113 protein-coding genes, 1 tRNA gene and 1 rRNA gene (2 of these 115 only partly in view) are annotated in these 115,343 nt (G+C 29.8%); 75 read left to right on the forward strand and 40 right to left on the reverse strand.

What is annotated here, in order from left to right; genetic code table 11:
• A 16S ribosomal RNA gene (locus H9I45_RS06545) occupies positions 1-662 on the reverse strand; it reaches 858 nt to the left of the window's first position.
• 1,250 nt (positions 663-1,912) lie between these two features.
• Here H9I45_RS06545 and thrS point away from each other — a divergent pair.
• The 10 genes from thrS (at position 1,913) to H9I45_RS06595 (ending at position 15,136) form a co-directional block, all read left to right on the forward strand.
• Entirely contained in the window at positions 1,913-3,853 is a 1,941-nt protein-coding gene (thrS, locus tag H9I45_RS06550; RefSeq protein ID WP_088354553.1) for a threonine--tRNA ligase, read from the forward strand.
• Between the two features lie 132 nt (positions 3,854-3,985).
• The gene (gene infC, locus H9I45_RS06555; RefSeq protein WP_140422763.1) at positions 3,986-4,483 is read left to right on the forward strand and encodes a translation initiation factor IF-3; all 498 of its coding nucleotides are present in this window, start codon (positions 3,986-3,988) and stop codon (positions 4,481-4,483) included.
• A 94-nt stretch (positions 4,484-4,577) separates the two neighbouring features.
• Entirely contained in the window at positions 4,578-4,775 is a 198-nt protein-coding gene (gene rpmI, locus H9I45_RS06560) for a 50S ribosomal protein L35 (protein ID WP_088354787.1), read from the forward strand.
• Between the two features lie 94 nt (positions 4,776-4,869).
• Positions 4,870-5,214 (forward strand): 50S ribosomal protein L20, encoded by a 345-nt coding sequence (gene rplT / locus H9I45_RS06565; RefSeq protein ID WP_036823323.1) that lies wholly within the window; start codon positions 4,870-4,872, stop codon positions 5,212-5,214.
• 90 nt (positions 5,215-5,304) lie between these two features.
• Positions 5,305-5,898 carry a hypothetical protein gene (locus tag H9I45_RS06570; RefSeq protein ID WP_088354555.1) on the forward strand — a complete coding sequence of 198 codons (594 nt, stop codon included), beginning with the start codon at positions 5,305-5,307 and terminating at the stop codon, positions 5,896-5,898.
• 206 nt (positions 5,899-6,104) lie between these two features.
• Positions 6,105-7,310: a glycogen synthase gene (glgA, locus tag H9I45_RS06575; RefSeq protein WP_088354556.1), complete on the forward strand. Its 1,206-nt coding sequence runs from the start codon at positions 6,105-6,107 to the stop codon at positions 7,308-7,310.
• A 4-nt stretch (positions 7,311-7,314) separates the two neighbouring features.
• Positions 7,315-8,580 (forward strand): glucose-1-phosphate adenylyltransferase, encoded by a 1,266-nt coding sequence (locus tag H9I45_RS06580; RefSeq protein ID WP_088354557.1) that lies wholly within the window; start codon positions 7,315-7,317, stop codon positions 8,578-8,580.
• Between the two features lie 36 nt (positions 8,581-8,616).
• Positions 8,617-10,554, forward strand: coding sequence for an alpha-1,4-glucan--maltose-1-phosphate maltosyltransferase (locus H9I45_RS06585; protein ID WP_088354558.1), 1,938 nt, complete (start codon positions 8,617-8,619; stop codon positions 10,552-10,554).
• Between the two features lie 3 nt (positions 10,555-10,557).
• On the forward strand, positions 10,558-12,465 hold the full coding sequence (glgB, locus tag H9I45_RS06590) for a 1,4-alpha-glucan branching protein GlgB (RefSeq protein ID WP_088354559.1): 1,908 nt from the start codon (positions 10,558-10,560) through the stop codon (positions 12,463-12,465).
• Between the two features lie 265 nt (positions 12,466-12,730).
• A complete protein-coding gene (locus H9I45_RS06595; protein ID WP_088354560.1) occupies positions 12,731-15,136 on the forward strand; it encodes a glycoside hydrolase family 31 protein in 2,406 nt (801 codons plus the stop codon).
• A gap of 260 nt (positions 15,137-15,396) precedes the next feature.
• Here H9I45_RS06595 and H9I45_RS06600 read toward each other — a convergent pair whose 3' ends face one another.
• Positions 15,397-15,663: a hypothetical protein gene (locus H9I45_RS06600; RefSeq protein WP_191141251.1), complete on the reverse strand. Its 267-nt coding sequence runs from the start codon at positions 15,661-15,663 to the stop codon at positions 15,397-15,399.
• 134 nt (positions 15,664-15,797) lie between these two features.
• A complete protein-coding gene (prfA, locus tag H9I45_RS06605; protein WP_088354562.1) occupies positions 15,798-16,874 on the reverse strand; it encodes a peptide chain release factor 1 in 1,077 nt (358 codons plus the stop codon).
• A gap of 95 nt (positions 16,875-16,969) precedes the next feature.
• Between prfA and H9I45_RS06610 the strand changes: the two genes are divergently transcribed.
• Both H9I45_RS06610 and H9I45_RS06615 read left to right on the forward strand, forming a co-directional pair.
• Positions 16,970-17,407: a DUF6265 family protein gene (locus H9I45_RS06610; protein ID WP_088354563.1), complete on the forward strand. Its 438-nt coding sequence runs from the start codon at positions 16,970-16,972 to the stop codon at positions 17,405-17,407.
• Positions 17,407-18,261 (forward strand): alpha/beta fold hydrolase, encoded by an 855-nt coding sequence (locus H9I45_RS06615; protein ID WP_088354564.1) that lies wholly within the window; start codon positions 17,407-17,409, stop codon positions 18,259-18,261. Before H9I45_RS06610 ends, H9I45_RS06615 begins: the two co-directional genes overlap by 1 nt.
• A 59-nt stretch (positions 18,262-18,320) precedes the next feature.
• Here the strand turns inward: H9I45_RS06615 and H9I45_RS06620 are convergent, their stop codons facing one another.
• Positions 18,321-19,499, reverse strand: a complete 1,179-nt coding sequence (locus H9I45_RS06620) for an AIR synthase related protein (protein ID WP_088354565.1) — start codon at positions 19,497-19,499, stop codon at positions 18,321-18,323.
• Between the two features lie 140 nt (positions 19,500-19,639).
• Here H9I45_RS06620 and H9I45_RS06625 point away from each other — a divergent pair, with 140 nt between their 5' ends.
• Together H9I45_RS06625 and H9I45_RS06630 are read left to right on the forward strand one after the other, a co-directional pair.
• A complete protein-coding gene (locus H9I45_RS06625) occupies positions 19,640-21,247 on the forward strand; it encodes a hypothetical protein (protein ID WP_088354566.1) in 1,608 nt (535 codons plus the stop codon).
• Between the two features lie 3 nt (positions 21,248-21,250).
• Positions 21,251-24,103 (forward strand): CHAT domain-containing protein, encoded by a 2,853-nt coding sequence (locus H9I45_RS06630; protein WP_088354567.1) that lies wholly within the window; start codon positions 21,251-21,253, stop codon positions 24,101-24,103.
• A 215-nt stretch (positions 24,104-24,318) separates the two neighbouring features.
• Here H9I45_RS06630 and H9I45_RS06635 read toward each other — a convergent pair whose 3' ends face one another.
• A complete protein-coding gene (locus H9I45_RS06635; RefSeq protein WP_088354568.1) occupies positions 24,319-26,502 on the reverse strand; it encodes a glutamine synthetase III family protein in 2,184 nt (727 codons plus the stop codon).
• A gap of 164 nt (positions 26,503-26,666) precedes the next feature.
• Between H9I45_RS06635 and H9I45_RS06640 the strand changes: the two genes are divergently transcribed.
• Positions 26,667-27,692 (forward strand): glutamine synthetase beta-grasp domain-containing protein, encoded by a 1,026-nt coding sequence (locus H9I45_RS06640; RefSeq protein WP_088354569.1) that lies wholly within the window; start codon positions 26,667-26,669, stop codon positions 27,690-27,692.
• A gap of 82 nt (positions 27,693-27,774) precedes the next feature.
• Here the strand turns inward: H9I45_RS06640 and H9I45_RS06645 are convergent, their stop codons facing one another.
• Entirely contained in the window at positions 27,775-28,725 is a 951-nt protein-coding gene (locus tag H9I45_RS06645) for a calcium/sodium antiporter (RefSeq protein ID WP_088354570.1), read from the reverse strand.
• Between the two features lie 491 nt (positions 28,726-29,216).
• Here H9I45_RS06645 and H9I45_RS16305 point away from each other — a divergent pair, with 491 nt between their 5' ends.
• The 3 genes from H9I45_RS16305 to H9I45_RS06655 all read left to right on the forward strand — a co-directional run bounded on the left by H9I45_RS16305 (position 29,217) and on the right by H9I45_RS06655 (position 29,743).
• Positions 29,217-29,369 carry an SsrA-binding protein gene (locus H9I45_RS16305; RefSeq protein WP_088354571.1) on the forward strand — a complete coding sequence of 51 codons (153 nt, stop codon included), beginning with the start codon at positions 29,217-29,219 and terminating at the stop codon, positions 29,367-29,369.
• A gap of 11 nt (positions 29,370-29,380) precedes the next feature.
• On the forward strand, positions 29,381-29,611 hold the full coding sequence (locus H9I45_RS06650) for a putative signal transducing protein (RefSeq protein ID WP_088354572.1): 231 nt from the start codon (positions 29,381-29,383) through the stop codon (positions 29,609-29,611).
• Positions 29,612-29,669: 58 nt separating this feature from the next.
• Positions 29,670-29,743: transfer RNA gene (locus H9I45_RS06655), tRNA-Arg, on the forward strand.
• A gap of 42 nt (positions 29,744-29,785) precedes the next feature.
• Here H9I45_RS06655 and H9I45_RS06660 read toward each other — a convergent pair.
• Positions 29,786-30,655 (reverse strand): helix-turn-helix domain-containing protein, encoded by an 870-nt coding sequence (locus H9I45_RS06660; protein ID WP_088354573.1) that lies wholly within the window; start codon positions 30,653-30,655, stop codon positions 29,786-29,788.
• A gap of 112 nt (positions 30,656-30,767) precedes the next feature.
• Here H9I45_RS06660 and H9I45_RS06665 point away from each other — a divergent pair, with 112 nt between their 5' ends.
• Positions 30,768-31,007, forward strand: a complete 240-nt coding sequence (locus H9I45_RS06665) for a hypothetical protein (RefSeq protein ID WP_088354574.1) — start codon at positions 30,768-30,770, stop codon at positions 31,005-31,007.
• A gap of 140 nt (positions 31,008-31,147) precedes the next feature.
• Here H9I45_RS06665 and H9I45_RS06670 read toward each other — a convergent pair whose 3' ends face one another.
• The 6 genes from H9I45_RS06670 to H9I45_RS06695 all read right to left on the reverse strand — a co-directional run bounded on the left by H9I45_RS06670 (position 31,148) and on the right by H9I45_RS06695 (position 34,274).
• Complete coding sequence (locus H9I45_RS06670) at positions 31,148-31,336, reverse strand: PID-CTERM protein-sorting domain-containing protein (protein ID WP_088354575.1); 189 nt, start codon at positions 31,334-31,336, stop codon at positions 31,148-31,150.
• Between the two features lie 87 nt (positions 31,337-31,423).
• Complete coding sequence (locus tag H9I45_RS06675) at positions 31,424-31,699, reverse strand: hypothetical protein (RefSeq protein WP_228455072.1); 276 nt, start codon at positions 31,697-31,699, stop codon at positions 31,424-31,426.
• On the reverse strand, positions 31,700-31,975 hold the full coding sequence (locus H9I45_RS06680; protein WP_088354576.1) for an ATP-dependent Clp protease adaptor ClpS: 276 nt from the start codon (positions 31,973-31,975) through the stop codon (positions 31,700-31,702). It abuts the gene before it with no gap.
• Positions 31,976-31,998: 23 nt separating this feature from the next.
• A complete protein-coding gene (gene prmA / locus H9I45_RS06685) occupies positions 31,999-32,835 on the reverse strand; it encodes a 50S ribosomal protein L11 methyltransferase (RefSeq protein WP_088354577.1) in 837 nt (278 codons plus the stop codon).
• A gap of 75 nt (positions 32,836-32,910) precedes the next feature.
• Complete coding sequence (gene tpiA, locus H9I45_RS06690; RefSeq protein ID WP_088354578.1) at positions 32,911-33,669, reverse strand: triose-phosphate isomerase; 759 nt, start codon at positions 33,667-33,669, stop codon at positions 32,911-32,913.
• Between the two features lie 119 nt (positions 33,670-33,788).
• Positions 33,789-34,274: a TlpA family protein disulfide reductase gene (locus H9I45_RS06695; RefSeq protein ID WP_088354579.1), complete on the reverse strand. Its 486-nt coding sequence runs from the start codon at positions 34,272-34,274 to the stop codon at positions 33,789-33,791.
• A 99-nt stretch (positions 34,275-34,373) separates the two neighbouring features.
• On the opposite strand from H9I45_RS06695, the gene pyrF reads away from it, so the two are divergent.
• Together pyrF and H9I45_RS06705 are read left to right on the forward strand one after the other, a co-directional pair.
• On the forward strand, positions 34,374-35,186 hold the full coding sequence (pyrF, locus tag H9I45_RS06700; RefSeq protein WP_088354580.1) for an orotidine-5'-phosphate decarboxylase: 813 nt from the start codon (positions 34,374-34,376) through the stop codon (positions 35,184-35,186).
• Between the two features lie 4 nt (positions 35,187-35,190).
• Positions 35,191-35,973 carry an ABC transporter substrate-binding protein gene (locus tag H9I45_RS06705; protein WP_088354581.1) on the forward strand — a complete coding sequence of 261 codons (783 nt, stop codon included), beginning with the start codon at positions 35,191-35,193 and terminating at the stop codon, positions 35,971-35,973.
• On the opposite strand, the gene H9I45_RS06710 is transcribed toward H9I45_RS06705, so the two are convergent.
• The 4 genes from H9I45_RS06710 to H9I45_RS06725 form a co-directional block, all read right to left on the reverse strand.
• On the reverse strand, positions 35,956-36,153 hold the full coding sequence (locus tag H9I45_RS06710; protein WP_088354582.1) for a hypothetical protein: 198 nt from the start codon (positions 36,151-36,153) through the stop codon (positions 35,956-35,958). The genes H9I45_RS06705 and H9I45_RS06710 overlap by 18 nt on opposite strands.
• 60 nt (positions 36,154-36,213) lie before the next feature.
• Complete coding sequence (locus H9I45_RS06715; RefSeq protein ID WP_088354583.1) at positions 36,214-36,924, reverse strand: DUF4197 domain-containing protein; 711 nt, start codon at positions 36,922-36,924, stop codon at positions 36,214-36,216.
• A gap of 51 nt (positions 36,925-36,975) precedes the next feature.
• Positions 36,976-37,140, reverse strand: a complete 165-nt coding sequence (locus H9I45_RS06720; protein WP_176397579.1) for a C1orf53 family protein — start codon at positions 37,138-37,140, stop codon at positions 36,976-36,978.
• 70 nt (positions 37,141-37,210) lie between these two features.
• A complete protein-coding gene (locus H9I45_RS06725; protein ID WP_088354584.1) occupies positions 37,211-37,756 on the reverse strand; it encodes a DUF4136 domain-containing protein in 546 nt (181 codons plus the stop codon).
• A 122-nt stretch (positions 37,757-37,878) separates the two neighbouring features.
• Between H9I45_RS06725 and H9I45_RS06730 the strand changes: the two genes are divergently transcribed.
• The 3 genes from H9I45_RS06730 (at position 37,879) to H9I45_RS06740 (ending at position 42,462) form a co-directional block, all read left to right on the forward strand.
• On the forward strand, positions 37,879-38,202 hold the full coding sequence (locus tag H9I45_RS06730) for a hypothetical protein (RefSeq protein ID WP_088354585.1): 324 nt from the start codon (positions 37,879-37,881) through the stop codon (positions 38,200-38,202).
• Positions 38,178-38,948: a M15 family metallopeptidase gene (locus H9I45_RS06735; protein WP_228455075.1), complete on the forward strand. Its 771-nt coding sequence runs from the start codon at positions 38,178-38,180 to the stop codon at positions 38,946-38,948. Before H9I45_RS06730 ends, H9I45_RS06735 begins: the two co-directional genes overlap by 25 nt.
• 73 nt (positions 38,949-39,021) lie before the next feature.
• A complete protein-coding gene (locus H9I45_RS06740) occupies positions 39,022-42,462 on the forward strand; it encodes a methylmalonyl-CoA mutase family protein (protein WP_088354587.1) in 3,441 nt (1,146 codons plus the stop codon).
• A gap of 252 nt (positions 42,463-42,714) precedes the next feature.
• Here H9I45_RS06740 and H9I45_RS06745 read toward each other — a convergent pair whose 3' ends face one another.
• From H9I45_RS06745 to H9I45_RS06755, 3 genes are read right to left on the reverse strand one after another with little or no spacing between them, the layout of a single operon-like run.
• Positions 42,715-43,350, reverse strand: coding sequence for a hypothetical protein (locus tag H9I45_RS06745; RefSeq protein ID WP_088354588.1), 636 nt, complete (start codon positions 43,348-43,350; stop codon positions 42,715-42,717).
• A 44-nt stretch (positions 43,351-43,394) separates the two neighbouring features.
• Positions 43,395-44,108, reverse strand: a complete 714-nt coding sequence (locus H9I45_RS06750) for a YqjF family protein (RefSeq protein ID WP_088354589.1) — start codon at positions 44,106-44,108, stop codon at positions 43,395-43,397.
• Positions 44,109-44,114: 6 nt separating this feature from the next.
• Complete coding sequence (locus H9I45_RS06755; RefSeq protein WP_088354590.1) at positions 44,115-44,606, reverse strand: pyridoxamine 5'-phosphate oxidase; 492 nt, start codon at positions 44,604-44,606, stop codon at positions 44,115-44,117.
• A 220-nt stretch (positions 44,607-44,826) separates the two neighbouring features.
• Here H9I45_RS06755 and H9I45_RS06760 point away from each other — a divergent pair, with 220 nt between their 5' ends.
• The 3 genes from H9I45_RS06760 to H9I45_RS06770 all read left to right on the forward strand — a co-directional run bounded on the left by H9I45_RS06760 (position 44,827) and on the right by H9I45_RS06770 (position 46,816).
• Positions 44,827-45,354: a DUF8685 domain-containing protein gene (locus H9I45_RS06760; RefSeq protein WP_088354591.1), complete on the forward strand. Its 528-nt coding sequence runs from the start codon at positions 44,827-44,829 to the stop codon at positions 45,352-45,354.
• A 261-nt stretch (positions 45,355-45,615) separates the two neighbouring features.
• Entirely contained in the window at positions 45,616-46,161 is a 546-nt protein-coding gene (locus tag H9I45_RS06765; protein ID WP_088354592.1) for a sigma-70 family RNA polymerase sigma factor, read from the forward strand.
• An 82-nt stretch (positions 46,162-46,243) separates the two neighbouring features.
• A complete protein-coding gene (locus H9I45_RS06770; RefSeq protein ID WP_088354593.1) occupies positions 46,244-46,816 on the forward strand; it encodes a PAS domain-containing protein in 573 nt (190 codons plus the stop codon).
• Between the two features lie 92 nt (positions 46,817-46,908).
• On the opposite strand, the gene H9I45_RS06775 is transcribed toward H9I45_RS06770, so the two are convergent.
• Positions 46,909-48,867: a YgiQ family radical SAM protein gene (locus tag H9I45_RS06775; RefSeq protein WP_088354594.1), complete on the reverse strand. Its 1,959-nt coding sequence runs from the start codon at positions 48,865-48,867 to the stop codon at positions 46,909-46,911.
• Between the two features lie 216 nt (positions 48,868-49,083).
• On the reverse strand, positions 49,084-49,815 hold the full coding sequence (locus H9I45_RS06780) for a DJ-1/PfpI family protein (RefSeq protein ID WP_088354595.1): 732 nt from the start codon (positions 49,813-49,815) through the stop codon (positions 49,084-49,086).
• A gap of 293 nt (positions 49,816-50,108) precedes the next feature.
• On the opposite strand from H9I45_RS06780, the gene H9I45_RS06785 reads away from it, so the two are divergent.
• Genes H9I45_RS06785 through H9I45_RS06805 form a run of 5 tightly spaced genes read left to right on the forward strand, consistent with a single transcriptional unit; the run spans position 50,109 to position 55,882 of the window.
• Positions 50,109-52,034, forward strand: a complete 1,926-nt coding sequence (locus H9I45_RS06785) for a CocE/NonD family hydrolase (RefSeq protein WP_088354596.1) — start codon at positions 50,109-50,111, stop codon at positions 52,032-52,034.
• A gap of 17 nt (positions 52,035-52,051) precedes the next feature.
• A complete protein-coding gene (locus H9I45_RS06790) occupies positions 52,052-53,869 on the forward strand; it encodes a Xaa-Pro dipeptidyl-peptidase (RefSeq protein ID WP_088354597.1) in 1,818 nt (605 codons plus the stop codon).
• A gap of 54 nt (positions 53,870-53,923) precedes the next feature.
• Positions 53,924-54,340, forward strand: a complete 417-nt coding sequence (locus H9I45_RS06795) for a DUF4174 domain-containing protein (RefSeq protein WP_088354598.1) — start codon at positions 53,924-53,926, stop codon at positions 54,338-54,340.
• A gap of 11 nt (positions 54,341-54,351) precedes the next feature.
• Complete coding sequence (locus tag H9I45_RS06800; protein WP_088354599.1) at positions 54,352-55,419, forward strand: VOC family protein; 1,068 nt, start codon at positions 54,352-54,354, stop codon at positions 55,417-55,419.
• Between the two features lies 1 nt (position 55,420).
• Positions 55,421-55,882, forward strand: a complete 462-nt coding sequence (locus H9I45_RS06805; protein ID WP_088354600.1) for a DMP19 family protein — start codon at positions 55,421-55,423, stop codon at positions 55,880-55,882.
• Here the strand turns inward: H9I45_RS06805 and H9I45_RS06810 are convergent.
• The gene (locus tag H9I45_RS06810) at positions 55,870-57,087 is read right to left on the reverse strand and encodes an MFS transporter (protein ID WP_088354601.1); all 1,218 of its coding nucleotides are present in this window, start codon (positions 57,085-57,087) and stop codon (positions 55,870-55,872) included. The two genes, H9I45_RS06805 and H9I45_RS06810, sit on opposite strands and share 13 nt — an antisense overlap.
• A 259-nt stretch (positions 57,088-57,346) precedes the next feature.
• Here H9I45_RS06810 and H9I45_RS06815 point away from each other — a divergent pair, with 259 nt between their 5' ends.
• Both H9I45_RS06815 and H9I45_RS06820 read left to right on the forward strand, forming a co-directional pair.
• On the forward strand, positions 57,347-57,880 hold the full coding sequence (locus tag H9I45_RS06815; protein WP_088354602.1) for a DUF4252 domain-containing protein: 534 nt from the start codon (positions 57,347-57,349) through the stop codon (positions 57,878-57,880).
• A gap of 3 nt (positions 57,881-57,883) precedes the next feature.
• Positions 57,884-58,498 (forward strand): DUF1684 domain-containing protein, encoded by a 615-nt coding sequence (locus tag H9I45_RS06820; RefSeq protein ID WP_088354603.1) that lies wholly within the window; start codon positions 57,884-57,886, stop codon positions 58,496-58,498.
• A 268-nt stretch (positions 58,499-58,766) separates the two neighbouring features.
• Here H9I45_RS06820 and H9I45_RS06825 read toward each other — a convergent pair whose 3' ends face one another.
• Positions 58,767-59,468: a crotonase/enoyl-CoA hydratase family protein gene (locus tag H9I45_RS06825; protein ID WP_088354604.1), complete on the reverse strand. Its 702-nt coding sequence runs from the start codon at positions 59,466-59,468 to the stop codon at positions 58,767-58,769.
• A gap of 105 nt (positions 59,469-59,573) precedes the next feature.
• On the opposite strand from H9I45_RS06825, the gene H9I45_RS06830 reads away from it, so the two are divergent.
• The gene (locus H9I45_RS06830) at positions 59,574-60,875 is read left to right on the forward strand and encodes a voltage-gated chloride channel family protein (protein WP_088354605.1); all 1,302 of its coding nucleotides are present in this window, start codon (positions 59,574-59,576) and stop codon (positions 60,873-60,875) included.
• Positions 60,876-60,903: 28 nt separating this feature from the next.
• On the opposite strand, the gene H9I45_RS06835 is transcribed toward H9I45_RS06830, so the two are convergent.
• Both H9I45_RS06835 and H9I45_RS06840 read right to left on the reverse strand, forming a co-directional pair.
• Complete coding sequence (locus H9I45_RS06835; protein WP_176397580.1) at positions 60,904-61,866, reverse strand: BT_3928 family protein; 963 nt, start codon at positions 61,864-61,866, stop codon at positions 60,904-60,906.
• Between the two features lie 29 nt (positions 61,867-61,895).
• A complete protein-coding gene (locus H9I45_RS06840; RefSeq protein ID WP_088354607.1) occupies positions 61,896-62,432 on the reverse strand; it encodes a DUF1599 domain-containing protein in 537 nt (178 codons plus the stop codon).
• An 88-nt stretch (positions 62,433-62,520) separates the two neighbouring features.
• Between H9I45_RS06840 and H9I45_RS06845 the strand changes: the two genes are divergently transcribed.
• The 12 genes from H9I45_RS06845 (at position 62,521) to H9I45_RS06900 (ending at position 71,003) form a co-directional block, all read left to right on the forward strand.
• Positions 62,521-63,102: an LOG family protein gene (locus H9I45_RS06845; protein WP_088354608.1), complete on the forward strand. Its 582-nt coding sequence runs from the start codon at positions 62,521-62,523 to the stop codon at positions 63,100-63,102.
• The gene (gene folP / locus H9I45_RS06850) at positions 63,102-63,926 is read left to right on the forward strand and encodes a dihydropteroate synthase (protein WP_088354609.1); all 825 of its coding nucleotides are present in this window, start codon (positions 63,102-63,104) and stop codon (positions 63,924-63,926) included. Before H9I45_RS06845 ends, folP begins: the two co-directional genes overlap by 1 nt.
• A 369-nt stretch (positions 63,927-64,295) precedes the next feature.
• A complete protein-coding gene (locus H9I45_RS06855) occupies positions 64,296-64,901 on the forward strand; it encodes an ExbD/TolR family protein (RefSeq protein WP_088354610.1) in 606 nt (201 codons plus the stop codon).
• A 52-nt stretch (positions 64,902-64,953) separates the two neighbouring features.
• Positions 64,954-65,730 (forward strand): diadenylate cyclase CdaA, encoded by a 777-nt coding sequence (gene cdaA, locus H9I45_RS06860; protein ID WP_088354611.1) that lies wholly within the window; start codon positions 64,954-64,956, stop codon positions 65,728-65,730.
• A 52-nt stretch (positions 65,731-65,782) separates the two neighbouring features.
• Positions 65,783-66,964 (forward strand): nuclear transport factor 2 family protein, encoded by a 1,182-nt coding sequence (locus H9I45_RS16310; protein WP_217896863.1) that lies wholly within the window; start codon positions 65,783-65,785, stop codon positions 66,962-66,964.
• A gap of 72 nt (positions 66,965-67,036) precedes the next feature.
• The gene (locus H9I45_RS06870; RefSeq protein WP_088354612.1) at positions 67,037-67,363 is read left to right on the forward strand and encodes an ArsR/SmtB family transcription factor; all 327 of its coding nucleotides are present in this window, start codon (positions 67,037-67,039) and stop codon (positions 67,361-67,363) included.
• A 19-nt stretch (positions 67,364-67,382) separates the two neighbouring features.
• Positions 67,383-68,000, forward strand: a complete 618-nt coding sequence (locus H9I45_RS06875) for an arsenate-mycothiol transferase ArsC (protein WP_088354613.1) — start codon at positions 67,383-67,385, stop codon at positions 67,998-68,000.
• A gap of 14 nt (positions 68,001-68,014) precedes the next feature.
• Positions 68,015-68,476 (forward strand): DUF6428 family protein, encoded by a 462-nt coding sequence (locus H9I45_RS06880; protein ID WP_088354614.1) that lies wholly within the window; start codon positions 68,015-68,017, stop codon positions 68,474-68,476.
• Positions 68,477-68,657: 181 nt separating this feature from the next.
• On the forward strand, positions 68,658-69,176 hold the full coding sequence (locus tag H9I45_RS06885; RefSeq protein WP_176397581.1) for a Crp/Fnr family transcriptional regulator: 519 nt from the start codon (positions 68,658-68,660) through the stop codon (positions 69,174-69,176).
• An 84-nt stretch (positions 69,177-69,260) separates the two neighbouring features.
• A complete protein-coding gene (locus H9I45_RS06890; protein ID WP_088354616.1) occupies positions 69,261-69,680 on the forward strand; it encodes a DoxX family protein in 420 nt (139 codons plus the stop codon).
• A 55-nt stretch (positions 69,681-69,735) separates the two neighbouring features.
• A complete protein-coding gene (locus H9I45_RS06895; RefSeq protein WP_088354617.1) occupies positions 69,736-70,707 on the forward strand; it encodes a VOC family protein in 972 nt (323 codons plus the stop codon).
• Between the two features lie 17 nt (positions 70,708-70,724).
• Entirely contained in the window at positions 70,725-71,003 is a 279-nt protein-coding gene (locus H9I45_RS06900) for a 4Fe-4S dicluster domain-containing protein (RefSeq protein WP_088354618.1), read from the forward strand.
• Positions 71,004-71,007: 4 nt separating this feature from the next.
• On the opposite strand, the gene H9I45_RS06905 is transcribed toward H9I45_RS06900, so the two are convergent.
• Together H9I45_RS06905 and H9I45_RS06910 are read right to left on the reverse strand one after the other, a co-directional pair.
• The gene (locus H9I45_RS06905; RefSeq protein ID WP_088354619.1) at positions 71,008-72,048 is read right to left on the reverse strand and encodes an RluA family pseudouridine synthase; all 1,041 of its coding nucleotides are present in this window, start codon (positions 72,046-72,048) and stop codon (positions 71,008-71,010) included.
• A gap of 112 nt (positions 72,049-72,160) precedes the next feature.
• Complete coding sequence (locus H9I45_RS06910) at positions 72,161-72,718, reverse strand: PASTA domain-containing protein (protein WP_088354620.1); 558 nt, start codon at positions 72,716-72,718, stop codon at positions 72,161-72,163.
• A gap of 93 nt (positions 72,719-72,811) precedes the next feature.
• Here H9I45_RS06910 and H9I45_RS06915 point away from each other — a divergent pair, with 93 nt between their 5' ends.
• The 10 genes from H9I45_RS06915 (at position 72,812) to H9I45_RS06960 (ending at position 86,614) form a co-directional block, all read left to right on the forward strand.
• Positions 72,812-73,789 carry a D-alanine--D-alanine ligase gene (locus tag H9I45_RS06915; protein WP_088354621.1) on the forward strand — a complete coding sequence of 326 codons (978 nt, stop codon included), beginning with the start codon at positions 72,812-72,814 and terminating at the stop codon, positions 73,787-73,789.
• Between the two features lie 118 nt (positions 73,790-73,907).
• Positions 73,908-74,363, forward strand: a complete 456-nt coding sequence (coaD, locus tag H9I45_RS06920) for a pantetheine-phosphate adenylyltransferase (protein WP_088354622.1) — start codon at positions 73,908-73,910, stop codon at positions 74,361-74,363.
• Between the two features lie 6 nt (positions 74,364-74,369).
• Positions 74,370-76,115 (forward strand): M14 family metallopeptidase, encoded by a 1,746-nt coding sequence (locus tag H9I45_RS06925; RefSeq protein ID WP_088354623.1) that lies wholly within the window; start codon positions 74,370-74,372, stop codon positions 76,113-76,115.
• A 95-nt stretch (positions 76,116-76,210) separates the two neighbouring features.
• Positions 76,211-77,236 (forward strand): lactonase family protein, encoded by a 1,026-nt coding sequence (locus tag H9I45_RS06930; protein ID WP_228455078.1) that lies wholly within the window; start codon positions 76,211-76,213, stop codon positions 77,234-77,236.
• 48 nt (positions 77,237-77,284) lie between these two features.
• The gene (locus H9I45_RS06935; protein WP_088354625.1) at positions 77,285-77,749 is read left to right on the forward strand and encodes a (2Fe-2S)-binding protein; all 465 of its coding nucleotides are present in this window, start codon (positions 77,285-77,287) and stop codon (positions 77,747-77,749) included.
• Positions 77,746-79,962, forward strand: a complete 2,217-nt coding sequence (locus tag H9I45_RS06940; RefSeq protein ID WP_088354626.1) for a xanthine dehydrogenase family protein molybdopterin-binding subunit — start codon at positions 77,746-77,748, stop codon at positions 79,960-79,962. Before H9I45_RS06935 ends, H9I45_RS06940 begins: the two co-directional genes overlap by 4 nt.
• A 91-nt stretch (positions 79,963-80,053) precedes the next feature.
• Positions 80,054-81,271, forward strand: coding sequence for a DNA cytosine methyltransferase (locus H9I45_RS06945; protein WP_088354627.1), 1,218 nt, complete (start codon positions 80,054-80,056; stop codon positions 81,269-81,271).
• Positions 81,264-82,787: a DNA cytosine methyltransferase gene (locus H9I45_RS06950; RefSeq protein WP_088354628.1), complete on the forward strand. Its 1,524-nt coding sequence runs from the start codon at positions 81,264-81,266 to the stop codon at positions 82,785-82,787. The genes H9I45_RS06945 and H9I45_RS06950 overlap by 8 nt, the downstream gene beginning before the upstream one ends.
• A 5-nt stretch (positions 82,788-82,792) precedes the next feature.
• Complete coding sequence (locus tag H9I45_RS06955; RefSeq protein WP_088354629.1) at positions 82,793-84,253, forward strand: McrB family protein; 1,461 nt, start codon at positions 82,793-82,795, stop codon at positions 84,251-84,253.
• A 6-nt stretch (positions 84,254-84,259) separates the two neighbouring features.
• Positions 84,260-86,614 (forward strand): DUF2357 domain-containing protein, encoded by a 2,355-nt coding sequence (locus tag H9I45_RS06960; RefSeq protein ID WP_088354630.1) that lies wholly within the window; start codon positions 84,260-84,262, stop codon positions 86,612-86,614.
• A gap of 55 nt (positions 86,615-86,669) precedes the next feature.
• Here the strand turns inward: H9I45_RS06960 and H9I45_RS06965 are convergent, their stop codons facing one another.
• Both H9I45_RS06965 and H9I45_RS06970 read right to left on the reverse strand, forming a co-directional pair.
• Entirely contained in the window at positions 86,670-88,562 is a 1,893-nt protein-coding gene (locus H9I45_RS06965; RefSeq protein WP_088354631.1) for a SulP family inorganic anion transporter, read from the reverse strand.
• 53 nt (positions 88,563-88,615) lie between these two features.
• A complete protein-coding gene (locus H9I45_RS06970; RefSeq protein ID WP_088354632.1) occupies positions 88,616-89,212 on the reverse strand; it encodes an NUDIX domain-containing protein in 597 nt (198 codons plus the stop codon).
• A 7-nt stretch (positions 89,213-89,219) separates the two neighbouring features.
• On the opposite strand from H9I45_RS06970, the gene pyrE reads away from it, so the two are divergent.
• Positions 89,220-89,861: an orotate phosphoribosyltransferase gene (pyrE, locus tag H9I45_RS06975; protein ID WP_088354633.1), complete on the forward strand. Its 642-nt coding sequence runs from the start codon at positions 89,220-89,222 to the stop codon at positions 89,859-89,861.
• A 12-nt stretch (positions 89,862-89,873) separates the two neighbouring features.
• A complete protein-coding gene (locus H9I45_RS06980) occupies positions 89,874-90,263 on the forward strand; it encodes an SRPBCC family protein (RefSeq protein ID WP_088354634.1) in 390 nt (129 codons plus the stop codon).
• Here the strand turns inward: H9I45_RS06980 and H9I45_RS06985 are convergent.
• On the reverse strand, positions 90,260-90,991 hold the full coding sequence (locus H9I45_RS06985) for a biotin--[acetyl-CoA-carboxylase] ligase (protein ID WP_088354635.1): 732 nt from the start codon (positions 90,989-90,991) through the stop codon (positions 90,260-90,262). The two genes, H9I45_RS06980 and H9I45_RS06985, sit on opposite strands and share 4 nt — an antisense overlap.
• A gap of 86 nt (positions 90,992-91,077) precedes the next feature.
• On the opposite strand from H9I45_RS06985, the gene rsfS reads away from it, so the two are divergent.
• From rsfS to H9I45_RS07035, 10 genes are all read left to right on the forward strand, one after another.
• Positions 91,078-91,446 carry a ribosome silencing factor gene (gene rsfS, locus H9I45_RS06990; protein ID WP_088354636.1) on the forward strand — a complete coding sequence of 123 codons (369 nt, stop codon included), beginning with the start codon at positions 91,078-91,080 and terminating at the stop codon, positions 91,444-91,446.
• A gap of 32 nt (positions 91,447-91,478) precedes the next feature.
• On the forward strand, positions 91,479-93,467 hold the full coding sequence (ftsH, locus tag H9I45_RS06995) for an ATP-dependent zinc metalloprotease FtsH (protein WP_088354637.1): 1,989 nt from the start codon (positions 91,479-91,481) through the stop codon (positions 93,465-93,467).
• A gap of 21 nt (positions 93,468-93,488) precedes the next feature.
• Positions 93,489-94,073, forward strand: a complete 585-nt coding sequence (locus tag H9I45_RS07000; protein WP_088354638.1) for a hypothetical protein — start codon at positions 93,489-93,491, stop codon at positions 94,071-94,073.
• A 1-nt stretch (position 94,074) separates the two neighbouring features.
• A complete protein-coding gene (locus tag H9I45_RS07005) occupies positions 94,075-94,869 on the forward strand; it encodes a phosphatidate cytidylyltransferase (protein ID WP_088354639.1) in 795 nt (264 codons plus the stop codon).
• Between the two features lie 5 nt (positions 94,870-94,874).
• The gene (locus tag H9I45_RS07010; RefSeq protein WP_088354640.1) at positions 94,875-95,531 is read left to right on the forward strand and encodes a phosphatidylserine decarboxylase family protein; all 657 of its coding nucleotides are present in this window, start codon (positions 94,875-94,877) and stop codon (positions 95,529-95,531) included.
• The gene (locus H9I45_RS07015; protein ID WP_088354641.1) at positions 95,532-95,798 is read left to right on the forward strand and encodes an acyl-CoA-binding protein; all 267 of its coding nucleotides are present in this window, start codon (positions 95,532-95,534) and stop codon (positions 95,796-95,798) included.
• A 4-nt stretch (positions 95,799-95,802) separates the two neighbouring features.
• Complete coding sequence (locus H9I45_RS07020) at positions 95,803-96,429, forward strand: YceI family protein (protein ID WP_088354642.1); 627 nt, start codon at positions 95,803-95,805, stop codon at positions 96,427-96,429.
• Positions 96,430-96,676: 247 nt separating this feature from the next.
• Positions 96,677-100,285, forward strand: coding sequence for a DUF8693 domain-containing protein (locus H9I45_RS07025; RefSeq protein ID WP_140422764.1), 3,609 nt, complete (start codon positions 96,677-96,679; stop codon positions 100,283-100,285).
• A gap of 16 nt (positions 100,286-100,301) precedes the next feature.
• On the forward strand, positions 100,302-100,466 hold the full coding sequence (locus H9I45_RS07030) for a hypothetical protein (protein ID WP_176397582.1): 165 nt from the start codon (positions 100,302-100,304) through the stop codon (positions 100,464-100,466).
• A 60-nt stretch (positions 100,467-100,526) separates the two neighbouring features.
• Positions 100,527-101,003 (forward strand): hypothetical protein, encoded by a 477-nt coding sequence (locus H9I45_RS07035; protein WP_088354644.1) that lies wholly within the window; start codon positions 100,527-100,529, stop codon positions 101,001-101,003.
• Between the two features lie 88 nt (positions 101,004-101,091).
• On the opposite strand, the gene H9I45_RS07040 is transcribed toward H9I45_RS07035, so the two are convergent.
• Positions 101,092-101,967: a TIGR01777 family oxidoreductase gene (locus H9I45_RS07040; RefSeq protein WP_088354645.1), complete on the reverse strand. Its 876-nt coding sequence runs from the start codon at positions 101,965-101,967 to the stop codon at positions 101,092-101,094.
• Between the two features lie 124 nt (positions 101,968-102,091).
• On the opposite strand from H9I45_RS07040, the gene H9I45_RS07045 reads away from it, so the two are divergent.
• The gene (locus H9I45_RS07045; RefSeq protein WP_088354646.1) at positions 102,092-103,216 is read left to right on the forward strand and encodes a vWA domain-containing protein; all 1,125 of its coding nucleotides are present in this window, start codon (positions 102,092-102,094) and stop codon (positions 103,214-103,216) included.
• Positions 103,217-103,351: 135 nt separating this feature from the next.
• Complete coding sequence (locus H9I45_RS07050) at positions 103,352-104,818, forward strand: MoxR family ATPase (protein WP_088354647.1); 1,467 nt, start codon at positions 103,352-103,354, stop codon at positions 104,816-104,818.
• A gap of 37 nt (positions 104,819-104,855) precedes the next feature.
• Here H9I45_RS07050 and H9I45_RS07055 read toward each other — a convergent pair whose 3' ends face one another.
• The 5 genes from H9I45_RS07055 to H9I45_RS07075 form a co-directional block, all read right to left on the reverse strand.
• Entirely contained in the window at positions 104,856-105,344 is a 489-nt protein-coding gene (locus tag H9I45_RS07055) for a YdeI/OmpD-associated family protein (RefSeq protein WP_088354648.1), read from the reverse strand.
• Positions 105,345-105,346: 2 nt separating this feature from the next.
• Positions 105,347-105,928, reverse strand: coding sequence for a YdeI/OmpD-associated family protein (locus H9I45_RS07060; RefSeq protein ID WP_088354649.1), 582 nt, complete (start codon positions 105,926-105,928; stop codon positions 105,347-105,349).
• A complete protein-coding gene (locus H9I45_RS16415; RefSeq protein ID WP_088354650.1) occupies positions 105,912-106,706 on the reverse strand; it encodes a M23 family metallopeptidase in 795 nt (264 codons plus the stop codon). The genes H9I45_RS07060 and H9I45_RS16415 overlap by 17 nt, the downstream gene beginning before the upstream one ends.
• A gap of 4 nt (positions 106,707-106,710) precedes the next feature.
• A complete protein-coding gene (locus H9I45_RS07070; protein WP_088354651.1) occupies positions 106,711-108,036 on the reverse strand; it encodes a M28 family metallopeptidase in 1,326 nt (441 codons plus the stop codon).
• Positions 108,037-108,225: 189 nt separating this feature from the next.
• Positions 108,226-108,612 (reverse strand): DUF6249 domain-containing protein, encoded by a 387-nt coding sequence (locus H9I45_RS07075; protein WP_088354652.1) that lies wholly within the window; start codon positions 108,610-108,612, stop codon positions 108,226-108,228.
• 147 nt (positions 108,613-108,759) lie between these two features.
• Here H9I45_RS07075 and H9I45_RS07080 point away from each other — a divergent pair, with 147 nt between their 5' ends.
• Both H9I45_RS07080 and H9I45_RS07085 read left to right on the forward strand, forming a co-directional pair.
• Positions 108,760-109,341 (forward strand): RNA polymerase sigma factor, encoded by a 582-nt coding sequence (locus H9I45_RS07080; RefSeq protein WP_088354653.1) that lies wholly within the window; start codon positions 108,760-108,762, stop codon positions 109,339-109,341.
• A complete protein-coding gene (locus tag H9I45_RS07085) occupies positions 109,328-109,738 on the forward strand; it encodes a hypothetical protein (RefSeq protein WP_088354654.1) in 411 nt (136 codons plus the stop codon). Before H9I45_RS07080 ends, H9I45_RS07085 begins: the two co-directional genes overlap by 14 nt.
• Here the strand turns inward: H9I45_RS07085 and H9I45_RS07090 are convergent.
• The gene (locus H9I45_RS07090; RefSeq protein WP_088354790.1) at positions 109,735-110,850 is read right to left on the reverse strand and encodes a DUF2914 domain-containing protein; all 1,116 of its coding nucleotides are present in this window, start codon (positions 110,848-110,850) and stop codon (positions 109,735-109,737) included. The genes H9I45_RS07085 and H9I45_RS07090 overlap by 4 nt on opposite strands.
• A gap of 150 nt (positions 110,851-111,000) precedes the next feature.
• On the opposite strand from H9I45_RS07090, the gene yaaA reads away from it, so the two are divergent.
• Entirely contained in the window at positions 111,001-111,759 is a 759-nt protein-coding gene (yaaA, locus tag H9I45_RS07095) for a peroxide stress protein YaaA (protein ID WP_088354655.1), read from the forward strand.
• 153 nt (positions 111,760-111,912) lie between these two features.
• Here the strand turns inward: yaaA and H9I45_RS07100 are convergent, their stop codons facing one another.
• Positions 111,913-113,337 (reverse strand): L-serine ammonia-lyase, encoded by a 1,425-nt coding sequence (locus H9I45_RS07100; RefSeq protein ID WP_088354656.1) that lies wholly within the window; start codon positions 113,335-113,337, stop codon positions 111,913-111,915.
• Between the two features lie 89 nt (positions 113,338-113,426).
• The gene (locus H9I45_RS07105; RefSeq protein ID WP_088354657.1) at positions 113,427-113,768 is read right to left on the reverse strand and encodes a DUF2853 family protein; all 342 of its coding nucleotides are present in this window, start codon (positions 113,766-113,768) and stop codon (positions 113,427-113,429) included.
• Between the two features lie 253 nt (positions 113,769-114,021).
• Here H9I45_RS07105 and dnaK point away from each other — a divergent pair, with 253 nt between their 5' ends.
• A protein-coding gene (gene dnaK / locus H9I45_RS07110) for a molecular chaperone DnaK (protein ID WP_088354658.1) crosses the window boundary here: on the forward strand, positions 114,022-115,343 show its 5' portion. It continues 583 nt past the right edge of the window; the window shows 1,322 of its 1,905 coding nt (coding positions 1-1,322); it begins with the start codon at positions 114,022-114,024; the stop codon falls past the right edge of the window.

Consider the following 115,343-nt stretch of genomic DNA (forward strand, 5'->3'; position numbering starts at 1 on the left):
ACTTCCATATGACTCAAGTCAACCAGTATCAAAGGCAGTTCCATAGTTAAGCTATGGGATTTCACCTCTGACTTAATTGACCGCCTGCGGACCCTTTAAACCCAATGATTCCGGATAACGCTCGGACCCTCCGTATTACCGCGGCTGCTGGCACGGAGTTAGCCGGTCCTTATTCTTACAGTACCGTCAAGCTCGTACACGTACGAGTGTTTCTTCCTGTATAAAAGCAGTTTACAACCCATAGGGCCGTCTTCCTGCACGCGGCATGGCTGGGTCAGAGTTGCCTCCATTGCCCAATATTCCTCACTGCTGCCTCCCGTAGGAGTCTGGTCCGTGTCTCAGTACCAGTGTGGGGGATCTCCCTCTCAGGACCCCTACCTATCGATGTCTTGGTAAGCCGTTACCTTACCAACTAACTAATAGGACGCATAGCCATCTTTTACCGATAAATCTTTAATTACATCTCGATGCCGAGTCGCAATACTATGAGGCATTAATCTTCATTTCTAAAGGCTATTCCTCTGTAAAAGGTAGGTTCTATACGCGTTACGCACCCGTGCGCCGGTCGTCATCTGGTGCAAGCACCAATGTTACCCCTCGACTTGCATGTGTTAAGCCTGCCGCTAGCGTTCATCCTGAGCCAGGATCAAACTCTTCATTGTATATTTTAAATAATATGAATGAATAAGTTTCAAAAGAATTTACATTATTTTACTAATGTGGTTATTCTACTCTTTGTTTACGCTGTCAATTTCAATATTTTCAATGAACTTTTAGGGTATCGCACTCTTGCTTTCACAATCGTTTTAAATCCTAATTTGTAGAAATGTTAGACTTGAACTAACTAATAATTATCGTAACTATTATTCCAAAATTTCTCTGATCGTATTTGCTGTTTCTGTTAGCGGGTGCAAATCTAAAACTTATTTTTGAATTGACAAGCAAAAAATAAATAAATTTTTTATTTTTTTAACCCCTAAAAAACTGAACTTTATTCCCCGATAAATCGGACGGCAAAGATACAATGTTTTTTATTTACCAACCTAATTAAAATTTATATTTTTTTTACTCTTTTTTTATCGCTAAAAATAAAACCAAAAACACCACTCCTAACCCAGTTAATAAAGCTAAAACAACATCTCAATGAACTAAACTAACATACTCATATTTCCGTTAGCGGGTGCAAATATACAACTCATTTCTAATCTCACAACTATTATTTTAAATTCTTTTTAAATTTATTTTTTAACCGAGATAATTCATTGAAAATACGAAGGTTATAATCGAAAGTTTTTTTGACCTTTTTTAATGCTTTTATCATATAGAACTCAAAACCGCAAATTATAACCAAATCTAACATGATTAAATAGATAAATGAATTCAAAAGATTAAACTATTTGGGCGGAACTGAATCTGCTTATTGCGACATTTATCAAAAATAAGTACAGTAAACATTAATTTAGCTCTAAGAAATCTTAATTATTCCCATGAATTTAAAAGACAAAACGCAGATTAACTAATCTTCCACATTAATTCTTTACTGATTTAGACTTATCTAAAACTATGTTTTGTTAAAAAAGTCTCTTTTAAAATTTAAAAATGAGTATTGTAAATCTCATATTATATGTAACGTCTATTAAAAACACATCAGATTTATCTCTAAAACCTTTAATAATAAATACCCCCTCCTCAAACTAAAAGTTAACAAACAAGAACGTGTTAGGGATTGAAGCATTTGTTTGAGCTCTTTTATTTGCTTTTTAGGCAAATAAAAAGCGAGTGCGAAAAGCCCGACCACGCATTTTCGCGTGGGAACACCCTAAAAAAACACTCCTATATAATAAGTACACATATATATTGTGTGAAAAATTGTTTTCTAATATCTTTGCAGTCTCAAAAAATTATAGATTAAATGATTAAAATTACTTTACCAGACGGAAGTATTAAGGAGTTTGCCGTAAATAGCACTCCAATGGATGTTGCAAAAAGCATTAGTGAAGGTTTCGCAAGAAACGTTATATCTGCAAATTTTAACGGAACTACCGTTGAAACCACTACTCCATTAACTACAGATGGTTCTTTAGTTTTATATACATTTAATGATGATGCTGGTAAGAAAGCTTTCTGGCATTCTTCAGCTCACGTTTTAGCGGAAGCTATTTTAAGCTTTTACCCAAAAGCAAAATTAACTATTGGGCCTGCGATTGACAATGGGTTTTATTATGATGTAGATTTTGGTGATGCTGTTATTTCTGATAAGGATTTTCCTGCTATTGAAAAGAAGTTTCTAGAGATTGCTCGTGGAAAACATGAGTTTTCAATTCGATCTGTTTCTAAAGCGGATGCCTTGTCATTATATAAGGAAGAAAATAATGAATATAAAGTTGAGTTGATTGAAAACTTAACAGATGGAGATATTACTTTTTGTGACCATAGCAACTTTACAGATTTATGTAGAGGAGGACACATTCCTAATACAGGAATTATAAAAGCGATTAAGATAATGAGCGTCGCTGGTGCTTATTGGCGTGGTGACGAAAAGAATAATCAGTTAACACGTGTTTACGGAATTAGTTTTCCGAAGCAAAAAATGCTAACCGAATATTTAGAATTATTAGAGGAAGCTAAAAAAAGAGATCATAGAAAATTAGGAAAAGAATTAGAATTGTTTACTTTTTCTCAAAAAGTTGGTGCTGGTCTACCTTTATGGTTACCAAAAGGAGCTGCTTTACGCTCTCGTTTAGAAGATTTCTTAAAAGCCGCACAGAAAAAAGCAGGTTACGAAATGGTAATGACACCTCATATTGGTCAGAAAGAATTATATGTTACTTCTGGACATTATGAAAAATACGGTGAAGACAGTTTCCAGGCAATTAAAACTCCGAAAATGGATGAAGAGTTTTTATTGAAGCCTATGAATTGCCCACACCATTGTGAGGTATACAATTTTAAACCTTATTCTTATAAAGATTTACCAAAACGTTTCGCGGAATTCGGAACAGTTTATAGGTATGAGCAAAGTGGAGAGTTACATGGTTTAACTCGTGTAAGAGGTTTTACACAAGATGATGCACATATTTTTTGTACTCCAGAACAATTAGATCAAGAATTTAAAGATGTTATTGATTTAGTATTATATGTATTTGGTTCTTTAGGTTTTGAAGATTTTACTGCTCAGGTTTCTATTAGAGATAAAAGTAATCCTGATAAATATATAGGAGATACAGAAACTTGGGAAGTTGCAGAACAAGCAATTATTAATGCAGCAACCGATAAAGGTTTAAATTTTGTTATTGAAGAAGGTGAAGCAGCCTTTTACGGACCAAAATTAGACTTTATGGTGAAAGACGCTTTAGGCAGAAGTTGGCAACTTGGAACGATTCAAGTTGACTATAATTTGCCAAAACGTTTCGATTTGACGTATACAGGTTCAGATAATCAATCTCACAGACCAGTTATGATTCATAGAGCACCATTTGGTTCTATGGAGCGTTTTATTGCGGTATTGCTGGAACATACAGGTGGGAATTTCCCACTTTGGCTAACTCCAGATCAAGTTATCTTGTTGCCAATCAGTGATAAATATCAAAAATATTCAGAAAAAGTTTTAGAATCGTTAGAAAATTCCGAAATTCGCGCCCTCGTAGATAACCGAAGTGAGAAAACTGGACGTAAAATACGAGATGCAGAAGTTGGCAAAATTCCATTTATGGTTATTGTTGGTGAGAAAGAAGAGCAAGATGGCACAGTTTCTGTAAGAAAACATGGTGAAGGTGATATTGGAACATTTACAATAGAAGAATTTATTTCCTTAATAAAAGCAGAAGAAAGTAAAACATTGAAGAAATTTTAAGTAATTTTGGAATTCAATAAATAAAAAGGTTGGAAAACAACCATAAGTTAAATTTAAAAATTTTAAGTCATAGCAATACGTAGAAGCAGGTCGAGAAGACCGTTAAGAGTAATCAAAGAAGATCAACATAGAATTAATGAAAAAATAAAATATGTTGACGAAGTTCGTCTTGTGGGCGAAAATGTGGAAGTTGGTGTATATCCTTTAGATAAAGCTAAAGAATTGGCCAAAGAACAGGAATTAGATTTGGTTGAGATTTCACCAAAAGCTAAACCTCCTGTTTGTAAAATTATTGATTACAAGAAATTCTTGTATGAGCAGAAAAAACGTGAGAAAGTATTAAAGTCTAAAGCCACTAAAGTGACTATTAAAGAGATTCGTTTTGGACCTCAAACAGATGAGCATGATTATGAGTTTAAGAAAAAACATGCAGTAAAGTTCTTACAAGATGGTGCAAAATTAAAAGCATTTGTTTTCTTTAAGGGTCGTTCGATTATCTTTAAAGAACAAGGACAAATTCTTTTATTAAAATTAGCGCAAGAATTAGAAGAATATGGTAAAGTTGAGCAGTTACCAAAGTTAGAGGGTAAACGTATGATTATGTTTATTGCTCCTAAAAAAGTAAAATAAAACAATTACAAGGTTTAACTTTGTAGTGATATAAATATATCTTGAAACAAGTTCAAGATTAATGTCTTATAAGCAAGATAAAAACGAAGGAGAAATGCCTAAAATGAAAACCAAATCTAGCGCCAAAAAACGATTTAAAGTTACTGGTACTGGAAAAATCAAAAGAAAGCACGCGTTTAAAAGTCACATCTTAACAAAGAAGTCTAAAAAACGTAAATTAAAGTTAACTCATGACACTTTGGTACACAAAGCAGATGAGTCTAACATTAAGCAACAATTAAACTTAAAATAAGTTTAATAAGGGAATTTAATTATTAACCATGGAGTTAGGCTAAATTTAAAAAGTATTCTTATGTGAATCGCCTACTACAAAAAACATTGAAATTATGCCAAGATCAGTAAATTCAGTAGCCTCAAGAAAAAGAAGAAAAAAAATCTTGAAGGCAGCAAAAGGTTACTTCGGACGTAGAAAAAACGTTTACACAGTAGCAAAAAATGCGGTTGAAAAAGGTATGCTTTATGCATATAGAGACCGTAAAAACAATAAGAGAAACTTCCGTTCTTTATGGATTGTACGTATTAACGCTGCAGCCCGTTTACACGGAATGTCTTACTCTCAGTTTATGGGAAAAGTAAAAGCTAACAATATCGAATTAAACCGTAAGGTTTTAGCAGATTTAGCTGTAAACAACCCAGACGCTTTTAAGGCAGTTGTAGAGAAAATAAAATAAATATAAATACTTGCTTATATAATAAAAACCCAAACATAATCGTTTGGGTTTTTTTTATAGATTTGTACATTCGTCAAAAAAAACTTTAAAATGAAATTAAAATTTACCACTTTTTGTTTATTAATTAGCACAATCTTTTCATTTGCACAAGAAACAACTCTGGAAAAAGTTCAAGAAGATAACTCTTTAGAGGGGCAATTTGATAAAATCTACAGAACTTCCACTTCTTATCAAACATATAAAGTAATTAGTAAAGAGAAATTTCAAAAACTGAAACGTGATGTTTTAGATTCTATAAAGCTATCTCAGAGATTAGTTTCAGAAAAGGAAAGTTTATTAAAATTCGAAAGAGATAATGTTTTAAAAATTCAGACAAACTTAACTAAAACTCAATTAGATTTAGAAACTGCAACAAACAAAGAAAATTCAATTTCTTTATTTGGTTTACAACTTAGTAAAATTAGCTACAATCTTATTTTATGGGGTATTATTTTAGGACTAACTTTAGCATTATCTTATTTTGTTTTTAAATTTTCTAGAAGTCATATTATTACAAAAGATGCTCAAAGTAATCTTTTAGATATCGAGGAAGAATTTGAACAACATCGTAAAAAATCTTTAGAAAGAGAGCAAAAATTAAGAAGACAGCTTCAAGATGAAATTAATAAACAACGTAATAACTAAATTTCACTTTTTATTCTTATCAAAACATTAATCATTTCTTCTTATTACTAATAAATCTTTACTAAACTCTTCATATTTAGCTTTTATGTTATAAAAGTGATAATAATATTTTTTCAGTAGGTATACCTGATATTTTTTTGTTAATTTAACGTCGTTAATTCGAAAACAAACAACGTTCAAAAATCATTAAATTATCTTTTAAACCTATGAAAGCACTTTTTTTTACGAGAGAATTCCCTCCATATGTATATGGTGGAGCTGGAGTTCATGTTGAATATTTAGCAAATGAACTTGCTAAATTAATGGAAGTTGATGTAAGGTGCTTTGGCGACCAAGATTCAGATGGAGATAATTTAAATGTAAAAGGGTTTCCTTATGAAAATCCAATTTTTGATGATTCTGAAGATAAACTAAAAGCCGTATTTAAAACGCTAAGCACTGGACTTCATATGAACGCAGCACCAATAGATGCAGATGTAGTTCATTGCCATACTTGGTACGCACATTTTGCAGGAATTGTAGCCAAACTTTGTTACGGGATTCCGCTAGTAATTACTACACATTCTTTAGAACCTTTACGACCTTGGAAGAGAGAACAATTAGGTCGTGGTTATGATGCTTCCTCTTGGATAGAAAAAACTGCTATTGAAATGGCAGATGCACTTATAGCTGTTTCAGAAGAAACTAAAGACGATGTTTTAAAATATTTTAATGTTGATGAAAAAAAGGTGAAAGTAATTTACAATGGAATTAATTTACAAGAATATGTAACCACTTCCGATAGTAATACTTTAGATGAATATGGTGTAGACAAAAACAAACCATATGTACTTTTTGTTGGAAGAATTACAAGACAAAAAGGAATTATTCACCTAGTAAATGCTATAAAATATATAGATGCAGATACACAAATTGTTTTGTGTGCTGGTGCACCAGATACTCCTGAAATTGGAGAAGAAATGAAAAAGGCAGTTAACGAAGTTCAAAAAACACGTAATAATGTTATTTGGATTGATAAAATGGTAACCAAAAAAGAAATTATTCAATTATATTCTCACGCAGATGTTTTCTGTTGCCCATCTATTTACGAACCTTTTGGAATTATAAATATAGAAGCAATGGCTTGTGACACAGCAGTTGTTGCAAGTGCAGTTGGAGGAATAAAAGAAGTTGTTGTACATAATGAAACTGGAATATTAGTTCCAGTAGAACAACAAAAATCTGCACCTTTTGAACCAATAGACCCAGACAAATTTTCAAAGGACTTAGCTGATGGAGTTAATAAAGTTATTAATAATCCAGAATTAAGAAAATCGATGGCAAAAAAAGGAAGAAAAAGAGTTGAAGATCATTTCGATTGGATAGCAATTGCAAAACAAGTAGAAGAATTATATAAATCACTAAAAAACTAACCAAATGGTAAATGATAAAGTATTAGGAATTATTTTAGGAGGAGGACAAGGATCTAGGTTATATCCTTTAACAAAAGATAGATCGAAACCAGCTGTTCCAATTGCAGGAAAATATAGATTGGTAGACATACCCATTTCAAATTGTATTAATTCCGACATTAAAAGGATGTATGTTTTAACACAATTTAATTCAGCTTCCTTAAATAAACACATAACAAATACATATCATTTTAGTTTTTTTAGCTCTGCTTTTGTAGATGTATTAGCTGCAGAACAAACGATAAATAGCGATCAATGGTTTCAAGGAACTGCAGATGCTGTAAGACAAAGTATGCATCATTTTTTACAAAATGATTTCGAATATGCCTTAATACTTTCTGGAGACCAATTATATCAAATGGATTTTAACGATATGATTAATAAACATAGAGAAAGTGGTGCAGAAATTTCTATTGCAACTTATCCTGTAAATGCAAAAGATGCAACTTCATTTGGATTATTAAAAACAAATGATGAAGATGTTATTACTTCATTTATAGAAAAACCAGGGGAAGAATTATTACCAAATTGGACATCTGATGTTGGCGAAAATATGAAAGCCCAAGGAAGAGATTATTTAGCTTCTATGGGTATTTATATTTTTAATAGAGAACTATTAATTAAGTTAATGGACAACCCAGATACGAATGATTTTGGTAAAGAAATTATTCCTCAAGCAATAGAAAACCACAAAACATTAAGCTATCAATATGAAGGTTATTGGGAAGATATTGGTAATATAGATTCTTTCTTCGAAGCTAATTTAGGTTTAACAGACGATGTACCAGAATTTAATTTATATGATGCAAAAAGTGTTTACACAAGAGCTCGTGTTTTACCAACATCCAAATTTGCAGGTTCTATTTTAAATAAAGCTGTTATTGGAGATGGATGTATAATACATGCAGAAAAAATTGAAAGATGCGTAATTGGAATCCGATCTAGAATTGGGAAAAACTCTTTAATATCTAATACATATATGATGGGTAATGATTATTATGAAACTTTAGAGGAAGTTGCCAAAAATAAGATAGATATTATGATGGGAATTGGAGATAGATGCTACATACATAATTGTATTATAGACAAGAATTGTAGAATTGGAGATGATGTAAGAATTAATGGAGGCACACACATCGAAAATGTAGAAACCGATACATATATGGTTAAAGATGGTATTGTAGTTATTAAAAAAGATGCTACAATTCCAAAAGGAACTATTATAGGATAGAATTAAATTTTTTACAATCTAAAATTTAACAAATTAATGCAAAATCAAAGTAGAATTGTAATAGAAAACATAGCTCCTCAATTAAATTGTGGAGCTGTTTTTATAAAACGTGTTGTAAACGAAATCGTAACTGTAACTGCAGATGTTTTGGTAGATGGACATGATGTAATTCAGGCAAGTTTATTATACAAACATAAAAGTGAAAAAACTTGGAAAGAAACAAGAATGTATCCAACAAATAACGATGGATATTCAGCAAGTTTTCAAGTAACAAAACAAGGTTTTTACGAATACAAATTAGAAGGTTGGGTAGATTATCCTTTGAACTGGCAATATGGAATTGACAGAAAAATTGATGATTATCAGCATGTAAAATCAGAACTTTTAGAAGGTGCAGAATTATTAAAACCAATCGTTAAAAAAGCAACAACAGAAGAAAAAAAATATTTAAATTCTTTAATTACTCTTTTTAAAGATGAAACAAAATATGCTGAAGCAATAAAAGAAGCTGTTTCCAATAATTTAAAAGAAGTTTTAAGTAAATATCCTATTAAATTAATTGCACACGAAAGCAAATCTTTACCTGTTTATGTAGATAGATTAAAGGCGCGTTTTAGTACTTGGTACGAATTTTTCCCAAGATCAGCATCAGAAACAGAAGGGAAACATGGTACCTTTAAAGATTGCCATAGATTGTTACCAAGAGTAGCAAAAATGGGTTTTGATACTTTGTACTTCCCTCCTATTCATCCAATTGGAGAAGTAAATAGAAAAGGAAAAAACAATACCACAGAAGCAGAAAACAACGATGTTGGTTCTACCTGGGGAATTGGGTCTAAACATGGAGGTCATAAAGATATTCATCCAGAATTGGGTTCTTTAGAAGATTTTAAAGGATTAATTAAAGAAGCAAAAAAACAAGGAATTGAAGTTGCTATGGATTACGCACTCCAAGCAGCTCCAGATCATCCTTGGGTAAAAGACCATCCAGATTGGTTTAAATGGAGACCAGATGGAACTGTGCAATATGCAGAAAACCCTCCAAAAAAATACCAGGATATTTTACCAATTTATTGGGAAACTGCAGATTATAAAAATCTATGGCAAGAATGTTTAGACACTTTATTTTATTGGATAGATTGTGGAATAAATGTATTTAGGGTAGATAATCCGCATACAAAACCTTATTATTTTTGGGGTTGGATTATTACTGAAGTAAAGAAAAAACATCCAGATGTTTTATTTCTTGCAGAAGCATTTACACGTCCTAAAATAATGCAACAATTAGCAAAACAAGGCTACACTCAATCTTATACTTATTTTACTTGGCGAGAATCTAAACACGAGATTATCGAGTATATGAATGAGTTGACAAAGACAGATCAAAAAGAATATATGCGTCCTAATTTTTGGCCAAATACGCCAGATATTAATCCGTTTCATTTACAAAATGCACCTGAAGCAAAATTTCTTTTACGCTATGCATTAGCAGGAACTTTAAGTTCTAATATCGGAATTTACGGACCAGTTTTCGAACAGATGATTAGTCAACCAATTGTTGGAAAGGAAGAATATTATATGTCTGAAAAGTTTCAACTTTGCCATTATGATTGGAACAAGCAAAATAGATTAACTACGATTATTTCGTTAATTAATTCCATAAGAAAAAACAACGAATCTTTTCAGCAAACAAATAACATTCAATTTTGTGAAACAGGAAACGATAATTTAATCGCTTTCTATAAATGGAATCAAGATAGAACTAATGAAACATTAACGATTATTAGTTTAGATGCTTATCATACACAATCTGGTTCAGTTCAAGTTCCATTGCAACAATTAAATGTACATGAAGGGCAAAAAATTGAAGTACAGGATTTAATTACAAATAATTCTTACAATTGGTATAATGAATGGAATTATGTGGAATTAAATCCACACATTCCTTTCCACATATTTAAAATTAATAAATAAATTATGACACAAACAAAAGTACACAGCCTTTTTACAGATTTTGACATTGATTTATTTAAAGCAGGAAAACACTATCGTTTATATGAAAAATTCGGAGCACACATTACAACTGTAGATGGCGTAAAAGGCACCTATTTTGCAGTTTGGGCACCAAGTGCAAAAGCCGTTTCTGTAATTGGAGACTTTAACTTTTGGCAAGAAGGAGAACATCACTTAAATGTACGTTGGGATGGAAGTGGAATCTGGGAAGGTTTTATTCCAAATGTTGGTAAAGGAGCTATTTACAAATATAAAATCCGTAATTCTAGTAATAATGTAATTACCGAAAAAGCAGATCCATTTGCAAGAAGATGTGAACATCCACCAAAAACTGCTTCTGTAGTTTGGGAAGACGATTATGCTTGGAAAGACAAAAAATGGATGAAAAACAGAAAGAAAAATAACGCTTTAGATGCGCCTTATTCTGTTTATGAAGTTCATTTAGGTTCATGGAAAAAACAAACCGAAGAAAACCGATTTTTAAGCTATAATGAATTGGCAGATGAATTGGTGAAATATGTAAAAGAAATGAATTTTACACACGTAGAATTTATGCCAATTATGGAATATCCTTACGACCCAAGTTGGGGTTATCAATTAACAGGATATTTTGCGCCAACATCTCGTTTTGGTTATCCTGATGAATTTAAATTTTTGGTGGATAAATTTCACGAAAACGGAATTGGCGTTTTATTAGACTGGGTACCTTCTCACTTTCCTTCAGACGATCATGGTTTAGGATTTTTTGATGGTTCGCATTTATATGAACATCCAGATAGAAGAAAAGGATATCACCAGGACTGGAAAAGTTTAATTTTTAATTACGGAAGAAACGAAATAAAAGCATTTTTAATTAGTAATGCTATTTTTTGGTTAGACCAATATCATGCAGATGGTTTAAGAGTAGATGCTGTTGCTTCTATGTTATTTTTAGATTACTCTAGAGAAGATGGTGAATGGGAACCAAACATGTTTGGTGGAAATGAATATTTAGAAGCTGTAGACTTTATAAAAGACATGAATACTGCAGTTTATGAAGCATTCCCAGATGTACAAACTATTGCAGAAGAATCTACCTCTTTCCCTAAAGTTTCTAGACCAATTTACGATGGTGGTTTAGGTTTTGGTATGAAATGGATGATGGGTTGGATGCACGATACTTTAGACTATTTCGCGAAAGAACCGTTGTACAGAAAACATCATCAAAACGATTTAACTTTCAGTTTAAATTACGCATTTACAGAAAACTTTATGTTACCTCTTTCGCATGACGAAGTTGTATATGGTAAAAAATCTATTGTAGAAAAAATGCCTGGAGATGAGTGGCAACGTTTCGCGAATTTAAGATTAATGTATAGTTATATGTTTACACATCCTGGAACAAAATTATTGTTTCAAGGTGGTGAATTTGGGCAAACTTCGGAATGGAATTTTGAGGGAAGTTTAGACTGGCATTTATTAGAATATGATGTACACAAGGGAGCACAAACTTTAGTAAAAGAATTGAATAAATTCTATAAAAAGGAAAAAGCACTACACCAAAAACAATTTTCTCACGAAGGTTTTGAGTGGATAGATCATGGAGATCATCAAAATTCGGTGTTATCTTATATGAGAAAAGGAGAAAATGAAAAAGACAATGTAATTGTTGTGTTGAATATGACTCCAGTGCCAAGAGAAAAATACAGAATTGGTTTGCCAAAAGCAGGGAAATTAAAAGAAGTTTTTAATAGTGATGATAAAAAGTTCAATGGAACAAATCAATATAAAAATAAGTTATCAGCTTCAGAAAAAAAGACGTGGAACAATAGAGAAAATTCTATAGAATTAGATTTGCCACCTTTAGCGATGCTTGCTTTTAAATACCAATAATAAAAATCTATAAATAGCTGTTTGTTTTTACTATAGTATTAGTAAAAATAAATAGCTGTTTTTTAATACTTCAAAATAAACAAGCACTATTTTTATAGGATTCTGAATAATACATACACTTCATTCATTTTCTGTTTTTTGTAGTATTTTAGCACTTTATTTATCACAAATAATACTAAAACGTTATCGTAAAAAAAGGACTTTACAGATGGTTCTGTTCCAAACTTTTACGATTTTTACACGATTATAAAACAAGCAAATACATATGATTGTTAATACTGAATTAGAACAAAAAGGAAATCTATTTCCTTCAGAAATAATTAAATATAAAAAAGACGTAGATACACTATATTTTACGACTAAAAACAGTGTAGTTCTTCAACTTACGGTTATTAGAGACAGTGTTATTCGTTTTCGTTACTCAACTACAGGAAAATTTGAAAATGATTTTTCTTATGGAGTTACTATTCATGCGAGTAGAGGATACAGCTTTTTAGATGTTAGTGAAAACGATACACATTACATAATTACAACTGCAAAATTAGTTTGTAAAGTAGAAAAGCAAAGTTTGCAAGTTAGTTTGTTCGATGCTTTAGATATGAAACTAATTAATGAAGACGAAATTGGTTTTCATTGGGAAGAAAGTTACGAATATGGTGGAGACATCGTAAAAATGAGTAAAAATTGTCAGAAGGCAGAAAGTTTTTATGGTTTAGGAGATAAACCTGTAGATGTAAACATGAAAGGAAAGCGTTTTGAAAACTGGGCAACAGATTCTTACGCATTTGGTAAAAATACAGATCCTATTTATAAAGCGATTCCTTTTTACACAGCCATCCAAGATAATAAAGCATATGGTATTTTCTTTGACAATACTTTTAAAACTTCTTTTGATTTCGCACATGAAAGAAGAAATGTAACTAGTTTTTGGGCTCAAGGTGGAGAAATGAATTATTATTTCATTTACGGTCCAGAAATGAATGACGTTGTAAAAAATTACACAGATTTAACTGGAAAACCTCATGCATTACCACCTTTATGGGCTTTAGGATTTCACCAATGTAAATGGAGTTATTATCCAGAAGCAAATGTAAAAGAAGTTACAAATACATTTAGAGATTTAAAAATACCTTGTGATGCTATTTATTTAGACATCGATTATATGGATGGTTTCCGTTGTTTTACTTGGGATAAAAATTATTTTCCTGATCCTAAAAGAATGGTGAAAGAATTAGAAGACGATGGTTTTAAAACTGTGGTTATTATTGACCCAGGTATTAAAATTGACATGGAATATGATGTTTTTAAAGAAGCATTAGATAAAGATTATTTCTGTAAACGTGCAGATGGACCTTATATGAAAGGTAAAGTTTGGCCTGGAGAATGTTATTTTCCAGATTATACGAAACCAGAAGTTAGAGAATGGTGGTCTGGTTTGTTTCAAGAATTAATTGAAGATATTGGCGTAAAAGGTGTTTGGAATGATATGAACGAGCCTGCAGTTATGGATGTTCCTAACAAAACATTTCCAGATGATGTACGTCATGATTATGATGGAAACCCATGTTCTCATAGAAAAGCACATAATATTTATGGAACACAAATGGCACGTGCAACTTACCATGGTTTAAAGAAATATGCATATCCAAAAAGACCTTTTGTAATTACAAGATCTGCGTATTCTGGTGCACAAAGATATACTTCTACTTGGATGGGAGATAATGTTGCCACTTGGGAACATTTAGCAATTGCAAATAACCAAGCACAAAGAATGGCAATGTCTGGATTCTCTTTTGCAGGATCTGATATTGGTGGTTTTGCAGAACAACCTCAAGGAGAATTATTTGCAAGATGGATTCAATTAGGAATTTTCCATGCATTCTGTAGAGTACATTCTTCTGGAGATCATGGAGATCAAGAACCTTGGGTTTTTGGAGATGAAATTACAGATATTGTAAGAAAATTCGTAGAAATTAGATATCAACTTCTACCTTATTTATATACTTCTTTTTGGAAACATATAGAAGATGGAACACCTATATTGAAATCTTTGGTTTTATATGACCAAGAAGACATGCAAACGCATTACAGAAGTGATGAATTTGTTTTCGGAGAGCAAATTTTAGCTTGTCCTATAATAGAACCAAATGCCAAAGGAAGAAGAATGTATATTCCAAGAGGTAAATGGTATAATTTCTGGACAGATGAAGTTGTAGAAGGAGGAAAAGAAATGTGGGTAGATGCAGATTTAGATAGCATGCCAATCTTTGTAAAAGAAGGAGCTGTAATACCTAAATATCCAGTGCAACAATATGTTGGAGAAAAAGATTTCGATGAAATTACTTTGGATGTTTATTATAAAGAAGGAAAAGAGTCTTCTAAATTATATGATGATGCACATGATGGATATGATTATAAGAAAGGAAGATTTAGTTTACGTACTTTTAAAGTAACAGGGAAAAAATCGGAATTTATTTTACAACAACACAAACGTGGAGATTTCGACGCAAACTATTCTAATTTTAAAATTGTTTTTCACAATTTACCATTCGAAATTACGTCAGTTCAAATCGATAATGTGGAAATTGAATTAGACAGAGTAGATTCTTCTGTAACAAAGGCTATTACTATAAATAAAGAGTTTACAGAACTCCATTTATTCGGAAAATAAATAAATTAGTATCCCTGAGGTCAGGGATAAGCATCCCTGAGCTCAGGGATGCTAAAAATATACGGTATTCAGGGATTGTTTGGTATTAGATTCTACAATATATTTGTAGTGTTCGTAAAGTCATTCCCCCATTTGTATAGTTAATTTGTTAACACGACTTTCGAAAAATTTATTAAGTAAAAAAGCGATTAAAAGTTCCCCTAACTTTAATCGCTTTTTATTTTTCACTATATTTTCTACTCCATAGCTCTATTTCTTTTTCATAACGTCTTCTTCATAGTGTTATACTTTTTCGAATAGCATTTTATTTTCAATAATTCAATTTTTTTTCTTTTTCTCAGGCAAACATTACTCCTTTTCTTGCAACTGGTTTTGTCTTTTTTTATGTATAACTGTGCTTCCTGTTCCTCCTTGTTCTTTTTATACGCATAAGCAAGTATAGCAATTTCAACAAGTAATATTGCTATTTTAATTTTTTTGCTTTTTGTTAAGGCTGCAGAGAAGCCTAAAAGTTTTGTTGCTATCATTTTTTCTTTTCTTTTACATATCAAAGATACATTAGAACTAAAAGCCCCATTAATTCATATACTATAAAAAGTGACTCAAATAAAAAACCCCAGATAATTCTGAGGTTTGTAATTAATTTAAATGCGAAAAGTTCTTAAATTCCTTCTCCTAATTCTTTTAATTTTTCGGTATTTTCTGCCAACATTAATTCATCAATGATTTTCTGTATGTCTCCATTCATAATATTTGGCAAATCATATAAAGACAAACCAATTCTATGATCTGTAACTCTACCTTGTGCATAATTATACGTTCTAATCTTCGCACTTCTATCTCCAGAAGAAACCATAGAACCACGTTTTAAAGCGTCTTCTGCATTTTTCTTTGCTAATTCCATGTCATATAAACGAGAACGCAATACTTTAAATGCTTTCTCTTTATTTTTATGTTGCGATTTTTGATCTTGACATTGTGCCACCAAACCAGTTGGAATGTGCGTTAAACGAACAGCAGAATATGTTGTATTTACAGACTGACCTCCAGGACCTGAAGAACAGAAAAAATCGATTCTTACTTCCTTTGGATTAATTTCCACATCAAACTCTTCTGCTTCAGGAAAAACCATACAAGTTGCTGCAGAAGTATGCACACGACCTTGTGTTTCTGTTTGTGGAACTCTTTGTACACGATGCACACCAGCCTCAAACTTTAAAATTCCGTAAACATCATCTCCATTTACCTCAAACTGAATTTCTTTAAATCCACCATTTGTTCCTTCAGAATAATCAACAGTAGAGACTTTCCAACCTTTACTTTCGCAATATTTAGAATACATTCTAAACAAATCTCCAGCAAAAATACTTGCTTCATCTCCACCAGTTCCTGCACGTAATTCTACAACTGCATTTTTAGAATCTTCAGGGTCTTTGGGTATTAACAAAAATTTTATCTCGTCTTCTAATTGCGGAATTCGAGTATTGGCTTCGTCTAATTGCATCTTTGCCATTTCTGTCATTTCTGCATCAGAACCATCAGAAATTATTTCTTTTGCCTCTTCTATATTGTCTGTTAATTCTTGGTATTCTTCCCCTTTTTTAACAACATCACCTAAATCTTTATATTCTTTCATCAATTGCGCATACCGTTTTTGATCTGTAATTACATCTGGCTGAATAATTAAATCCGAAACCTCGTCATAACGTTGCTTAACAATTCTTATTTTTTCTAACATCTTCTACTCTTTTCTTGTACTGCGAATTTACAAATTTTATCGGAAAGTTAAATGTTTCGTTTTGAGTATATTTGAAGAATATAAACTTATTTATTATGAAATATTTCCTATTCATATGTTCAATTTTATTAATTATTTCCTGCAAAACTGAAAAAGAAAAAACGAAGAAGCCTTCTTTCCTAATAGGAAAATGGATTCGGTTAAATGACAAAGAAGGCAACAAAACATACGAAAATTGGAATACTAATTTTACTGGTTTAGGCTATACTTTAAAAGGGAAAGACACCACTTTTAAAGAAATATTGAGTATTGTTTCTGTTAATGATACTTCAAACTTAAAGGTTGAAGGCGTAAATGAAACTCCTACACTATTCAAATTTACATCTCAAACTGATACTTCTTTTATTTACGAAAATTTAAAAAATGAATTCCCAAAAAAAATAAAATACTATTTAGAGAACAAGCAATTAAAAGCAATTGTTTCTAACGACGATTTTAGTATTGATTTTGTTTTTAAGAAAATTAAAAATTAATGACTGAAAAACTCATAAAACTAAATTACGATTCCGATAAATATTTGGCACTTTGGAAAATATTTAACAGCGAAAGTTCTAAAGAAAAAAATATATTACTAACACATGGAACATTTTCTAACAGAAAAGTTTTAAACGGAATCACCGAATATTTAGTATCTAAAGGTTTTACCTGTTGGATTTTCGAATGGAGAAATCATGGAAACAGTTCTAAAATTAACCAAAATTTCGATTTTGAATCGATAGGTAAACAAGATTTTAAAATCGTTTTTGATTATTTATTCACTACTCAAAATATTAAAAAAACAGATTGCATTACACATAGTGGTGGTGGAATTTGCTTAACTATTTTCTTAATTACAAACCCTAATTATACATCTAAAATTAATAGTATTACCCTATTTGGTTGCCAAGCTTTTGGTGCTGTAACCTCAACTAAAAATTATCTTAAAATTTTTATTGCGAAATATATTAGTAAGCTTTTAGGTTATATTCCTGCAAAAATAACTGGAAGCGAAGAAAATGAAAGCTATTTTATGATGGAACAATGGTTTAATTGGAATCTAAACAAAAACTTTCTTGGCAAAAATGAGTTTGATTATCGAGCTAAAATGAATGAAATACAAATTCCTATTTTATCTATTTCTGGAAAAGGCGATACTTTTATTGCGCCACCTAAAGGTTGTAAAGACTTCTTAGATGCTTTTAAAAACCCTAATAATAAATATGTATTATGTTCTAAAGAAAATGGTTTTTTAGAAGATTATAATCATAGTAGAATTTTACATTCTAAAAATGCGAGTAAAGAGATTTATGCTGTTGTTTTGGATTGGATTGAGAATTTTGAAAGCTAAATTTTAGAAATCATTGAAACAATCTTATATTTTTCTAGAGTTAACAAGTACAAAAAATCTTAATACTCAAAAACTCCAAACTCACTTTTAATAGTGAGTTTTTTTGTTGGAGAAGCTTCTACTCTACCAACAATTTGTGCATTTACATTATAAGATTTTGAGATAGCAATTATTTCTTCAGCAATTTCTGGAGAAACATAAATTTCCATTCTGTGTCCGCAATTAAATACTTGGTACATTTCTTTCCAATCTGTTTTCGATTGTTCTTGTATCAATTTAAATAAAGGCGGAATTGAAAACATATTGTCTTTTACAATGTGTAAATTATCTACAAAATGTAAAATCTTCGTTTGTGCACCACCAGAACAATGGATCATTCCATGGACTGTATCCGAATTAAATTTCGATAAAATTTCTTTAATAATTGGTGCATAAGTTCTTGTTGGAGACAAAACTAATTTACCAGCATCAATAGGAGAATTTTCTACTTTGTCTGTCAGTTTTGTGTTTCCAGAATAGACTAAATCTTCAGGAACTGCACTATCGAAACTTTCTGGATATTTGTCCGCTAAATATTTATGAAAAACATCGTGTCTTGCAGAAGTTAATCCGTTAGAACCCATTCCTCCATTATATTCTGTTTCGTAAGTTGCTTGCCCAAAAGATTCTAAACCAACAATTACATCGCCAGCTTTTATGTTTGCGTTGTCTATAACATCTGTACGTTTCATTCTTGCAGTTACTGTAGAATCTACAATAATTGTACGAACTAAATCGCCAACATCTGCAGTTTCTCCTCCTGTGGAATGAATGGTTACTCCAAAACCTTTTAAGTCTTCTATTAATTCTTCTGTTCCGTTTATAATTGCTGATAAAACTTCACCAGGAATTTTACTTTTATTTCTACCAATTGTAGAAGACAACATAATATTGTCTGTTGCTCCAACACATAGTAAATCATCGATATTCATTATTAAAGCATCTTGTGCAATGCCTTTCCACACAGAAATATCACCAGTTTCTTTCCAATACATATATGCCAAAGAAGATTTTGTTCCTGCACCATCTGCATGCATTATTAAACAATAATCGTTATTATTTGTTAAATAATCTGGTACAATTTTACAGAATGCTTTTGGAAATAAACCTTTGTCTATATTCTTAATTGCGTTGTGCACATCTTCTTTAGATGCTGAAACGCCTCTTTGCGCGTATCTTTTAGAAACTTCTTTACTCATATTGTTGTGTTGTTTGGCAAAGGTAATTTTTTACAGATAAAAAACAAGATTTTATACCCACTTTAAAATACGTCATTTGCCCTATTTTATAAATTTATGATTACACTTAATTTTGGTGAGTAACATAAAAGAACAGTAGCATGAAAAATTACTTATTAATTCTATTTTTAATTTTAGCACCATTTATAAATGCGCAAGTACCTATAGAGTATATTTTAGAAGAGAATTTCGAAAACAATAAAAATGGATGGACTCTAACTAATGAAAAGAATTTTGTTTCTGAAATAAAGGATAACAATTTATACTTAAAAAATGAAACTAAATATTTTAAAAAAGCTTCCATAAAAACAGATTTAAACTTAAAAAAGGATTTTAAAATAGAAACTTCTATAAAGTTATTATCTGGTACAAATAATAATTTACTTTCTTTAAAATTTAATAAAGATGCAAAAACCAAAAACTATGAAACTCACGAAGAGTTTGGTTTTACAGATAATGGATATTGGAAATATCTAAAAAAAATTTCTTTTAAATATATTGAAAACACAGGCTGGCTACAAACTACAAACATAAAACCGAAGGAGTTTAATAAATTAACGATTCTTAAAATAAATGAAAAAGTTTTCTTTTTAATAAATGACAAACCTGTTTTAGTTAAAAGTAATGCAGAGTTTTATGAACAAGAAATGGCATTAGAAATTCCTAATAATGCTAAAGTTGTATTCGATTATTTAAAATTAGGTTACTTAAAAGGTAGTAATTCTGAAAAAGAAAATTGGTCCAATTCTTTATTCAAAAAAATTGAAACTGCTAAAAAGGCAAAAGAAGAGGTATTAATTGAAGATACAATAACACAAGAATTACAAACTAATTTTGACGAAAATGAGTTTGGTTTTTTCTTAAAAGAGACTGAAAATTATAACTTCAAAATTGATAATGGGGCTTTAGAAATGGAAAATAAGTCTAAAGATTACTACCAAACTTGGGCAGATATAAAAATTAATCCAACTCAAAATTTTGATATTTCTACATCTGTTAAAAGAGTTTCTGGTACAAAAAATAAAGGAATTAGTCTCATTTTAAAAGATAAGGTAAAAAAACTGCAATTCGCTGTTGCGCCAAATGGTCATTGGTTTTCTAATGTAGAAAAAAATGATAAAGAACTTCATTTTAGTAAATGGCAAAAAACAAATCTTGTAAAAGAATCTGACCATAATTCTATGAGAATAAAAAAAATAGGTAGAAGTATCTATTTTATTTTAAATGATAAAGTGGTTAATAAAGTTGAAGGAAAAGAAGCAGGAAATACAATTTATATTAAAATACCTGATAGTATTAAGATTCACGTAGACGATTTTAAACTAACGCAATCTTTCAATTCTAATAAAGAACAAGAAAAATTAATTACTGAATATGATGCATTATGGGACGATGCTAAAAGGGAAAATGTTGGCGCCTTTGGTAAAACTGAAAAACAACAAATTGCTTTTGATAAAGGCGAAGCAAAATTCAATAAAAAACAAGATAAAGTAGAAAAAAAATACAATAGAATGTTTAAAGGAGCTCCTTTATCTGAAGTTATTAAAAAATTAGGACAACCCTATAAATCTAATAATGTTTCTATTTCTTATAGATATAATGATGCTTATAATGGACGACCACAGGAATTACGTGTTGCTTTTATGCCATACAGAAAAGGAAATATAACATACAAAAGAGTGGAATATGTTACAATTGGTTATAAATAAATTATGAAAAAGAAAATCTTATTACTCGTATTATTATTTGTTTCGTTAATTTCTAATGCACAGGATATTAATGCATTGTACAAGAAAGCAGGTAAAGCCGTTAGCTTAAAAAATGTAACTGAATTAAAAGCTACTGCAAATTCTTTAATTAAAATAGCTCCAGAAAATTATGTTGGCTATTTATATTTGGCTTTTACAAGTTGTTTGGAAAATAATATTTCATCTGCAAAAAAAAATATAGAAACTGCTTTCAATTTAAATTATTTAGATGCTTCCACTTTTGCAATTGCTTCTTACACTTCTTTTTTAGAAGGAAATTTAGAGGAATCAAAAAAACAAATGGATTTTAGTTACGCACTTGTTTCTTACAAAAATGCATTAAATATAACTTTAGATGATATTAACTGGATAGAAAAAGCAACCGGTAAAAATTGTTCTCAATTAAAAGAATTTGCAAAAAATGCAAGTAAAAACAACCCTAATAACATAACTAACGCACAAAAATTATATGCTTGTTTTACAGATTGGCAAAAAGGAAATGCTTCTAAAAATGAAAAGGACGTGCTTTCTTATTTATCGAAAAAAGGGAATTATGGCAAAACTGCTATAGCTGTTTTTAAGTTTTTAAAAGCTGCCTTTTTTTACAACAATCATAAAATTGACGAAGCTGTTACTAACATTCATCAGTTTATAGAAAATTCACTTGTAAAAAACAATCCTAATTTGCGCTATCAAGTTGCAAAAGCTTACAATTATTTATCTGATAATAGCGCCCTAATTTTCGACCATAAAAACACATTAAATGAAGCTAATAATGGTTTAGAAAATGTACAGGGTTTTATTACAAAAGATTTGGAATTAATTTTATTAAACACAAAATTAAAAGCATTAGTTGGTTTAAATAAAAGAGATGAAATAATTTCTGTTGCAAACCAATTATTAGAAAAAGCAAAAAATAAAAAAAATAGTTCTTTTGAAGCTATGGCAAATAATACTTTGGGGCAATTATATGCTAATAGTGTTTTACCTGCTGAAAGAAATAAAGCATTTAATTATTTACAGAAAGCCTATAATTTGGCTATTAAACTAAATGACAAACGATTAATTTCTGATGTTTCTAGTAACTATTCAATTGCACTTTGGCAACAAAATAAAAAGCCAGAAGCAATTGAAATTGCCACTAAAGGAATTAAAATTAAAAAAGATTTAAAAGATATAAATGGCGCACAACTTTTAGCAAATAACATGGGTTATATGCATTATATAGCTAAAGATTACAACAACGCTATTAAAATGTTTTCAGAGGCCATCTCTTTATCTGAAAAACATTTAGAAAGTGCTAATCCAGAAATGCAACTGGCTTTAATGAACGAATATTCAAGTGCTTACAGTGGTTTAATTATGACTTATAAAGACACCCAAAATGTGGAAGCACTTTTTAAAATTCAGGATGCAAACAGAGGTAGGTTATTGAGTAAGAAATTACACCAACAAGCATTTTCTAAAAATATTATTGATGTTCAAAACCAATTAAAAGAGGAAGATGTTTTAGTATATTACTCATTATTAAGTCCTGGTGAAATGGTTGCCACAGTAATTACAAAAGACAAAGCAACTATTAAATATAATTTTCCTATTGATTCTTGGCTAAAAATAAAAAAAGGAATTATTGGTTTTGTTCAGAAAAAACCTAGTTCTATAAATAATTATTTGATAAAATTAGATGAAGATATTATTGATAAACAACTTATTAGATTTAAAGACAAAAAACAAGCTTTTTCGACGGATGATTTTTCTCTATTCACCTCATTTACAAGAGAATTAATGGAAGCTTCTGAGGCTAAACAAATCACTTTTTTAAATAATTTTTTAAAACAATGGTATTCATTTTTAATTGAACCAATAGAAAGTGAAATTTTAGGCAAAAAAAATATCATTATTAGTGGAGAAAAAGAATTAAATTATTTACCATTTGAAGCTTTTATAAATAGTAAAAATCAATTTTTACTACAAAGTCATAACGTAACTTATATACCTTCTGCAACAATTTGGTTTAAATTAAATGAAAGAAATTATTCCAATTCCAGAAATGATCTTTTAGCTTTTGGTGGCGCAACCTATAATGACCCAAATACAAATTCAACAGGGAACTTAAGAAATAAGACAGATTATTATTCAGTAAAAAAAGAGTTGACTTCTAAAGTTAAAACAAATAAAAATAATTTATCAAAAGAATTAGACGCTTTGGGTTATGGAGGTGCAAATTATTTGCCAGGAACTTTAAGAGAAGTAGAAAATTTACAAAAAATAATACCAAAAGCAAAAGTTTTAGTTGGAAATGACATGACAGAATCTAATATTAAAATGATGAATAATTCTGGTGAACTTTCTAACTATAAATGGGTTCATATTGCAACTCATGGTTTTGCATCTGATAATATTCCTGAACTTTCTGGTGTTATGTTAACACAAAATAACGGTGAAAAAATAAAGGGAGAAGACACTTTTTTATTAGCGCATGAAATTGAAAAATTAACCTTAAATGCAGACATGGTTACTTTAAGTGCTTGCCAAACTGCATTGGGCAAAATTTATGGTGGTGAAGGAATAAATGGATTGAATTCCTCTCTACTTTTGGCAGGTGCAAACAATACTTTATTAAGTTTATGGCCAGTAAATGATTCTGGTACAATGGTTTTAATGACTTTGGTTTATCAAAATATGTACTTAAAAAACCAAACTGCTTCAGTTGCATTATCTAACGCAAAAAGAACTATGTTAAGTGGCAAAGTTGGTGCAGGTTTTAAATCTGTTTATATGTGGGCGCCTTTTGTTTTAAATGGTTCTGGAAAATAAAATAGAAAACGTTATTTATAAAAACGTATTACATATTATTATACTGAAACAAGTTCAACACAAGAAACTGTGAAATCTGAAATAATTAATTTTAATAACTTCTTTTTCCGGTTTTGCAATACGCGTTAGGGATTGAATGGCATGTTTGAGCTCTTTTTTGTTTTTTACAAAAAAAGCGAGTAATGAAAGCCCGTTAAAACGCCCAAAAAACTATTTTATTTAGTAAATAACAATTCTCTATACTTGGTTAGTGGCCACAAATTGTCATCTACCATAGTTTCTAACTTATCGCAATGAAATCTTATTTCTTCGAAAAAAGGTTTTACGTTTTTGCAATACATATCTGCAGATTTTAAGCCAGTATATTTATTTGCTTTTGAACGTTGTTCTTCCATTTTTATTACGAGAGCATTAATGCCTGTAATATGATTGGAGATTGTCATTATTAATTCTATTTGCTCTTTTGCGATATTTTTATATTCGCCTCCAAAAATTTCTTTTAAATTTTTGGTATTTTCTAACAATGTATTTTGATAAATTACTGCTGTTGGAACAACGTGATTTTTGGCAATATCACACAAAACACGACCTTCAATTTGTAATCGTTTTGTGTATTCTTGTAGTGCAATTTCATAACGAGCTTCTATTTCTACTTTGCTCATTACCTCCATTTCTTTGTACAAGTCAATTACTTCTTTAGAAACCTGTATTTGTAATGCTTCTGGAGTTGTTTTATTGTTACTTAAACCTCTCTTTTTAGCTTCTTTTTCCCAAGCTTCTCCATAACCATCTCCATTAAATCTAATTTTTTTAGACTCTTTAATATATTCTCTTAAAACATTAAAAACAGCTTCATCTTTTTTAAGATTCTTTACATCTATTAATTTATCTACTTCTATCTTAAATTCTTTTAACTGTTTTGCAACAATAGTGTTTAAAACTGTCATTGGTGTTGCGCAATTAGATTTAGAACCTACTGCTCTAAACTCGAATTTATTACCTGTAAAAGCAAAGGCAGATGTTCTATTTCTGTCTGTATTATCTAATAAAATTTCTGGAATTTTACCAATAATATTCAGTTTTAAATCTGTTTTTTCTTGTGGAGATAATTTTCCTTTTGTTACATTTTCTAACTCGTCTAAAACTTCTGAAAGTTGGTCTCCAATAAAAACAGATATTATTGAAGAAGGAGCTTCATTTGCACCTAGTCTACAATCGTTACTAGCAGATGCAATTGAAGCTCTTAACAATTCTTCATTCTCATAAACTGCTTTTATTGTGTTTATAAAAAAGGTTAAGAATTGTAAGTTTTTCATAGGTGTTTTCCCAGGACTTAAAAGGTTTATTCCATCTGAAGTAGACAAAGACCAATTGTTATGTTTACCAGAACCATTGATTCCTGAAAAAGGTTTTTCATGAAAAAGAACCTTAAATTTATGTCTTCGAGAAACTTTTTCCATCACATCCATTAATAATGAATTATGATCTACTGCTAAATTTGCTTCTTCGAATATTGGAGCAACTTCAAATTGATTTGGAGCGACTTCATTATGTCTTGTTTTTACAGGAATACCCAACAACATACATTCTTGTTCCAGATCTTGCATAAAAGCCATCGCTCTTGCAGGAATGGTTCCAAAATAATGGTCGTCTAATTGCTGACCTTTTGCAGGTAAGTGACCTAATAATGTTCTACCTGTTAGTAAAATATCTGGTCTTGACAAAGCCAAAGCATCGTCTATTAAAAAATACTCTTGCTCCCAACCTAAAGTTGCACTTACTTTTCTTGCATTTTTATCAAAATACTTACAAACTGCAGTTGCATGCGTATCTATTGCTTGTAAAGCTCTTAATAATGGCGTTTTATTATCTAAAGCTTCGCCTGTATAAGCAACAAAAATTGTTGGAATACACAGAGTTGTTTCATAAATAAAAGCTGGTGAAGTTGGGTCCCAAGCTGTATAACCTCTTGCTTCAAACGTATTTCTTATTCCTCCATTTGGAAAACTAGATGCATCTGGTTCTTGTTGCACCAATTGTTCTCCGTCAAATTTTTCCATTGCCAAACTACCATTGATAGATTCGAAAAATGCATCGTGTTTTTCTGCTGTTGCCCCAGTTAATGGCTGAAACCAATGTGTATAATGGGTTGCACCTTTAGAGATTGCCCAATCTTTCATACTTACAGCAACTTGGTCTGCAATTTTACGATCTATTTTTGTACCAAGCTCAATTGCATTCATAACACTTTCGTATGCGGCTCTTGTAAGATATTGCTGCATAGCAAATTTATTAAATACGTTTTTACCAAATAAAGATGATCTTTTTTCATTTTGAACAACCTTTAAAGGGTTTCTATTCAAAGTTTCTTGTAAAGCATTGAATCTTATCCTTGACATATTATTAATTTTTTAAGCTTTTTTTTGTTTTTATATAAATACCCCCTACAAAAATTAGGGATAAAATTATTCTCGTGCAAAAATAAACATTTAAGCCCTTATTTTTTTGATATGTTTATAAATTATTTCATTTTTGCATGTATATTATCACTTATAAAATTATTATGGCAAAAATTAAATTAGAATACATTTGGTTAGATGGATATTTTCCAACTCAAAACATGAGAAGTAAAACCAAAGTTGAAGAACATGAAAATTTTCAAGGAACTATCGAAGAATTAGGTATGTGGTCTTTTGATGGATCGTCTACAAGACAAGCTTCAGGAGGCGCTTCTGACTGTTTACTAAAACCTGTTGCAATCTATCCAGATCCTGCAAGAATTAATGGTTATTTAGTAATGACAGAAGTTTTAAATGCAGATGGAACTCCACACGTTTCTAACGGTAGAGCAACAATTGAAGATGAAGATGATGATTTCTGGTTTGGTTTTGAGCAAGAGTATTTTATTATGGATACTAAAACACAATTACCTTTAGGTTTCCCTATTGGTGGTTATCCTGCACCACAAGGAATGTATTACTGTTCTGTTGGTGGAAAAAATACGCATGGTAGATTAATTGTTGAAAAACATGCTGATTTATGTATTGATGCTGGATTAAATTTTGAAGGAATTAACCAAGAAGTTGCTTCAGGACAATGGGAATTTCAATTATTTGCAAAAGGTGCTAAAAAAGCCGGTGATGAAATTTGGATTGCACGTTATTTATTAGATAGATTAACTGAACAACATGGTTACTATATAGATTATCACCCTAAACCATTAGGAAAAGATATGGACTGGAATGGTTCTGGTATGCATGCAAACTTCTCTAACACTGTTTTAAGAACTTGTGGTTCTAAAGAAACTTATGAGAAAATTTGTGAAGCATTTAGACCTGTTGTAAAAGAACATATTGCTGTTTATGGTGAATTTAACGACCAACGTTTAACTGGAGATCACGAAACTGCATCTATCCACGATTTCTCTTATGGAGTTTCAGATAGAGGAGCTTCTATTAGAATTCCTATTATTACTGTAGAGAAAGGTTGGAAAGGTTGGTTAGAAGACAGAAGACCTGCTTCAAATGGAGATCCATATAAAATTGCTGGTAGAATTATTAAGACTGTAAAGTCTGCTAATATTAGCTAAAATATATTACAAAAATTATAAAGCTCGCAAATTAAATTTGCGAGCTTTTTTTATGCTTATTTTTTATTAGAAAGCGAAATTTTTAAACTGTAGTTTTAAAAATTAGGTAAATAAATAGTCCATATCCAAAAAACAGAAAAACTCCTTTAAATCTACTTAAAATGAATTTCTTTGGCATAAAAACCAAAGGAAGTAATATTCCTGCAAAACCTAACATCCAAAAGATATCTCTAGATAATATTTGTGCTTCTGTTACTGGAATTTCTTTTATTAAAGCTGTTACCCCTAAAACAGATGCAATATTAAAAATATTAGAACCTATTAAATTCCCTAAAGAAATTGCCTTTTCACCTTTTATAGCTGCAATTACAGATGCTGCTAATTCTGGTACACTTGTACCAATAGCAATCATAGTAATTGAAATTACACCTTCACTAACTCCCATATTTTGCGCAATATCTTTTGCGCCAACCACTAACAAATCCGAACCAAAATACAATGCAGCACCACCAATTAATAACCAAATAAATATTTTCCCATAACCTATTTCAGCTAGAGCATCATCTACTTCATCTAAAGAAACCTCTTCTTTTCTTGCTCTTCGAATTAAAACAATCAAAAAAACAGATAAAGCCGCCAAAAGAATAAGGCCTTCCATAAAAGTTAAAACATTATCATTATATAAAAAGTAATAGAGCATTAATGAAAACAACATCATTACAGGCCAATTAAACTTATAAAAGTCTTTATTAACTGCAATGGGACCAATAATCGCAGTAATTCCTAAAACCAACCCAATATTGGCAATATTTGAACCTATAACATTATTTATAGAAATTGCAGGAGAACCATCTAAAGCAGCTTGTAAGCTTACTAAAAGTTCTGGAGCAGATGTAGCAAAAGAAACTACAGTCATACCAATAACCATTTTAGAAATGTTCAATTTAAATGATAAGCTTATTGAAGATCTTACCAAAAACTCGCCTCCAACAACCAACAAAATCAACCCTATTATCACATAAAAAATACTCATAAATATTATTTTTTACGAAGATACATTTTTATGGACTTTCGAAAAAAGAAATAATGAAAACGTGTAAAATTCTATTTAAAAAGATGAGACTTCCTTTACAATTAAATTCTTAAATGTTTAGCCCCTTTACTTTCTTACAATTAGTTTATCATAACAACACAATACGTATTAATTTAAAACATATATATAACACAATTACTTACATATTAAAACAAATATTGTTTTTTTAGCTATAAATGTAATATTAATTTGATTAATAAGTGAAAAAGTGTTTGGCAGTGTTGTTTCAATGTGCATATATTCACAAAACAATAAAGAAATTAACCCAAATTACTAACTTAAAAACCCACTATTATGATCCTTATTGCACTTAAAACAATCAAAGACATTTCAGAAGTTATTTTTACTATTCTATTTTAATTAACCAACTTTAAGCAACTCTATAAAAAGAGTTGTTTATTTTTATTAAATTTGATTAGAATTCAAGTAAAATGAAAAAACAATTTTTTAAAATTCTTTCCAAGATTAATAAAGCTATCTTACCCTCATTCACTAAGAAAGGTTTAGATATTTCTAAAGCTACTAAGTTACAACTAGCTATAATTGGCTGGAAAGCTTTTGTAACAAAGAATTCACTTAACTAAAAAACACAATTATGAAAGACGAACACATTACTATATTTTCTGGATCTTCGATTATAGTTAAAGGACTTCAAATAAGGTTAGAAGATAATAATATAAAGTACCTTATTAAAGATAGGGTTGAGTCTGCAAGACTAGGAGGTTTTGGAGAACACAGAACTGCCATTGAATTATTAGTATCGAATAATGATAAAGAAAAAGCGCAACCGATTGTAGATGCTTACAAAGTAGAAATAAATTCATAAAAAAAGCGAATCTGCTTTCTAATTTCAAAAAACTCTACTATATTTGCACCCGCAAAAAGGCCATGTGGCGCAACTGAATAGCGCACTTGATTACGGCTCAAGAGGTTGCAGGTTTGAATCCTGCCATGGTCACGAAAAAAACTCATCTAATTTTAGATGAGTTTTTTTTATTTTCTATTTTGATAAAAATTCTTTAAAATTCCCTTCGAAAAAACGGGGTGGATATTTTAAATTTAATTCTTTTTGCAACAGAATGTCTTCCCAAATAATTTTTAAACCAATTTGTTTATTTAATTCATAATTATCATCTCTTTCTGTGTAACCACACATTAAATAAGTTGTTTTCAATTTTTTAAAAAACCGAAAAAATCTACTCATTATATAAAAAATAGATTCGTTAGAATCTCCTGTAATATCATATCTATAAAATACAGGAGTTTCTTGTGATTCAATTAATACTAAATCTTTAGCCCTTAAATCTTTATTAGAAATCTCTCTACTTTTTAATTTCTTATAAATAGACTCTTTAATTGGTAAAACCAAACAATGTCCAGCATAATAACCAGATTTACCAACTGAGATAAAATTTAATTCTGGCAGAATCTGAACTGCTTTTTTAATTAAATCTGTATTTACGTATGAAGCATCTTTTTTCTGAGTGTCTATAAATTGTTCCAAATATTTTATATCATAATCAAAATCTATGGTTCTTACATTTTCTGAAACTAAATCTATTTGATCTAAATACCAACTTAGTTTTGGTAATTCATTAGACTGTTTAGATAGTGCATATTTTCTAGTATTAAAATCGTAATAAGTTGGAATTGGTATAGCACCATTTAAATTATGAATTAATTGATATGGCATTAAAGTTGCCAAAACTATATCTTCTTCTTTTTCGGATTTTACTAAAGTTAAATCTTTTTCCCAACGTTGAATTGTTCTTAAATCTACGTTTACTTTATTTGCAAAAGTTGTTTGCGACAAATTATAAAACTTACGATAATCTAAAAAAAGAGTTCCTAAAGAATTGTATATTTTCATTTTTAAATTTAAATAGTAAATATAGCAAAATGAAATTCAACGACATTGTATGTCTTACTTTACTTGTAGATTTTGATATAAATTTGCAGCATTAAAAAGTTCAAAAAAAAGAATGCTTTTATACAAATTAAGAGATATTGAAACCTCTTTAGAAAAGGAACCTCTAAAGAATAAAGATTTATTGGAAGCAATTGTTTCTCTTAAAAGTATTTTTTTAAAATTAAATTTTGAAGTAGAAGAAGTTCCAGAATATTCTTTTACAAAAATTTTAAAACTATTAGAATCTATAAAAAATTCTACTTTGACAAAAAATGAAGAATTAATTTTAAGATGTATTATAAAAAAAAAGTAATTTAAAACCACTAAAAAAAAGCCCCTTATCCCCCAATTGCAAGTCCGTCTTTATTTAAGACGGACTTTTTGCTAAAATTAAAAAGACCCTAAGCAAATGCTTAAGGTCTTTTTGTCTAACCAAACTTAGTATTTAAAATACTAACTACTACTATCTTTATATTTTTTTCTAATTCCGTAAACAGCTCCTAATGCAAGTAAAACCCCAGAAAAACCATCAATTGGCAAACCTGGTGGTGGTGGTGGTGGCATTGGTGGTGGCACAACCTGTGCAAAACCTATAAAAGGAAGCAGTAATAAAATTACTATTATTATATTTTTTATACTCATTTGTCTTATTCTCTCTTTTAAGACACATACGTAAAAAAAAGTCACATAGTTTTTTAAAATAAATAAAAACTCAAGATATTTCTTGAGTTACTCTATATATTTTCGAAGTGTAATTCTGTGTTCTGGAATACTTTTATCGTATTTTTTTATGAGTGATTCCAGTATTTCCGGAGCATTTTTACCAATATCTTTTTTACTAAGGTATTTAGATACATATAAGTTATATTGGTTATTTTCTTTTTCAAAAATTAAAAAATGAGTGTTATTTAATTCTGTAAAACTAATTTCATTTCCAGAAAACTCCCCACTTTCATCCTTAAAAAAACTAGAAAATTCGTAATAATCTAAAATATTATCCATCATCTATACCAATTCTGCAGATAAACCTAATTGCAATAATTTAGAGCATCTTGGCTCTAAATCTTTATATTCTCCAGACTTTACAGTACATTTTCCTTTATAGTGTACTATAGTTGCACATTGTTCTGCTTGTACTAAAGTATGTTCACAAACATCTATCAAAGAATCTATTACATGATCGAACGTATTTACATCATCGTTATGTAAGACGATTTCATGTTGAAATGTTTCTTGTTCTATAACATCTACTTCTTCCTGAATTTTTTCTTTTGTACTCATACTGCAAAAATAAAAAATATTATTTACTCTTTTATGTATTTTAACGCAACCCAATTATTACGCTCTATAAATGTGTCTAAATTTAAACCGTATTTAGAAACTTCTGCATCTATAATAGGAATATCTTCTTGATAAAAACCACTCAACAACAAAATTCCTTTATCATTTAAACAGTTTGTATAAATCGTTATATCCATCAACAAAATATTTCTATTGATGTTTGCTATAATAACATCATATTTTTTATTGATTAACAAAGAAGAATCTCCTTCATAAACGCAAATGTTACTACAATTATTACGTTCGACATTTTCTAATGAGTTTTCGTAACACCAATTATCAATATCTATAGCATCTAAAGGTTTTGCTCCCCTCATTTCAGCAAAAATTGCTAAAATTCCAGTTCCACAACCCATATCTAATACTTTTTTATCTTTTAATTCTAACTGTAATAAATGCTGAATCATCATGTGAGTAGTTTCATGATGTCCTGTTCCAAAACTCATTTTTGGCTCAATTACAATATCGTATTTTAAATTAGGATTCTCATGAAAAGGAGCACGAATACTTACCAAATCGTCAACCTGAATTGCTTCAAAATTCTTTTCCCATTCTGCATTCCAATTAGTTTGTTCCACTTCATTTTTATTGAATTCTATAGAAAACTCCTCTGAATTCAACACAAAAATAGATGCTAAAATTTCTGCATGCCAATCCGTTTTTTGAATGTATGCAGTAACTCCAGTATCTGTTTCCACAAAACTTTCGAAACCTACATTCCCTAATTCTGCAATTAAAATTTCAGTAGCAGGTTCTTTCGGATTTACTGTAAAATTGTACTCTATATATATATTGTCCATAATTGTTTCAAAAAAAAATGCATCGAGATTAAAATCTCGATGCAAATTTATTGTTTTCTTTTGATTCTATAACTACTAAATAGCTGCAATAATTGCTGTAAAATCATCTACATGTAAAGCAGCTCCACCAATTAAACCTCCATCTACATCTGGCTTAGAGAAAATCTCTTCAGCATTTGTTGGCTTTACACTTCCGCCATATAATATAGAAACTTTGTCTGCTACTTTTTCGTTATATTTTTTCTCGATAATACTTCTAATAAAAGCGTGCATTTCTTGTGCTTGTTCTGGACTTGCAGTTTCTCCTGTTCCAATTGCCCAAACTGGTTCGTAAGCTAAAATAATGCTTTTCCAATCTTTCGCTTCTAAATGAAATAATGCATTTTTAAGTTGACTTTCTACCACTGCAAAATGATTGTCTGATTTTCTATCTTCTAACAATTCTCCAAAACAGAAAATTGTTTCCATTCCTTTTTCTAAAACTGTATTTACTTTTTCTGCTAATTTCTCGTCTGTTTCTCCAAAATAAGTTCTTCTTTCTGAGTGTCCTAAAATAACAGTTTCTACACCAATTGCTTTTAACATATCTCCAGAAATCTCTCCAGTATAAGCTCCATTAGTAGCTTGATGCATATTTTGTGCAACCACTTCAATTTTAGATTTTTTTGCTTTTTTAACTGCAGATGAAAGGTTTACAAATGTTGGCGATACAATTACTCTTGTATTTTTAAGAGACATTTTTTTAATTGATTTTTTTAAACTTTTAATCAATTTATTACTTTGCTCTTTATCATTATTCATCTTCCAGTTTCCTGCTACAATCTTAGTTCTCATAAATATAAATTTGGTTCTTTTTACAGAAGTTTGTTATTAAATTCTAAGTGGTAAATTTAAGAAATCATCTTTAAAATATTTCAGGAAATAGAAATAGTTACTAAAACGATTTATAAGCGTTATTTTAGAGCTTCTATAATGTCTAAATCTGCAGCATTTGTCGCTTTAAAAAGTTTAATTTTTCCTTGTTCGTCAATTACTAAATATCTGGGAATCCAACCTAAGTTTAAAAAATTTACGAATTCGCCATCTTTCATCCCTTTTGGTAAGTTATAATGTTCTCCTTTTATATTAAACCTTGTAATTCCGTTTTTCCACGCTCTTTTACTTTTATCTATTGACAAAAATAAAAAAACTACCTCTGGATATTCTTTTTGAAGATTCTTAACACTTGGTAATCCCTTTATACAATCTCCACACCAAGAAGCCCAAACATCAATTAAAATCTTTTTGCCTTTATATTTATCAAGGATTTCTTCAATAGAAATTTGTTTGTCAGATAAAGAATATGCTTTGTCGTTTAACGCTATTTCAGAAAATTTCGTAGGTTTTTCGAAAGTACAACTGGTTACTAAAATTATAAATATTAGAACTATTTTTTTCATTATTGAATTAGAATTAATTAAAAAATTTGTCTTCTTTGCCTTAAAAAACTTACAAATTAAAATCTAAATTAAGTATTTTTGTGGAACTTTATAAAAATTATGACCACACAAGAATTAGTAGCTCAGATTAAAAAGAAGAAATCTTTTTTATGCATTGGTTTAGATGTAGATTTAGATAAAATTCCACCTCACTTATTAAAAGAGGAAGATCCTGTTTTCGCTTTTAACAAAGCGATTATAGATGCAACTCACCATCTTTGTGTTTCTTACAAACCAAATACTGCTTTTTACGAAGCATATGGTTTAAAAGGTTGGAAATCTTTAGAAAAAACTATTAATTATCTAAATGAAAATTATCCAGGAATTTTTACAATTGCAGATGCAAAACGTGGTGATATTGGAAATACCTCAACCATGTATGCAAAAGCTTTTTTCGAAGATTTAGCATTCGATTCTGTAACAGTTGCTCCATATATGGGTAAAGATTCTGTGGAGCCTTTTCTTGCTTTTGAAGATAAACATACCATTATGTTAGCCTTAACTTCTAATGAAGGTGCCTTCGATTTTCAAACAAAACAAATTAATGATAAGGAATTATACAAACATGTTTTAGAAACTTCTAAATCTTGGAAAAATTTTGAAAACTTAATGTATGTTGTTGGCGCTACAAAAGCAGAGTATTTTACTGAAATCCGTAAAATTGTTCCAAATTCATTCTTATTAGTTCCTGGTGTTGGGGCTCAAGGAGGAAATTTACAAGATGTGTGTAAATATGGCTTATCAGAAAATATTGGTTTATTAATAAACTCTTCAAGAGGTATTATTTATGCTTCTAATAAAACTGATTTTGCTGAAGCAGCAGCTAAAAAAGCATTAGAATTACAAGTTCAAATGGCAGATATTTTAAGTTAATTTAATGATATTCAAAGACCAAATAAATACTGTTTTTGAATTAAAAAAAACGCCCAAACGAATTATTTCTTTAGTGCCAAGCCAAACTGAATTATTAGTTGATTTAGGTTTGAAAGATTCCATTGTTGGTCTTACTAAATTCTGTGTACATCCTAATCATTTCATAAAAACTAAAACAATTGTTGGTGGTACAAAAACTATAAATATTGATAAAATTAAGGCGTTAAAACCCGATATTATACTTTGTAACAAGGAAGAAAACACCAAAGAAATTGTTGAAATCTGTCAACAAATTGCTCCAACTCATGTTTCAGATATTTACACAATTAGCGATTCTATTGAAGTAATTAAACAATATGGAAATATTTTTTCAAAAGAAAAAGAAGCCCAAAGTTTAGTCTTAAAACTAACTGTAATTATTGAAGATTTTAATCAGTTTATAGAAAACAAACCCACTTTAAAAATTATTTATTTCATTTGGAAAAATCCTTGGATGATTGCTGGAAATAATACATTTATTAATTATTTACTAGCTTTAAATAAATTTGAAAATGTGTATAAAAATCTATCAAGATATCCAGAGGTTGCACTAGAAAATTTAAAAAAATCTGATTTAATTCTACTCTCTTCTGAACCATATCCTTTTAAAGAGAATAATATTAAAGAAATTGAAGGACATTCTAAAAATGCTAAAATTATTTTAGTGGATGGCGAATATTTTTCTTGGTATGGAAGTAGACTCTTAAAATCTTTTGATTATTTTAAAGAATTAAGAAACAGCATATAAGACTTCTCTATCCAAATAACTAACTCTGTTGATTTTATCTAACACCTTCATCGCTTTAAAAGCAGCAAAATCGCTTTTAGGTTCATCTATATATTTATAGTCGTTAGATTTCTCTAAAAGCTTGTAGTACCTATCTTCCAGGTGCTTTCTATAGGTTTGTAGTTGGTTAATTCGTGACATTATTTTCTTTTTGGGGACTTAAATATAACGAATAAATCCTTTAAAAGAAAAATAACCTTATTATTTATTGTCTTGCAATGCAAATACTTGTCTTAAAAGAGCTGTATTTCTTAAACCAACTTTTTCTCGGATTCCTTTTTCTTCTACTGCTATCATTGTAAAAACTCCTTTTAAAGCTTCTTCTGTAACATATTGCGTTAAATCTGGGTTTACTTTACTAACAAAAGGAATAGAATTATAACGAGTAATTAAATTGTTCCAAATTTTATCTGCACCAACTTTAGAAAAAGATTTATCTATAACTGGGCTAAAACTTGCAAATAAATTATCTGAAGTTTTGCCTTTTAAATAAGAAGTTGCGGCATTTTGGTCTCCTAATAAAATATTTTTAGCATCATTAAAAGATATTTCTTTTACAGCATTTACAAAAATTGGAGTTGCTGTTTTTACAGCATCTTCAGCAGCTCTATTTAACACCTTAATCCCTTCGTCTGCCAAATTGCCTAAACCAATTTTACGTAAACCTTTATCTACAGCTTGTAATTCTTGAGGCAACAAAATTTTAACCAACTCGTTTTTATAAAAACCATTTTGAGAGGTTAATTTCGAAACCTGATTTTTAATTCCATTATCCAAAGCTTGTCTTAACCCATTCCCTATTTGAGCTTGACTTAAACCTCCACCATTTGGTAAATTATTTACAACATTTTGTAACTCTGCACATCCTGCAAAATTAATTGCTACGAATAAAACTAAAATTCTCTTTATCATTTTTTATAAATTATCTATTTATTGGAAACTTTTATTCTTTAAAAGTCACTTTTATTTAAAACTATCGGTTTTTTTATCATATCCATAAGGACAATGTTTACAACCACTTTTACAGCAATGCCCTCTTTTTAGGTGAAATCTCTCTGTAAAAACTTTGTAACCTTGTTCATTAAAGTAAAAATCACCTTCCTCTAAAGGCACTATTTTATTATACATTATAATTAAATTGTTATTGCAAAAGTAAAACTTTAATCCATAAAAAAAGCGTTCCGAAGAACGCTAATTTTTAATTTTTCTCTTTTCCTGGAGGAAATCTCGAAACAATTTCCTTTACAAATTCTTTTATTCTTGCTTCTTTCTTTTCTCTATTGCTCATTTTTAAAGCACCAGTTCCAACACCTTGCCAAACTAATTCTTTTCTCTCTTTGTCTATAAAATCGATAAATAATGTGCCCTCTGTATATTGCGAAATATTTACATTATTCATTCCATTTCCCATCCAAGGGTTCCAACCCCAACCAAAACCGTAACCAAAATTGTTATTCTGGTTAACGTTTACTTTCTCTCTCGATTTTGTAAAAATACTCACTAACATATCTGGGTTATCTGACTTTGAAAAACCTAATAACGACAATTCAGATTCTATTGCTCGTAAAATTCTTTTCTTATCTAAATCGGAAATTTCTGCTTTATCGATTCCTGTTTTGTAAAACGCAAAGGTTTTGTATTTCGTAAAATCTACTTTAGAATCGTAATCTGTAGCAACTTTTACAGAGCTACAAGAAGACAGAACAATGGCAAAAACTAAAATAAATGGTTTTAATAATTTCATAAAAGTGTATTTTTAGGTTATCGAAATTAACTTAGAATTTCTGTTCTAAATTAGCATCAATTTTTATTAATTTAGTGTTACTAAATATAATCAATAAATATGCCAAACCTTTATTTTTAAGCATGATTTTAATTTCGAAATATATCGTTCCCAAAGGTTTTACAGGAATTACACTTTTTCCATTTATATTTTTGAAGGAAACTGATTTTAAAGATGATAAAATCTTGGTAAATCACGAAAAAATTCATCTAAAACAACAGTTAGAATTATTAATAATCTTCTTCTATATTTTTTATCTATTTGAATGGTTTATCAAACTTATTAAATATAAAAATAGTTATATTGCTTATAAAAACATCAGTTTCGAACGTGAAGCTTATCTAAATGAAAAAGATTTTAACTACACTAAAAACAGAAAATTTTGGGCATTTTTAAATTATTTATAAACCTTTCTCTTTGTTTGCTACTTTTCGGAAATTGTAACAAACCTAAGAAACAAAAAACTGCAGAGATTGTATCTATTAAAGTTGATACAATTCCTAAAACACCAAAATATCTCACTAAAAATTATGTTTTAGGAAAGTTCGATTACATCAATAATGCTGATTTTGTTTTGGTTCCCAAAGAAATTTCTAACAAAAAAATATATTTAAGAAAAAAAGTTTTAACGGCTTTTTTAGAAATGAAAAATGCAGCTGAAAAAGAAAACATCAGTTTTAATATAATTTCTGGTACTCGAAATTTTAGTCATCAAAAAAGAATTTGGAATTATAAATGGAATACAAAATATAAAAATCTTCCTCCTTTAAAAAGGGCAAAAAAGATTTTAGAATTCAGTTCCATGCCTTCAACATCAAGACATCATTGGGGAACAGATTTGGACATCAACAGTTTAAATAATTCTTATTTTACAAAAGGAAAAGGGTTAAAGGAATATAATTGGTTGTTAAAAAATGCTTCAAAATTTGGTTTTTATCAAGTTTATACTTCAAAAGAAAATGGAAGAACAGGTTATTATGAAGAAAAATGGCATTGGACGTATTTGCCACTTTCATCAACCTATTTAAACTATTACAATATACATATTACATTAAATGATATTGCTGATTTTGAGGGTTCTGAATATGCACAAGAACTAAACATCATCAAAAATTATGTAAATGGTGTTAATTTAGAAATTTTAAAACCTTAAGAATTTCACAAAACAATCGTTATTTTTTGAAAATTCCGTAAATTGCAAGCCTAAAATCAAACATTTATTACGAATGGAGCAAATAAAACCATATAAACCTACACATAAAGTAAGAATTGTAACTGCAGCAGCATTATTTGACGGACATGATGCCGCAATTAATATTATGCGTAGAATTATACAATCTACTGGAGTTGAAGTGATTCATTTAGGTCATGACAGAAGCGTTGAAGAAGTAGTGAATTGCGCCATTCAAGAAGATGCAAATGCGATTGCGATTACTTCTTATCAAGGAGGACATAATGAGTATTTTAAATATATGTTCGATTTATTGCAAGAAAGAGGTGCAACTCACATCAAAATTTTTGGTGGTGGTGGAGGCGTAATTCTTCCTGAAGAAATTAAGGAATTAATGGATTATGGAATTACCAGAATTTATTCTCCAGATGATGGACGTGCCTTAGGTTTACAAGGAATGATAAATGATTTGGTAAAACAATCTGATTTCCCAAGCCCATCCTTAATCCTTCCCAAAGGGAAGGAACTAAAGAACTCTTTAAAAGAAAAAAACATAAATACAATTGCAAGATTAATTTCTTTTGCAGAAAATCAACATACAGAATTCGACAGGCTTTTTTCCCCTTTGGGGAAATTAAAAGGGGCTTCTACCCCAGTTTTAGGGATTACAGGAACTGGTGGAGCAGGAAAATCTTCTTTAGTGGATGAATTGGTTAGACGTTTTTTAATTGATTTCCCTGAAAAAACTATTGGATTAATTTCTGTAGACCCGTCAAAAAGAAAAACGGGTGGAGCACTTTTAGGAGACAGAATTCGTATGAATGCGATTAATAACGAACGTGTTTATATGCGTTCTTTGGCAACTCGTCAGTCTAATCTTGCCTTGTCTAAATATGTAAACGAAGCAATTCAGGTTTTAAAAGCTGCAGAATTCGATTTAATAATTTTAGAAACTTCTGGAATTGGACAATCGGACACCGAAATTATAGAACATTCAGATACTTCTTTATATGTAATGACACCAGAATTTGGTGCTGCAACACAATTAGAGAAAATTGATATGTTGGATTTTGCAGATTTAGTGGCAATTAATAAGTTCGACAAACGTGGTGCTTTAGATGCAGTTAGAGATGTGAAAAAGCAATACATGCGCAACAATAATTTGTGGGATGTTCATATGGACGATATGCCAGTTTATGGTACAATTGCTTCTCAATTTAACGATCCAGGAATGAATACGTTGTACAAACGTATTATGGATAAATTGGTCGAAAAAACCAATGTCGATTTAAAATCTTCTATGGAAATTACTAAAGAAATGTCTGAAAAGATATTTGTAATTCCACCAAGTAGAGTTCGTTATTTGTCTGAAATTGCAGAGAACAACAGAGCATATGACAAGAAGGTAAACGACCAAGTTGTAGTTGCTCAAAAATTATATGGAATTCATCAAACGATAGAATCTATTCTAAATTCTTATGTTGAAATCACTAAAACAGGATTAAATGAAGATGCTATTTTAGAGAAAACAGCTACTGAAGAAAAAGAATTTATCAAATTATTATTAGCACAATTCGAAAAAGTAAAACTGAATTTCGATCCTTTAAATTGGGAAATCATTTTAAACTGGGCTGAAAAAGTTCAGAAATATAAAGACCCAATTTATACCTTTAAAGTTCGTGATAAAGAGATAAAGATAGAAACTCATAGCGAGTCACTTTCTCATTCGCAAATTCCGAAAGTTGCCTTACCAAAATACCAAGCTTGGGGAGATTTATTACACTGGAATTTACAAGAAAATGTTCCTGGAGAATTCCCTTTTACAGCAGGTTTGTATCCTTTTAAAAGAACTGGAGAAGACCCAACAAGAATGTTTGCTGGTGAAGGTGGCCCAGAAAGAACAAATCGCAGATTTCATTATGTGAGTTTAGGAATGGACGCAAAACGTCTTTCTACAGCTTTCGATTCTGTTACTTTATATGGAAATGATCCTGGACACAGACCAGATATTTATGGTAAAATTGGAAATGCAGGTGTTTCAATTTGTTGTTTAGATGATGCTAAAAAATTGTATTCTGGTTTTGATTTAAGTCATCATATGACTTCTGTTTCGATGACGATTAATGGCCCAGCACCAATGCTATTAGGTTTTTTTATGAATGCAGCTATTGATCAGAATTGTGAGAAATACATTATTGAGCATAAATTAGAAAAACAAGTTGAAGCAAAATTTAAAGAAATCTACGAATCTAAAGGTTTAGACAGACCTGTTTATCAAGGGAATTTACCTGAAGGAAATAATGGCTTAGGTTTACTATTGTTAGGTTTAACTGGAGATTTGGTTTTACCTTCAGAAGTTTATCAACAAATAAAAAAAGACACTTTAGCGCAAGTTAGGGGAACTGTACAAGCGGATATTTTAAAGGAAGATCAGGCACAAAATACTTGTATTTTTTCTACGGAATTTGCTTTAAGATTGATGGGTGATGTGCAAGAGTATTTCATTGAAAAACAAGTTCGTAATTTTTATTCAGTTTCTATTTCTGGGTATCATATTGCTGAAGCTGGCGCAAATCCAATTACGCAATTAGCATTAACATTATCCAACGGATTTACCTACGTAGAATATTATTTAAGTCGTGGAATGGATATTAATAAATTCGGACCTAACTTATCTTTTTTCTTTTCCAACGGAATTGACCCAGAATATTCAGTAATTGGACGAGTTGCTCGAAAAATTTGGGCAAAAGCGATGAAAAATAAATACGGAGCCAACTCTAGAGCACAAATGTTAAAGTATCATATTCAAACTTCTGGACGTTCTTTACACGCGCAAGAAATTGATTTTAATGATATTAGAACTACGCTACAAGCTTTGTATGCCATTAACGATAATTGTAATTCTCTACACACAAATGCGTATGATGAAGCGATTACAACACCCACTGAAGAATCTGTAAGAAGAGCAATGGCAATTCAATTAATCATCAACAAAGAATTAGGTTTAACGAAAAACGAAAACCCGATTCAAGGTGCATTTATTATTGAAGAATTAACGGATTTAGTAGAAGAAGCGGTTTTAGCAGAATTCGATAGAATTACAGAACGTGGAGGCGTTTTAGGAGCGATGGAAACGATGTATCAACGTTCTAAAATTCAGGAAGAAAGTTTGTATTATGAAACATTGAAACACAATGGAAAATTTCCAATAATTGGTGTAAATACATTTTTAAGTTCTAAAGGTTCGCCAACAGTTCAGCCAGCAGAAGTTATACGTGCTACTGAAGAAGAAAAGCAGTTTCAAATTCAGACAAAAGAATTATTGAACAAAGCGAACCCTAATAAAGTTGTGGAACAAATTGCAATTTTACAAGAAGCGGCCATTCAAAATGAAAATTTATTTGATAAGTTGATGGAAGCAACCAAAGTTTGTTCTCTAGGGCAAATTACGGAAGCTTTGTTTAAAGTTGGTGGGCAGTATAGGAGGAATATGTAAGCAGACTCTTAATTTTGCAAAAGCAAAATTTTTAGAAGTCGCTTATGCTCGCGAAAGAGAGTATCTAAGGAAAACCAAAATTCTATTAAGAATCTTGTGTGAATCGCTTATCCCGCCATTTCAGAGGGACCTTATAGTTGTTATACTTGTAAAATTCACTTATTTCTATAAAACTAAACCTTATAATTTTTAAAAAATAACCAAAAAATCCGCACAAATTGTGCGGATTTTGGTTTTATTTAGTTTCAAATTTTAATACTTCTTATATTCTGTTTTACCAGATTTCAAGTAATTAATAATATGCTCTACAGCTCTTTCTTTTGCTTTATTTAATGTTTTAGTAAAATCAAACATAAAAACGGATTCTTCACCAATAACCACAAAATCTAAAATTTCTTTGCCATTATTTGCATCATAAATTTCTACTTTTACATTTATAACACAATACTCAACAGAAGTTGTATTGTTCATCCCTACTCCATTCATTCCCATTCCTCCAACATTATTCCACTCTACTCTGTTCGCAATTTCGAAATTTGAAAAGTAAATTACATAGTCAGAATTTTCTGTGTTTACGTCTTCGTATTTAAAACTATTGCTATCTATTAAAATTTTAGAAAAAAGATTATTGGCAAGTCCTTTTTTAGAGAATTGCGTCATAAAGTCTAAAGCGAAATCTCCTTTTTCCGGGAAATTTTTCTCAAATGTTTTTTTGAACTCATTTACTCTTACATCGTCTGTTGCAAAAACAATTACTTTCTTCGTCTCTGGTGTTTTTATATTTTCTTTTTTAGAGATATATTGTACATATTGTTTGTTTACTTTACAAGAAGATAAACTAACTATTGCTATTAAAAAGGCTATTATTACAATTGATTTTCTTTTCATTTTTATTTTTTGAGTCGCAAAACTACGCAATTTTGAAAGGCCTACTAATTTTTAAAAACAACTTTGTTTTCAACAGAAACTTCAGAACCTTCTAACAATAGTACTGAACTTGGTTTTTTATTATTTAAAAAGCCAAAATCTGTTCCATAATTGGCTTCAAAATCTACTTGAATTTCGTGTTTTGTAACTGGGTAATATTCCCAAGTTGGGTGTTTTACTTCGTATTCTGTAGTTTTATTATCGTTCATTTTGGAATATCCCCAATAGTGTTCTGCAATAAATTCTGTTTGTGAATTCTCTTCTATTTTTTGAGATTTTGTTTCTGCTTCTACTGAAACTTTTTCCCATTTGTTATTCACTTTCCATTCATAAGAAATATCCATTTTATTAGTATCTATATTCCAAGAATGTTTCATGGGTAAAGTTTGATAATGCTCGTTATAAAATACATTCGCCACAAAAGTAAGCATTCGTTTTGGCACAATTTCTTTAATGAAAACCACACCTCTTTTTACTCCACCTTCTACTTTTCTTTTTACATAAAAACGTAGATTAACCTCTTCAAAATTAATATGAAAAGGAACTTTTATGCCTAATAATCGTGTATTCATAAACATAAAACCGACTAAACTTACATAACATTTTCCTTCGAAAGTGTCTATTTCTGTTCCTTTTGGAACATATTTTTGTAATATTTCTGGCTGTACTTCATAATTCGCCATGATTAACTTTCTCCATTCTGCTTTTAAAAAACTCATGTTCTTTTAATTTTCTTTAGTCATTTTTCCTAAATTTATTTTCTCTGCTTTCGTAAACTTTATTTCTCTTATCTCACACATATCTTGCCATAAATATTTACTTCCTTTTAATCTTTTTGTTTGTCTTACTCTTCTCTGAAAAGCTCGTGCTTCTTTTTCTGTTGCTTCTCTTTTTATGCCTAATTCTCCATATAGTTTTACTCCTGCATACTCATCAAACTTCATTTTGAATAATGATTTTAACCAAAACCATTTGCTACTATTTACTGCCAATACACAAATGTTTTTATTCGCTTTTTCGTTTGATTTTAGTTTTGTCGCAAACTTTTCAAAATAAAAACCAGTCTGATTATCATTTAAAAACAAAGAACCAATTGGTGTTACTGTTGGTTGATTTTCTTTATTTACAGACGCAATAGAAACGTGCATATTTGCTCCAAATGATTTGCTAAAATGAGTTCTTATTTTTTGCCAGTTTTCTTTTATGTTGATTTCCATATTATTTATTTTATTGGAAGTAAATCGTTAAAAATATATTATTGAAGAAAAAGTGAGAAATAATTTTATTTATGCTGTATTTTCAAACTTTCAATAATTATTGAAATATAAATAATAAAATGTTATTGATAGATTTATTATCTTTATTTAAACAAATTTGATTTGTTTTCTCAAATTTTATACATAAGAATTATACTAAAAAAATTAAATTACTAAACCAATGAAATTATTAGGAATAGGCTCAAGAATTAATCATACTAATTATGGTTTTGGAGTCGTAACAAATGTAGATAACAAACAATATTGGGTAACTTTTCAAGAAAACGGATTGGAAACAATTCCTTTAAATGACGAATTTGAAACAATCGAAGCAGTTGAAAATGAAGTAGATTCCGTTTCTTTTATGGATGTAGAAAGTAGTCTTAAAAAGATTTTAAGACAATGGTCTGATGTTACAGAAATTGCACCAATAGCAGACAAATGGAAAAAAGGAACATTAATTATGCAACCTGCAGATTCAAGTTTATCAAACAAAGAAATTCCTATTGACACATTTTTTCATAAAATTGTTATGGTAAGAGATCGAATTCGTGTAATGGAACAAAAAATAAATTCAAGTAAAACTTTAGATGACCAAGATAAAATTGATTTGCAACAGTATATCACCAGAATTTATGGAAGTTTAACCACTTTTAATGTCTTGTTTAAGGTGAAATCAGATCATTTTACGGGAGTGAAATCAAAATAAATATATTTTTTTGCATCTTTTTTAAAATTTGGTAGTCTACTATATGAACATTAAAATTAATTAAGATGAAAAATTATAAAAATGAATGTACTTGTAACTGTGAAGGTTGCAAAACTGGGGATTGTAAAAATTGTACGTGCACAAACTGTACTTGTAGTAATTGTAATTGTTAATATTTTGTCATTTCGAGTGAAGTCGAGAAATCTTTACAATAAAAAGACCTTTCGACTTTGCTCAAGGTGACAAAAACAAAAATAAGAAATGACCACAAACCAAGTTTGGACAAAACATCATTTAGATTTACAAAAATTTATCATCAGCAAAGTGAAGAACAAAACAATTGCTGATGATCTTTTACAAGACACTTTTTTGAAAATTCACACAAAACTGCATACTTTAAAAGATGAAAGTAAACTAAAATCTTGGTGTTTTACGATTGCTCGAAATTCAATATTAAATTATTGGAGAGCAAATAATAAAACTGTAGAAATTGCAAATTTTGAAACTGAAACTGCTTCAGAAATAATAAAAAATGAACATACTGAAGAAGATTGTTTGCGTGGTATTTTAAATACACTTCCAAAGAAATATAGAACTCCTTTATTTTTATCCGACATAAAAGGCTTGAAACAACAAGAAGTTGCAGATCAATTAAAGCAAACCTTACCTACTACAAAATCTCAAATTCAAAGAGCACGAAAATTAATCGCACAAGGTTTTATGGATTGTTGTGGTTTTGTAATGAATGAAGAAGGAAATTTAGTTGGGGAAATTCAAGATAAAGCAGATTGCAAAGTTTGCAATTAACAGATAATTAGTTCTTATTTCTATATACATTGCCTTAATTTTAGTAGTTTCGCTCTATAAATTTTGATAAAATTAAAGTTCCATGAAAAATAAACTGGCAAATATGATGTGTTTAGATTTATTTTTATCTTCTCAAGAAACTTCAGATTATAACGCTATTAAAGAATCTATTACACCTACAGATTCTAAAAAACTACCTTTACTTAGCTTCGATTTTTATAACAACTATTTTTCTTCGGAAATGGAACTTCTAGACAACAAAAGTGATATCAATCATGTAAAAGAATTGGCTTCTAAATTCGATTGGAAAAATAATTTTGAAAACTTATTTAAAGACCAAAAGTTTGAGGCAATTGTAATTACAGATATTAATCAAAATATTGTTTGGGTAAATGAAGGTTTTACAAAAATGACTGGTTTTACAAAGAATTTCGCCTTAAAAAAATCGCCTACTTTTCTTCAAGGTGAAGAAACCTCATTAGAAACTAAAAAGAGAATTCGAAATAAAATCGCAAAAAACACCCCATTTTCTGATGTAATTATCAACTACAAAAAAGACAAAACTCCTTATAAATGCGAGTTGAAAATATTCCCTTTATATAGCAAAAAAACGACTCATTTTATTGCACTAGAGAAATCTGTGGCTTCGTTTTAACATGAATTTCTTTTACTTTTAAGTAAATTCAATAAAAATTATTTTTTTTTAGCAAAATAGATCCCATAAATGTATTAACGAAAAAAGCCTTTTTATCTCCTCCTTTTAGGAGCTCTACTCACCTTCTTTTTCCTTCTATTAAAAGGCACAGCATCATCAAAAGTATTTTTAGTTTCTTTTGCTTTTTTATTCTTTTTCCAAGAATTATTTTCAGGCAATAATTTTTGAAGCAAGTCTTGTCTACCAACTTTATTTAACGTGTTACGAATCCAATCTTTGTTTTCTTTTTTATACCAAAAGAAAAATTTATGTTGGTCTTCACGCTCCTTTTTTGTTTTTGGAGTTTTAGTTGGTTTTAAAGTATAAGGATGATATCCTGAATAATAAATAACAGTTGCAACTGTCATTGGAGTTGGCGTAAAACCCTGAACTTGTTCCAGTTGAAAACCCATATCTTTTGTTTCAGCTGCCAAATTTGCCATATCTTCTACTTCACTTGCAGGATGGCTTGATATAAAATAAGGAATCAATTGAAGGTTTAATTTCTTCTTGATATTTATCTTATCAAAACGCTCTTTAAACATGTGAAAATATTTAAAAGAAGGTTTACGCATCAATTTTAAAACGGGGTCAGAAGTATGTTCTGGTGCTACTTTTAAACGACCAGAAACGTGTTTTGTCATTACTTCTTCTGTGTATGCATCCAACTCTTTTGGGTCTGCGTTTTTATTGAATTCTGGCACCAACATATCATGTCTAATTCCACTTCCAATAAAAGATTTTTTAATTTTCGGATGCTTATCAACAGCTTGATATAATTCCGTTAATGGTTTGTGAGAAGTATCTAAATTAGAACAAATCACTGGCGAAATACAACTTGGCGCAACACATTTGTCGCAAATAGATTGTACTTTCCCTTTCATCTGATACATGTTGGCAGAAGGTCCACCAATATCGGATAAATAGCCTTTAAAATCTGGCATATTTGCCACTTTATCAATTTCTTTTAAAACCGATTCCTGACTTCTACTCGCAATAAATTTTCCTTGATGTGCCGAAATTGTACAAAAACTACAACCACCAAAACATCCTCTATGAATATTTATCGAGAATTTTATCATTTCAAACGCAGGTATTGGCCCACGCTTGTTATATTTTGGATGTGGTAAACGTGTAAAAGGCAAATCGAAAGAACCATCAATTTCCTTTTCTGTCATTGTAGGAAAAGGCGGATTTATCATCAACGTTTTTCCAGCAACTTCTTGTAAAATTCTTCTTGCTTTTAATTTATTCGATTCTTGTTCAATCGTTTTAAAGTTAGAAGCAAACGTTTTTTTATCTTTTAAACACGCCTCATGAGAGTTGATTGTTACATCTTCCCAATCATTTACAACCGGCATTTTTTCTGTTTTTGTATCAATAAAAACAGCTGTTTGTTTTATGTTTTTTAAACTCGAAAAAGGAACTCCTTTTTGCAATAATTCTACAATTTCACGCAAAGGTTGTTCACCCATTCCATAAACTAACATGTCAGCTTTAGACGTTTCTAAAATCGTTGGCAACAACTTATCAGACCAATAATCGTAATGTGTTACACGTCTTAAAGAAGCTTCAATACCACCAATTAAAACTGGCACTTCTGGGAATTTTTCTTTTAATATTTTCGAATAAACCGAAGTTGCATAATCAGGTCTAAAACCTTTATCACCATTAGGTGTGTACGCATCTTTGTCACGTCTTTTTTTGCTTGCAGTATAGTTAGAAACCATAGGATCCATACAACCACCAGTTACACCAAAAAACAATCTTGGTTTCCCTAATTTTTCGAAATCTTGCAAGTTATCATTCACACTAGGTTGAGGCACAATTGCCACTCTTAAACCGTAACTTTCTAAAATTCTTCCAATTACAGCTGGCCCAAATGACGGATGATCCACATACGCATCTCCACTAAATAAAATCACGTCCAATTCCTCCCAACCACGAATTTTTACTTCCTTGTTTGTTGTTGGCAACCAGTCTGTTAATTGATGTTTATTTGTTTCTTGCATAGTTTGCAAAAATACGAGAATTTTATTTGAAAAAAACGTTTAATTCAGAAAAGTGAACCAGAAATATTAAATTAAGTTTTATATTTTTTTGAAGCTATTTCCAGCTTTCACTACTCGCTTTTTTTATTCAAAAAAGAATAAAAAAGAGCTCAAACAAACCGTTCAATCTGGGCTATACTTGTTTGCTAACTATTATCATTATTTCTAAGTCAAAAATTACTCAACAATCAAATGAGGAACAGTATCTATATTCCAATCTATAACCAAACCACCAGCCAACGATTTTGCTACTTCTTTACCGTATAAAAATTCACATAAATACAAAGCCGCTTCAAAAGATTTTGCGCCTCCAGCAGACGTTATATATTTTCCATCATGGACAAATAAAACGTCTTTTCTAATATCTAATGTTGGGAACATTTCTCTCATTTTGTCAATATCACTTGGGAAAGTTGTGGAAACTTTGTCTTTTAATAATCCTGCTTTTGCCAAAACAAATGCGCCATCGCAATGAGAGGTAACGTAAATTGCTTCTTTATCTACTTTTTGCACAAAGTCAATCATAGCTTTGTCTTCTAAATCGGAATCTAAATGATGCTCTGCAGATGGAACTACTAAAATATCGATTTTTGGTAAACTATCTTTTAAATAATTAAAGTCAGGTAGAATTCGCATTCCTTCGAAAGTAGTAATTGGTTTGTCTGTATTTGCTACAGTAAAAACATTCATCGACTTTATACTTTTTCTAAAAATAGTATGCTGAAAAATATCAAAAGGTGCAGTTAGTTCTGTATTAAAAGTCCCATCCATAATTAGGAAAGCAACATTGTATCTGTCTTTTTCTAATTTTGGAAACGTTTTTTCTACTGTTGTACTTTTTTTGTCTTCAACTTTGGAAACACAACCAATAAACAGCATTAAACCTATTATGTAAAGGAATTTATTCATCTTCTAAAATGTTTTTCACAAAATTAGTGTTTCCTTTTTTAAATATCTAAAATCATTGAGTTTTAGATATTTTTAGCTTATAAATTCTTTTAAAATACCGTAATTATTCTAACTCTTAATAGTTTGCAAACAGGTTTAGCCCAGATTGAAGTGGCATCCTTTTTGTTTTTCACAAAAAGATATAACGTAAAGCTGGAAATAGCTTCTAATAAAAATAGAATTCATTTTAACAAAAGAATTTTACACAACTCTTTTTAGTTTCGTAGATTTATGCCAAACTAATTTAACTTAACATGAAAAAAGTTCTCCTTTTAACCATTTTTAGTCTATTTCTTTTCAGTTCTTGTAATCCTACAAAGGAAAAAGAAGATAAAAAAGATACGTATGTTGCCGATAATTACACGAAAAAAGAGGTAAATATTACAATGAGAGATGGTACAAAGCTCTACACAACCATTTATTCTCCTAAAGATACTTCTAAAAAATACCCGATTTTAATGCAGAGAACTCCTTATAGTTCTGCACCTTATGGAGAAGGAAAAATGAAAACCAAAATTGGCCCAAATGTTCATTTAATGAAAGAAGGAAATATTGTGGTGTACCAAGATGTGCGTGGACGATGGATGAGTGAAGGTGTGTATGATAATATGCGTGCTTATATTCCGAATAAAAAAGAAAACGAATCTGATGAAGTTTCTGATACGTATGACACGATTGATTGGTTGGTAAAAAACGTAGAAAACAACAACGGAAATGTTGGAACTTGGGGAATTTCTTATCCTGGACATTATGCAACAGTTTCTACAATAGATGCACATCCTGCATTAAAAGCGGCTTCTCCACAAGCTTGTATTGGCGATTTTTTCTTTGATGATTTTCATCATAATGGAGCATTTTTATTGAGTTATTTTAGAGCGATTTCACTTTTTGGAACATATAAAGACACACCAACAGATTCTGCTTGGTATTCTTTTCCGAAGATGAATTCGCAAGATCAATATCAGTTTTTCTTGGATAAAGGTCCTTTAAAAAACTTGAATGAATATTTTCAGTATGATAAATTAGACGTAAAAACTGCTGAAAATAAAGATAGAATTGACGATTATTTCTGGAAAGAAATTACTGAACACCCAAATTACGATTCGGTTTGGAAAAGTAAAGGAATTATACAACATATGGACAAAGTACCATCTACTGTAGCAACCATGGTTGTTGGTGGTTGGTTTGATGCTGAAGATTTATATGGCCCTTTAGAGACTTATAAAGGAATAGAAAAACATGGAAAAGGAAATTACAACACGCTTGTTTTTGGACCTTGGGATCATGGAAAATGGGCAAGAAATACTGTAAAAAATTATGTTGGTAATTATTATTTTGGAGATTCAATTTCTTTAAATTTTCAAAAAAATATTGAAACCAAATTCTTTAATCATTTCTTAAAAGGAAATGGAGATAAAAATTCTGGTTTGCCTGAAGCGTATGTTTTTGATTCTGGTAAAAAAGAATGGAAAAGTTACGATGCTTGGCCTCCAAAAAATGTTGAAAAAGAATCATTTTTCTTAAATTCTGACCAAGAATTAAAAAAGACTCATAATGGAAAATTCACTAAAAAAATCGATTTTATTAGTGATGTAAAACGTCCTGTTCCTTATTCTGAAGATATTAAAACGGTTTTTACACCAAGAAAATACATGACAGATGACCAACGTTTTGCGGCAAGAAGACCAGATGTTTTGGTTTTTGAAATGGATATTTTAACGGAAGATTACACATTGGCTGGAGATATTTTGGCAAAACTAAAAGTAGCAACTACAGGAACTGCAGCAGATTGGATTGTGAAGGTGATTGATGTGCATCCTTCAGAAATTGAAACTGATAAAGAAAATGACAAACTACAAGATCATTTAAAAATGAGTAATTATCATTTAATGGTTAGAAGTGAAGTTTTACGTGGACGTTTTAGAAATAGTTTCGAAAACCCAGAACCATTTACTCCAAACAAAAAAACAGATGTAAATATAAAGTTACAAGATGTTTTTCATACGTTTAAAAAAGGTCATAAATTACAGATTCAAGTCCAAAGTACTTGGTTTCCTTTAATCGATTTGAATCCGCAAACGTATGTAGATAACATTTACAAAGCAGACGAAAAAGATTTTAAAACGCAAACACACACAGTTTTTACAGATTCTACAATTGAATTTTCTGTATTAAAATAAATATCAAACTATAAGAAATGAAAAAAACAATTTTAATTTTTTTATTTGCTTTTATCTCGCAAATAAACGCACAAGAAAAAACAACACCCTTTTTTAAAGATGGAGAAGCACAAATTGTAGATGGCTTTAAAGATTCTAGTAAATGGATTCGTCATGATTTATGGGTAGAAACTACTTTTGACACTGATGGAGATGGAAAATTAGACAGAATGCATGTAGATGTAACAAGACCAGCACAAACAGAAACCGAAGGTTTAAAATTACCTGTAGTTTACGAATCGAGTCCTTATTATTCTGGAGTTGCTGCAGGAGGAAGAGAATTATTCTGGAATGTAAAACATGAGTTAGGAGAAAGAGTTCCTAATCCTGTGCATCCAAGTGTAATTAGAAGAGGAAAAAGACCAATTATATCGAATTCTCAAATTAGAACTTGGGTACCAAGAGGCTATATTGTTGTACACTCTTCTTCTCCAGGAACTGGTCTGTCTGACGGTTCTCCAACAGTTGGTGGAGACAACGAATCTTTAGCACCAAAAGCAGTAATCGATTGGTTAAATGGTCGTGCAAAAGGGTTTTCTGAAAGAGAAGGGAATGAAGAAGTGAAAGCATATTGGACTACAGGAAAAGTAGGTATGACAGGAACTTCTTATAATGGAACCATTCCTTTAGCAGCTGCCACAACTGGTGTTGATGGTTTAGAAGCAATTATTCCTGTTGCACCTAATACTTCTTATTATCATTATTATCGTTCTAATGGCTTAGTGCGTTCTCCTGGAGGTTATTTAGGAGAAGATATTGATGTTTTATACGATTTTATTCATAGTGGAAAAGAAGAAAATAGAGCCAGGAATAACAAAATTGTTCGTGATACAGAAATGGCAAATGGAATGGACAGACTTTCTGGAGATTATAACGATTTTTGGGCTGGAAGAGATTATATAAATGACATGAAACCAATGAAAGCAGCTTTGTTAATGTCTCATGGTTTTAACGATTGGAACGTAATGCCAGAACATAGTTATAGAATTTATAAAAAAGCTACAGATATGGGTTTACCAACTCAGGTTTATTATCACCAAAATGGACATGGAGGACCACCTCCAATGAAAATGATGAATCGTTGGTTTACGCATTATTTATTTGGTGTTGATAATGGAGTAGAAAATGATGCAAAAGCTTGGATTGTTAGAGAGAATGACAAACAAAACGAACCAACTGCTTACGCTGCATATCCAAACCCCAAAGCAGAAAACGTAACTTTTTATTTAGGTTCTGGAGCTCCAAGTGTTGGAAGTTTACAACTTAATAAATTAGGTTCAAAAGAAAAAGAAACATTGGTAGATAACTATTCTTTCTCTGCAGAATCTCTAGCAAAGGCAGATTATACAAACCATCGTTTATTATATGTAACTCCAATTTTAAAAGAAGATGTTCATATTTCTGGTTTATCTACAATAACTATAAAAGCAGCAAGTTCTAAGAAAGCGGTAAACTTATCTGTCTATTTAGTTTCTTTACCTTGGAATTCTGGGAGAAACACAAAAATTACAGACAATATTATTACACGTGGTTGGGCAGATTTACAAAACTATAAATCATTAACTAAAAGTAAACCACTTAAAAAAGGGAAATTTTACGAAATGACTTTCGAATTACAACCAGATGATCAAATTATTAAAAAAGGACAACAAATTGGTTTAATGATTTTCTCTAGTGATTCTGAATATACTTTATTACCAAAGCCAGGTACAGAACTAACTGTAGATTTAGAAGGTACAACAATTACTATTCCTATTGTTGGTGGAAAAGATGCTTTTAAAAAATCTGTTGAATAACAGAAAAAAACTTTAAAAGGTCTTGTTAATTAATTAACAAGACCTTTATTTATTATGAGATTTACAACGATTCTTTTTTTATTTATTACATTTATTTCTTTTAGTCAAGACATTAATAAACACCAATGGAAAAATAGGGTTCTATTGGTTTATACTGATAATGTAAATAGTTCTGAATTTAAAAACCAAACCTTAATTCTTCAAGAACACAAAAAAGAACTATTAGAAATAAAAATACTTGTATATCGATTTTCTAAAGATGTTTATAACTTCAATTTTAAAGAAAATTGGCAAAAATCAAACTCTTTGTATAAAAAATACGTACATAATTTAAAGTCTTTTAAAGTTCTTTTAATTGGTTTGGATGGTGGTATTAAATTGGAACAAAATTCAGTTTTAAAATCTAATAAATTATTTGCATTAATAGATGGAATGCCCATGAGAAAAAGAGAATTGAAAAATAAAAATTAGGGTATTTATAAATGACAGAAAAACTAATTTACGGAATTCAACAAATAGGAATTGGTGTTGAAAATGCAGACAAAGCTTTTAAATGGTATGCAAAAACTTTAGGTGCAGATGCTTTAATTTTTGATGATAACAACGAAGCTACATATATGGCAAAATATATGGGTGGAAAATCTCGAAAAAAGAGAGCTTTGTTGGCTTTAAACATGCAAGGTGGTGGTGGTTATGAAATTTGGCAATACACCAATAGAAAACCTTCTAAACCTAAAAACCCTTTTAAATTGGGCGATTTAGGAATTCAGTTCTCAATCATAAAAACGAAAAATATTTCTAAAACGTTTGATAGGCTAAAGCAATTAAATGAAAATATTATTTCTAAAATTTCTACAGAACCAGATAATGGAAAGAGTTTTTATTTAAAAGACCCGTTTGATAATATTCTAAAAATTAAAGAATTTAATTCTTTTTACGATAATAAAAAACTTGATGTTGGAGGCATTTATGGAACATCCATTGGAGTTTCTAATATTGAAACTTCTCTAAAATTATACAAAGATATTTTAGGTTATGACAAAATTGAGTTTGATAAAACTGGGGTTTTTGAAGATTTAAAAACCCTTAATAATGGTGATAAGAAGTTTAGAAGAATCCTGCTTTCTCATTCAGAAAAAAGAGTTGGTGGTTTTGCCAAATTGTTTGGAGATAGCCAAATTGAATTGATTCAATCTTTAGAAAACACACCAGATAAAATTTTTGAAGATAGATATTGGGGAGATTTAGGCTACATTCACTTATGTTTTGATATTAGAAATATGGATACACTTAAAAATGAATGTGAACAAAAAGGAGTTCCTTTTCAAGTAATTAGTTCCGAATCTTTTGATATGGGAGAAGCAAATGGACATTGGGGTTATATTGAAGATTTTGATGGAACTTTAATCGAATTTATAGAAACTCATAAAGTACCGTTGATTAAAAAGTTGGGAATAAACATCAACCTAAAAAATAGAAATCCTAAAAAACCATTACCAAATTGGATGATTAAAGGAATGAATTTAAAACGTGTAAAGAAATTCAACTAAAATGACTTCAACAGAAATTGCTTTACTTTTAAATGACGATTCAGAAAAAATTACTCGAATTGGAGAAATCATTGGGAAGAAAATTCCTGAAAGAGATAATTTCGAAAATTTAAACGAGTTTGAAAAAAACTTTATTTACATTGATATTTTAGAACAAAATGTTACTGAAGGTGGTTTTATTCAATTCTTTTTTAGTTCTTCAGGGCAATTTACACATGAAATTTTTCAAGCTTATTTAGCTATAAAAGCAGAAAAAACCGTAGATATTTTAACGAAAGCCATCTTCTTATTCCCAGAAATTCCTGTTCCAAAAAACATAAAAATCCGACAAGGAATTCTCATGCAAAAGGAATCTAATATCGATTTATGGGACGATTTAGATCTTCAATTTGAAAAATACGAAGATGATATTGTTCAATTAACAATCGATTATGTTCGAGAAAATATTTCTTATTTCGATTGATATTCTTTTTCTTTCTTTAAAATCGTAACTAGAATTAACAGAATAAAAACACCAATAAGTGCTAAAACTGTTAATACATTCAAAGTAAATTCAAAACCAAATTTATCTACCATTTGCATTCCAGAATTATGACTAAAAATATGCGATAATGAAAACGCTATCGCATACAAAGCCATATATTCTCCTTGGTTTCCTTTCTTTGCTCTTTCCACTGCAAAAGCATTTGAAAACGGAAAAGCAATCATTTCTCCTACAGTCATTAACAACATTCCTATTAACAAAATTCCGAACCAAGAAGTTGCATTTAAAATTGTAAAACTAATTGCGACTAAAAACAAACCAATTGCAACTAATTTAATTTTCGAATTTTTTGGATTTTCTAACCATTTAATTAATGGCATTTCAAAAACAAAAATGAAAAACCCATTGAATCCCATTAGTAAACCTATCTCTAATTCAGACAACATTCTAACGTCTTTATAGTATAAAGGCATTGTAGAGAAATATTGTAAAAAGGTAAATCCGAAAATAAACATCGCTATAAAAAACACCCAAAAAGCTTTGTCTTTGTAAGCAGAAACTGGATTCTCTACTTTAACCTTATCTAAAATTCTTGCTTTTTTAGGGTGCAAAACATTCAACAATAAAATTCCTGCTAAAGCACATGTAATTCCATCTACCCAAAACAAACCTTGGTAACCAATACTTACAATTATAATTCCACCAATTGCAGGTCCAGCAGAAAATCCTAAATTAATTGCCAAACGAATTAAAGTTACAGAACGTGTTTTATTCTCTGGTTTACTGTACGCATTTAAAGCCACAAACATAGCTGGCCTAAAAGCATCTGCCACCAACATTACTATAAAAATACCTAGACAAAACTCATTAAAAGTTGTTGCAAACTGTAATAAAACAAAGAAAATTCCGGTTAGAAATAAACTAAATAACATCACTTTATAATACCCTATTTTATCTGTCAACTTACCTCCTAACCAAGTTCCTACCAAAGAACCAATTCCAAAAAAAGACATAATCCAACCCACATCAGAAAGTGAAAAATTAAGACTTTTTGTTAGATATAAAGACAAGAACGGAATTACCATTGTTCCTGCTCTGTTAATTAAAGTTATTAACGAAAGCCACCAAACTTCTTTAGAGAGTCCTCTAAAAGTATTAATGTAGTTTTTAAATAAAGTATTCATGGTTGGTTGATTTATTAATGCTGAATCGAAATTCAGAATTCATGTAAAAGTAAAAAGTCCGACTGTGAAGTCGGACTTTTTATAACTGTTTGATTTTATATAGATATCATCAAAACATATAAACATACCGACTTTTTCGTGAAACACACGATTGCTTGGTAATGTTTGTAATGACATTTTTCATTTCTGGTTTATTGATGCATCAAATCTACATAAAATAATTGAAAGTTGTATTTTTGGTTTTCAATAATCATTATTTATGAAAAAACATATCATCATAATTTGTATTTCACTTTTTCTTTTTTCTTGTGGAAGTGGAAAATCTTTTCAAAGTTTTTTTAATGACCATAAAAGCGATTTAGGTGTAACTGCATTTCAAGTCCCTAATTTTATGAGAGCATTATTAACCAATATTTCTCCAGAAATTAATGATTTATTTGGGAATGTTAGAGACTTTAAAGTCATCACTTTTAATGATATTTCTAAAGAAAAACAATCACAATTAATTGGTGAAATGAATTTGGTAACAAATTCAAATTTCACAGATATATTAAGAACAAATACAGAAGAAAAAACTAAAATTATTTCAGTAAAAGAAAATGGAGATATCGTTTCACAAGCTATTATTTTTAATTCAACATTAGCAAAAACATCTGTTATTTATCTAAAAGGAAGGTTTGACCCCAATCAATTAAAACAACTATCAGAAACAAATCAATTTGAAGAATTATCTACTAAACTAATTCAGAATTACCAAACAACACCTAAAACACCAGGTTTCAATCCAAATTAAAAGATGAAAAAACTCGTTCTATTATTCACTTCATTATTGATAATTTCTTGTAACTCTCAAGGAAAAAGAGCTTTGGTTGGTGAAACTGAATATCAACAAGAATTGAATGCTAGTTATAAAGACGCATCGAAATCTCCACTAAAAAAGAAAGATTTAAAGAATTTTAAAGGATTAGATTTCTTTCCAATAGATTCAACTTTTATTGTCACTGCAAAATTGACTCGAACAGAAAATGCGCCAACTTTTGAAATGGCAACAACCACAGATAGAAAACCTTTGTATAAAGAATATGGCAAATTAAACTTCACTTTAAAGGGTAAAGATTTAGAATTAACTATTTACCAAAGTCAAGATGATTTGCGAGACGAAAAGTATAAAGATTACTTATTTTTACCTTTTACAGACGATACTTCTGGCGAAGATTCTTATGGTGGAGGGCGTTATATGGATGTAATGATAACAGATATTTCCGAAGAAAATACGGTTGAATTAAATTTCAACAACACCTACAACCCTTACTGTGCTTATAATGACAAGTATTCTTGTCCACTTACACCAAGAAAAAATCATTTGGATGTAGAAATAAAAGCCGGAATTAAAGTTTTTGAGAAACATTAGTTTTTGTAGCTATTTCCTGCTTTCCACTATATCTTTTTTTGAGAAAAACAAAAAAAGGATGTCGTTTCAATCAGGGCTAAGCTTGTTTGTTCGCTTTTTTATTTTCCCTAAAGTTAAATTAAATACTAAATGTCATTTCGACTTTATGGAGAAATCTCAAATAAAATTAAGAAAAAAGATTTCTCAACTTCATTGCATTCGAAATGACAAACAATTAAAAGTTACAACATAATTTTATATATTTTGTTTTGTTTTCAAACTCTATATATTACGAGTTTATAGAAATATCACCTGCTAAATCCAACTCAATCGCTTTTTCTAAATTCTCTAAATGTTGTTTTCTAACTTTTAGTTTCGTTTCCGAATGTGCTTTCTTGTTAAGTTTAGAAAACATTCCAGCAACTTTAATTGCAGTTGGTAATAAATGGCTTTCAGGAACCACTAAATCTAAAAAACCAGCATCAATTGCTTGTTTCGGATTGTAAATTTCTGCGTTATTTACACTTCTATTTAAATACACTTCAGACAAACGAGCTTTTGCAATCGCAATTCCTGCATTGTGCATGGTCATACCAATCATTACTTCATTTAAACCAATTTTAAAATCGCCTTCTACTCCAATTCTATAATCGGAAGACAATAGTAAAAAAGCCCCTTTCGCAATTGCATGACCAGAACAAGCTACAATTATAGGTTGAGGAAAAGACAACATTTTTAATGATAATTTAGAACCTTTTGTTACCAATTCTTTGGCAGATTCAGGTGATTTTGTCATCACTTTTAAATCGAAACCTGCAGAAAATATTCCATTTTGTCCAGTAAGAATTACTACTTTATTTTCTTTTTTAGCTTTGTTTAAATTTTCGTTTAAACCATCTACAACCTCGTGAGAAATTGCGTTTGCTTTTCCGTTTTTGATAGTTATTATTGCGTAATTTTCTTCTGATGTATAGGTAACAAATTCGTTCATTTTTTTAATTTTATAACTTGAAAACAAGTTACAACAAAATCTTAAAAAAAGGAATATTTAGCTACTTAATATCTTTCCTTTTAATTGTTTATTTTTGCTGCATATATGGATAAAATTAAAAGATTCTTTCTTTCCTTTGAGCAAAGCTTTTCTTTGCTTTTTCTTTTAAAATGGACTTTTATCTGTTTGCTTATTGGTGCTTTTACAGGAAGTGCATCTGCAGTATTTTTATGGACTTTAGAATGGGCAACAAATTATAGAGAAGCAAATCTTTGGATAATTGCATTTTTGCCAATTGCAGGTTTAGTCATTGGTTTGTCTTATCATTATTATGGCGAAAGTGTTGTAAAAGGGAACAATTTATTGCTGGAAGAATTCCATTCTCCTAAAAAAATAATTCCTTTTAAAATGGCCCCTTTAGTTTTTTTAGGCACCATTCTTACACATTTATTTGGAGGTTCTGCAGGTCGTGAAGGAACTGCTGTACAAATTGGTGGCGCAATTGCAGATCAGTTTACAAAAATATTCAAACTATCTAATTTAGATCGAAAAATTATATTAATTGCTGGTATAAGTGCTGGTTTTGCATCTGTTTTTGGAACACCTTTGGCTGGTGCCATTTTTGCTTTGGAAGTAATGATTATTGGACGCATAAAATTTGATGCGATTATTCCGAGTTTTTTAGCCGCAATTTTTGCCAACTATTTTTGTGATTTCTGGAAAATTTCTCATCATACTCACTATACAATTTCAAGAGTTGCAGATTTAACACCTGCAACTGTTTTATGGTCTTTATTAGCAGGAATTATTTTTGGTTTGGTAAGTATGCTATTTTCTAAATCAACTCATTTTTGGGGTAATTTATTCAAAAGAACGATTAAATATCCTCCACTTCGTCCTGTAATTGGTGGAACAATACTAGCCATTACTTGGTATTTAATAGGAACTACAAAATATATTGGTTTAGGTGTGCCAACAATTGTAGATGCTTTTAATATCGATTTAAATTCTTATGATTTTTTACTGAAATTATTATTTACTTCGTTCACTTTAGGAGCAGGTTTTAAAGGTGGTGAAGTAACACCATTATTCTTTATTGGTGCAACATTAGGAAACGTATTAATTTGGTTTATTCCTTTGCCAATGCCATTATTAGCAGGAATGGGCTTTGTTGCAGTTTTTGCAGGAGCTACTAATACTCCAATTGCTTGTACAATTATGGGTATCGAATTATTCGGAATAGAATCTGGCGTTTTTATTGCATTGGCCTGTATAACTTCTTATTTATTTTCTGGACATTCTGGTATTTATGCTGCTCAAATTATTGGAAGCTCTAAACACATATTCTTTAAAAAAGAAAAAGGACTAACACTTACTGAAATAGATAAACTACGCAATAAGAATTAGTCCTTTGTAAGTTGAAAATAGGAGTATTTTACAATTCTAAATCATCTACATCTACCCAATTTTTCTTTTGAGTAACGGTTCCTTTGTCTAAAATTATGACTCCAGGGTTTGCTCTAATCATTGTTTTTATGGTTGTTTCATCACAAAACAAAAACTCGAAAGGCAAATTATACTTTTTTTGCACTAATAATAAATCGTCTGTAAAAGAAGCAGATGCTCCATAAACTGTATATCCTTTTGCGATTGCTTTTTCTGCAATTTCTTTAATTGCAGGAAAACCACTTTTGTCTGCTTTGTCTAAATTATAAACAGCGATTAACATTACTTTTTCTTTTTCCAATAAAATTGGTGCTAAATCTTGCTGTGCATCTTCCAACATAAAATCGTGCACTGGAGGAATACTTCCATCTTCTGGATACTTCATTCCTTCTTTTAAATCTTTTCCAACAGCATACGCTCTAAAGTCGATAATTGGCAAATGTGTTAATACATGTTGTACAATAAATAAGAAAACTCCTAAAGACAAAAATGTAATTATTTTTGGAATTTTACCTTTAAAAATTGGTTTGATGTATTCAACCTTTATCAATAATAAAAGGATTAAAACGATTAAAATTACGTTTTTATAAAAGGTTTCCCAAGGCGTTAATTTAATTGCATCTCCAAAACAACCACAATCTGTTACTTTGTTATAAAAAGCTGAATACCAAGTTAAAAATAAGAAAATCAACGTAAGAATTAGCAAACTCCAAACTGTAAATTTTGGTTTGTAACCAATTAAAATCATGACTCCCAAAAGAATTTCTGCAACAATCAACATTACTGCAAATGGTAATGCATAAGGAATTAAAAATTCCATATTTAAAACGCTTTCAGAAAAGTATTCTTGAAACTTGTATTGAGAACCAATAGGATCTACCAATTTTACAAAGCCTGAAAATATAAATAAGGCTCCTACTAATATTCTAGAAATTTGGACTAATATTTTCATAATCAAAATTATATTATTTTAAACTAAACTTAAGCACCCATATGAATCATCGCAAAAACAGCATAATTAATCATATCTTGATAATTCGCATCAATTCCTTCAGAAACCAACGTTTTACCTTTATTATCTTCGATTTGTTTTACTCTTAATAATTTTTGCAAAATTAAATCTGTTAAACTCGAAACACGCATTTCACGCCAAGCTTCACCATAATCGTGGTTTTTATTCAACATTAAATCTTTGGTAATTTTACTGTGTTTATCATATAAAACTGTTGCTTGTTCTGTATTTAAATCAGGATTTTCAACAACACCATTTTCTAACTGAATCAAAGCCATTATCGAGTAATTTATAATTCCGATAAATTCAGATTTCTCTCCTTCATCTACTTTTCTTACCTCATTTTCTTGTAATTGACGAATTCTTTGAGCTTTTATAAAAATTTGATCCGTTAAAGAAGGCAAACGTAAAATTCGCCAAGCAGAACCGTAATCGCTCATTTTTTTGATGAACAAACTTCTACATTCATCTATTACAGCATCGTATTGTTTTGAAGTATCTTGCATTTTCTCTTGTTAAAAAGTATTTGCTCAAAAATACTAAATCCTATATGCTTTTCATTTATTTTTACAAAAGAATTTTAAAAACATAAAATTGAATAAAGTTGTTGTTTTTTGTGGCTCAAGTTTGGGTTTTAATCCTATTTATAAAGAAAGTGCGATTGAACTGGGAAATTATTTTGCGGAAAATAATATCAGTTTAGTTTTTGGCGGTGGAAAAGTAGGAATGATGGGTGTTCTAGCAGACACCATTTTAGCTAAAAACGGTGAAGTTATTGGCGTAATTCCGAGCTTATTACACAAAGAAGAAGTAATTCATATTGGTGTAAAAAACATGACCGTTTGCAAAACCATGAGCGAACGCAAAGTAATTATGAGCAAATTAGTTGATGGTTATATTACACTTCCTGGAGGTTTTGGAACTTTAGATGAACTCTTCGAAGCACTAACTTTAAGTCAATTACAAATTGAACAAAAACCAGTTGGATTGCTAAATGTAAATGGTTTTTTTGATGCCATTTTATTGCAATTAAATAAAATGGTTCAAGAAGGATATCTCAAACAAGCAAATAGAAATATGTTAATCGTTGGCACTTCTGTAACTGAATTAATGCAGAAAATGACCAATTACAAAGCACCGGAAATAGTACATATTATTAACAAAGTTGTAAAGTAATGACCATAAATTGCAAGGGAACTTTATTCGATTTATCATCACCAAAAGTGATGGGAATTTTAAATATTACGCCAGATTCCTTCTTTGATGGTGGCAAATATAAAAATGAAGTAGAAATTCTAAATCAGACAGAAAAAATGCTTTTGGGAGGTGCGACTTTTATAGATGTTGGTGCCTATTCTTCTAGACCTGGAGCAATTCATATTTCCGAAGAACAAGAATTACAAAGAATTATTCCTGTAATTAATTTATTGGTTAAGAATTTCCCTGAAATTGTTATTTCTGTAGATACTTTTAGAAGCAAAATTGCCAAAGAAACTGTAGAAAATGGTGTTGCAATTGTAAACGATATTTCTGGTGGAAAAATGGATGATAAAATGTTTGAAACCATAGCAAAACTTCAGGTTCCATATATTTTAATGCACATGTTGGGTACTCCTCAAAACATGCAAAAAGATCCAATTTATAAAGATGTAACTCAAGAAATTATTTCTTTTTTTGCAGAACAAATTCATAAATTACACCAACTAAAACTAAATGATATTATTATAGATGTCGGTTTTGGTTTTGGGAAAACTGTTGCTCATAATTTTGAAATTTTGAAGAATTTAGACCTTTTTAAAAGTTTAGATGCACCAATTTTAGCCGGAATTTCACGTAAATCAATGTTGTATAAAACATTAGATATTTCTGCACAAGAAGCTCTAAATGCCACCACTTCTGCAAATACAATTGCACTTTTAAATGGCGCAAATATTTTACGCGTTCACGATGTAAAAGAAGCTGTTGAAGCTGTAAAAATTGTAAATCAGGTTTCTTTTTAGGAGCTATTACCAGCTTTCCACTATATCTTTTTGTTGAAAAAACAAAAAGGATGTCGTTTCAATCTGGGCTAAACTTGCTTGCCAACTTCCTTGTCATTCCTGCGAAAGCAGGAATCTATAATAGATAAATAAACCAGCTCTTAATAATTTGTCTAAGCAATTACTTCTTTTTAAAAGTTAATTTTTTGAGTACTTATAAATGTTAGTTTGGATTCCTGCCTTCGCAGGAATGACAATACGAAAAATTTTATGGCACCAATTTTGTTAAATAAATGTTAACGCCAAAAATCTACCTAATTAAACTTTAATAATCCTTCTCGAAATAGTTCGAAAGGAAATCTAAATTATTAACTTTTAAAAACAAACATTATGAGTAGAAAACAATCTCCAGAAATTAATGCTGGCTCTATGGCAGACATCGCATTTTTATTATTAATCTTTTTCTTGGTTACCACAACTATGAATGTAGATGCAGGAATTTCAAGAAAAATTCCTCCGAAAGAAGAGATTCCATCGGATATTTTGGTAAACGAAAGAAACATTTTAGAAGTAAACATCAACAAAAACAACGATATTTTTGCTGATGGAAAAACAATTCAAATGAATGAATTAAAACAAATTGCCATCGATTTTATAGACAATGGTGGTGGATTAGATATCAACAAAAAAAGTTGCGATTGGTGTGAAGGTTCGAAAATAAAAACATCTTCAGATCATCCAACAAAGGCAATTATTTCAATAAAAACAGACAGAACAACAAATTACGAAACTTATATTTCAACTTTAGATATTTTAAATTCTGCGTATTCACATTTAAGAAATAAATTATCGGTAAAACTGTATAATAGAAATTATAATAGTTTATTAGAAGATTTTAAGAAATCGAATAACAACGATAAAAATCTTCAAGATAAAATAAAACTGATTCGCGAAAAATATCCTTTATTATTATCTGATGCAGAAATAAATAATTGATTCTCTTATCAATAAATTTATTAGTATTTTAGCCTAAAATCAGTCTGTTTTTATGTTCGATTTTATTGAATTTTCTTTGTTAGATATTTTAGATATTCTGTTGGTAGCAACACTACTTTATTATATTTACAAACTTTTAAAAGGAACTGTTGCCATTAACATTGTTATTGGAATTGCATTTATTTTTCTAATTTGGAAAATTACACAAGCCCTTAAAATGGAAATGTTAAGTGGCATTTTAGGCTATTTACTTTCTGGTGGAGTTATTGCGTTAATCATTGTTTTTCAACAAGAAATACGAAAATTCTTATTAATGATTGGTACTACAAACTTTACCAATAAACGGAGTTTTCTAAAACAATTAAAGTTCTTACAAACAGAAATTAGTACCGAAATTGATACAGATGTAATTTTAGAAGCCTGTAGAAAAATGTCTAAGACAAAAACAGGCGCTTTAATAGTAATTGAAAGAACAAACGCGTTAGATTTCTTAATTAATACTGGCGATAACATGAATGCTCAAATTAATGAAGCTCTTTTACAAAGTGTTTTTTACAAAAACAGCCCTTTACACGATGGAGCTTTAATTATTAGAGATAATTATATTGTAGCAACCAGAGTTGTTTTACCAATTTCCGACAGCACAAAAATTCCTGCAAGATTTGGTTTAAGACACAGAGCCGCAATTGGCGTTTCAGAAAAAACAGATGCAGTTTGTGTTTTAGTTTCCGAAGAAACTGGTGAAATTTCTTACATTAAAGATGGCGAATTTGTACTTTATAAAGACTTTGAAGAATTAAATGATAAAATGAAAAAAGACTTTATGTAGTCATTTTAAAAATAAAGTTACTTTCTTAAAACTTTGAATACCCATTCTTATTATGAAAAATATATTTTTCTTATTTATTCTAATTTCATCAACAATTTTTAGTCAAACAAATACGGAAATTCATGTTTTTGATATTGAAAAATCAGGTGATAAAATTGAATTAAAAAACGGAAAAAATATTTCGAATAATAAAGGATATGATAGTCAGCCTTATTTTTATGAAGATTCCAAAGTTATATTTGCTTCCACAAGAAATGGAAATACAGATATCGCTTTGTACGATTTAAATAAAAATAATTCTGAACTAAACTATCTTTCTGCAACAGAAAATGGTGGAGAATATTCGCCACAAAAAATTCCAAATTCCAATGATGTTTCTGCTGTAAGATTAGATAGTAATGGACTGCAACGTTTTTATAGTTACGATTTCAACTCAAAAAACCCAACAGAACTTATTCCTAATTTAAAAGTCGCCTATCCAACTTGGTTTAATGAAAATATTGTGATTGCAGTTTCAATTGTAAATGATTCTCTAGAGCTTTTTATCTCAGATATTAAAAAGAAAACAAACCTTTCAGTTGCAAAAAACGTTGGGCGTTCTGTACATAAAATTCCGAATTCTAATTTAATAAGTTTTATAAGTAAAGAGAACAAAGAATATTGGTTGTTAAAATCTTTAAATCCCAAAACAAAAGAAATTAAAAGTATTTGCTCCGTTGGTAAAACTGAAGATGTTACTTGGTTGCCAGATGGAACTTTATTAATTTCTATAGAGAAATCCATTTATAAATTCAATCCAAGGGAAGATAAAAATCCAAGTTTGTTTTTTAATTTTTCTGATGAAAACATCAATAATATTTCCAGAATGGCAGTAAACAATTCTGGAACTAAAATAGCAATTGTAGCAGAAGTTTCTCCAAGATATTTAGCACAAGAACAATTAGATGGTTACAATAATAGAGATATTGAAGCTTTTCTTAAACCCTATGCAAAAAACGTAAAAGTGTATAATTTCCCAAATGAACTTCGTTACGAAGGCATCGAAAAAATGCGAGAACGTTATACTGGCTTCTTTAAAAATACACCAGATTTACATTGTAAATTATTAAATAGAATTGTTTTCGAAAACAAAGTTATAGACCACGAATTGGTAACCGTAAATGGAAATCAATTTAAAGCAGTTGCAGTTTACACTATAAAAAACGGTAAAATATCCTCAGTTACTTTTATGTAAAATATTAAAATAAAAAGCAAAAATTGTATCTACATCAAATATTAATCGTAATATTGCAATAAACAAATTAATATGGGTTTAACTAAATCAGAGATTTTTACAGAAGAACAAAATGAAATTGCTGCGATTGCAAAAGTTTTAGGACATCCTGCAAGAATTGCCATATTAGAATTTATAATAAAACTAAATACTTGTGTTTGTGGAGATTTAGTAAAAGATATTGGTTTGGCGCAACCAACTATTTCTCAACATTTAAAAGAATTAAAGAAAGTAGGAATTATAAAAGGCACAATTGAAGGAACTAGCGTTTGTTACTGCATTCATCAAGAAGATTGGAGTAAAATAAAAAATATTTTAAATAAATTTTTAAATCAAAATTTAAACGAAAACTGTTGTTAATAAAAGAAACTCTATAAAAATGGAAAAAATTAATCAAAAAATAACAACTACAATTTCTAATTTAGAAATTGATAAAATTACTAATGATAGGAAACTAGTATTAGAACCATTAGTTAACTTTATACAAGAAAAAGTCGCAACAAATAAAGATGTAAATATCAATTTTATTTGTACGCATAATTCAAGAAGAAGTCATTTAGCTCAAATATGGGCTCAAACAATGGCAGCATATTTTAATATTAAAAATGTAAAATGTTATTCTGGAGGAACAGAAGCAACTGCAATGTTTTATAAAGTTGTGGAAACACTAAAAAACACTGGCTTTGAAATTAATAAAATTTCTGAAACTGAAAATCCTATTTATGCAATAAAATTTAACGATAATTCGCAACCAATTATTGGTTTTTCTAAAAAATATGAAAATGAATTTAATCCTAAATCAGAGTTTGCGGCAATTATGACTTGTTCACAAGCAGATGTAGGTTGCCCATTTATTTTTGGTGCTGAAAAGAGAATTCCAATTACCTATGAAGATCCTAAATTGTTTGATGGTAAAGAAATTCAAGCAGAAAAATACCAAGAAAGAAGTTTACAAATAGCAACAGAAATGTTATATGTATTTTCAAATATTAATTAATAAAAAGAAACATTATGAAATTATCAGAAATAAAAAGTTATCTAAAAAATTTAGAAACCATTTCTTTTCAATTACCAAATGGAGAATTAGTTCCTAGTCATTTTCACGTGACTGAAGTTGGAAAAGTAACAAAGAATTTTATTGATTGTGGTGGAAAAGTTAGAAACGAAGAAGTCATCAATTTTCAACTTTGGGAAGAAAACGATTACGACCACAGATTGCATCCAGAGAAATTAATAAACATTATAGAGTTGTCTGAAAAAATGTTTCAATTTAATGATGTAGAAATTGAAGTAGAGTATCAAGGCAAAGAAACGATTGGAAAATATGGTTTAGATTTCGTTGGAAAAAACTTTATTTTAACTTCAAAAATTACTGCTTGTTTGGCTTTAGATGCTTGTGGAATAACGAAACCAAAAATTAAAATTTCTGAACTACAAAGCTCTTGTTGTGATCCAAAATCTGGTTGTTGTTAGGTTCTTTTTAAGAAACTAAGAAAATGGAATAAATTTTTGCATTTTAAAATAAAGATCTTAATTTAAAATTTGGGGTAAAAACATCTATATTCTAAAAAGTATATATAGGGGAATAATTGCAGTTTGTTTCTCTATCATAAAAAAGATAACTTTGTAATATCTAATCTTAAAATTATTTAAATTGATAGATGATGTATCTAAAAAAATAAAAAAAGTTTCTAAAGGAGAGATACTATTAAAACAAGGTGAAATTGCAAAGCATGGTTATTTTGTAAAAAAGGGTTGTCTTAAAAGCTATGCAATAGACAAAGCAGGTAAAGAACATATTATGCAATTTGCTCCAGAATCTTGGTTAATATCAGATTTGGATAGTTTTACAAACCAAACACCATCTTTAGTTTTTATAGAAGTAATAGAAAACTCTGAAGTAGTGCTTTTTTCAAAATCAGATTTTAAAGCTTTAGAAGATTTGGATCATAAGACCGTTATTGAAATAGCCAATAAATTTAGAAACAATTTAATAGCTTCTAACAAGCGTATAATAGGTTTGTTAAGTGCAACTGCAGAAAAACGTTATTTAGATTTTACTGAAACTTACCCAACATTGGTACAAAGACTGCCTCTTAAATTAATAGCTTCTTACATTGGTGTAACACCAGAATATTTAAGTGAAATAAGAAGAAAAATAACAAAAAAATAAAATACTATTTCTTAAGGTATCTTATTTTTTATTAATAGACAATGCACCAATTTTGCATTAAAATAATTAATAAAAAATTAAGAAATGACAAATCAAAAAAACAACAAAGCAATACACATTTTGCTTTGGATTGCTCAAGGATTATTAGCCCTTATGTTTATAATGGCAGGATTAACAAAAGCTACACAACCAATAGAAGCCTTAGCAGATTCTTTACCATGGGTAACCTCTACCTCTACAGGGTTAGTACGTTTTATTGGTATTAGCGAACTTTTAGGAGGTTTAGGTTTATTATTACCATCTATTTTTAGATTTAAACCATTTTTAACTGTTTGGGCCGCTTTAGGTTTAGCTGTTGTTATGGTTTTAGCTGTTATTTTTCATGCATCTAGAGGCGAATTCTCTGCTATTATAGTAAATATAATAATTCTGGCTTTTGCTGTATTTATTGCTTGGGGAAGAACTAAAAAAGCACCAATTAAAACAAAAGTAACAGTAAAATAATCGGCATTAAAGTATTTTTTTTTACAACCCTAATTTCACACTTTTAACTAACACAATGCACCGAAAATATTTTTTAAAAACTATTTTTGGTGCATCAATTTTAATTTCAATGGATAGGTTTTCTTCAATAAATAACTCCATTTCAGATACAAATAAAACGAATAACACTTCTATAAGGTTCGCCTCATTTGGAGCAATTCATTTAAATAATACAAGTTTAGAAAAATCTACTTTTTTCTGGACAAAAATAGCAGGAATGAAGTTGAGAAGTTCTTCTGAAAAAATTGCTGAATTTGGTACAGAAACAAAAACTCTTGTTGTAGTTTATGAAACTGCTAAATATCCTTTTAAAAAAGGGTATAGTGGACTTTATCATGTCGCAATTCATGCACCCAATAATAAAGCTTTTGCAAATATGATAAACAGATTAATGGTGCAGAATTATCCTTTTTCTCCAGTAGACCACACCATGTCTAAATCTGTTTATTTAGATGATCCTGATGGGATAAATATAGAATTTACACTAGAAACTCCAGAAAGATTTAAAAGAGTTGTAACGAATGGTGGTTTAAGAATTGAAGATGTAGATGGAAATGTAAAAAGTGCATCCGATTATTTAAATATTAATGAGGTTTTAGAATATTTAGAAGATAATAATAGCGCTAAAATTATAGATGAAGACACTTATATTGGTCATTTACATTTGTATGCAAATAATGTTGAAAATTCAAATACATTTTATACGAAAATAGGTTTTATTCCATTTAATAACTTTCCCCAATTTATGTATTCAGATTTAGGATTTGGTGGCGCTTACCAACATAGGATTGCTTTAAACTCTTGGCATGGAATAAATAGACCATTAGCTCCAAAAGAACAAGCTGGAATGAGATATTTTCATATTAATTTTAATTCAAAAGAGAAATTAGAGCAAGCTGTAAAAAATGTTTCTGAATACGAAAAAAAGGATGATGGGTATTTTGTATATGATACTACTGGAAATAGTATTTTTCTATCGAATTCTTAAATTTTAAAATTACTTTTATGAAATCTAATTGCAAAGAAACAAATGTAAAATTAATGCCCATAATTAATCTTAGTAATTGTGGTGGTAAAGAAGATTGTATACCTGCATGTCCTTACGATGTTTTAGAAATGAGAACCATAACACCAGAAGATCGTTTAACATTAAACTTTAAAGGAAAAATAAAAACATTTTTCAAACCAAAAAAAGCCTACGTAAGAGACGTAAGCTTATGTCTTGCATGTGGTTTGTGCGTTCAAGTATGTCCAGAACGTGCTATAAAATTAATTAGACTTTAATAAATTAATCTAATTCTATGTCTTTAGAATTTTCGGAATAGGTTCTCCATTTTTCTAAACAGTCTATCATATCTTGAGGAACATCAGAATTAAACTGCATAAATTCTCCCGTTTTTGGGTGTGTAAAACCTAAAGTTTTTGCATGCAGAGCTTGTCTTGGCAACACTTTAAAACAATTGTTTACAAATTGTTTGTATTTTGTAAACGTAGTTCCTTTTAAAATTGCATCTCCTCCATAACGTTCGTCATTAAATAATGTATGCCCAATATGTTTAAAATGCGCTCTAATTTGGTGCGTTCTTCCTGTTTCCAATTTACATTGCACTAAGGTAACGTAAGTTAATCTCTCTAATACTTTAAAATGAGTAACTGCATGTTTTCCAAAATCGCCATTTGGAAAAACATCCATTTGCAAACGATTCTTTAAACTTCTACCAATATTCCCTTCAATTCTACCTTCATCTTCATCTATATTTCCCCAAACTAATGCATAATATAAACGCTCTGTAGTTCTATCGAAAAATTGTTTCGATAAATGAGCCATTGCAAATTCCGTTTTTGCAACCACTAATAAACCACTGGTATCTTTATCAATTCTATGCACCAAACCTGGTCTTTCATTCGAATTTGTGGGTAAATTTTCTATATGATGAATCAATCCATTTACCAAAGTTCCAGAATAATTTCCATGACCTGGGTGTACCACCATTCCTGCAGATTTATTTACAACAATTACAGTATCATCCTCATAAATAATATCTAAAGGAATATCTTCTGCAACCAACAAATTTTCTGCTGGTGGATAAGCTAAAACAACTCGAACAACATCCTTTGGTTTTACTTTATGGTTCGATTTTACAGCAACATCATTCACTAAAACATTTCCAGCTTTTGCAGCTTGTTGTACTTTATTTCTTGTTGCATTCTCGATAAAGTTCATTAAAAACTTATCTACACGTAAAGGTTCTTGTCCTTCACTCGCAACAAAATTATAATGTTCGTATAATTCTTCCTTCTCTAAATCTTGACTCTGTTCTTCCTGCAAAATGATAAATTTCTTAAATGTTTATATCTTCAATCTCCCAACTTCAACCTTACAACTTCCCACTCCCTAAATCCAACTCCCTACTTCCAACTCCCCCACTTCCAACTCTAAGCTACCTTCCATTTCCATCACCTAAAACCAATTCTACAATAGAATTTAGAGGCAATTTATCACCTTCATTTACTATTTTTCCATTATGTCGCAAACCACGAACTACATCTTTACCAATATCATTAACGTATGTAAACTTTGTACCAACGTTTAAACCCATTGCTCTTAACTGAGAAGAAGCTTGTCTTTTTGTACGTCCGTTTAAATCTGGAACAGTAATATCTCTATATTTAGACGGATTTAGCGTCAAATAAATCTTACGTTTTTCTTTTACAAAATCTCCAGCTTGTGGTGTTTGTTCAATTACAGATTTTTTTGGATAATCTGGATTGTAACTTGCGCTATCGATTATTTTAAAATCTAAGTTCATTTCCTTTAATTTCCTATCTACTTCTTCCAAAGACATTTTTTGCAAGTCTGGAACCTGTATTTTCTGATCGTGATTTGTAGTAACACCCAACCAAAATTTTAATATAAAAACAAATAGTAATAAACCAACTACAGCAATTACAATTTGAATGAAAAAAGATTTACTTTTTATAAACTGAAAAACACTCATTTTTAAATATTTTTAATCGTACAAATATATAAAAAGTAAACGTTGCTGTTTCTATTTATATTTTGATAAATTTGTTTTATTATTTTTACGTAAATGAAGAAAAATATTGCCATTGTTATGGGTGGTTATTCATCCGAAGTTAACATTTCGCTAAAAAGCGGTAGCGTTGTTTATAAACATCTAAACAAAGAGAAATACAATACTTTTAGAGTTCACATTCTAAAAGAAAAATGGGTTGCTCTAGATAAAAATAATCAAGAATATATAATTGATAAAAACGACTTTTCGTTTATTTTAAATGGAAAGAAAATTAATTTCGATTGTGTTTTTAACTCTATTCATGGGGCTCCAGGAGAAAATGGGCAATTATTAGCCTATTTTAATTTACTGAATTTAAAACATACTTCTGCCCCATTTTATCAAATGGCATTAACGTTTAATAAACGAGATACTTTAAGTGTTGTAAAAGCGTATGGAATTAAAACTGCCACTTCTATTTTCTTAAATAAAGGCGATAAAATTGACGAGAATTCCATCATAGAAAAAGTTGGTTTGCCATGTTTTATAAAACCAAATAACGCAGGTTCCAGTTACGGAATTTCAAAAGTTTATGATAAAGAAGCAATTTTACCAGCAATTGAAAAAGCATATGCAGAAGATTCAGAAATTTTAATTGAATCTTTTTTAGACGGAAAAGAAGTTTCTGTTGGTGTAATTCAATACAAAGGAAAAACGAAAGTTTTACCAATTACAGAAATAGTTTCCGAAAACGATTTTTTCGATTATGAAGCAAAATACGAAGGGAAATCTCAAGAAATTACGCCTGCAAGAATTTCTCCCGAAGAAAAAGAAAACGTAGAAAAAGTTGCTAAAAAAGTCTATGAAATTTTAAATATGTCTGGTTTTTCGAGAGCAGAATATATTTTCGTGAATAACGAACCATATTTCTTAGAAATAAACACAGTGCCTGGATTAACCGAAGAAAGTATTTTACCTCAACAAGCACAAGTTGCAGGAATTTCTTTAGAAAAATTGTTTGATAACGCAATTCAGGAAGCATTAAATAAATAAACTGTCATAAATACTCGTGAATTCGTGGCAATTTTATAAAATATAAAAAAGCAATTTAGAAAACAATTCTCATGTTTCTTGATTCAAAAAAAGTCAAAAACATCAAAATATAAAAACAATGAAAAGAGCAATTTTCCCAGGATCTTTTGATCCAATAACATTAGGCCATTTTGATATTATTGAAAGAGGAGTTACACTTTTCGACGAATTAATTATTGCTATTGGTGTGAATGCAGATAAAAAATATATGTTTTCTTTAGAGGAACGCAAAAAATTTATCGAAGATTGTTTTGGACACAATCCAAAAATTAAAGTGGTTACTTATAAAGGATTAACTGTAGATTTCTGCCAGAAAAACAATGTAGATTTTATTTTAAGAGGACTTAGAAATCCGGCTGATTTTGAATTTGAAAAAGCAATTGCACACACAAATAGAGATTTAGCACCTATTGAAACCGTATTTTTATTAACAGCTGCAAGTACTTCATATATTTCATCTTCAATTGTTAGGGACGTAATTAGAAATAATGGAGATTATACAAAATTAGTTCCAAAACCTGTTCGTGTAAAATAATATATTATGAAAAAACTGTTCCTTCTAACCCTTTTAACGCTTATATTTTCTTGCAATAATTCATCTAAAAGTGAAGTTGATTTTACAACTCTTTTCGAAAAATCTGAAGGAAAAGAAACTCCAGAATACAAAGATGTAATTTCTTTTTATGAAAATTTAGCAGAGGAATATTCAGAAATTACTATTTTTTCATTCGGGCAAACAGATTCTGGAGAACCTTTACATTTGGTAATTTACAATCAAGAAGGTATTTATAATGTTGAAGAAATTACAAATTCTAAGAAAAACCGCGTTTTAATAAATAACGGAATTCATCCTGGAGAATCAGACGGAATTGATGCTTCTATGATGTTTTTACGTGACATTGTGCAGAATGATTCTTTAAAGAAAAAATATAAAAACTCTTTAATTGCTGTAATTCCAGTATATAATATTGGTGGAGCTTTAAATAGAAATTCGCACACAAGAGCTAACCAAAATGGACCATTAGAGTATGGTTTTCGAGGAAATGCAAGAAATTTCGATTTGAATAGAGATTTTATTAAACAAGACACAAAAAATGCAGCTGCTTTTGCTGAAATTTTTCACACAGTAAATCCGGATATTTTCATAGACAATCATGTAAGTAATGGTGCAGATTACCAATATGCAATTACACATTTATTTACGCAACACAATAAATTAGGTGGCAATTTAGGGGCTTTTTTAGAAAATGAAATGCGTCCTCAAATGGAAAAATCACTACAAGAAAAAGACATTATAATTACGCCTTATGTAAATGTTTGGGGCAATACTCCAGAAGCTGGTTTTTCTCAATTTTTCGACTCTCCAAGATATTCAACTGGTTATACAACTTTGTTTAACACCTTAGGTTTAATGGTGGAAACACACATGTTAAAACCGTATAAAATTAGAGTAGAACAAACGTATGAATTAATGTTTTCTGCATTGGATTTTGGGGAAGTAAATTCAGAGAAAATTAAAGATTTACGCTCCAAAGCTGTTGAAGAAATTTTGGCTAAAAACACATATCCTATTACCTATAAAGTAGATAGAGAAAACCCAACCACTTTACAATTTAAGGGTTATGAAGCAACTATGATTGATAGTAAAGTAACCAATGGAAAACGTCTTTTTTACGACACAAAAAAGCCGTTCACAAAAGAAACAAAATACTACAACAACTTTCTTGTAGATAAAGAAGTTACCATTCCAAAAGCATATATTTTACCTCAAGGTTGGCATCAAATAATAGATAGATTAGAAATAAATAATATTGAACTTACATATTTCGATAAAGACACCATAATTTCTGTGGAAGTAAACCATATTGCAGATTATAAAACAAGAACTGCTGCTTACGAAGGGCATTATTTACATTACAACACAACAGTCGAAAAATCGACGAAAGAAATAAAATTTAGAAAAGGTGATATTTACATACCAACCAATCAAAATGGAGTTCGTTATTTACTAGAAACATTGGAAGCAGAAGCGACTGATTCCTTTTTTAACTGGAACTTTTTCGACACAGTTTTACAGAAGAAAGAAGGTTATTCTGCCTACGTTTTTGAAGATGTTGCAGAAAAAATATTGGCAGAAAATCCTGATATAAAAAATGAGTTTGAAGATAAAATGAAAAATGATGATGCTTTCGCCAAAAATTCAAGAATACAGTTAGATTTTGTTTATAAAAACTCACCTTATTACGAGCCAGCACATTTAGTTTTACCCATTTTTAAAGTTTATTAATTTTGAAAAAAACACTCCTTTTTCTTATCTTGATAATAATTTTTAGCTGTAAAACATCTAAAACAGAGTCAGACACAAAAAGCGAGACAGAAAATATGACTTTCTATATTGGAACCTACACAAAAAAGGATAGTAAAGGAATTTATAAATATGCACTTTCTTCTGAAGGAAAATTATCGGAAATTGGTTTGGTTGCAGAAATTGTAAATCCTTCTTTCTTAACAAAATCAAAAGACAACAAAACACTTTTTGCAGTAGAAGAAACAGACACAAATGGCACAGGGTTTATCAGTTCTTTTAAAATCGAAAAAGATAGTTTACAATTCATAAATAAAGTCGAAACTGGTGGTGCAAATCCTTGTTTTGTGGCAATTAATGATGATAATTATATTGTTACTGCAAATTATTCTGGTGGAAATATTGGTTTGTTAAAAGCAGATAATTCAGGAAAACTAAATTCTTTGTTATTTGTACAACAACATACAGGAAAAGGAACTACAAAAAGGCAACAGAAACCACATGCACATTCTGCATGGTTTCATCCGAATAAAAAAGAAATAATTTCTGTAGATTTAGGAACGAACGAATTGTGGTTTTCTAAAATTAATAAATCTAAAAACGAACTAGTTTTCACCAATCAGAAAACTTTAAAAATGGCAGATGGAGCTGGCCCAAGACATTTAACTTTTCATCCAAATAATAAATGGATCTATGTTTTAAATGAATTAGATAATACTGTTTCATTGGTAAAAGAGAAAGATAAAATCTACTTTATACAAAACACAGTTTCTACTCTACCAAAAGGTTTTACGGATTTTAGCAAAGCAGCAGATATTCATATTTCTAATGATGGTAAATTTGTGTACGCTTCCAATCGCGGACATAATTCTATCGCAATTTTTCAGGTAAATTCAAATAATGGAAGCCTAAAAAATATTAGATATGAAGCTGTTTTAGGAGAGCATCCAAGAAATTTTTCTTTATCTCCAGACAATAAATTCTTACTAGTTGCCAATCAAGATACAGATAATATAATTTCTTTTAGAAGAGATATTACAACAGGAAAACTAACTTTTGTTGATGAAATTCCAGCACCAACTCCTGTTTGTATTTTGTTTTAGATTTTTTAATTTTGTTTCCGTAACTTGTAGTTTTTAAAACTTCTACATGTGAATTTAAACTTATCAATTAACGGAAAGTCTTATGCTGTTCAGGCACAAGAAGATATGCCATTACTTTGGGCAATTAGAGATATTATTGGCTTAACAGGTACAAAATTTGGCTGTGGCGTAAGTCAATGTGGTGCGTGTTCTGTTTTAATTGATGGAAATCTCACAAAATCTTGTGGAACACCAGTTTCTTCTGCAGTTGGAAAAGAAATTTTTACAATTGAAGGAACTTCCGAAAACTTAGAACTTTTAAGACAAACTTGGAATGATGGAAATGTGCCACAATGTGGTTATTGCCAATCTGGACAATTAATTGCAGCGACTTCTTTGTTAGATAAAAATGAAAATCCTTCGGATGAAGATATTGATAAAGCTATGAGTTCGAACATTTGTAGATGTGGAACCTACTCACGAATTAGAAAAGCAATCCACGAAGCAGTTGCACTTAAAAACGAGAAAATATGAGCAAAATTCAGCAAATAAACAGACGAGATTTTGTAAAATTATTTGGTTTAACTTCTGGTGGAATTATTTTAGGTTGTAACTCTTCTACTGTTGAAAAAAAGTTTAAACCCTCCATAAATAAAGATTTTTTTAAACCAAATTTATTCATTCATTTAGAGAAAAATGGAAATGTAACCTTAATTGCTTCGCGTTCGGAAATGGGCCAAGGCATTAGAACTTCTTTGGCTTCTGCAATTGCAGATGAAATGGAAGCAGATTGGAAATATATTTCAGTAAAACAAGCAACTGGTCACGAAAAATACGGAAATCAGAATACAGATGGTTCCAGAAGTGTGCGCACAAAATTAGAACCGATGCGTAAAATGGGAGCCACTGCAAAATTAATGCTCATTTCTGCTGCTGCAAAAAAATGGAATATCGCAGAAAGTACTTGTAAAGCTGAAAATCATTATATAATTAACACCATTAATAACGAGAAAATTTTCTTTGGAGATTTGGTGGAAGAAGCATCAAAAATTGAAATTCCTACTGAAGAAACAGTACAACTTAAAAAAGTTGAAGATTTTAAATTTATTGGAAAAACTTTAAAAAGTGTCGATTTAAAAGATTTTACGCAGGGAACTGCAACTTACGGAATCGATGTTCGAATCCCTAATATGAAATTTGCAGCAATTTCAAGATGTCCTGTTACTTTTGGAACTGTAAAAAGTTTTAATAAAGCGAAGGCTGAAAAAGTTTCTGGTGTTGAAAAAATAATTCAATTAGATAGATTGGTTCCTCCACCTGGACAATTCTTTGGAATGTTGGGTGGAGTTGCTGTAATTGCAAATAATACGTGGTCTGCTTTTCAAGGAAAATTAGATTTAGATATTGAATGGAATCATGGTGAAAATGAAAATTTTAATACTGAAGAATTTACAAAAACACTAACAGAACGTGTTCAAAAAACAGGAAAATTAGTTCCTGGAAGCAGAGGAAATGTAAGTGCCGCTTTTAATGCTTCAGAACAAACTGTAGAAGCTACATATCATGTTCCTTTTTTAGTCCATTCTCCAATGGAAGTACCAAATGCGACTGCTTGGTTTCAAAAAGATAAAATTGAAGTTTGGGCGCCTGTACAAGATCCACAAACTGCTAGAAGCGAACTTGCTCACTTTTTTAATATTCCTGTTGAAAATATTACAGTAAATGTTACTTTTTTAGGTGGCGGATTTGGGCGAAAATCAAAATCGGATTTTGTAGTGGAAGCTGTTGCTTTATCCAAAGAAATAAATGCGCCAGTTCAAGTGGTTTGGACGCGTGAAGACGATATAAAACATAGTTTTTATCATGCCACAAGTGTGCAATATTTAAAAGGTGGTTTAGATAAAAACGGAAAAGTTACGGGTTGGCTACAAAGAGTTGGTTTCCCTTCTATTGTATCATCTTTTAAACCTTTGTCTGACTATGCATCTGGTTTTGAACTTGGACAAGGTTTTACCAACAATCCTTATCCTTTAGAAAATTTTAGATTAGAAAACATAAAAGCCGAAGCAAATTTAAGAATTGGTTGGTTGCGTTCTGTGGTTCATATTCATAGTGGTTTTGGAATTAATTCTTTTGTAGATGAATTGGCTTTTGCTGCCAAAAAAGATTCTGTTCAGTTTCATTTAAATTTGTTAGGAGAAGATAGAGTTATTAAAGGGAAATCGAATTATCCTTTTAATTCTAAACGTTTAAAAGATGTTTTAAACAAGACTGCAAAAATGGCAAATTGGGGAAAAGAATTGCCAGAAAACCATGGTTTGGGAGTTGCAATACATTATAGTTTTTACAGTTATGTAGCAACTATTGTAGAAGTTTCTGTAAAAAGCGAAAAAGTAAAAGTAGAAAATGTGTGGACAACCATAGATTGTGGTTTGGCTTTAAATAAAGACAATATTAAAAACCAATTAGAAGGCGCAACCATTTTTGGGATGTCCATTGCTTTGTATGGAAAAATTTCCACAAAAGATGGCGCAGTTGAGCAAAATAATTTCTTCGATTATCAAATGACAAGAATGAAAGATGCTCCAAAAATTCACATAGAAATAATGGACAAAATGCACGAACCTCCAACTGGAGTTGGCGAACCTGGAGTGCCAGTTATGGCACCAGCAATTTGTAATGCCATTTTTAATGCGACAGGAAAGCGTGTTAGAAGTTTGCCTTTGGTGGATTTGGGGATGGTTTAAAACTAAAAAAAGAAGCTAATTATTAAAAAATGTTCTTTATTTTAGACGACTGTTTAAAATAATAAAAATCAATAAAATTTCTAAAATTAAAATGAGTGAACACAAGTTTACGTTTATAGATTTATTTGCAGGTTGTGGTGGTTTAAGCGAAGGTTTTTATAAGGAAGATTTTAAAAGTTTAACTCATGTAGAAATTGATTCTCATGCATGTAAAACTTTAAGGACTAGAATGGAACATTATGGTTATTCAGATAACGAAATTTCGGTTATAGAAGAAGACATCAAGTCTGAAAATATTGTAGAATTAATTGAAAATGAAATAAGGAACAATGAAGTTGATGTATTAATTGGAGGACCACCTTGTCAAAGTTTTTCTTCTTTAGGAAGAGCAAAAGACCAAAATGGAATGAGTGATGATCCTAGAAACTATTTATTTGAAAGTTATGAAAAAGTTCTAAATCATTTTAAGCCAAAATTATTTGTATTTGAAAACGTAACAGGACTTCTGACCGCTAAATTAGGTAAAGGAAAAACAATTGACCTAATTTTAAAAAGATTAGGAAAAAATTATAAGTTAATAAAAGATCCTAGCCAAATGGTACTTAACTCTTCTGAATATGGTGTTCCACAGATTAGAAAAAGAATTATACTTATTGGCGTAAGAAATGATATTAAAGTTCATCCAAAAGAAATATATGATAATATTATAAAGACTCATTATACTACAGATACTGTAGAAAAAGATAAAAAAAACAAAGAGAAATTTGTTACTGTTAAAGAGGCAATAGGAGATTTACCAGCAATTAAACCTGGAGAAGGTAGTAAGAAAACAGGACACTTTATAAAAAAATGGAACCCTTTTTTAGAAAAAATAAGAAACAAAAAGAGTAATTATATTGATGATCACATTTCTAGGAAGCATAATAAAAAAGATCGTTTACGCTATATTGAAATGAGTAAAAACAAATGGACTTTTAAAGAATTATTAGAAAAAAAGCCCTCATTGAATCATGCTAAAGCTCGTGTTTTTAATAATAGTTACGTAGTCCAATTTTGGGATAAACCTTCTAGAACTATTATTGCTCATTTATATAAAGATGGAAACCAATTTATTCATCCTGACCATAAACAAGAAAGAACAATAACACCGAGAGAAGCTGCTAGATTACAATCATTCCCTGATAATTTTATTTTTGAGGGTTCACGAACACAACAATACAAACAAATTGGAAATGCTGTGCCTCCTTTAATGGCGGAAGCAATAGCAAAAAGTATCAAACTTACATTAGGCAAAATTAAGGATGTTTAAAAATATTAATGAAATTAAAACTTTAAAAGAAAAGAAGTTTTTTGTAGAAAAAATAAATTTACATTATAAAATTCTTCTTGCTTTTTCACAAAAAAATAATTTGAAATTTGATGTGCAATCAATTAAAAACATAGATCTTAATACAATAAAGAGAATTATACAACTTAATGTAATCACAAATAAAGAAGATTTAACTAAACTTAATAAAGTTTTAAAAACTGAAGATTTTAATAATTTTATTTCTTCTGTAAATTTCAGTTTAATTAATAAAAAGGAAATTGGCAATATACTTGATAATTTAGATCCTATTAAAAGAAATAAGAAACAAAACTTAAAGAAGAATGAGGAAAAACCCAAATTAGTTGATTTCTTTTGTGGTGCAGGTGGTTTAAGTTTAGGCTTTATCCAAGAAGGTTTTCATATCGATTTAGCCAATGACTATGAGGATGTTTGTATACAAACTTATCGATATAATCATCCTGAAGTACCAGAAAACAGAATTATTCTTGGTGACATTAGAAATGTAGTTAATGATATAGATGAATTAGTAACTTCAGATATTGATGGTGTTGTTGGTGGACCACCTTGTCAAGGTTTTAGCTCTGCAAATCAGCAACGAATGATTGATGATCCTAGAAATGAACTATACAAATATTTTATAAAAGCTGTTGAAAAAATTACACCAAAATTTGTTATAATGGAAAATGTACGAGGAATGCTTCCTTATGCAGAACAAGTTGCTGAAGATTATAATAATATTGTTTCCATAAAAAATAAAAAAAAATATACTTATTCTATTGCTTATAAAGTTTTAGTGTCAGATGATTTTGGTGTTGCGCAGAAAAGACATCGATTAATTTTCATTGCTTTAAGGAATGATATAGTTGGTAAAAATAATATTACACCTAAAGAAATATTTGAACAAATTGAGGTTTCTAATTCTAAAAATAAAAGGCATATATTAAAAGATGCATTAGATTATATAAAACCTTTAGAAGCTCCTAGGGTAAAAAATATGACAGAAGTTGATGATGAAGTAACTGGTAAAAAGATTGATTTTAATTTATTTAAAGGCACAGAAAATAGTTATTTGAATTCGATTAATAACAAAAGAAAAATCGATTTTGTTTTTAATCACAAAGCAAGATTTACAAATGATGTAAATTTAGAAATTTATAAAAGATTAGATCAAGGAAATGATGGAACTAATTCTAAAATTGCGGATATTATGCCCTATAAGCATAGAAATCATGTATTTAAAGATAAATATTATAAGTTAGTAGCTAATAAGCCTAGTAGAACGATAACTGCTCATTTAAAGATGGATTGTCATTCTCATATACATCCATTCCAAACTAGAAGTATTACACCTAGAGAAGCAGCAAGGATACAATCATTTCCTGATGATTATGTTTTTTTAGGAGCTTATCTTAAGACATATATGCAAATAGGAAATGCAGTTCCACCAATGATGGCAAGAGGTGTTGCAAGAATTATTAAAAATTATATTTTATAAGAGTTATGAAAATAGAAAATTTTAAAAAGGAATTATTTGACTCAAATTTGGGAACTGCTGGTATGCATGATCGTTATATTACCATACCAAAAAAAGCAAAACCAGAATTGTTTTTTGGAAAACCTCCAAGAGCAATTACTCTTAAAGATAAATGTTTTGGTGTTGAATATAAATTACCTTTTAAACATGAATCTAATGGAGAATATAGATTAACACAACTTGGTGTCTTTTTTGATAAACATAATGCTAAAGTAGGTGACGAAATTTTTGTTGAAAACAGCGATTCTGGTGATTTTAGCATTTCTTTAATTAGGAATTCCAATTCATCAAGATTTATGGACTTCGTTTGTGACTGTATAAATCATAATTTGAATTTTACTTCAGAACTAATTACAAGATACGTTTCATCATTAACAACAAAACCATTTGTTTTATTAAGTGGCTTGTCTGGTTCTGGTAAAACAAAACTAGCACAAAGTTTTGCGCAATGGATTAGCGATAGTACCGAGCAATATTGTATTGTTCCTGTTGGTGCAGATTGGACAAATAGAGAGCCATTATTAGGTTATGTAAATGCACTTGAACCTGAAAAATATATTTTACCAGAAAACAAAGCTTTAGAATTATTAATAAAAGCAAATAAAGATGAAAACAAACCTTATTTTTTAATTTTAGACGAAATGAACTTGAGTCATGTAGAACGATATTTTGCAGACTTTTTAAGTGTTATGGAATCTAAAGATAAATTCAAATTACATAGTTCTAATAAGCCATTAGATGGTGGAAATGGCCTAAAAGTAAAAAGAGAATATGGTTGGCCAAAAAACCTATTTGTTGTAGGAACTGTAAATATAGACGAAACTACGTACATGTTTAGTCCTAAAGTTTTAGATAGAGCCAACGTTATTGAGTTTAGAATTGGTGAGAATGAAATGAAAGATTATCTCTCTGAACCAAGAACTGTTACAGATTTAAACAGAGAAGGAAAAGGAATGGGAGAAAGTTTTGTGTCTATTGCCAAAGAAGAATCAAAAGCAAATCCGCAAGAGTTAAAAGATGCCTTGGAAGCTTTCTTTAAAGCTTTAAAAGTAGTTGGCGCAGAATTTGGTTATAGAACTGCTTCCGAAATTCAAACTTTATTTAGTAAAATAGACACCATAAATCCAGAATATATTTCTAAAATAAACGATAAAATAGATTTTGCTATTATGCAAAAGCTATTACCAAAATTACATGGAAGTAGAAGTAAGTTGGTACCAATTCTAAAAACGTTAGCGAGTTTGTGTTACGAAGTTGAATCTGACAAAAAACTAACTGAAAAAGAAATAGAAAAAAATATAGACACTATTTTTGAAAGAAAGGGAAAAGAAAAAAAAGTAATAAAATACCCGATTTCTTTAGAGAAAATAGAACGTATGTATAATAATGTAATTACTAATGGTTTTACAAGTTATGCAGAAGCGTAATCTAATATGAAAGATTCACTTCCTTTTAAGAGAATAGAATTTAAGCAGGGATTGTTTCTTACAATTACCCCAATAGGAGATCATGCTAAAATTTACGAAATTGATGCATCAGAAGCAGAAGAGTTTGGTGAGGCAGCAGTTCAAATTTTAGAATCTAAAAGGTATGATTTTGAGTTTTCGGATAAAGGTTTCGAAATAATTTGTAGAGGTGATATTGTAAAATCATTAAAACATAAAAACCCAAGTAGAGGTATTATTGCACCTGGCAATTATGTTGGAACTTTAGAGTTAATTATTAAAAGTGAAGAAGAAAATATAAAGTGTTATTTAGAGATTTTAGCAACAAAATTTGATGCTGATGATGATTTCGACATTAGTTATCGAAAGAATTATCGCTCTATGATTGAAGATATTACAGAGAAATGTACAGAACTGTTAATGCAGTCTAATTCTCCTGTAAACCAATATTTTGAGCCAGATTTTACAAAAGATAACAAAACGATTTATCAGAAATTTAGTTTTGTAAAATCAGTTATAGATAGTAATGAATTCGAAGAATCTTTATTGCGAATTTTTTCTGCTCCAAAAACAAATTGGGTTTCAAAAGAAGAAAAAGTAGATATTAGAAGTTTAAAAAGAGTTACTAATAGTAATTTAAAAGAAATTTTAAGAGGAACAAATAGAATTCCACTTCCCAAAAGTCATCGTTTATCAATTCATACTAAATTAGAAAGTTTACCCGCTAAAATTAATAGCTATAAACAAGAATCTTCTTTAGACAATCCAGAGAACAGATTTATTAAACATGCTTTACAAGAATACTTACAATTCTGTAAAAACTGTAGCAGCGTTTTCGAAAATGATTCTAAAGACGAAAAAGAAGCAAATTTTTTAGCAAATAAAATTGAAGGATATTTAAATCATTCTTTTTTTAAAGAAATATCGAGACCAACAACTTTAAAACTAAACTCGCCAACTTTACAAAGAAAAAGTGGTTACAGACAAATATTAAAATCTTGGTTAATGTTCGATTTAGCTTCTAAATTAACTTGGACAGGTGGACAAGAAGATGTTTATGAAGCAGGGAAAAGAGACATTGCTACGTTGTATGAATATTGGTTATTTTTTGTTCTGTACGATTTATTTAGAAAGCAATTTAACTTAACAGAACTTTCTCACAAAGGCGAACCTTACACTGATTTATTCGAAAAAACTAAAAACGGATTAAACTTAATTATAAAGTCAGGAAGACATACTGCATTAAAAGGAGATACCGTAATTAAAAATAGAGGGTTAAGTTTTAAGTTTTCATTCAATAGAACTTTTTCTGGTTATAAAGATAGTTTTCCCAAAGCAGGAAGTTGGACAACTTCCATGAGACCAGATTATACTTTATCTATTTGGCCAAAAGAACTGAAAGAAGCCAAAGCAGAAGTAGAAGAACAAATTGTTCATATTCATTTTGATGCAAAGTATAAAGTGAATCATTTTAAAGTTAAAACGAATAGTAAGAAAAAGAAGCTAGCTGAAGAAGAAGAGTTTGAAGAACTAAACAAAATAAAAAAGCAAGAACGAGCAGGTGTTTTTAAAAATGCTGATTTGTTAAAAATGCATGCTTATAAAGATGCTATTAGAAGAACAGGAGGCGCTTATATATTATATCCTGGAAATACGAATAAAAAATTTAAAGGTTTTCATGAACTTATTCCCGGTTTAGGTGCTTTTTCAGTAAATCCGAAAAACGTAAAAGAAGACAAAGCTAACTTATTAGTATTTATAGAAAAAGTAATAGATAATTTGGTTAATAGAGCTTCTCAAAGAGAAAACATTGCTTCTAAAACTTATGAAATAACTAAAGGAGGAAAAACAGAATCTCTAAATGAAACAATGCCAGAATATATTAATGAGAAAAAATTAATTCCTGATGAAACTTATGTTTTAGTGGGTTACTATAATCCTCCCAAAAATGGTTTTTCTCAAATAGAATGGATTGAAAAAGAAAAACTATATAACTTTAGAATTGAAAATAAGCAAAGTGGTATTAAGTTAGGTTTTAAAGAGTCATCTGCAAAATATTTGCTTCTCCACACAAAAGGTGAGAATTCTTCAAATAATTTATGGGAAATAGTTAGTGATGGTCCACAAATCCATTCTCGTAAAACTATGATTAAAAATGGATATAAAAATCCTAGTCAAGACTATTATTTAGTGTTAAAAATTAAAAAAGTGGACATTACTTTATTTGGAAATAAAAAATGGAAGTTTAAAAGTTTAGAAAATTTTAGGGACAATCGTCAATCACCTTATCCTTTTACAACTACTCTGACTGAATTAATGCAACCTAAAATAAGTAAAGAATAAAAACAAAAAACTCAACTTTAAAAGTTGAGTTTTTTAATATCATAATATTTTATTCCTAAAATTTATAATCTCCCAAAGGTTTAGGAAATTTCTCTGGATTTGCTGCTAAATGATAACGAGGATCATCTATATCTTCTATAATAATATCCGTAAAAATAGGAGAGGCTTTGTAAAGAAGTACTTTACAGTCTTCACTTAAATGTTTTAAGGTTACTTTTTTTCCTGCAGCTTGGTATTTTTCTACCAAACCAAAAATGGCTTCAATCGCAGAATGATCTGAAACACGCGCTTCCACAAAGTCAATTTCTACAGTATCTGGATCGTTTTTAATATCGAATTTTGCATTAAAATCGGTAATACTTCCAAAGAATAATGGTCCCCAAATTTCATAAATTTTTGTTCCATCTTCTTTAAAACGTTTTCTTGCTCTAATTTTCTTTGCACTCGTCCACGCAAAAGATAAAGCAGAAATAATAACCCCCACAAAAACTGCAATTGCCAAATCAAAGAAAACGGTTACTGCAGAAACGATAATTAATACAAAAGCATCTGAAACTGGTATTTTCTTTAAGATTCTAAAACTCGACCATGCAAAAGTTTCAATAACCATCATAAACATAACTCCTACAAGTGCTGCAATTGGTACTTGTTCTATATATTTATCTGCAAATAAAATAAAAGTTAAGAGCGTTAAAGCCATCATAACACCAGATAAACGTCCACGTCCACCAGCGTTAATGTTAATTACTGTTTGCCCAATCATTCCACAACCACCAGTTCCTCCAAAAAGCCCACTAAAAATATTTCCAGCTCCCTGTGCAACACATTCTCTATTTCCATTTCCACGAGATTCTGTTAATTCGTCCACCAAATTCATAGTCATTAAGGTTTCAATTAAACCTACAGATGCTGCTAAAAACGCATAAGGAGCAATAAATTTTAAAGTATCTAAATTAAAAGGAAGGCTGCTCCAAAGTTCTAAAATGTTTAATTTACTTGAAATTTCATCAATTCCATTTAAACCAGCTCCTCCTCCATCTCTAATAAAATCACCTACATTTATAGAACTTAATCCACTAAAAATAGAAATTAAGGTTACAATTAAAATAGCGGTTAATGCAGCTGGTACTTTTGTTGTTAATTTAGGCAATCCCCAAACAATAAGCATGGTTAATAAAACCAAACCAATCATTATATACAAGGTTTTGCCTTGCATGGTTGTTTTTACGACTCCTTTATCTTTTACGGAATAAAAGCCTTCATCAGTGGCATTAAAAACAACTTTTTTGGTTTTTGCGTCAAAAACCTGTCCTTCAGAAAGAAAAAACACCTCTTCACCTGTGCTACTATTTTTTATGGAACTACCATCAATATTAAACAAAACAGTATTAGAAGTTATGTCTTTTACTTTATTATCAGATACATTATAAACCAATTCTTTAGACTCTGTTTTACGCATGTTTTCTCCAAAAAAATCTTTCTTATTTTCTTTAAACATACCCAATTGCGCCATAAAAATAACAATGGCCAACCCGTTTACGAATCCCATCATTACTGGATGTGGAATTAAACGTACAAATTTCCCTAGTTTAAAAACACCTGCAAAAACTTGTATTACTCCCATTAAAACTACGGCTGCTAATAAATAAAAGTAGCCCATGTTTTCTACAGGAGTATCAAAAAGTAACCCTTTTGCATGCCCTTCTTGAATCATTGTTACAAAAATTACAGCAACAGCGCCTGCTGCTCCAGAAATTAAACCTGGTCTTCCACCAAAAAGTGCAGAGATAATGCCAACTACGAATGCACCAAATAAAGCTACAATTGGGCTAATTTGTGCAACGAAAGCAAATGCTACAACTTCTGGAATCATTGCAAGAGATACAGTAATACCTGCTAAAACATCGTCTTTAGCATTCGGAGTTATTTTTTTAATAAATTCAGTCATAATATTTTGGCGCCTATTTTGAAGTCGGCAAAGATAGTCGTTTTTTTAGAAAACTACTGTCCTTTATAAGTATCGTACACCAATTCTATGTTTTTGTAGGTATTTTTAAAAGCTTCCAGAATTTCATCATCATTTTTAAAAACTACTTTTGTAATACCTTCCTCTAGTTGAGGCACTAATTCTTTACTATAATTGGAAGACATTAAGAACCAAAAGGTTTCTTTTAATTTTATTCCTTCTTGAAAATAAACGTGATAAGTTTTTAATAAAGGTTTAATAATTTTTAAATCGAAAATACCACACTCCTCTTCTACCTCTCTTACAGCAGCCTCTTCTATTTGTTCGCCTTTTTCTATTCTGCCTTTTGGCAAATCCCAAATGCCATTTCTATATATAAAAAGTACTTCTTTTTTATCATTAAGCACCAAACCACCTGCAGCAGAAACTATCTTAAAACTGTTTAAAAATTCTTGCCATCCTTTTTCTAAATCTGGCGTATATAAATTTACCCCTTTAATGTTTCTATTTCTTAATTTATGCACTATTTCAAATGAAACAGTATTCTTAAGAATATGAATGGGAAAATTATTTTCTTTTTTTTGAGAAGATGTAATAATTATTGGTTTATCATTTACAAAAACTTTATACATTTGCGCTATGATTTTAAACAAAGATACTGCAAAAAAAACAGCCGAACTTTTATTACAAGTTAAGGCAATAAAATTGAGCCCAAAAGAACCTTTTAATTGGGCTTCTGGGTGGAAATCTCCAATTTATTGCGACAATAGAGTAACGCTTTCATATCCTCCAGTTCGTATTTTCTTAAAAGAAGAAATCGCCAAAATTGTTGAACTAGAATATGGTAAACCAGATGTTATTGCTGGTGTTGCCACTGGCGCAATTGCTATAGGAATGTTGGTCGCTCAAGAGTTAGGAGTTCCATTTATTTATGTGAGGCCAGAACCTAAAAAGCATGGTCGTAAAAACCAAATTGAAGGCCATTTAGAAAGTGGACAAAACGTAGTTGTTATAGAAGACTTAATTAGCACAGGAACCAGTAGTTTAAATGCGGTTGCTGCTTTAAAAGAAGCTGGCGCTGTTGTAAAAGGAATGGTTGCTATTTTCTCTTACGGTTTCGAAGTCGCTACTAAAAACTTTAAAGAAAAAAATGTACATTTAACAACTTTAAGTAATTATGATAACTTATTAGAACAAGCTCTAGATAGTAGTTATATTTCTGATAAAGAATTAATTACATTGCATGAATGGAGAAGAAACCCAAGTGAGTGGAACCAATAAAATAGATAAATAATGAATATTGAAGGTAATAATGTAGTTGTAAATAAATCTCAAAAAGAAATGTTTGAGTTTTTAACAGATTTAAAAAACTTTGAGCAGTTAATGCCAGAATCTATTCAGAAATTTGAAGTAGATGGAGATTCTTTTATATTTCAATTAAAAGGTATGCCAGAAATTAGGTTGGTTATTAAAGATACAACAGAATACTCTAACATAACTTTAGGTGCTGCAAGTAGCAAATTAGATTTCGAGTTAGTTACAGACATCGAAGAAATTGATGCAGATACCTGTGAAGTAAAATTAGATTTTAACGGTAAATTTAATATGATGATGGCTATGATGGTTAAAAAACCATTAACAAGCTTTATAGGCACATTATCTGATAATTTAGAAAAGCTTTAAGCGAACGACACTTCTTTAATTCCGAATTCTCTAATAGTTTCGTCTTCCAATTCAATTTGAAGCAAACCCTCTTTAGAAATTCCAGAAATAAAACCCATAAATAAAACACCTTTACTATCTTTAAACATAGTTGGGGTGTTTTTTTTGTACAGCACTTTTAAATAATCTGCTTCGAGCTTTTCGAATTCTTTGTTTTCTAATTGATTAATTCTTTTTTTTAATTTAGAAACTATTGTTTTTAACAAAACGTCTAAATCGTAGTTTTTTTGAGTTAATAATTTTAGAGAACTTACTTTATTTATTGCCTCAGAAAAATTTATTTGATTTACATTTAAACCAATTCCTACTACAGAATGTCTAATTTTATCTTTTTGAATGCTATTTTCAACTAAAATTCCACATATTTTTTTGTTTCCTGACAGAATGTCGTTAGGCCATTTTATGGAAATATGTAGTTTTGTTTCTTTAATTATGGCTTCGTAAACAGCTAAAGAAATTGCAAAAAGCAAGTTTTTTTTATGCTTAATTTTAAAATTTTTAAAAGAAATATAAACACTAAAAGTAAGGTTTTTAAAGGGCTCAGACAACCAAAGACTATCTTGCTGACCTCTCCCTTTAATTTGACTTTCTGCAACAACAACCGTAAAGTTTTCGACCACAGAATCTATAACCATTTCCTTTAAAAAAGAATTGGTAGAATCAATGGCATTAAGTTTGATTATTTTCAAGTGTTAAATAATGTGTAAACTAGTTCAATATTACACAAAATACTCGCAAAAAAATAATAACTTTGCGATAAATTAGAAAAAAATTAATGGCTAAAAAACATGTAAGCACAGACGATTTAATCGCTGTAATAATTCAAGGAATTGAAGACGTTAAAGGAGAAAATATTCAATTACTAGACTTACGAGAAATAGAAAATACTGTATGCGATTATTTTATAATCTGTTCAGGAAATTCTAACACACAAGTAAATGCAATTTCTGGTTCGGTACAAAAAGTAGTTAGCAAACAACTTAAAGATAAGCCTTGGCATATAGAAGGGCAAGGAAATTCTGAGTGGGTTTTAATGGATTATGTAAATGTTGTTGTACACGTTTTTCAAAAACATGTACGTGAATTTTACGACATAGAAAGTCTTTGGGGTGATGCTAAAATTACCGAGATTAAACCTGCCTAAACAATATTCAAAAAAAATATTATAGATTAAAGATGAAAGAATCTAATAAAGATAACGATACTAACAACAATACACCGAAATTCAAATTTAACATGTATTGGATTTATGGTGGAATTTTTCTACTATTAATTGGTTTTCAGTTTTTTAGTAGTGGAGATTTAGCTACAAAAAGTATTTCTAAAAACGAATTTAACGAAGTTTTAAAAGAAAACGAGATCTCTAAAATTGTTGTTGTAAATAAAAATATAGCACATATCTATATTAAAGAAGAGGCTTTAAAGAAAGAGAAATATCAAAAATTGGTAAATTCTGCATTTTATAGAGATGGAACTTCTTTATATGAATACAATTTTGGTGATTTACAGAATTTCGAAAATCATTTAGAAGAAATTAAAAATGAAAAAGGTTTAGATTATGATTTAAAAAACGAAAGTAGAACAAGTATGTTCGATACGCTTATCGGCTTTTTACCATTTATTATCCTTATTGCTGTTTGGTTATTTTTCATGAGAAGAATGTCTGGTGGTGGAGCAGGGTCTGGTGGTGGTGGACAAATTTTTAACATCGGAAAATCGAAAGCAAAATTATTTGATAAAGATACCAAAGTTAAAACAACTTTCGAAAACGTTGCTGGTTTAGAAGGTGCAAAAGAAGAAGTGCAAGAAATTGTAGACTTCTTAAAAAACCCAGAAAAATATACTTCTTTAGGAGGTAAGATTCCAAAAGGAGCTTTATTAGTAGGACCTCCTGGAACAGGAAAAACCTTATTAGCAAAAGCAGTTGCTGGTGAAGCTGGAGTTCCATTTTTCTCTTTATCAGGATCTGACTTTGTAGAAATGTTTGTAGGTGTTGGTGCTTCTAGAGTAAGAGATTTATTTAAACAAGCAGCTCAAAAATCGCCTTCAATTATTTTTATTGATGAAATTGATGCAATTGGACGTGCTCGTGGAAAAAATAGTATGACTGGTGGTAATGACGAACGTGAAAACACGTTGAATCAATTATTAACGGAAATGGATGGTTTTGGAACCGATACAAATGTTATTGTAATTGCAGCTACAAACAGAGCAGATGTTTTAGACAGCGCTTTAATGCGTGCAGGACGTTTTGATAGACAAATTTATGTAGATCTTCCGAATATAAATGAACGTAAAGAAATTTTTGAAGTACATATTAAGCCTTTAAAATTGGCTGATGATGTAAATGTAGAATTTTTAGCACAGCAAACTCCAGGATTTTCTGGAGCAGATATTGCAAACATGTGTAACGAATCTGCTTTAATTGCTGCGAGACATGGAAAGAAGGCAATACATCATCAAGATTTTTTAGATGCTGTAGATAGAATTGTTGGTGGTTTAGAAAAGAAAAATAAAGTTATTACTCCAAAAGAGAAAAAAGTAATTGCATATCACGAAGCTGGTCATGCAACTGTAAGTTGGATGTTAGAACACGCTGCTCCATTAGTAAAAGTTACCATTGTTCCAAGAGGACAATCTTTAGGTGCTGCATGGTATTTACCTGCAGAAAGAATGATTGTTCAAACAGAACAAATGTTAGACGAAATGTGTGCTACTTTAGGTGGTAGAGCTGCTGAAAAAATTATATTTAACAAAATTTCTACAGGTGCTTTAAGTGATTTGGAAAAAGTAACCAAACAAGCAAGAGCGATGGTTACAGTATATGGTTTAAATGATGAAGTGGGTAATATTACTTATTATGATTCTTCTGGAAACGATTCATTTGTAAAACCTTACAGTGACGATACTGCTAAGAAGATTGATTCAGAAATATCTAAAATGATTGAAGCTCAATATGTAAGAGCAATTGAATTATTATCTGAAAATAAAGAAAAATTAACGACATTAGCAGAATTACTTTTAGAAAAAGAAGTTATTTTTAAAGACGATTTATTAAAAATCTTCGGAAAAAGACCTTTTGAAGCAATAGACGCAGAAGTTAAAATTGAAGAAAAAGTTAAAGTAGAAGTAACTATTCCCCCAGTAGATAAAACTGAAGAATAATTAAAACTCTTTAATTTAAGAATGAATTTTTTAAAAAAATTATTAAACTTTCCTATCAAAGAAGATAAAGAGATTCAAAAACAAGAAGTCGATTTATCTTTAGACGATCTTTTTGTTCATAATTTTATAGAAAAAGGTGGTAAATTTCTTTACTGCCTTAAAAAAGAAGAGGTTTCTGAAAGTTTAGAAAAAATTTTATCAGAAAATAATTGGAACAAACTATTACTTTTAAATAGTAATGTTGTCTCTCTGATTAAAAATAAAAAAGTAAAAACGGTTTCAAAATTCGATAAAAGCACACCAGTCTTTACAACTTGCGAGCATTTAATTGCAGATAATGGAGATATTCTTTTTTCTTCTAATCAGTTAAAAAGCACAAAATTACCTGAATTATCAGAAAATTTTATTGTTTATGCGACAACAAGTCAGTTAGTTAAAGATACTGGCCAAGGATTAACTGGTATTAAAACAAATTCTAAAGACTCATTACCAACAAACATATCTTCTATAAAAAATTATAATATCAATAATAATGATGATAATTTTTTAAACTATGGTAACAGTAACTCAAAAAACTTATATTTGCTCCTATTAGAAGATTTATAATATGCGCAACCTTTTAAGAAGGAGTTTTTCTGGAATTATTTACGTTTTAATATTTGTAGCTGCAATTCTTTTTTCAAAGGAATCTTATATTACACTTATCTCTATATTTGGTGTTTTGTGTATCTGGGAATTTTCTAAAATGATTCAAAATAAAAATATAGTTCCTTATTTTTTCTTTGGAATTACACTATTTTTAATGTTAAAGAGACCCTTTAGCTATGCTATTACAGGAATTTTAATAATTAACCTATTATCTTCTGTCTATTTAATTTATCAACTATTTGCAAAAAAAGAAATTACTTTTTCAAATGAAAGATCTAAGCTAGGCCTTACCATTAGATACCCTATTTTTTCTATTTGTTTTTTAGTTTTACTTCCATTTTATAACGAGAATTATTCCCCTTATTTAATGATTTCGATACTCGTTCTTATTTGGGTAAATGATAGTTTTGCTTTTTTAGTAGGAAAAAATGTAGGTCGTAGAAAACTATTTGTATCAGTTTCTCCTAAAAAAACACAAGAAGGTTTTTTGGGAGGTCTTATATTCTCTATAATAACAGCATACGTAATTAGCAGAATTAATACTGAATTCACATTTTTAAATTGGCTAATTATAGCAGTAATTGTATCTATTATTGGAACAATTGGCGATTTAGTAGAATCGAAATTAAAAAGACAAGCAAATATAAAAGACAGTGGAAATATTATGCCAGGTCATGGAGGAATTTTAGACAGGCTAGATAGTTTGCTGTTTGCTGCTCCGTTTGTATATTTGTACATTAACTATATAATTTAACTTAAATGATTCGTTTTCATAAAGAAGGTTACAAAATAATTGTTATTGCTTTTATTTTAGCCATTGCCGGTATTTTATTGGCAGAAAAATTACTAGAAACAAATTGGATTATAAAATCCATTCAGGTTTTTATTGTGTTCTTTTTAGTGGTAATACTTCAATTTTTTAGAAACCCAAAAAGATTAACAAATTTAGACGAAACTACGATTGTAGCTCCTGTAGATGGTAAAGTTGTGGTTATAGAAGAAGTAGAAGAACCAGAGTATTTTAAAGATAAAAGATTACAAGTTTCTATTTTTATGTCTCCAATTAATGTGCATGTTACAAGGTATGCTATGAGTGGGGTTGTAAAATATAGTAAATATCATCCTGGTAAATATTTGGTTGCATGGCATCCAAAAGCATCTACAGAAAACGAAAGAACTACAATTGTTTTGGAAAATGCTTCTTTTGGAGAAATTTTATACAGACAAATTGCAGGTGCATTAGCAAAAAGAATTGTAAACTATGCTAAAGAAGGTGAAGAAATTATACAAGGTACAGATGCAGGTTTTATAAAATTTGGCTCTAGAGTAGATTTATTTTTACCATTAGGAACAAAGTTAAATGTAAAACTTGGTGATAAAGTAAAAGGAGGAACACAAGTGATTGCACAAAAATAAATGAATACCAAATTAGACATAGAATTTTCGGAAGCATTTGAAAAAATGTCTCGATTGAAGGAAGCACTAGCTCCTGATATAATGCTAAAATTTTATGCCTATTACAAACAAGCTAATTATGGAAGTACATTTACTTTTAATAATGAACTTGATGTTAGAAATGCTTTTAAAGCAAATGCTTGGATGCAGTTAAAAGACATGTCTCCAGACGAAGCAAAACAAGAATATATAAATTTAGCTAAATCAATACTTAATCAAAAAAAATAGCCCTATGAAAAACACAACTTATATAATTTTATTATTTGTACTTTCTTTAAATTTTACTGCTTGTAAATCAGAAAAGAAAAACAATAACGCAGAAGAAACAACAACTTCAAAAAAAAGTACAGCAGCGTATTCTTTAGAAGAAGCTACAAACGAAGTTAATTTTACAGCTTATAAAACTTCAGAAAAAGTACCAGTTGGTGGGCAATTTAAAACTGTTAATATTACTTCTGGTGGCGAAGGAAATACTATAAAAGATGCTATAAATAATACAGAATTTTCAATTCCTGTAAGTAGCATTTTTACAAAAGATTCTAGTAGAGACTATAAAATTAAAAAGTTCTTTTTTGGTGTTATGGATCAAACAAAACTATTATCTGGTAAATTAATGATCGAAAATGATTCGATTGGATATGCAAACATTAAAATGAACGGAGTTACTGAAAAAGTGCCATTTACTTATACAATTACAAACAAGACATTTGCAATGAAAGCAAATATGGATGTTACCAATTGGAATGCTACAAAAGCACTTGCTTCTTTAAATAAAATTTGCGAAGCTTTGCATACTGGTTCAGACGGAATTTCTAAAACTTGGAGTGATGTTGCATTAAATATTACATCAAAATTTTAAACTTTTTATTTTTTTATTAAAAAAAAAAACTATATTTGGCTGTTGACAATTTTGTTAATAGCCTTTTTTTGGCTTTAATAATTCGTCAATAAAACTTTTTAACCCCTAATTAATGACTAAAAAAATTACCCCTAATTTTTTAAGACATGTCTTTGTCTTAATAATTTTTTCGAAATCATTTGTATTCTTTTCGCAAAACAATGTTAATCTTAATGTAAACTGGCCTAGTTATTCTGGTGAGAATAAGATGGAAATTCTTAATTCTTCAAATACAGTTGTTTTATCCATAGATCATAATTATGGAAATGGATCAGACTCCACTTTCTTAAATCAAACCTCTAGCTCAGTTAACCTTCCAAAAGGCGATTATATAATAAGAGTTTACGATACTTATGGAGATAGTTGGAATGGAACTGGTGCTTATGGAAAAGTATTTGTAAACGGAACTGAAATATTTAATTTTAATGGAATTTTCCCAAATGTTACAAATCCAAGAACAACCAACTTAGAATATGATTTTTCGATAACAATTGGTTTAGACGACGCTTCTTTTAATTATTCTAAAAGTAGTTATTGTGGCGCAGATTCAAATCCAACACCAACAATTACTGGAGAAACAGGTGGAACATTTTCTTCAACTGCTGGCCTAAGTTTAAATAGTAGCACAGGACAAATAAATATTAGCAGCTCTACAATTGGAAATTATGTGGTTACTTATACAACTACAAATCCAGACCAAAATACTGCAACTCGAAACATAACTATTACTAGTTCTGATGTTGCAACTTTTTCTTACCCTACTTCTAAAGTTAATAAAAACGATGTAGATTTATTGCCTGCCAAAACAGGACAAAGTGGAACTTACAGTTCAACTTCTGGTTTAGATTTAAATACTACTACAGGAGTTATAGATGTTTCAGATTCGACTGTAGGAACGTATACAGTTACTTACACAACTAATGGTAGTTGTCCAATAACAATAACAGATTCTGTAACAATTATAAACGATGCTTTTCCAGGAGTTTCACAATATCAAAATAGTAGTAAAAAATACATAGAATATATTCCTGGAACAATGCCAGTAATTATTTCTGCACCTCATGGAGGAAGATTAGAACCAAGTGAACTTAGCACAAGAAGCTGTGGAACAAACGAAATGGACGATAATACAGACGTTTTAATTAAAGAAATTCAGAAAAAATGTTTCGACCAATTTGGAATGTATCCTTACATAATTATAAACAATTTACATCGTAAAAAATTAGATCCAAATAGAAATGAAAGTGTAGCAACTTGTAATAACTCCACAACAAAAACGTATTATGATGCTTTTCATAATTTTATAGATCAAGCTAGTGCAGATATTAATGCTAAATTCGGTAAAGGTCTATATATAGATTTACATGGACAAAGTCATTCTATTCCAAGAATTGAAGCTGGTTATAATTTACCAAGTAGTTCTTTTGATGAAGATTTAAACAATACTGCTACAAATACTACAGAATTAGCAAGAGTAACTATAAAAAATCTAATTGAAAATAATATTAGCAACTCTTCTTTTGAAGATTTAATTAGAGGAGTAAATAGTTTTGGAGGAATTATGCAAATTACTGGTGGACAAAGATATGCAGATTTAGGTCACGCTGGTTGTTCGAGAACAGAAGGTTATAGAATTGTACCAAGTAATGTTGGTGATGGTAATCAAGGAAATTGTGACGATACAAATCCTGGCTCTAATTCTTATTTTGCAGGAGATTTTTATAATAATATTAGACATGGTTCTGGAAATACGTCTACAAATAATACTGTTGTACAAGGTGGAGGAACTGTAAAAGGTGGTGGAGGAACCATTGATGGTATTATGACAGAAGTAAATAGAAGAGTTCGAGATTTGGGAAATGTTTATTCTTCTATCTATGGTGTTTCTGATGGAAGGAGTGCAACAATCCCATATTTTTCTAGAGATTATGCAAAAGTAATCGAAAAATTTATAGACATTCATTACAACGACTTTTCTAAATTTACTTTTACTGAAAGTTCTTATTCCATAAATGGTTTAGACCCAACTCCAACAATAAACGGAATTACTGGAGGAAGTTTTTCAAGCACATCTGGTTTGGTTATAAATAATTCTACTGGAAAAATAGATGTTTCTGCATCTACACAAGGTACTTATGTAGTTACTTATCAAGCTCCAAATATTGGAAGTCATTATAAAAAAGAAACTACAATTACCGTAAACAATGCTCCTGTTACCAACGAATTTACAGCCAATTCTGGTAATTGGTCTTTACCAACAAACTGGAGTTTAAATAGAGAACCAATTGCATCAGATAATGTGTTAATTCCAATAGGAAAAACCGCTTTCTTAGATAAAAATCAAGAAACGATTGGTAATTTAATTGTTGAAGGAACATTTATAATTAATAGCAATAGATCTTTAACTATAAATGGAAATAGTAATAATACTGGAACTTTTACCATAAACTCTGGTGGTTCTATCATAACAAACGGAACATCTACTGGAAACTTAACTTATAAAAGACATTTAGATGGTAATAAATGGTATTTAATTGGTGCTCCAGTTTCGCAACAATCAATTGCTAACTTTGTTTTGAATCACTCTAATTTAGCAAGAGGAACTGGTACTGGAGTCAACCAGAATATTGCATTGGCCACTTTCGACAACACAAAAACTTCTAAAAAATGGAATTACTATAAAGATGGAGCTGTTGATGGTGTTGATGGAGATGACACTACAGATATGATGACATCTGGAAAAGGATATACAACCCGACTAACATCTGCTGGAGATCTTTCTTTTACAGGAACTTTAAATACTGGAAATGTAAATTCTTCGGTTATAAACTCTGCTTCCAATTCTTTTAATTTAATTTCGAATCCTTATGCTTCTTATGTAAATATTGGAAATTTGCTACCTAATAATAGTGGTGTAGGAAAACCTCTAAAAACGCAAACTGTTTGGGTTTGGGATCAAACCGAAAATGCTGGTGCAGGAGATTATATTCCTAAAGTATCTGCTCAAAATTTTAAAATTGCTCCAGGTCAAGGATTTTTTATTGAGGTGGAAAATACAAATGATGTTGTTTTTACAACTTCGATGTTAAGTCATCAAAATACAGATACATTCTCTAAGACTAATAATGATAGACCAGAAATAAAATTATTAGTTACAGATGGAACAAGTGAAAAATATACCGAAATCTATTACATAAAAGGAACTACAACTGGTTTTGACGATGGTTATGATGGAGAAATATTTGGAGGAATAGCAAATAGTTTCCAAATCTATTCCAATTTAGTTACAAATAATATTGGCCAAAAATTAGGAATACAATCGTTACCAAATGGAAATTATGAAGATATGGTTATTCCTATAGGTTTAAACGCCTCTATTGGAGACAAAGTTACATTTACACCACAAAGTCTTAACATTCCAGAGAGTATCTACGTTTTCCTAGAAGACAAAGAAAATAATACAACCATTAAGTTTGATGCCTCTACCACTTCATATACAACAACGCTTACAGCTAAATCTATAGGAGTTGGGAATTTTTATTTACATACGAGATCAAATGCATTATCAACAGAAACAACAATTTTAGACAAAGTAAATATCTTTAAAAAAGACAATCGAACAATTTCTATAAATGGTTTAGTAGATTCTAAAATCTCATTTATATTATATTCTATAGAAGGTAAAAAAATAATGTCTGAGGTATTTTCTTCAAACGGAAACTCAGAAATAACAATTCCTACATTATCCTCAGGAATTTATTTAATAAAATTAAAAAATGCATCCAAAGAAATTTACAAGAAAATTATTTTAGAATAACCCCTAATAACAAAATATGAAATCTATAAATAAAACTGACAATATCAATAGAAAACAAGCTCTTAAAAAAATTGGAAATTATGGTAAGTATGCAGCATTAACAGCATTAGGTACTTATTTAATTTTAAACCCCCAAAAAGCACAAGCATCTTCGCCAGAAGCGCCAGGAGTTGGTTTTTAATTTCCATTGTAATACGAAAATAAGTACCCCTAATATATTTTTAACCCCTAATTAAACACAATGAAAACAATTAAAAAACAAGTAACAATTGCATGTATTATTCTATTTAGTATTTCTATAAACGCACAAGATAGCTTAATGCTTCTTGGGTCTTTTTCAGCGAATATTAAATTAACAACTAACGAAGTAGAATATCAACAAAGACCAATAATACATAACCAAACTTTTACATACAACTTTAAAGGTGGAGAAGTTTTGGTTGAGTTTAAAGACAACCAACATATAGAATATTATAATAATAAAAAGCATTCTATAAAATCCACTATTGTTTGGATTAGCAAAAATGAATGTATTATTACTTTAAAGGAAATTAACCTACCTAACTTCCCTTTTAAAAAAGGAAACAGTTTAAAAATGGTTATTACAGAAGTAAGAGGAAATAATGTTTATTACAAATCTACGCTCGGTGGAAGAACTTGGAAAGGAAAAATGAAAGAAGTTGAAACTACAAATAATGACTATTTCGCATCAAATTAAATTCTGACAATTTTAAAGTTAAAAAATCCCCAGATGCTTTAAAATAAAAGAATATTAAAAGACGAACATTTTGTTCGTCTTTTTTACTTTATAAAGTATCTAAAGCTTTTTTAAGCGTGCCAAATATAAAAACAAAATCTTCCTTAATTATTTTTTTTGATGATAATCTACTTCCTTCTAGAAGAATTACAGCCAATTCTCCAAAAATTAATTTTAATAAAAAACCAGGAACTGCGATTGGTAAATAAGGTCTACTTATAGCTTTTGCTAAAGTTTTAGAAAAACTTTTACTTGTATGAAATTCTGGAGCAACAGCGTTAAAAACCCCAACAAATTCTTCTTCAACAGCTTTTACATATAAATTACATAAATCGTATATATGAATCCAAGGCATATATTGCTTTCCTGAACCTAGTGGAGTAATAATTGGCGTTTTCATCTTTTCTAAAGCACCTCCATTTTCTGACAGTACAACTCCAGTTCTTAAAATTGTAACTGAAATATTTATTTTTTTAAATTGATTAGCAGCATCTTCCCATTTTTGGCATACTTCACCTAAAAAATCATCTCCAACAGCATCTGTTTCTTCAAAAATTTTAGTGGTAGTTTTGGCTCCATAATAATTGCTTCCAGATGCAGAGATAAAACCTTTTAAAGGAATTTCTAATTCTTTAACCTTCTTAAAAACTAGGTTTGCTGTATCTACTCTACTATCTATAATTATTTTTTTTCTTTCGTCTGTCCAACGTTTATCAGCAATTCCTGCTCCAGCTAAGTGAATTATATAATCAATATTTTCTAACGCTTTCTCATCAATATAATTCTTAGAAATATCCCATTTGAACTCATTTCTATTTTCTGGACTTCGACTTAAAATTCGAACAGTATGTTTTTTCTCCTTTAGTAATTTTGTAAGGTTCGAACCGACTAAACCAGTACCTCCTGTAATTAAAATATTTGCCATAAGTAAATATAGCTAAAATTTTGTTTAATGTTTCTTGTTTTTAATAAAACAAATCTATCGATTCATTTAATAAACTAATGTTAATCATTTTTTATACATTTAATAAAGCCGTATTTTTATAGTGATGAAAAATAAAGAAAACAGAAAAGGATTTGTCTTTAAAACATACGAAGCAGAGAACCAATCTCCGTTTGAAATGCTTTTTGAAATTTTTAAAGAACTCATAACACATACTTCTGGCGATTTTGATGAAGCCATAGATTGGTTGCGTTCTTTGGATAAAGAATATAAATTAACAGACGAAAATTATACCATTGACGATTTTATTGAAGACTTAAAAAAGAAAGGCTACATAAAAGAAGAAATTAATGGTGATGGAACAGGAGGAACAAAAATTACTCCGAAAACTGAACGTGCGATTAGACAACAAGCCTTAAACCATATTTTTGGAAAAATAAAAAGAAGTGGTGCAGGAAATCATAAAAGTAAGTCTCCAGGAATTGGAGATGAACATACTGGCGATTTTAGAAATTATCAATTTGGTGATGCTTTAGATAAAGTATCCATCACAGAAAGTATTAGAAATGCTCAAATAAATAACGGAATAGACAACTTTCACCTAACAGAAAACGATTTGGTGGTTGAAGAAACGCTTCACAAAAGCCAAATGAGTACTGTGTTAATGATTGATATTAGTCATTCAATGATTCTTTATGGAGAAGATAGAATAACGCCTGCCAAAAAAGTAGCGATGGCTTTGGCAGAATTAATTACAACTCGTTATCCAAAAGACACGTTAGATATTATTGTTTTTGGAAACGATGCTTGGTCTATAAAAATTAAAGATTTACCTTATTTACAAGTTGGACCTTATCACACAAATACTGTTGCTGGTTTAAATTTAGCGATGGATTTATTGCGAAGAAAACGAAATACCAACAAACAAATTTTTATGATTACAGATGGAAAACCAAGTTGTTTACGTTTGCCTGATGGACAATATTATAAAAACAGTAATGGTTTGGATACGCATATTGTAAACAAATGTTATGCAATGGCACAACAAGCCAGAAAATTACACATTCCAATTACCACTTTTATGATTGCTCAAGACCCATATTTAATGCAATTTGTAAGAGCATTTACGCAAGCTAATCAAGGGAAAGCATTTTATACAGGCTTAAAAGGTTTGGGAGAAATGATTTTTGAAGATTATGAAACGAATCGAAAAAAGAGAATTAAAGGATAATAAATAGCCCATCTAAATCTTCCCAAAGGGAAGACTTTTAGCAAGTTTGAGGGAAAAAAGAAAATTATAAATAACACACACACAGATAAACACAACAGTATTTCCTTTCCTTCGGAAAGGATTAAGGATAGGCTTATGAATTTAGAAAATATAAAAACATTAGGAGAATTAAAAAAATTAGGATATAAATCAAAATCCATTAAAGACGAATTACGAGAAAACCTCATTAGTAAAATAATGAATAAAGAAACTGTCTTTAAAGGAGTTCATGGTTATGAAAATACCGTAATTCCTGAATTAGAACGTGCAATATTAAGCAAACATAATATTAATTTATTAGGTTTAAGAGGACAAGCTAAAACACGTTTGGCAAGATTGATGGTCGATTTATTGGATGAATTTATTCCTGTTGTGGAAGGTTCAGAAATTAATGACGATCCACTGAATCCCATTTCGAGATTTGCGATTGAAACTATTAAAGAAAAAGGAGATGAAACGCCTATTTTTTGGTTACACAGAAACGAACGTTTTGCAGAAAAATTAGCAACACCAGATGTTACTGTTGCAGATATTATTGGTGATGTAGATCCTATAAAAGCGGCAAACTTAAAATTAAGTTATGCTGATGATCGAGTGATACATTATGGAATGATTCCAAGAGCAAACAGATGTATTTTTGTAATTAATGAATTACCAGATTTACAAGCTAGAATTCAAGTGGCACTTTTTAATATTTTACAAGAAGGCGATATTCAAATTAGAGGTTTTAAATTACGTTTGCCATTAGATATGCAATTTGTATTTACAGCAAATCCTGAAGATTACACCAATAGAGGAAGCATTGTAACTCCACTAAAAGATAGAATTGGTTCGCAGATTTTAACTCATTATCCTGAAAACATAGAAGTAGCAAAAGTAATTACACAGCAAGAAGCGAATAAAGCAAGTTCACAAAAAGAATTTATAGAAGTGCCTGAATTGGCAAAAGACTTATTAGAACAAATTGTTTTTGAAGCAAGAGAAAGCGAATATATAGATGCTAAAAGTGGCGTAAGTGCACGTTTGAGTATTTCTGCTTTTGAAAACCTTTTAAGTACTGCAGAAAGACGCGCACTAATTTCTGGTGATGAACAAACGATGATTCGTTTAAGCGATTTCGATGGAATTATTCCTGCAATTACTGGTAAAGTGGAATTGGTTTATGAGGGAGAACAAGAAGGAGCACATGTTGTTGCAGAAAAATTAATTCGAAATGCAATTAAAACATTATTTCCTGCTTATTTTCCTGAAATTAAAAAATTAGAAAAACAAGATGCAGAAACACCTTATGATAACATTGTTTCTTGGTTTTTTAATGCTGAAGAAGATTTTGAATTGTTAGATGAATATACAGAACAACAATATAAAAATGAGTTAGATAAAATAAAACCTTTAGAAGATTTTATAAAAGAACAGCAACCAAATATGAATGAGGCTGACACTTATTTTATGAAAGAATTTGTCCTTTGGGCTTTGGTTGAATTTAAAAAATTAAGCAAACACAGATTTACAGAAGGTACACAGTTTAAAGATCCTTATGGAAGTTTTATAAGTGGATTATAGAAATTAAAAAGAAGCGAGAAATCGCTTCTTTTTTGTTTTATTCTAACTTAAACATTTTAATAGGTTCATGATTACCACGTTTTAAATTTTCACACATAATTAAAGATTTGTCAATTTTTTGTTGGCTGGTTTTATAACGAATAACTCCATAAATAATACTTCGTTTTTTTCCTGCTGTAAAACTTTCAAAAATTTCATAAGCATCACAATCACTCATTAGAACTGCCTCTAATTCTTCTGGCATTTCAACTCCGTATTTAGAAGTATCTTCAAAAAGTTGTATTTCAAATTCATCACCTAAGGACAAACCCAATTCTTTTTGTTTTTGTTTAGAAATCATCATTTTGTAATCTCCAGAAATTTTGTCTTTTTTTATGGCAGCGTAAAAATCGAGCTTTATATTATTGAAAATGAGTTCCACTTTTACACGACTCATTTTTTTATCAGCAAATGGTTTATAAACCAAATTCGGAATAAATATATTGTGAGGATTTGTGTGAGTAAGTTTTAATTTTTCGGTTTTCATAATTACCAATTTCCTCTCGATTTCATGTTTTTTTCGCAAAGAGAAATAATTTCAGCAATTCTTTTTTCTCTTGTTGCTGGTCTTTTAGCTTGGTTTACCCAATACAAATAACTCTTTCTGTAACTTGGCGCAAAATTATTATAGTTTGTAAAAGCGATTTTGTTTTTATTGAATTCAATTTGTAAATCATCAGGAATAATCCCTTTTTCAACATCATCTAAAGCAGTCCAAGAACCATTTTTCTTTCCTAATTTTATAATTTCTAATCCGTTTTTGTGCATTAAATTAGCTTTCGATAATTCTTTAATGTATTTTTTATTTAAAGCACTCCAAACACTTTTAGGATTTCGCTTGCAGAAATATTGCCTGCGTTTTCCATTTCCTAAACTTTTTACGGTAGAATCTATCCAACCAAAACACAAAGCTACTTTTACAGCTTCTTCCCACCTCATAGACTCTTCATTATTTTCTACTTTATAAAAAATGAGATAAATACCATCTGAAGATTCATGATTTTCGGACAACCAATTGCGCCATTCAATATCATTTTTAAAATAAAATTCTGGTTTAGTTGTTGTAGGCATATCTTCCTTTTTTGTATCTTTTTGTGGGAATTGAATCTAAAATATAAGGAAATGAAACTAGTCCATTTTTGGTCGGTTTATAAACTACAAAATGTAAATGAGGTTCAGTAGACATTCCTGTATTTCCAGAATAACCAATGACTTGGCCTTTTTTTATAGTATCACCAACCTTAACTAATACACCATCTTTCTTTAAATGAGCATATTGTGCAAAAGTTCCATCATTATGAAACACAAAAATTATATTTGCTTCTTTTAAATATTTCTTGCTACTTCCACCTTTATTAGAATCGCTTTTCGTTTTTACAACAACTCCACCTCTAATGGCGCAAATTTCTTGTCCAACATTCATTTTAAAGTCTATTGCATATTTCGATCCAGCACCTTTATGAGTAAAATTAGTATTTTGTGCTTGCAAAACTTTGTAACGTTTTCCTTTTAAAAATGGCAATCCATAATTATATAAAGTGTCATATTCTTGAGCAGATGAAGCTCCATAATTTAAAGTGAATTTATAATTTTTGTAAATAGCATTCGTATCAATCTTAGACTTATGAAATTTTAAAACAGTTAAAGTATTTGGTTTGTTAAAATCAAATATGGTATCTTTTTTATTTATTTTATCTTCAATTTTTAAAAATGAAGTTGAAATTACATTGTTTTTCGCAATTACAAAAATGGAATCATTTTGATGTTCAAAAGAAATATAACTCGGTTTTTTAATGTTTTCTGAACAAGAAACAAAGAGTAAAAGAATGATAAAAATTCTTAGAACCATAAACTTATCTCATAATTTTATTCGGAAAAACAACTACACTTTCATGTCCATTTTCGCCAACTGTAGCCACTCCAAAAAAGAAATTGTCAATTACAATTCCTTCTAAAGTAAATTCTGTAGACTCTACATATCTGCTATGATCCCAAGTTGGGCTTGTTGTATCTCGCCAATAAATTTTATAGCCTTTTGCGCCTTCTACTTTATTCCATTTTAATCTTGCAGAAGCTTCTACAATTCCGCCAATTTCTACAGTTGTTGGACTTGGAGGAGCCCAAGCCAAACTTGCCAAATTAATTGCATTAACAGCTGTTAACTTTTTAGCATAACCAAAATTTACATGTTCGAAAGTATCACCATATTTAATTCCGTTTTCGGTTCTAATATCCTGGTGTTGTTGTGTATAATTTTCATGCGCTTCCATAATTCTAATTCCTGCAAAACCTAAATCGTTAAAAGGTCTGTGGTGTCCTCCTCTACCAAATCTGTCCAATCTATAAATCATCATTGGGTTCATTTCTGGCATATACGTTTTTACATTCTGGTGAATATATCTTGCCAATTGTCTCGAAATTCCATCCACTTCTCCTCCATAAAAACGTCTTGCTCTTCTTTGTCTTTCTGTTTCGTTTGCTGGAACTGGTTCAGAAAAAATTCTAAAACTTCTATTGTCAAATACACCATCAACTCCTGTAATATTTCCAATCATATCGTTATTTAAAACACCAATAATATCCCACCCTTTTTCTTTCGCATATTTTGCCAAACCTGCACCTCCAAAAAGACCTTGTTCTTCTCCAGATAAACCAACGTAAATAATACTGTTTTCGAATTTATATTTTGATAAAACTCTTGCTGCTTCAATAGTTCCTGCCATTCCTGAAGCATTGTCATTTGCTCCTGGAGCATCTTTTGTAAAGTTAGAACCATCGCTATTTCTAGAATCGATATCTCCACTCATAATTACAAATCTATTTGGGTATTTTGTTCCTTTTTGGATAGCAACCACATTTACAACCCAAGCATCATGTGGTACTCTCCTACTCATTTTTTTTGTTACTAAATCTTTCTGATAAAACGTGTTTATACAGTTGTTACAATCGTTAGAAATTTTATCGAATTCCTTTTTTATCCAACGTCTTGCAGCTCCAATTCCACGTGTATTAGAAATAGTATCTGAAAACGTATTTCTTGTACCAAATTCAGTTAATGTTTTTACATCTGCTTTAATTCTATCTTTAGAAACGCTGTTTATAATGTCATAAATTTTAGCATCAGTTTGTGCAAATGTTATTGATGTGAAGAGCACAAATAAAAAGGTTATTGTTTTCATCTTTAATTTTTTTTTATTATTTAAAGCACCAAAAAAGAATGGTAATAACTAAAGTTTTAATAGCATCTATCTTGTTACTGCTAGTTTCTTAAATTCGTTTAAATATTTTTTTTAAAGATAGTAACTTTATGAAACACAAAAAAACCACTTCTATAAATAAAAGTGGTATAAAATTTATGTAATTAAATCTTACTCTTTGTCTAAGTTTTTGGTAATGTTAAACCCTATTAATAAAGAGGCTCCAGCACATAAAAAGATAGATGCAGCATATAAAGTCTCTGAACTAATATAATTTTGTGGTCTATTTTGCCAATCTCCACTGTAACCAAAATTATAGCTTAATAAACTTCCTAATAAGATTCCAACTCCAATTCCCATTGCCAATAAGCCTAAATTTAATATTAATATTTTCCAAAAAGGAGCAGCTTTTCTAGCTTGATGTCCTTTCATAAAAATAGAAGCATCTGCTCCTTTTTCTATTAATGCCATTCTTTCTTTGTTTCGTGTTGAAAAATATAAATAAAATACGCCAAAGAATACCGCGAATAAAAAGATAAATACTATTTCTGGTCCCATAATTTAATGTTTTAAGTGTTAAAATGATTAATTTTATTGTGTTTGTAGCTTTGACGATTACTTTTGAGATAAGGTTACAAAAAATTAAAATTATTTTTTTTCAACAAAAGTGTAACCTATTTATTAGATGCGCAGTCAAAGTATAAAATGACTAACAACGACCAACTAATTATAAATAAAATTCTAAAGGGAAATACAAACGCCTTTTCAGAATTGATAGACACCTATAAAGATTTGGTGTTTTCGTTGGCAATAAAAATGACTAAAAATAGAGAAGAAGCAGAAGAGATAAGTCAAGATACATTTATAAAAGCGTTTAAAAATTTAGGAAAATTTAAAGGAGATTCTAAATTTTCTACTTGGTTGTACAGAATTACTTACCATACTTGCTTAGATGCTCTTAAGAAAAATAAAAACCATTCAAACTCGTTTGAATTAAATGAAATTACTTTAAACCATATAGAATCTACAGACAATGCTTTACAGACTTTAGAAAGAAAAGAACGCGCAAAAATAATGGACATTTGTTTATTACAATTACCTGAAGACGAGCGCTCTATTTTATGGCTATTTTATTATAAAGAATTAAGTTTGAAAGAAATAATTGAAGTAACTTCGTTATCGGAAGCAAATATAAAAGTGAAATTACATAGGGGTAGAAAGAAATTATTAACGATTGTTAAAAAAACTTTTGAGCCTGAAACTATAGCACATTATGGGAGAAAATAAACACATAGAAGAATTAGATGCTTTTGCAAAAAAATATGTAAAAGAAATCGAATTTGAAAAAGCACCAGCAGATTTTACATCTTCTATAATGAATACAATTAACGAAGAAAAAAGAAGTGCTGTCTTCAAAACTTCCGCATTAATTTCTAAAAAAGGTTGGTTTTTAATCGCTGCTTCAGTATTTGCAGTTTTATTTTTATCTTTTACTAATTCTAAAGAAAATGCAATAACTTATCCTGAAATAGATTTCTCTTTTTTAGAAAAATTTCAAAGTTTGAATGTATTTGAAGGAATTACAATTTCTAATACCGTTTTTTACTCTGTATTTTTCTTCGGATTTATGTTGTTATTTCAACTTGTATTCTTAAAAAAATATTTTGAAAAAAGGTTGAATTAAAAAATTCTTGTTACAATGTGAGGTTTTGACTTTGTATCATTAACATTTATATTGAAATCGACCACTCCTAAAACTAAATTTTCTTCGGTTACAACTTCAACTTTCCATTCTCCATCAATTACATTATTTTTATAACTATAACCTCTGTAACCACTATCTCTTCCTCCAACAATTTCGAAACCAATTTTATCTAAAGTTTTCCATTCTTTAGTTTCTAGATTATACCATTTCCACACATGGTAAATTTTCTTTTTTAAATCTGTTGGTGCAAAAACGGATGTAAAAACATAAACTGGTTTATTCGATTTTCTATTAAAATCTATTTTATGATCTCGCCAAAAAACATACCAATCGTCTACTTCATAAGTCACAATATATTTGTCGTTTTTCTTAGTAATATTGTGTGCAATTAAACCCTTATCCAAGGCTAAAGGAACAGGAGGAATCAATCTAAAATAATAAAAAGCATTAATTAATAGATAAATTCCTAAAATCATTCCAAACATTTTCCATTTTACAATTTCTGTTCTTGTGGATGCACTACTTCTGTAAACCAAAACAATTAAAAATAACGTAGAAGCAACACTTAATGCTCCTGAAATCATAAAAATAGTTGTGTTCATTTCTTTTAAAATCACAGGAACAAAAAAGCTTAAAAACGTAAAATTAACAAAGAAATAAGCACAGAACTGAAGATATTTATTTGAAATTCTTTTCTTAAAAAGTTCGTTTGCGATTAAAAGAAATATCAAAATTAAAAAGAAAGAAGCTGTTTTAGAAATTGAAACACTTCTCGAAAAATAAATTACATATGCACTAGACAATCCACCTAAAAAAAACTGGATTGCCAATGGTAAATATTTACCATATCGTTTTATAAATTTATTTTTCCATTTCTCATTATCTACCAAATTATAAAAATAGATACTTAAAGTAAGTAATGTCATATATGTACATAAAATAACGATGTCATACAATCTATCAATTCTTCCTAAAGTAAGGGAATCCCAAGTAAAACCAGCAACAAAAAATAAAAGAGGAGCATACTTTTTGTGTTTAATTAAGAAAACACCAAATTTACTTTCTCTGTATTTTAATAAATTATTTTTCATTAATTGGTTTTTGTATTGAGGATAAGAAATATACATAAATTTTATCAATACAATAATAAATATAAAATCAATTTTTATTGAAGAAATAGAGGTTTCCTTTGTATTTTTAAGGTTGAATTTAAGAACACATATCTTTTCAATTTTATAGAAATGAAAATAATTATATCTCCAGCAAAATCATTAGATTTCGAAAGTAAAGTACCTACAAGTTTACATACACAGCCTCGTTTTTTAGAATATTCAGAAAAACTAAACAAAAAACTAAAAACACTTTCAAAAAAGAAACTAGCAGATTTAATGTCAATTTCTAATGATTTAGCTTCTTTAAATTACGAAAGAAACCAAGAGTGGGAAACGCCTTTTACAGAGAAAAATGCAAAACAAGCCATTTATGCTTTTACTGGAGCCGTTTTTCAAGGAATTGATGTAAATTCTATTGATGAAAAAAAATTACCTCTATTGCAAGAACGTTTGCGTATTTTATCTGGATTATATGGTTTATTAAAACCTTTGGATTTAATTCAACCTTACAGATTAGAAATGGGGACAAAACTTAAAGTTGGTAGAAAAGAAAACTTGTATAAATTTTGGGATGATACTTTGGCAAACTCTTTAAACGAAGAATTAGAAGAAGGCGAATTATTAATCAATTTAGCAAGTACAGAATACTTTAAAGCTTTGCCTAAAAAAGTTTTAAAAGTACCAATGATTACACCAGTTTTTAAAGATTTTAAAAACGGACAATACAAAACTATAATGACGTATGCTAAACAAGCACGTGGATATATGGTTAGATATATTATAGAAAATAATGTAAAAACTTTAGAAGAATTAAAAGGTTTTAATGTTGAAAAATATGGTTTTTCGGAAGAAATGTCATCAGAATTTGAATTGGTTTTTACGAGGTAGATTAGTTGGCAGTCGCAGTTTATAGTGGCAGTTGCTCACTTTTAAAATACTGACTACTCACTAAAATTTATAGTTGATTATTTAAATACAGATTGCTTTGCACTTCGCAATAAAGCACAAACTAAAAACTGCCACTGAAAACTGCCTACTGAATTAACAATCCACCATTCTAACAGTAACTGCTAAACCACCTTCAGAAGTTTCTTTGTAATTTTTATTCATGTCTTTTGCAGTTTCCCACATCGTATCAATTACTTTATCTAAAGGAACTTTTACATCTTTTGGGTCCGTTTCTAAAGCCATTTCTGCTGCATTAATTGCTTTAATTGCGCCCATTGCATTTCTTTCGATACAAGGTATTTGAACCAAACCACCAATAGGATCGCAAGTTAAACCTAAATGATGTTCCATTGCAATTTCTGCTGCAACCAAACATTGTGCAGGAGAACCACCTAATAATTCTGTTAAAGCAGCTGCTGCCATTGCAGAAGAAACTCCTATTTCTGCCTGACAACCTCCCATTGCTGCAGAAATTGTGGCATTTTTCTTGAAAATACTGCCAATTTCACCAGCTGTTAATAAGAATTTTTTAACGTGTTCGAAATCTGCATCATGATTTTCAATTACCAAATAATACATTAAAACTGCAGGAATTACACCTGCACTTCCGTTTGTTGGTGCAGTTACCACTCTTCCTAAAGAAGCATTTACTTCGTTTACAGAAAGCGCAAAACAACTCACCCATTTAAGAATTTCTCGAAATTTTACTTCTGTACTCCTAATAGAAGTAATCCATTCTTTTGGGTTTGTATAAGAAGTATCTTTTATAAGTTTAACATGTGTGTCAAAAGCACGTCTTTTCACATTTAAACCTCCAGGAAGTTTTCCTTCTGTATGACAACCAATGTACATACATTCTAACATGGTTTCCCAAATTCTGTTTAACTCGAAATCAATTTCTTTTGCGTCTCTTAACTCTAATTCGTTTCTTAAAACAATATCAGAAATTAATAAATTATTTTTTTCGCAATATTCTTCTAATTGAATTGCTCTATTTACAGGAAAAGGAAAATTCTTTTTATTGATTTCTATTTCTTCTTCTAAGTTATCATTTTCTTGAACGATAAATCCTCCACCAATAGAAAAATAGGTTTGGGTAGAGATTTCTTCACCTTTAGAAAAACCTCTAAACGTCATACCATTGGAATGAAAAGGTAAAAAATCTCGATTAAAACGAATTGAATTTTCAGGAAAAGTAACGCATTTCCCTCCTTTAAAAAGAATTTCTTTTTGTGTATTTATTCTATCAACAATTATAAAAACATCTTCAATAGGCACATATTCTGGATCTGCTTCACTTAAACCTAAAAGAATAGCTAAATCTGTAGCATGGCCTTTTCCTGTTAAAGATAAAGAGCCATATAAATCGACTTTAATTTCATCAATTAAATCGAACTTTTTGTTTTCTTTAATTTTTTGAACCCAAGCTTCTGCAGCTCGCCAAGGACCTAATGTATGTGAGCTTGATGGACCTACACCAATCTTCAACATATCAAAAACACTTATAAATTGCGACATTCGTAAAAATGATTAAAATATTTACTGTAAATGTAAAAAATCCAACTCAATGAGCTGGATTTTTTTATATAATTTAAAAGAATTTCTTTTTACATTCCGTAAACCGACTCTTTATCGAATTTTTTAACTAACATATAATACACTACTGCTCTGTATTTTTTTCTTTCAGATTTTCCAATTCTTTCCATCACTTCTTCAATTCCTGCATCTAATTCTTTACTATCTGCCAAACCTAATTTCTTAATTAAAAAATTATTTTTTACAGTAGCTAATTCTTTTGCATCAGAACCAGAAACAGTTTCTGCATCTGCTTTGTAGATTGATGGTCCAAGACCTTTTGTAACAGCAGCTAATAAATCGTCATTAGAACGAAAGTTTCTATCGTCCATAAACTTCTTGTACAATGCTACTTTTTCGTCGAATTTACTCATGATTTTTTGTGGTTTAATTGTTTGTATTAAATTTTAATTCTAAAAGAACATTCCAAATATATGAAAATAATTCGCTATTTCAAATATTCTTCTATTCAATGATTTAGACAACATATTGTGTCATTATGTCACATATTATTTGAATATTATTTTCAAAAACTGACATTTTCCAAAGAAAAAACGGTTGGCACACAGTTTGCCTAACACTAATTGTAAAATTGAAAAACGAATTTAAAATTATAAAATAAGTATTATGAGTAAAATAATTGGAATCGATTTAGGTACAACAAACTCTTGTGTTTCTGTAATGGAAGGAAATGAGCCAGTTGTAATACCTAATTCAGAAGGAAAAAGAACGACACCATCTATTGTTGCCTTTGTTGAAGGAGGAGAACGTAAGATTGGTGACCCTGCAAAAAGACAAGCAGTAACAAACCCAACAAAAACAGTTTATTCTATTAAACGTTTTATGGGTAATAAATTCTCTGAATCTTCTAAAGAAGTAAAAAGAGTACCTTACAAAGTAGTTAAGGGAGATAATGACACACCAAGAGTAGATATTGATGGTCGTTTATATACGCCACAAGAAATTTCTGCAATGGTGTTACAGAAAATGAAAAAAACAGCAGAAGATTATTTAGGTGCTGATGTTTCTGAAGCAGTAATTACAGTTCCTGCATATTTTAACGATGCACAAAGACAAGCTACTAAAGAAGCTGGTGAAATTGCTGGTTTAAAAGTTAGAAGAATTATAAACGAGCCTACTGCTGCTGCATTAGCTTATGGATTAGATAAATCTAACGACGATAAGAAAATTGTTGTTTTTGATTTTGGTGGAGGAACACATGATGTTTCTATATTAGAATTAGGAGATGGTGTTTTTGAAGTATTAGCTACTGATGGAGATACACATTTAGGTGGAGATGATGTTGATGAAAAAATTATCAACTGGTTAGCTGAAGAATTTAAAGCGGATGAAAACATGGACTTAAGAGAAGATCCAATGTCTTTACAACGTTTAAAAGAAGCTGCAGAAAAAGCGAAAATCGAATTATCGAGCACAACTTCTTCTGAAATTAACTTACCATATATTACTGCTACTGCAAGTGGCCCAAAACACTTGGTAAGAACTTTATCTCGTTCTAAATTCGAGCAATTAATAGACGATTTAGTAAAGAGAACAATAGAGCCTTGTCAAACTGCATTAAAAAATGCAGATTTAACAATCTCTGATATTGATGAAGTAGTTTTAGTTGGTGGTTCTACAAGAATACCTGCTGTACAAGAAGCTGTTGAAAAATTCTTTGGAAAAGCACCTAGTAAAGGTGTAAACCCTGATGAAGTTGTTGCTTTAGGAGCTGCTATACAAGGTGGTGTTTTATCTGGAGATGTAAAAGATGTATTGTTATTAGACGTAACACCTTTATCTTTAGGAATTGAAACAATGGGTAATGTTTTCACAAAATTAATTGATGCAAACACTACTATTCCTACTAAAAAATCGCAAGTATTCTCTACAGCTGTAGACAACCAGCCTTCTGTTGAAATTCACGTTTTACAAGGTGAAAGAGCAAT

Origin of the sequence: Polaribacter haliotis (assembly GCF_014784055.1) — a bacterium.
GTDB lineage: Bacteria > Bacteroidota > Bacteroidia > Flavobacteriales > Flavobacteriaceae > Polaribacter > Polaribacter haliotis.

What these genes read in the sequence shown, in the direction of transcription:
- H9I45_RS06675 (WP_228455072.1), bottom strand. Translation starts at nt 31,699, where the DNA reads ATGATGGATAATATTTTAGATTATTACGAATTTTCTAGTTTTTTTAAG.
- H9I45_RS06840 (WP_088354607.1), bottom strand. Translation starts at nt 62,432, where the DNA reads ATGCAAGATACTTCAAAACAATACGATGCTGTAATAGATGAATGTAGA.
- cdaA (WP_088354611.1), top strand. Translation starts at nt 64,954, where the DNA reads ATGTTCGATTTTATTGAATTTTCTTTGTTAGATATTTTAGATATTCTG.
- H9I45_RS16305 (WP_088354571.1), top strand. Translation starts at nt 29,217, where the DNA reads ATGAAAAAACAATTTTTTAAAATTCTTTCCAAGATTAATAAAGCTATC.
- H9I45_RS06955 (WP_088354629.1), top strand. Translation starts at nt 82,793, where the DNA reads ATGAAAATAGAAAATTTTAAAAAGGAATTATTTGACTCAAATTTGGGA.
- H9I45_RS06805 (WP_088354600.1), top strand. Translation starts at nt 55,421, where the DNA reads ATGACTTCAACAGAAATTGCTTTACTTTTAAATGACGATTCAGAAAAA.
- H9I45_RS07050 (WP_088354647.1), top strand. Translation starts at nt 103,352, where the DNA reads ATGAATTTAGAAAATATAAAAACATTAGGAGAATTAAAAAAATTAGGA.
- H9I45_RS06595 (WP_088354560.1), top strand. Translation starts at nt 12,731, where the DNA reads ATGATTGTTAATACTGAATTAGAACAAAAAGGAAATCTATTTCCTTCA.
- H9I45_RS06570 (WP_088354555.1), top strand. Translation starts at nt 5,305, where the DNA reads ATGAAATTAAAATTTACCACTTTTTGTTTATTAATTAGCACAATCTTT.
- H9I45_RS06980 (WP_088354634.1), top strand. Translation starts at nt 89,874, where the DNA reads ATGAATATTGAAGGTAATAATGTAGTTGTAAATAAATCTCAAAAAGAA.
- H9I45_RS06585 (WP_088354558.1), top strand. Translation starts at nt 8,617, where the DNA reads ATGCAAAATCAAAGTAGAATTGTAATAGAAAACATAGCTCCTCAATTA.
- H9I45_RS06755 (WP_088354590.1), bottom strand. Translation starts at nt 44,606, where the DNA reads ATGGAAATCAACATAAAAGAAAACTGGCAAAAAATAAGAACTCATTTT.
- H9I45_RS06600 (WP_191141251.1), bottom strand. Translation starts at nt 15,663, where the DNA reads ATGATAGCAACAAAACTTTTAGGCTTCTCTGCAGCCTTAACAAAAAGC.
- H9I45_RS06945 (WP_088354627.1), top strand. Translation starts at nt 80,054, where the DNA reads ATGAGTGAACACAAGTTTACGTTTATAGATTTATTTGCAGGTTGTGGT.
- H9I45_RS06775 (WP_088354594.1), bottom strand. Translation starts at nt 48,867, where the DNA reads ATGCAAGAAACAAATAAACATCAATTAACAGACTGGTTGCCAACAACA.
- H9I45_RS06870 (WP_088354612.1), top strand. Translation starts at nt 67,037, where the DNA reads ATGGGTTTAACTAAATCAGAGATTTTTACAGAAGAACAAAATGAAATT.
- H9I45_RS06740 (WP_088354587.1), top strand. Translation starts at nt 39,022, where the DNA reads ATGGAGCAAATAAAACCATATAAACCTACACATAAAGTAAGAATTGTA.
- H9I45_RS07060 (WP_088354649.1), bottom strand. Translation starts at nt 105,928, where the DNA reads ATGCCTACAACAACTAAACCAGAATTTTATTTTAAAAATGATATTGAA.
- H9I45_RS06725 (WP_088354584.1), bottom strand. Translation starts at nt 37,756, where the DNA reads ATGAAATTATTAAAACCATTTATTTTAGTTTTTGCCATTGTTCTGTCT.
- glgA (WP_088354556.1), top strand. Translation starts at nt 6,105, where the DNA reads ATGAAAGCACTTTTTTTTACGAGAGAATTCCCTCCATATGTATATGGT.
- H9I45_RS06610 (WP_088354563.1), top strand. Translation starts at nt 16,970, where the DNA reads ATGAAATATTTCCTATTCATATGTTCAATTTTATTAATTATTTCCTGC.
- H9I45_RS06895 (WP_088354617.1), top strand. Translation starts at nt 69,736, where the DNA reads ATGCACCGAAAATATTTTTTAAAAACTATTTTTGGTGCATCAATTTTA.
- H9I45_RS06965 (WP_088354631.1), bottom strand. Translation starts at nt 88,562, where the DNA reads ATGACTGAATTTATTAAAAAAATAACTCCGAATGCTAAAGACGATGTT.
- H9I45_RS06855 (WP_088354610.1), top strand. Translation starts at nt 64,296, where the DNA reads ATGAGTAGAAAACAATCTCCAGAAATTAATGCTGGCTCTATGGCAGAC.
- H9I45_RS06790 (WP_088354597.1), top strand. Translation starts at nt 52,052, where the DNA reads ATGAAAAAAACAATTTTAATTTTTTTATTTGCTTTTATCTCGCAAATA.
- H9I45_RS06890 (WP_088354616.1), top strand. Translation starts at nt 69,261, where the DNA reads ATGACAAATCAAAAAAACAACAAAGCAATACACATTTTGCTTTGGATT.
- H9I45_RS06925 (WP_088354623.1), top strand. Translation starts at nt 74,370, where the DNA reads ATGAAAAAACTGTTCCTTCTAACCCTTTTAACGCTTATATTTTCTTGC.
- yaaA (WP_088354655.1), top strand. Translation starts at nt 111,001, where the DNA reads ATGAAAATAATTATATCTCCAGCAAAATCATTAGATTTCGAAAGTAAA.
- rsfS (WP_088354636.1), top strand. Translation starts at nt 91,078, where the DNA reads ATGGCTAAAAAACATGTAAGCACAGACGATTTAATCGCTGTAATAATT.
- H9I45_RS07000 (WP_088354638.1), top strand. Translation starts at nt 93,489, where the DNA reads ATGAATTTTTTAAAAAAATTATTAAACTTTCCTATCAAAGAAGATAAA.
- H9I45_RS06800 (WP_088354599.1), top strand. Translation starts at nt 54,352, where the DNA reads ATGACAGAAAAACTAATTTACGGAATTCAACAAATAGGAATTGGTGTT.
- H9I45_RS06665 (WP_088354574.1), top strand. Translation starts at nt 30,768, where the DNA reads ATGCTTTTATACAAATTAAGAGATATTGAAACCTCTTTAGAAAAGGAA.
- H9I45_RS06620 (WP_088354565.1), bottom strand. Translation starts at nt 19,499, where the DNA reads ATGAGTAAAGAAGTTTCTAAAAGATACGCGCAAAGAGGCGTTTCAGCA.
- H9I45_RS16415 (WP_088354650.1), bottom strand. Translation starts at nt 106,706, where the DNA reads ATGGTTCTAAGAATTTTTATCATTCTTTTACTCTTTGTTTCTTGTTCA.
- H9I45_RS06825 (WP_088354604.1), bottom strand. Translation starts at nt 59,468, where the DNA reads ATGAACGAATTTGTTACCTATACATCAGAAGAAAATTACGCAATAATA.
- H9I45_RS07005 (WP_088354639.1), top strand. Translation starts at nt 94,075, where the DNA reads ATGCGCAACCTTTTAAGAAGGAGTTTTTCTGGAATTATTTACGTTTTA.
- H9I45_RS06670 (WP_088354575.1), bottom strand. Translation starts at nt 31,336, where the DNA reads ATGAGTATAAAAAATATAATAATAGTAATTTTATTACTGCTTCCTTTT.
- H9I45_RS07025 (WP_140422764.1), top strand. Translation starts at nt 96,677, where the DNA reads ATGGAAATTCTTAATTCTTCAAATACAGTTGTTTTATCCATAGATCAT.
- rpmI (WP_088354787.1), top strand. Translation starts at nt 4,578, where the DNA reads ATGCCTAAAATGAAAACCAAATCTAGCGCCAAAAAACGATTTAAAGTT.
- H9I45_RS06835 (WP_176397580.1), bottom strand. Translation starts at nt 61,866, where the DNA reads ATGAAAATATTAGTCCAAATTTCTAGAATATTAGTAGGAGCCTTATTT.
- rplT (WP_036823323.1), top strand. Translation starts at nt 4,870, where the DNA reads ATGCCAAGATCAGTAAATTCAGTAGCCTCAAGAAAAAGAAGAAAAAAA.
- prmA (WP_088354577.1), bottom strand. Translation starts at nt 32,835, where the DNA reads ATGGACAATATATATATAGAGTACAATTTTACAGTAAATCCGAAAGAA.
- H9I45_RS06785 (WP_088354596.1), top strand. Translation starts at nt 50,109, where the DNA reads ATGAAAAAAGTTCTCCTTTTAACCATTTTTAGTCTATTTCTTTTCAGT.
- tpiA (WP_088354578.1), bottom strand. Translation starts at nt 33,669, where the DNA reads ATGAGAACTAAGATTGTAGCAGGAAACTGGAAGATGAATAATGATAAA.
- H9I45_RS06875 (WP_088354613.1), top strand. Translation starts at nt 67,383, where the DNA reads ATGGAAAAAATTAATCAAAAAATAACAACTACAATTTCTAATTTAGAA.
- H9I45_RS07085 (WP_088354654.1), top strand. Translation starts at nt 109,328, where the DNA reads ATGGGAGAAAATAAACACATAGAAGAATTAGATGCTTTTGCAAAAAAA.
- H9I45_RS07075 (WP_088354652.1), bottom strand. Translation starts at nt 108,612, where the DNA reads ATGGGACCAGAAATAGTATTTATCTTTTTATTCGCGGTATTCTTTGGC.
- H9I45_RS06915 (WP_088354621.1), top strand. Translation starts at nt 72,812, where the DNA reads ATGAAGAAAAATATTGCCATTGTTATGGGTGGTTATTCATCCGAAGTT.
- H9I45_RS06765 (WP_088354592.1), top strand. Translation starts at nt 45,616, where the DNA reads ATGACCACAAACCAAGTTTGGACAAAACATCATTTAGATTTACAAAAA.
- thrS (WP_088354553.1), top strand. Translation starts at nt 1,913, where the DNA reads ATGATTAAAATTACTTTACCAGACGGAAGTATTAAGGAGTTTGCCGTA.
- glgB (WP_088354559.1), top strand. Translation starts at nt 10,558, where the DNA reads ATGACACAAACAAAAGTACACAGCCTTTTTACAGATTTTGACATTGAT.
- H9I45_RS06640 (WP_088354569.1), top strand. Translation starts at nt 26,667, where the DNA reads ATGGCAAAAATTAAATTAGAATACATTTGGTTAGATGGATATTTTCCA.
- H9I45_RS06810 (WP_088354601.1), bottom strand. Translation starts at nt 57,087, where the DNA reads ATGAATACTTTATTTAAAAACTACATTAATACTTTTAGAGGACTCTCT.
- H9I45_RS06745 (WP_088354588.1), bottom strand. Translation starts at nt 43,350, where the DNA reads ATGAAAAGAAAATCAATTGTAATAATAGCCTTTTTAATAGCAATAGTT.
- folP (WP_088354609.1), top strand. Translation starts at nt 63,102, where the DNA reads ATGACCATAAATTGCAAGGGAACTTTATTCGATTTATCATCACCAAAA.
- H9I45_RS06660 (WP_088354573.1), bottom strand. Translation starts at nt 30,655, where the DNA reads ATGAAAATATACAATTCTTTAGGAACTCTTTTTTTAGATTATCGTAAG.
- H9I45_RS06645 (WP_088354570.1), bottom strand. Translation starts at nt 28,725, where the DNA reads ATGAGTATTTTTTATGTGATAATAGGGTTGATTTTGTTGGTTGTTGGA.
- H9I45_RS06680 (WP_088354576.1), bottom strand. Translation starts at nt 31,975, where the DNA reads ATGAGTACAAAAGAAAAAATTCAGGAAGAAGTAGATGTTATAGAACAA.
- H9I45_RS06580 (WP_088354557.1), top strand. Translation starts at nt 7,315, where the DNA reads ATGGTAAATGATAAAGTATTAGGAATTATTTTAGGAGGAGGACAAGGA.
- H9I45_RS06960 (WP_088354630.1), top strand. Translation starts at nt 84,260, where the DNA reads ATGAAAGATTCACTTCCTTTTAAGAGAATAGAATTTAAGCAGGGATTG.
- H9I45_RS06705 (WP_088354581.1), top strand. Translation starts at nt 35,191, where the DNA reads ATGATATTCAAAGACCAAATAAATACTGTTTTTGAATTAAAAAAAACG.
- H9I45_RS06940 (WP_088354626.1), top strand. Translation starts at nt 77,746, where the DNA reads ATGAGCAAAATTCAGCAAATAAACAGACGAGATTTTGTAAAATTATTT.
- H9I45_RS06815 (WP_088354602.1), top strand. Translation starts at nt 57,347, where the DNA reads ATGAAAAAACATATCATCATAATTTGTATTTCACTTTTTCTTTTTTCT.
- H9I45_RS07055 (WP_088354648.1), bottom strand. Translation starts at nt 105,344, where the DNA reads ATGAAAACCGAAAAATTAAAACTTACTCACACAAATCCTCACAATATA.
- H9I45_RS06760 (WP_088354591.1), top strand. Translation starts at nt 44,827, where the DNA reads ATGAAATTATTAGGAATAGGCTCAAGAATTAATCATACTAATTATGGT.
- H9I45_RS06950 (WP_088354628.1), top strand. Translation starts at nt 81,264, where the DNA reads ATGTTTAAAAATATTAATGAAATTAAAACTTTAAAAGAAAAGAAGTTT.
- coaD (WP_088354622.1), top strand. Translation starts at nt 73,908, where the DNA reads ATGAAAAGAGCAATTTTCCCAGGATCTTTTGATCCAATAACATTAGGC.
- H9I45_RS06795 (WP_088354598.1), top strand. Translation starts at nt 53,924, where the DNA reads ATGAGATTTACAACGATTCTTTTTTTATTTATTACATTTATTTCTTTT.
- H9I45_RS07020 (WP_088354642.1), top strand. Translation starts at nt 95,803, where the DNA reads ATGAAAAACACAACTTATATAATTTTATTATTTGTACTTTCTTTAAAT.
- pyrF (WP_088354580.1), top strand. Translation starts at nt 34,374, where the DNA reads ATGACCACACAAGAATTAGTAGCTCAGATTAAAAAGAAGAAATCTTTT.
- H9I45_RS06750 (WP_088354589.1), bottom strand. Translation starts at nt 44,108, where the DNA reads ATGAGTTTTTTAAAAGCAGAATGGAGAAAGTTAATCATGGCGAATTAT.
- H9I45_RS06615 (WP_088354564.1), top strand. Translation starts at nt 17,407, where the DNA reads ATGACTGAAAAACTCATAAAACTAAATTACGATTCCGATAAATATTTG.
- H9I45_RS06930 (WP_228455078.1), top strand. Translation starts at nt 76,211, where the DNA reads ATGACTTTCTATATTGGAACCTACACAAAAAAGGATAGTAAAGGAATT.
- H9I45_RS07035 (WP_088354644.1), top strand. Translation starts at nt 100,527, where the DNA reads ATGAAAACAATTAAAAAACAAGTAACAATTGCATGTATTATTCTATTT.
- H9I45_RS16310 (WP_217896863.1), top strand. Translation starts at nt 65,783, where the DNA reads ATGAAAAATATATTTTTCTTATTTATTCTAATTTCATCAACAATTTTT.
- H9I45_RS06970 (WP_088354632.1), bottom strand. Translation starts at nt 89,212, where the DNA reads ATGTATAAAGTTTTTGTAAATGATAAACCAATAATTATTACATCTTCT.
- H9I45_RS07105 (WP_088354657.1), bottom strand. Translation starts at nt 113,768, where the DNA reads ATGAGTAAATTCGACGAAAAAGTAGCATTGTACAAGAAGTTTATGGAC.
- H9I45_RS06730 (WP_088354585.1), top strand. Translation starts at nt 37,879, where the DNA reads ATGATTTTAATTTCGAAATATATCGTTCCCAAAGGTTTTACAGGAATT.
- H9I45_RS06635 (WP_088354568.1), bottom strand. Translation starts at nt 26,502, where the DNA reads ATGTCAAGGATAAGATTCAATGCTTTACAAGAAACTTTGAATAGAAAC.
- H9I45_RS07070 (WP_088354651.1), bottom strand. Translation starts at nt 108,036, where the DNA reads ATGAAAACAATAACCTTTTTATTTGTGCTCTTCACATCAATAACATTT.
- prfA (WP_088354562.1), bottom strand. Translation starts at nt 16,874, where the DNA reads ATGTTAGAAAAAATAAGAATTGTTAAGCAACGTTATGACGAGGTTTCG.
- H9I45_RS07080 (WP_088354653.1), top strand. Translation starts at nt 108,760, where the DNA reads ATGACTAACAACGACCAACTAATTATAAATAAAATTCTAAAGGGAAAT.
- H9I45_RS06630 (WP_088354567.1), top strand. Translation starts at nt 21,251, where the DNA reads ATGAAAAAGAAAATCTTATTACTCGTATTATTATTTGTTTCGTTAATT.
- H9I45_RS06900 (WP_088354618.1), top strand. Translation starts at nt 70,725, where the DNA reads ATGAAATCTAATTGCAAAGAAACAAATGTAAAATTAATGCCCATAATT.
- H9I45_RS06625 (WP_088354566.1), top strand. Translation starts at nt 19,640, where the DNA reads ATGAAAAATTACTTATTAATTCTATTTTTAATTTTAGCACCATTTATA.
- H9I45_RS06770 (WP_088354593.1), top strand. Translation starts at nt 46,244, where the DNA reads ATGAAAAATAAACTGGCAAATATGATGTGTTTAGATTTATTTTTATCT.
- H9I45_RS07045 (WP_088354646.1), top strand. Translation starts at nt 102,092, where the DNA reads ATGAAAAATAAAGAAAACAGAAAAGGATTTGTCTTTAAAACATACGAA.
- H9I45_RS06715 (WP_088354583.1), bottom strand. Translation starts at nt 36,924, where the DNA reads ATGATAAAGAGAATTTTAGTTTTATTCGTAGCAATTAATTTTGCAGGA.
- pyrE (WP_088354633.1), top strand. Translation starts at nt 89,220, where the DNA reads ATGATTTTAAACAAAGATACTGCAAAAAAAACAGCCGAACTTTTATTA.
- H9I45_RS07010 (WP_088354640.1), top strand. Translation starts at nt 94,875, where the DNA reads ATGATTCGTTTTCATAAAGAAGGTTACAAAATAATTGTTATTGCTTTT.
- H9I45_RS07015 (WP_088354641.1), top strand. Translation starts at nt 95,532, where the DNA reads ATGAATACCAAATTAGACATAGAATTTTCGGAAGCATTTGAAAAAATG.
- H9I45_RS06880 (WP_088354614.1), top strand. Translation starts at nt 68,015, where the DNA reads ATGAAATTATCAGAAATAAAAAGTTATCTAAAAAATTTAGAAACCATT.
- H9I45_RS07090 (WP_088354790.1), bottom strand. Translation starts at nt 110,850, where the DNA reads ATGAAAAATAATTTATTAAAATACAGAGAAAGTAAATTTGGTGTTTTC.
- H9I45_RS06820 (WP_088354603.1), top strand. Translation starts at nt 57,884, where the DNA reads ATGAAAAAACTCGTTCTATTATTCACTTCATTATTGATAATTTCTTGT.
- H9I45_RS06830 (WP_088354605.1), top strand. Translation starts at nt 59,574, where the DNA reads ATGGATAAAATTAAAAGATTCTTTCTTTCCTTTGAGCAAAGCTTTTCT.
- H9I45_RS07030 (WP_176397582.1), top strand. Translation starts at nt 100,302, where the DNA reads ATGAAATCTATAAATAAAACTGACAATATCAATAGAAAACAAGCTCTT.
- H9I45_RS06710 (WP_088354582.1), bottom strand. Translation starts at nt 36,153, where the DNA reads ATGTCACGAATTAACCAACTACAAACCTATAGAAAGCACCTGGAAGAT.
- H9I45_RS06720 (WP_176397579.1), bottom strand. Translation starts at nt 37,140, where the DNA reads ATGTATAATAAAATAGTGCCTTTAGAGGAAGGTGATTTTTACTTTAAT.
- H9I45_RS06910 (WP_088354620.1), bottom strand. Translation starts at nt 72,718, where the DNA reads ATGAGTGTTTTTCAGTTTATAAAAAGTAAATCTTTTTTCATTCAAATT.
- H9I45_RS07100 (WP_088354656.1), bottom strand. Translation starts at nt 113,337, where the DNA reads ATGTCGCAATTTATAAGTGTTTTTGATATGTTGAAGATTGGTGTAGGT.
- ftsH (WP_088354637.1), top strand. Translation starts at nt 91,479, where the DNA reads ATGAAAGAATCTAATAAAGATAACGATACTAACAACAATACACCGAAA.
- H9I45_RS06650 (WP_088354572.1), top strand. Translation starts at nt 29,381, where the DNA reads ATGAAAGACGAACACATTACTATATTTTCTGGATCTTCGATTATAGTT.
- H9I45_RS06695 (WP_088354579.1), bottom strand. Translation starts at nt 34,274, where the DNA reads ATGAAAAAAATAGTTCTAATATTTATAATTTTAGTAACCAGTTGTACT.
- H9I45_RS07040 (WP_088354645.1), bottom strand. Translation starts at nt 101,967, where the DNA reads ATGGCAAATATTTTAATTACAGGAGGTACTGGTTTAGTCGGTTCGAAC.
- H9I45_RS06780 (WP_088354595.1), bottom strand. Translation starts at nt 49,815, where the DNA reads ATGAATAAATTCCTTTACATAATAGGTTTAATGCTGTTTATTGGTTGT.